This window comes from Rhodococcus sp. NPDC003322, assembly GCF_053589555.1.
In genome coordinates this window covers 743,405-856,641 of the sequence record NZ_JBSFSC010000002.1, presented here as the reverse complement: position 1 = coordinate 856,641, position 113,237 = coordinate 743,405, and the positions used below count along the sequence as shown (strand labels likewise).

The window sequence follows — 113,237 nt, the reverse complement described above, 5'->3', positions numbered from 1 at the left end:
ACGACAGCAGGCTCTCGCACTACATCCCGATCCACGAGGCGAAGACGGCGGCACCCGAGGCGTATGCCCGGATCCTCGCCGGCCACCTTCCGGAGTTCGTCGACGAGGCCGAGTTCCGCGACCGGGTGCTGTCCGCGATGGGCCGCGTCGTGGCGGCCGCCGACCACGAGGACACCGTCGCCGTCGTGGCACACGGCGGTGTCATCAACATCTACCTGCAGCACCTGCTCGGCCTGGACCGGCCGCTCACGTTCCCGATCGACTACACGTCGGTCTCCCGGATCCTGTTCTCCCGCAACGGAAAGGCCCGACCCGCCTCGGTCAACGAGACCGGGCACGTCCGAGACCTGCTCCCCCGGCACCGCTGACGGCCCCTGGCCGAGCGCCCCGGCAGTGCGCCGGCGAGCCGGGACCTCGGGTCAGCGCTGCAGGTCGGCGGCGCGTTCCCTGGCGATATCGAGAGCTCGCTCCGCTTTCCGGCGCGCACGGCGCCCGAGCACCTCGACCTGCCCCCCGGCTGCCGCGGTCCATTCGCCGCCCCGCTCGCGGGCGATCTCGGCCAGCTCCTCGCCGCGTTCGCGGGCGATCTCGGCCAGTTCCTCGCCACGCTCACGGGCCAGCTCGGCGAGCTCGACCCCCCGGGTACGCACCTTCTCGGCGAGTTCGGTGCCGTGCTCACGGGCCAGCTCAGCCCACTCGCCGCCGCGTTCACGGGCGGTCTCGAGGGCGTCCGCGCCGCGCTCCCGCGCGACTTCGAGGGCGTCCGCGCCGCGCTCCCGCGCGACTTCGAGGGCCTCGCCGCCGAGTACGCCGGCGTGTTCGGCCGCCACCTGGGCCCGATCGGACACGAGGGCGAGCGCGGGGTGCCCCGACTCGGTGGCGAACACTTCCGCGACCCGGTCCTGCGCGTGCCGGGCGGCCCGCCGGCCCCGCCAGCCGAGCGACGGCTTGCCCTCGGTGTCGACGGCGGCGATCAACAGCCCACCAAGCAGTGACAGGTTCTTGAAGAACTGCATTCGTTGCGCAGCGCGCTGGGCAGGATCCTCGACGTTCCAGAACGCGTGGCCCACGACGGTGGTCGGGGCGAGGCTGCCGGCGAGTGCCAGCGCCGCCAGCCGTGGCGCCTTGCCCACGGCCAGCAGTGCACCGGCGCCCACCTGAACCGCGGCGTTGATCTTGACCAGCGTTTCCGGATCGGAGGGAACCTTCTCCGAGATCGATGCGGGCAGCCTGTCCGCGGCCTGCTCGACGGCGGTGGCGGCGGGCACCTTGGCCGCCGGGTTCCGGAACGCATCGATCCCACCGGCGATGAAGACCGTGGAGAGCAGCGGACGGGCGATACGACGAACGATCATCAACGGCCTCCCTGTTCGGTTACTTGCGACCGTAACCACAGATACCCCCGAGGGCGCCCGGCCAACCCTCCTCGGCGTGTCACGCGTGGGGAACAGGCGTTCGGGCCACCACGTAGCGCCTCACCATGAGCATCACACCCGCACCAACGCCGCGGTGCCGGCGCCGAAACCCATGGGCACCAACCGATCCACCGCGCACAGCGCCGTGGGACCGCACGAGAACCGTCCACTACTAAGTGTTGCCACCTACCGGTACTCAGTGTTACTTTGTACCGGTAGTCAGCAACACCGAGTACTGGGAGAAGGTGCGATGGGCAAGCAGGCGACCGAGATGCTCAAGGGAGTCCTCGAGGGCATCGTGCTCGCGATCCTGGCGGTGCGACCCGCCTACGGCTACGAGATCACGGCAAGGCTGCGCGAGCAGGGCTTCGCGGACATCGCGGAGGGCACCATCTATGCCCTGCTCGTCAGAGTCGAGCAGCGCGACCTCGTCGACGTGGAGAAGGTTCCATCCGAGAAGGGGCCGCCGCGCAAGGTGTACACCCTCAACGCGCGGGGACGAGACCAACTGAACGAGTTCTGGAGGAACTGGAGCTTCCTGGCGGAACGGATCGAGCAGCTCCACGAAGGAGAGAAGTGACCATGGGCGCCAAGTGGATCGAGACCCTCACCGGCTCGCTCGAGCAGAAGAAGCAGTTCAAGCGGGACAAGGCCCGCATCGAGGCCCTCCCCGAGCCGTATGCGACCGCCGCGAAGGCGATCCAGCGGTACCTCACCTACTACGGGGGCGTCACCGACGGCGACACCCTCGTGACCATGTTCGGCGACTCCGTCGACCTCTGGGAGCGCGCCGCGGCCGACGGCACCCCGGTGCGGGCAATCGTCGGCGACGACCCGGTCGAGTTCGCCGAGACGTTCGCGCAGGCCTACACCGGCAAGCAGTGGATCGACAAGGAGCGCGCTCGCCTCACCCAGACGATCAACGACGTCGTGAAGAGGGAGGGGAAATGACCACAAGGGCAGCCATCCGGGTGCAGGGCATCGAGAAGTCGTTCGAGCAGCTCCACGTGCTGCGCGGCGTCGACTTCGAGGTCGAACGGGGCAGCATCTTCGCACTGCTCGGCTCGAACGGGGCCGGCAAGACCACCCTCGTGAAGATCCTTGCCACGTTGCTGCGGGCGGACGCAGGCACGGCCGCGGTCGACGGCTTCGACGTTGCCGCGCAGGCGGCAGACGTGCGCGAATCCATCAGCCTCACCGGACAATTCGCCGCGGTCGACGAGATCCTCAGCGGCAGAGAGAATCTCGCGCTGATCGCCAGGCTCCGGCACCTGACGAATCCGGGGGCGATCGCCGACGAGCTGCTCGCGCGCTTCTCGCTGAGCGACGCCGGGGACCGGAAGGTCTCGACCTACTCGGGCGGCATGCGCAGGCGTCTCGACATCGCGATGAGCCTCATCGGGAACCCGCCGGTGATCTTCCTCGACGAACCGACGACGGGACTCGATCCCCAGGCGCGCAACGAGGTGTGGCAGGCCGTGCGGGACCTCGCCGACGGCGGCACGACGGTCCTCCTCACGACGCAGTACCTGGAGGAGGCCGAACAACTCGCCGACCGGATCGCGATCCTCCACCAGGGACGGATCATCGTCGACGGCACCCTCGCCGAACTCAAGCAACTGCTCCCGCCCGCGAAGGTCGAGTACGTCGAGAAGCAACCGACCCTCGAAGAGGTCTTCCTCAGCCTCGTCGGCGCCGGAAAGGACCGGTCATGACCACCCACGTTCTCGCCGACACCACGGCACTCACCGGGCGCTCCCTGCGCCACATCACCCGCAGTCCGGACACGATCATCACGACGGCCGTCACGCCGGTCGCGATCATGCTGTTGTTCGTGTTCGTGTTCGCCGGGGCCATCGACACCGGCGCGGGCAGCGGCACGAGCACCGGCGACTACGCCACCTACCTGCTGCCCGGCATCCTGCTCATCACGATCGCGTCGGGTGTCGCGTACACCTCGGTGCGGCTGTTCAACGATCTGCAGGGCGGCATCGTCGAGCGGTTCCAGTCGATGCCGATCGCCCGACCGTCGGTGCTGTGGTCACACGTGCTGACCTCGCTGGTCGCCAACGTGAGTGCGCTCGTGATCGTCGTCGGCGTCGCCCTGCTCATGGGTTTCCGTTCGGGAGCGAACGCCCTCGAATGGCTCGCGGTCGCAGGCATTCTGATCCTCTTCACGCTGGCGCTGACATGGCTCGCCGTGATCGCGGGCCTCTCGGCGAGCTCGGTGGACGGCGCGGGAGCGTTCGCCTACCCGCTCATCTTCCTGCCGTTCGTCAGCTCCGCGTTCGTTCCCACCGAGTCGATGCCCGGACCGGTACGGGCGTTCGCCGACAACCAACCTGTGACCTCGATCGTGAACGCGATCCGCGACCTCCTCGCGGGCAACCCCGCGGGCTCCGACATCTGGGTTGCGCTCGCCTGGTGCGCTGGCATCCTCGTCGTCTCGTACCTGGCCGCGACGGCGATCTACCGACGCAAGTTCGCCTAGACGATCACGGACCGTCGCCTCGCAGTGTGCTCGACAGGATTGCGGGGCCTCGGGGTGTGCGTGCCGCGGTCACCTCTCCTGGATGTGGACCACCCCCATTGGGAGGACACTGAAGGGATGGGCAGGTGTCTGCCGCCGTCGAGCCCCGATCGGCGGTGACCGATGAACCGGATGGATCGAACCCGGGACCTCGGGTACGCGGCCGGGTGGCGGCTGGTACGCGCCCTGCCGCAGCGGTGGGCCGGCCGCATGTTCGAGATCGGCGCAGACCTCGCCGCCCGCGGGGGCGGACCGGACCAGTTGCGACGCAACCTGGCGCGGGTCATCGCCACGGCACCATCCCAGGTGCCCGACGGCCTGATCCGTGCGAACGTGCGCTCCTATGCCCGCTACTGGTGCGAGGCGTTCCGGCTGCCGTCGATGGATCCGGTGCGAGTCGCCGAGAGCGTCGAGGCGTCGGCGACCGGGCTGGAGCACATTCACGAGTCGGTCGAGCGCGGCACCGGGGCCGTCCTGGCGTTGACGCACAGCGGCAACTGGGACCTGGCGGGGGTCTGGGTGGCGCAGCGGGTGGGCTCGCCCATCGTCATCGCCGAGCGACTCCGGCCGGAGTCGTTGTTCCGGCGCTTCGTCCGGTTCCGTGAAAGCTTGGGATTCGAGATCATTCCGCTGACCGGCGGTGCGATGCCGCCGTTCGAACGGCTGGCCGCGGGCCTGCGGGAGGGGCGGATCGTCGGGTTGCTCGCCGAACGCGACCTGACCGGCACCGGCGTCCCGGTCAGCTTCTTCGGTGAACCGACCCGGATGCCGGCAGGTCCGGCACGGCTGGCAATCGACACCGGTGCGCCCCTGCTGCCGGTGAACTGCTGGTTCACCCCCGACGGCTGGGGCTTCGACGTCGGCGCGCCGATCGACACCGCCGGAGGCCTGCGGGACACGACCCAGACCCTGGCCGACCGGTTCGCCACCGGGATCGCAGCGCATCCGGCCGACTGGCACATGCTGCAACCGGTGTGGACCACCGACTTCCCTGCCGGCCGATCCGGTGGTCACGCGAGCCCGTCACGTCGACCGATCGACCGTCCTGCCACCACGTTCCCGGAGTAGCCGAGCTCGGGTCAGCGCCTACGACTGCGTGCCCGGAGCCGGTCGGCGTTGGCGAGAATGACGGCACGCAGCGCGGATTCGGGTTCGGTGAGCATGGTCCGGCGCGCCACCAGGACGAACTCGATGGACCCTGCTTCCGGAAGTCCTTGCCCTCGAACGGGTTCGAGTCCAGAAGGGGGAAGGCTCTCGGCGTGCAGCACCACCCCCAGCCCGGCCAGCGCGGCGGCGCGCAGACCGTTGAGGCTGTCGGTGGCGCAGGTGATCCGCTGGCTCGCGGTCGCAGGCATTCTGATCCTCTTCACGCTGGCGCTGACATGGCTCGCCGTGATCGCGGGCCTCTCGGCGAGCTCGGTGGACGGCGCGGGAGCGTTCGCCTACCCGCTCATCTTCCTGCCGTTCGTCAGCTCCGCGTTCGTTCCCACCGAGTCGATGCCCGGACCGGTACGGGCGTTCGCCGACAACCAACCTGTGACCTCGATCGTGAACGCGATCCGCGACCTCCTCGCGGGCAACCCCGCGGGCTCCGACATCTGGGTTGCGCTCGCCTGGTGCGCTGGCATCCTCGTCGTCTCGTACACGGCCGCTGTGGTGATCTACCTACGCAGGTTCGGCTAGCTCGGTCGGCCGAGCAGCAGGCCCCCACTGATCACCACGTCCGGGGCGCGCCGACGAGATCCGGATCAACGTTTACCTGCAGCACCCGACTCGGGATGGACCGACCGCCGACCTTCCGATCGAATACGACGTCGGCCTCCCGGATCCTGTTCTACCGCAACGGCAACGCCCGTGACCGATGCGGTCCGGTCACGAACCCCCTCACCGCGGCCGCCCTCCCGTTCATCGGGAGGGTCTGCTCTCCACCCGTGTGTGACCCAGCACACTGTCCGGCGCCAACAGTTACTTGTCTGGCGAAAGCCGTTCACAAGAAGTCGGATCAAAGGATTGGGACACATGGCCGGTACAGACCCGAACAAATGGAGCCGAGAAGAACTCGAGGACGCCTTTCAGAAGTGGTACGGCGCGGTGAGTGCAGCGGCGTCGGGGGATGGCAGCTGGCGCGCCTTCGTCGACTGCTTCACCCCCGACGCCAAGTACCTCGACATGATGGCCGGATGGCTCGACGGAAAGGACGCCATCTGGGCGTGGGCCGAGCCCACCCTTGCCGGGTTTCCGGGCTCGGCGATGACATTCCCCGAGTACTGGCACCTCATCGACGAGGTCAACGGTGTCGTGGTGGTCAAGCTCAACAACCTGATGCGCGATCCCGGGGACGGATCGGAGATGGGCGCGGACAACGTGTCGGTGCTCAAGTACGCAGGGAACGGGCTCTTCGAATCCGAGGAAGACTGGTCGAGCCCGCCCGAGTTCATCGATCTGATCAAGAACTGGGGCCGTCGCGCCATGGAGCTCGGCACACTGAGCGACGACGAGATCGCTTGGTACCGGGCCGCGTATCCGGACGTCGTTCCGGCCGAATCGTCGGTCTGACCAAGTGACGAAGGCCCGGGAGCAGGCAACTCCCGGGACCTTCCGGCGCCGCGCGTCAGCGCCGGGCGCTCCGCGCCCGCAGCCGGTCCGCATTCGCTAGAATCGCCGCGCGCAAAGCGGATTCCGGTTCGCTCAGGATCGTGCGGCGCGACACCAGCACGAACTCGATGTCCCCGGCATCCGGGAGGGACTGTCCGCGAACAGGTTCGAGTCCTGGCGGCGGGATGCTCTCGGCGTGCAGCACGACACCGAGACCGGCGAGGGCGGCGGCGCGCAGGCCGTTGAGACTGTCGGTGGTGCAGGTGATCCGGGCGCCACGACCGCTGCGCCGCAGGACGTCCAGGGCCGCCTCCCGGGTCAGCGACGGCGGCGGGTAGGTGACCAGCGGGACGGGGCCCTCGCCGTCCAGCGCGTAACCCGGCGCGGCATGGAAGGCGAGACGGTCGCGGAAGATCAGTTCCCCGTGCTGCTCCCCCGGCCGCCGCTTGCCGAACATCAGATCGAGGTCGTTGTCCGAGAGCCGGCGGTGCAGGTCCTCGCTGAGACCGACGGTGAGCTCGAGGTCGACCCGGGGATGGCCGCGCCGGAACTCGGCGAGGATCTCGGGGAGTTCGTAGAGCACCAGGTCCTCCGACGCACCGAACCGAAGGCGTCCGCTCACGGTGGACCCGGCGAAGTACTGCTCGGCGGCGTCGTGCCGATCGAGGATGTCCTGCGCGAACCCCACCATCGCGGATCCGTCCGCGGTCAGTTCCACGCCGTGGGTGTCCCGGAGAAACAACTGTCGGCCGACGGCCTGCTCGAGCTTCGCGACGTGCTGGCTGACGGTGGATTGGCGCAGGCCCAGGCGCCGCGCGGCGGCGGTGAAGCCGCCCTCACGCTCCACGGCCAGGAAGCTGCGCAACTGGATCGGCTCGTACACCCCACCATCCAACCACGTCGATCACGATTCGTGATCGCTGAAATCATGGCTATCGAGTTCGCGAATGAGTGACCTGCCCGTTACCGTCGGGTGATGCTCTCGAAGATCCCCCTGCTGGGCCGGCTCGACCCGTTCCTGGTCGCCATCCTCACCACCGTCGCGCTCGCGGCGCTGGTCCCGGCACAGGGGATCGCCCTCGACACCGTCGCGTGGGCAGCGAAGATCGCCATCGGCCTGCTGTTCTTCCTCTACGGCGCGCGGCTGTCGACCCAGGAGGCGATCGACGGCCTCAGGCACTGGCGCCTGCACGCCACCATCCTCGCGACCACCTTCGTGGTGTTCCCGCTGCTCGGGCTCGCCGCGAAGGTGCTGGTGCCGTCCGTGCTCACCGACCCGCTGTACCTCGGACTGCTGTACCTGTGCCTGCTGCCGTCGACCGTGCAGTCCGCGATCGCCCTGGTGTCCGTCGCCCGCGGCAACATCCCTGGCGCGGTGGTCTCGGCGAGCGCGTCCAGCCTGCTCGGCATCTTCGTCACCCCGCTGCTGGTGGCGCTGACGATGTCCACGCAGGGCGTCACGTTCAGCGGGTCCGCGGTCCTCGACATCGTGCTGATGCTGCTGGTCCCGTTCGCCGCCGGGCAGCTGCTGCGCCGCTGGGTCGGCGGCTGGGTCAAGGAGCACGGCAAGCCGCTCAAGCTGGTGGACCGCGGCTCGATCCTGCTGGTGGTGTACGTCGCGTTCAGCCGCGGCATGAACGAGGGCATCTGGTCGATGGTGTCCGTCGGCCGACTCCTCGCGCTTGTCGGCGTGTGCGCGGTGCTGCTCGCGATCGTCCTGGCGCTGACCTGGTACGGCTCGCGGAGCCTCGGCTTCACGTACGAGGACCGCACCGCGATCCTGTTCTGCGGTTCCACCAAGTCCCTCGCGACGGGCCTGCCGATGGCGACGGTCCTGTTCCCCGGCCAGCCGATCGGCCTGATCGTGCTGCCGCTCATGCTGTTCCACCAGATGCAGCTGCTCGTGTGCGCGGCCATCGCCGCACGGCTGGCGAAGCGGGCCCCCGCGCCGGTCTCGGTCTAGCCGGACCGCGACCGCGCCCGGCAAGCCTGGCAGACCACCCACGTGACTGACTGCCGTTTGCCAGGTTGCTGCCAACCCACGGCCAGGTTTCGCCCGTAGAAATACACCCATGGACTTCAACCACTTCCCCCAGGCCTTCAACAACTTCTTCAACGGCTTCGGCTTCGGCAGCCCGTTCCCGCAGCAGCCCCAGCCGCAGCCGCATCCTCAGCCGGCACCGTTCTTCCACTGATCACAGCCGGTCCCCCTCCGGAAACGCCCCCGCCACCTCCCCGAGGCGGGGGCGTTTCTGTGAGGCCGGACACAAGAAAACCGCTCCACCGCAACAGGCCACACGACGATCACTGCCAGACGATTGCCAGGTTTCCCCACACTTTCGGCCAGACTCCGTCGGTAGAACGGAAGACATGGACATCAACCACTTCCACCAGATCATCAACAACATCCCCGGCGGCTTCGGCCCCGCTCCGTTTCCCCAGCCGCAGCCCCAGCCGCACCCGCAGCCCCAGCCGGCACCGTTCTTCGGCAGCTGACAAAGCGAGACACTCTGTCATACACGGCATTACGGTGAGTCGCGTCGCCGCAAACCCGTGAGTGACCACCCACCAGAAGCGCCCTGCCGCAACCGTCACACGTTGCCGCAGGGCGCTTCTGCCGTGCGGGCGCCATGGTCAACAGATCGGTCATGGCGCGGGGTCGACCGGAAGGCCGCACCACATCGGATGACGAGGCTCACTCCGAATCTTTTCTGCTCCAACAGATCACAGGATTTCGTTGCCAGGCCACTACCAGGTCACGCCACGCTTCCAGCCAGACTCCACCGATAGAAATGAAGACATGAACATCACCGACATCAACCACTTCGTCAACAACATCCCCAACCTCGGCGGCTTCAACCACTCCAGCCCGCTCCCCCACCCCCAGCCCGCACCCGCGCCCGCACCGTTCTTCGGCAGCTGACACAACGAAAACTCGTTATCCCACTGTCTACGAGCACACGTCACAGCTCGACACAGCCGTGAGTGACCAACTCACACCAGAAGGCGTCCCGGCAACCACCACGGGACGCCTTCTGCCACATCCACACCGGACCAGCACACCAACCGGCCACACCCCCACGTCACCCAGTGGCGAATGCCACCCCAAACACGTTCTACTGCAACAGATGACACGAACAACCTGCCAGGCCACTGCCAGCTGGTCCCACACTTTCAGCCAGACTCCACCGATAGAAATGAAGACATGAACATCACCGACATCAACCACTTCGTCAACAACATCCCCAACTTCGGCGGCTTCAACCACCCCGCCCCGCTCCCCCAGCCCCAGCCGGCACCGGCACCGGCACCGTTCTTCGGCAGCTGACACACGACACCACGGCGCCCCGTCCCCGCTCAGGGGACGGGGCGCCGTCGCGTGTGCACAACCGAGATCAGTTGCTGCAGCATCCCTCCGATGCCGGAGCGTCCACCGCGCAGTGCGCCTTCGGTGCGGGAATGTCCATCGCCGCACCTCCCCGACGTCGCGGCGCATGTCGGTGCGCTTCCAGAGAATGCTGTCGTCCTCGTCCTCAGCGGAGGCGAGCAGCTCGCCCGCTGGTACGAGCACCGGTCGTCGACCGTCTACAACGGCTGAACCGGCTCCACGATCAGCGCGAGTGTCGCTTCCGGAACGTGGCTCCGGAGGATCGCGTCGATCCTGGGCCACCGGTCCTCCGTACCGAACTCGGCCCGAATGGAACGGTAGATTTCCCGCGCCGACTCCCAGTTTCCGGTGGCGACGCGGTAGCGGAATGCCTCGGTCGCGACGCCGCGGCTGATCCGGTCCGCGACCTCGTCGGACGTGCTGACGGCAGCGAGCGCGGATGCCGCCGTCTCCAGCGCGGCGGCCAGCGCGGTCCCGATCGGCTCGGCGGCCGCTGCGTCGTCGATCTCGTACCACTGCGGGGCCCCCGGGACGAGGGAGTCCAGCCGGCACCGGAACTGGCAGTCGACCTCCCTCGGACGTTCGGTGACCGTGTCACCGATCGCGGCGGCGAATTCCGTGGAGTAGACGCCGCAGTTCACGTAGAACCGCACGTGGCCACCAGAGTTGCCCGAAGAGCGTTGCAATGTAACGACATCGGTCAGCCCGTCTCTGACACGGGTGAAGACCAGCGCCCGCTTCCGGAAGCCGAGTCCCTTCAACAAGGGGCGAACATGATTGCGTTCGACGCCGTCGAAACCGGTCGGTACCGAGTCATCCACGACGGCACAACCTACCTGCGACACCGGGTGCTCCTCGCCGGGCGGTTGCCGGGTCGGATCCGCCCGGACACGTGCCGCCGCATGCGGACAAGCCGGCCGGCGCCATCGCACCCGGACCGCCCAGATGCTTCGCTGTGCAGGTGATGTACTGCAGCACAGCGGCTTCCAGCAACCTGTCAGGCTCTGCACACCTGCAGGTCAGCGAGCTCCTCGATGATGGATCGTGTCAGGACAGACCCGTTTCACACGACGAGCATTCGCCGTCGACCAGGAGGTACACCCGTGAAGGCACTACTGATCAAAGCGGCCGCCGTCGGCACCCTCGGACTTGCGGCGGTCGGGATCGGAGCGGGTGTCGCCAGCGCCGATCCCGTCCAGGGACCGGGACAGAGCCAGAACCAGGGTCAGGGCCCGAACCAGATTCCCGGCCAGAACCAGGGCCAGAACCAGCAGCTGGAGCAGCACGTCCAGCAGCTGAAGCAGCGGTACCCGCAGTTCGCACCGCAGATCCAGCAGTTCCATCAGCAGTTCCCGCAGGCTGAGATTCCGACCGAGATCTTCTTCGGTTCATAACCACCTGGCCCAGGTCCGGTGGGGTGGGCGAGGAAGTCGCGCCGACACCCGCCCCACCGGACCGTTTGCTGCACGCGAGCGGTGCCGCGGCACCATCGTGTACCGGCAGACCAGCAGGGACGACGAATCCCGGCACCGCGGGGCGGCTAGGGCGTGTCTCCTGATCCCTCTCGGATGCATCTGGCGAAGCAATCGTCGTCTCGTAAGGCGGAGGAGAAGCCGATACGGCTGTTGTATCGGCGCCGACGACAACGCAGCGGGGCGGCGATTGGGCGCCAGAGGCGCCGAAATGGGGATTGGGAGGCATGCCCTAGGTCGCCGACTCCTGCCAGCCGTCTCCGCCCCAGGAGATGTCGATGGGGTACTCGCTGTTGAGGCCGATGGCCCAGTAGTCGACGATGCCGTGGTCCGCCGAGTCGAGTTCGACCCACCCGACGGTGAACTCGCCGCGCAGGATGCGCTGGGCCCGTCGATCGATCGCACCCAGAGAGGTGCAGAGCCCCCGCACGCGCGAGTCGATCCAGTCCGCCGAGGGGTCCGGGACCGTGATTTCCAGGGTGCTGTCGTCGCTCAGCGGGATGACGATCAGGAGCTCACCCGAGTTCGGACGTACCTCTCGCGTCGCGTGACGCTCGAACGCGCGCAACAGCTCTCGCGGCTCATACATGGCAGGTGAGTCATCGGATTTCCTGGACCGGCCGAAACGGAACACCGGACCATTCTGCCGCGCCAATCGGATCGCCACGAAAAAGCGGCCGGATCCAGTGGATCCGGCCGCTTCGATCGAACGTGTCGGTCAGGCCTTGTCGCGCAGCCAGCCGGCGAGCCAGGCCGTCGGGGTGTTTCCCGCGGCGTCGACGCTGTAGCCCTGGTAGTTCTGGTGCGCGCCCGAGCCGTAGAACTTCGCCATCTGGCCGGCCCGCTGCAGGTTGGCCTCGTCGGTCAGCTGGTTCTGCAGCGCCGGGATGCCACCGGCCCCGGCCAGGTCACCCAGGATCACGCCGGCTTCCGGGGCGTAGTCCGGCGAGTCCGACGATCCCGGGTCGGAGTTCGTCGCCGCGAAGCCGGCCATTCGCGTCACGAAGTCGTCGGGTTCGGTGGAGCAGTAGAGGTCACCCGGCGCGCAGAAGGTCACGGTCCGGTCGCTCAGCCAGCCGAACCCGCCGGGACGCGGTCCGCCGGCGCCGCTGCCCGGCACCCACGGTCCGATCAGGACGTCGGTCGGCGACCGCTTCGGGTCGGACAGCAGCCCGACGGCCGCCACCTTCTCCGGACGGATCGAGCTGAGCCCGGTGCCGATCTCGTTGGCGAGTTCACCCGCCGCGTCGGCGCCCTGGCTGTAGCCGATGATCCCGAAGCGGGTCTTGCCACAGCGGGACTGCATCGCCTCGAGCATGCCGCGGGCATTGTTGGTGGCCTGCTGCCGGGAGGCGCCGTACACCTCGCCCTCCCACGGGAACGCCGTCGCGACGTAGCGCACGTAGTCCGTTTGGATGTCGGCTCCCCGCAGGCGGTCGGTGACGTCCGCGAGCATGCCGCCGCCGCTGTTCTTGTCCGGCGTGACACCGGTCTCCCAGGTGCCCGGGACCGCAACCACATACAGGTCGGGGCACGCCGGATCCGCCTGCGCTGCACCGGCACCGACCAGCAATCCCGCACTCGCAGCGACGGTTGCCGACGCCATCGCCACGAACTTCCTCAGCCCCATACTCCCGACCCCCTAGTTCCTGCCACTCCCGAAACGACGCGGCGATCGTCGCATCGGGATGTGTCGAAAAGATGCACAAGCGGTAAAGAAACGTTACCCCGCGGCGACGTCCGGCAGCGAGGTGAAGCACCAGAAATACCACGATCGACCGACGGTGAACGACCCGGCGGCCCGGCCGCCGCGGCCCGGGGCAGAATCGGGGCATGGTCGACTCCTCGGTACTGCTCACCATCGGATCCGTGTGTATCGGATTCGTGCTGTTCGTAACCGCCGCCAGCGGTGCCCGCGGCGGCTGGAACCGGGCCCTGGTGATCGGCCTGTTCGTCGTGGCGGTGATCTTCCTGACCGTGATTCCACTGAGCGTCGCGCTCAGCGCCGGCGTGTAGGACGACCGTGGCCACCCGGGCGCGGTGCCCGGGTGGCCACGTGGATCGCGAAGGCTCGGCCGGCTACTGCGAGGAGCCGAGGCCCCCGAACAGGCTGTCGAGGCTGCCGGTTCCGCCGCCCGGATCGGTGTCACCGGGGACGGTCAGCGTCTGAGGCTCGGAGTCCGAGTCGATGAAACCGGGCGCACCGACGAACTCCGCGGTGACGCTGAACGTGCCGGCACTGGCGAACGTCGTGGGTAGCGTCGCAACCCCGTTCACCACATCGACCGGTGCACCGAGCGGCGTGTTACCGAGCTTGAACTGCACCTTGCCCTTGGCATTCGTCGGATCGACCGTCGCCGTCAGGGTGACCGGCTGCCCCTTCGCGACGGTGCCGACCGCCGCGAGAGTGGTGGTCGTCTGGACATCCGCGGGCGGGGCCACGGTGACACTGACCGGGAAGGCGGGCGCGACCGACGGTGCGATCCCCTCGGCACCGGAGTACCGGGCGACCACGCTGTGGGTGCCGGTGCCGGTGAACTTGTAGGGCGCGACCGCGACACCGTCGGTGCCGACCGTGCCGGTCACCTTGTCACCACCGTTGATCGTGAACTCGACCGTGCCGCCCTGGACCGCGGGCGTGACCTGCGCGTGCAGGTTGACGTCCTGGTCGACGTAGGCCTTGTCGGGCGCGGTCATCGCGACGCTGGTGGCGATGTCGTCGGTGCTGACATTGATCGTCTTCGGGGCGGAGGTCGATCCTTCGAAGCCCTGCGTGCCGGAGTACACAGCGGTGACGGTGAAGTCGCCGTCGGTGTCGAAGGTGTGCGTCGTGCTGGCCGCGCCGCCGACGACGTCCACGGGACCGCCGATCGCCGTACCGTTGACCGAGAACTGGACCGTGCCACCGTTCGCGGCCGGGTTGACGTTGGCGGTCAGGGTGACCGAGTCGCCGTTCTTGACGGCGCCCGGTGCCACCACCGTGGTGGTCGTCTGCTTGTCCGCCTCCACGATGCTCGTGCTGGCCAGCGGGCCGGCCCCGGAGTTGAGCGGCGCCGTCGAGGAGTCCCGCGGACTGCACTGGGTCGGCGCCCACGCGGTGATCAGGAGCGTCGCCTCCGGCAGGAACGTCAGGTAGTTCTTGTCGTTGCCGTAGAGCCCGGCGTCGCCTGCGGAACGGAGCTTGACGTCCACCGTGCCCGAGGCGCCTGCCTTCAGCCGGACCTTCACCTGGGGCAGCTGGAACACGGTGTTCGCGCCGGACTGTGCCAGGGCGACGATGCCACCTCGGGAGCTCTTGCTCGCTGTGGGGCTGTTGCCGATGACCTGGTTGTTGCCGGACAGCCGAAGGATCGTGCCGTTCGCATCGACGACGCCGTTCTCGTTGACCCGCAGCAGGTTCGGGGCGACACCGCTGAGTCCGGAGCTGGTGCCCGGAACGATCTCGCTGCCGATGACCTGGGCGTTCTGCGGCACCTCCATGTCGACCTTGACCCGGGACACGCTCTGCAGCGCCGAACCCGAGTTCGAGTTCGGAATGGTCAGCGGCGGAGCCGTGACCACGACGTCGTACTCCTCGCCCGCGTTCACGGACGCCGGGGCGTCGACGACGATCGAGGCTTCCTGCGTCTGACTCTGCGGACCCGCGACCGCGGACGGGGTCGCCAGACAGGTGTTGTTGAAGGTGACCGTATTGGGGGCGGCCTGGGCGGGTACCCCGGCGAGAATGGTGACGCCGGCGAGGGCGCCGACCCCCAGGGGTGTGACCATCCCGCGAATTCTCTTCTTTTGCACGAGTTCTCCTACGGATGAATGAGGGCAACTGGTGAGTCGGCCGGGGCCCGGGGTCCGATCACCCGGGCCCCGGCCGAAGTCTCAGGAGCTGAAGAGGTCGGTCAGCGAACCGAAGTCGGCGCTACCCGTTCCACCGCCACCAGGGGTGCCCGCGGCGGACACGGTGAGCACGGTCGGACCGGACACCGAGTCCTTGAACCCGCTGCCGCCGACGAAGTTGGCGGTGACCGCGTAGGTCCCCTCCGCGTCGAAGGTGTGGGTCAGCGTCGCGACGCCGTTCACCACGGCGACCGGGGCGCCGATCTCGGTGGTGCCGGCCTTGAACTGCACGGTGCCGTCGGCGTTGGCCGGGTCGACCGTGGCGGTGAGGGTCACCGTCTGCCCGACGGCCGCGTTGCCGGAGACGGCGAGCGCAGTGGACGTTGCCGCACGGGTGTCCGGGTTGCTCACGGTGACGGTGAACGCGGCCGAGGTCGACGGGGTGAATCCGGCGGTGCCGGTGAACTCGGCGACCACGTTCGCGCTGCCCGCGGCAGCGAAGGTGTGCGGCAGGACCGCGACGCCGTCACCGGTGCCGACCGGTGCGGTGCCGACCGGGGTGCCGTCGACCTTGAAGGTCACGTCGCCGCCGCTGGGGATCGGGAAGACGGTCGCGGACAGGTTCACCGGAGTGCCCACCACGGCGGTGACGGGCTCGAGCACGGTGGTCGTGGTACCGAAGTCGGCGTCGGAAACGGTCAACTGCGAGGCGCTGGAGACGGAGTCGAGGTAGCCACCGGTGCCGGTGAAGACGGCGGTGATGTCATGGCCGCCGGCCTCGGGGAAGGAGCGGGTCAGGCTGGCCTGACCGTTGACGACGTCCACGGGGGCACCGAGATTCGCGGTGCCGTCCTTGAACTGCACGGTGCCGGTGGCCCCGGCCGGACCGACGTTCGCGGTCAGGGTGACGTCCTCACCCACGGTCGCCGAGGCGGGCGCGGTCAGCGTTGTGGTGGTGTCCGCGGAGACGTCGACGGTCTGCGCGGCCGACACCGAGTCGTGGAATCCGGCACCGGCCGTGAAGGCGGCGGTCACCGAGTGCGCACCGACGGTGTCGAAGGTGTGCGAGAAGACGGCGTTGCCACCCGAGACGGCCACCGGGGCGCCGATGTTGTTGTTCCCGTCCTTGAACTGGACGGTGCCGACCGCGTTCGCGGGGCCGACGTTGGCGGTCAGAGTGACCGCCTCACCGGTCTTCGCGGTGGCCGGGGCCTGCAGTGTGGTGCTGGTGTTCACGCTGGGGTCGACGACGCGCACCCATGCGCCCGCCGTGCTGCTGCCCTGCTGGGTTTGGAACGTGTAGACGTCGAACACGAAACCGGCTTGGTAGTCGCCGAATGCCTGTGTCGTGGGGATCTTGTAGGTGACATCGAAGTTCACGGCGTTCTTGTAGCCCTTGGTGCCGAGGATCGGCACGGAGTCGCAGCCGCTCCCGGTGCACACCGCCTTGACGCCCGCCGCACCCTCGTCGGTGACGGTCGACAGCCGGCTGATCGTGTTCGACAGGTACGTGAAGCCGGCGGGCTGGATCTGCCGGATCGCGGTCATGTACCGGTCGACACTGCTGTTCTTCCAGATCTTCGCGCTGAAGGTCACGGTGTCACCGGGATGGACGACGTTGACGCCCGACTGGGCGGGGTCGACCGTCGCACCGTTCACGGCGGACAGGCTCAGGTTCCATCGGAGGTTGTCGGCCGTCTTGTCTCCCGACGAAGCGGGCGGCGGCGCCGTCTCGTCTGCGGCGGCCACGCCGCCTGTGACGCCGAGCGCGAGCCCGGCTGCGGCGAGTGCCGCGATAGTGGGTGTCGCCAGGCGACGGGGCAGGGAAAACCGCACTGCTACCTCCTCGGCGGACCAACCCGGGAGGCGGCCCACGTGTGTGATTACGGTCACATCTCAGCACGGGAGCGTAGCGGTTACGAGTAGATCACGGCAGGCGTTTGCTGAACATTCGTCCAAACCATCTGGACTTTCGTCCAATTGAATGACAGTGACGTCCGGGCCCTGGACAAAGCAAAACCCGCCGCCCCGGAGAAACCGGGACGGCGGGTTGCTGGAGCGATGCCGGGCGACGCTGACCGGCGGTATTCCTACCGCTGCGGCGCGGCGGTGGGCTTGATGGGCGACGGCAGGAAGGTCTGCCCGCCCTCGAGGTAGGCGTCGACGGCGGCCGCGCACGAGCGGCCCTCCGCGATGGCCCACACGATCAGGGACTGGCCGCGACCCATGTCACCGGCCACGTACACGCCCGGGACGTTGGTGGCCCACTCGTCCGACCGGGCGACGTTGCCGCGGTCGGTGAGGTCGACACCGAGGTCGGTGAGCAGACCCGGCTTCTCCGGACCGACGAAGCCCATGGCGAGCAGCACCAGGTCGGCCTCGAGCTCGAAGTCCGAGCCCTCCACCTTCTGGAAGCGGCCGTCCACCATCTGAACCTCGTGGGCCTTGAGCGCGGTGACCTTGCCGTTCTCGCCGACGAACTGCTCGGTGTTCACGGAGAACACCCGCTCGCCGCCCTCCTCGTGCGCCGACGACACCCGGTACATGAGCGGGTAGGTCGGCCACGGGGTGGAGTCCGCGCGGGCCTCCGGCGGCCGCGGCATGATCTCGAACTGGTGCACGATCTCCGCGCCCTGCCGCAGCGAAGTGCCCAGGCAGTCGGCGCCGGTGTCGCCGCCACCGATGATGACGACCTTCTTGCCCTCGGCCGTGATCGTCGGGGCGTCGAGATCACCGAGCTGCACCCGGTTCGCGATCGGCAGGAACTCCATCGCCTGGTGGATGCCGTCCAGCTCGCGGCCGGGGACCGGCAGGTCGCGCGCCTCGGTGGCGCCGCCGGCCAGCACGACAGCATCGAACTGGGCCTTGAGCTCCTCGGCGGTGATGTCGACACCGACGTTGACGCCGGTGCGGAAGACGGTGCCCTCGGACTCCATCTGCACCAGGCGACGGTCGATGTGCCGCTTCTCCATCTTGAACTCGGGGATGCCGTAGCGCAGCAGGCCGCCGATGCGGTCGGCACGCTCGAACACCGTCACCGTGTGACCGGCCCGGGTCAGCTGCTGCGCGGCGGCCAGGCCGGCCGGGCCGGAGCCGACCACGGCGACCTTCTTGCCGGTCAGGCTGGAGGTGCGGATCGGCTTGACCCAGCCCTCGTCGAAGGCGCGGTCGATGATCTCGACCTCGACCTGCTTGATGGTGACCGGATCCTGGTTGATGCCCAGGACACAGGACGCCTCGCACGGGGCCGGGCACAGCCGCCCGGTGAACTCCGGGAAGTTGTTCGTCGCGTGCAGCCGGTCGAACGCCTCGCGCCACCGATCCTTGTAGATCAGGTCGTTCCACTCGGGAATCAGGTTCCCCAACGGGCAACCGTTGTGGCAGAAGGGGATACCGCAGTCCATGCAGCGGCTGGCCTGGGTGCGGAGGGTCTTCGAGTCGAAGTCCTCGTACACCTCCTTCCAGTCCATCAGGCGCAGCGGCACCGGCCGCCGGACCGGGGTCTCGCGGGAGGTGTGCTTGAGGAAGCCATTCGGATCAGCCACGAGCTGCCTCCATGATCGCTTCGTCCACGTTCGTTCCGTTCTTCTTCGCGGTGTCGATCGCCACGAGCACCTTCTTGTAGTCGCGCGGCATCACCTTCGCGAAGTGATTGACCTGCTGCGACCAGTCCGCGAGGATGCGCGCGGCAACCTCCGAACCGGTCTCGTCCCGGTGCCGTTCCACGACACCCTTGAGCCAGGCGAAGTCCTCGTGCTCGAGGTCCTCGAGATCCACCAGCTCGGTGTTGAGGTTCGCCTCGAAGGACTTGTCGGCGTTGTAGACGAACGCCACGCCGCCGGACATGCCCGCACCGAAGTTGCGCCCCGTCTTGCCCAGGATCACCACCCGGCCACCGGTCATGTACTCGCAGGCGTGGTCGCCGACACCCTCGACGACCGCGGTCGCGCCGGAGTTGCGCACCGCGAAACGCTCACCCGCGACGCCGCGGAGGAACGCCTCGCCGCCGGTGGCGCCGAAGAGGATCACGTTGCCGGCGATGATGTTGTCCTCGGCGACGAACCCGTCCGCCGTCTGCAGCGGCGGACGCACCACGATGCGACCACCCGACAGGCCCTTGCCGACGAAGTCGTTGCCGTCGCCGTTGAGCCGCAGCGTCATGCCCTTCGGCACGAACGCGCCGAAGCTGTTGCCCGCCGACCCGGTGAAGGTGATGTCGATCGTGTTGTCCGGCAGTCCTTCTGCGCCGTACGCCTTGGTCACCTCGTGGCCGAGCATGGTGCCGACCGTGCGGTTGACGTTGGTGATCTTCGACTCGATCTGCACCGCGGTGCCGCCGTCCAGCGCGGGCCGGGCCTGCACGATCAGCTCCTGGTCCAGCGCCTTGTCGAGCGCGTGGTCCTGGGTGCCGGTGCAGTACAGGTCCTGGTCCGGGAAGGCGGTCTCGGGCTGCGCCAGGATCGGCGACAGGTCCAGCTTGGACGCCTTCCAGGTCTCGACCGCCGCGGTGGTGTCGAGCACGTCGACCTGACCGACCGCCTCTTCGAGGGTGCGGAAGCCCAGCTCGGCGAGCAGCTCGCGCACCTCCTCGGCGATGAACAGGAAGAAGTTCTCCACGAACTCCGGCTTGCCGGTGAACCGGCTGCGCAGCAACGGGTTCTGCGTAGCGACACCGACGGGGCAGGTGTCGAGGTGGCACACGCGCATCATGATGCAGCCGGAGACCACCAGCGGCGCGGTGGCGAAACCGAACTCCTCGCCGCCGAGCAGCGTCGCGATCATCACGTCGCGGCCGGTCTTCATCTGACCGTCGACCTGGACCACGATCCGGTCGCGCAGACCGTTGAGCAGCAGGGTCTGCTGGGTCTCGGCGAGGCCGAGCTCCCACGGGGCGCCCGCGTGCTTGAGCGAGGTCAGCGGGGAGGCACCGGTGCCGCCGTCGTGACCGGAGATCAGCACCACGTCGGCGTGTGCCTTGGACACACCCGCGGCGACGGTGCCGACGCCGACCTCGGAGACCAGCTTCACGTGGATGCGGGCCTGCGGGTTGGCGTTCTTCAGGTCGTGGATCAGCTGCGCGAGATCCTCGATCGAGTAGATGTCGTGGTGCGGCGGCGGAGAGATCAGGCCGACGCCCGGCGTCGAGCCGCGCACCTCGGCGACCCACGGGTACACCTTGTGCGGCGGCAGCTGGCCGCCCTCACCCGGCTTGGCACCCTGCGCCATCTTGATCTGGATGTCGGTGCAGTTGGTCAGGTAGTGCGAGGTGACACCGAAGCGACCGGACGCGACCTGCTTGATCGCGGACCGGCGCCAGTCGCCGTTCTCCTCGACCTCGAAACGCCGCGGATCCTCGCCGCCCTCGCCCGAGTTCGACCGTGCGCCAAGGCGGTTCATCGCGATGGCCAGGGTCTCGTGGGCCTCGGCCGAGATGGAGCCGTAGCTCATCGCGCCGGTCGAGAACCGCTTGACGATCTCGCTGGCCGGCTCGACCTCGTCGATCGAGATCGGTTCGCGCAGACCGGACTTGAACTTGAACAGGCCGCGCAGGGACGCCAGTCGCTCGGACTGGTCGTCGACCATCTTGGTGTACTCCTTGAAGATCGAGTACTGGCCGGTGCGGGTGGCGTGCTGCAGCTTGAACACCGTGTCCGGGTTGAACAGGTGGTACTCGCCCTCACGACGCCACTGGTACTCGCCGCCGACCTCGAGCTCGCGGTGCGCGCGCTCCTCCTTGCGGGGCAGGTACGCGTTCTGGTGACGGACCTTGACGTCGGCCGCGATCTCGTCGAGACCGATGCCGCCGAGCTGCGAGTTCAGGCCGGTGAAGTACTCGTCGACGAGCTCCTGCCCGAGGCCGATGACCTGGAACAGCTGCGCGCCGGTGTACGAGGCGAGGGTGGAGATGCCCATCTTGGACATCACCTTGAGCACGCCCTTGCCCGCGGCCTTGATGTAGTTCGCGACGCCCTTGTCGTAGGTGACGTCGGTGAGCGCGCCGCTCTCGATCATGTCCTCGATCGACTCGAAGGCCATGTACGGGTTGACGGCGGCGGCACCGAAACCGATCAGGGTGGCCATGTGGTGCACCTCGCGGGCGTCACCGGCCTCCACGATCAGACCGACCTTGGTCCGGGACCGCTCGCGCACCAGGTGGTGGTGCACCGCCGAGGTCAGCAGCAGCGACGGGATGGGCGCGAACGTCTCGTTCGAGTTGCGGTCGGTGAGCACGATGATGCGCGCGCCGCCCGCGATGGCCTCGGAGACCTGGAAGCGGATGCTGTCGAGCGCGGCACGCAGGCCTGCGCCGCCGTCCGCGACCCGGTACAGGCCGGGAATGACCACCGAGCGGAAGCCGGGGAACTTGCCGTCGTCGTTGACGTGCACCAGCTTCGACAGGTCGTCGTTGTGCAGGATCGGCGACGGCAGGCTCAGGAGCTTGCAGGAGTCCGGTCCCGGGTTGAGCAGGTCGCCCTCGGGCCCGAGGCTGCCGCCGATGCTGGTGACGACCTCCTCGCGGATGGCGTCCAGCGGCGGGTTGGTGACCTGCGCGAACAGCTGCTGGAAGTAGTCGAACAGCAGCCGCGACCGCGAGGACAGCACCGCGATCGGGGTGTCGGTGCCCATCGAGCCGAGCGCCTCGCCACCGGTCTTCGCCATCGGCGCGAGGAGGATGTTCAGCTCCTCGGTGCTGTACCCGAACACCTGCTGACGGATCAGCACGCGCTCGTGGTTCATGTGCAGGACCTCACGCTCGGGCAGGTCCTCCATGTGGACCATGCCGGCGTCGAGCCACTCCTGGTACGGGTGCGCGGCGGCCAGCTCCGACTTGATCTCGTCGTCGGAGACGATGCGGCCCTGCGCGGTGTCCACGAGGAACATGCGGCCCGGCTGCAGGCGGGTCTTGACGACCACCTTCTCCGGGTCGATGTCGAGAACGCCGACCTCGGACGCCATCACGACGAGGCCGTCCTCGGTGACCCAGATGCGGCTGGGGCGCAGGCCGTTCCGGTCCAGCACGGCGCCGACGACGGTGCCGTCGGTGAAGCACACCGACGCCGGGCCGTCCCACGGCTCCATCAGCGCGGAGTGGTACTCGTAGAACGCGCGGCGGGCCGGGTCCATCGACTCGTGCCGCTCCCACGCCTCCGGGATCATCATCAGCACGGCGTGCGGCAGGCTGCGGCCGGCGAGGTGCAGCATCTCGAGCACCTCGTCGAAACGTGCGGTGTCGGACGCACCCGGGGTGCAGATCGGGAAGATCTTCTCGAGCGCACCCTCGCCGAACACGTCGGACTCGATGAGCGCCTCACGGGCCCGCATCCAGTTCTCGTTGCCGGTGACGGTGTTGATCTCGCCGTTGTGCGCGACGCGGCGGAACGGGTGCGCCAGCGGCCACGACGGGAAGGTGTTGGTGGAGAAGCGCGAGTGGACCAGGCCCAGCGAGGACTCCATCCGCTCGTCCTGCAGGTCGAGGTAGAAGCTCTTGAGCTGCGGCGTGGTCAGCATGCCCTTGTAGACGAACGTCTGCCCGGACAGGCTGGGGAAGTACACCGACTCGCGGCCGGTGGCACCCTCGCCGGAGCCGCCGTCGCCGAGTTCGTGCTCGACGCGCTTGCGGACCACGTAGGCCTTGCGCTCGAGGTCCATGCCGGTGATCGAGGCGTCGGGTCCGGCCAGGAACAGCTGCCGGAAGGTCGGCATCGCGTCACGGGCCATCGCACCGAGCGAGGATGCGTCGGTGGGGACCTCACGCCAGCCGAGAACCGTCAGGCCCTCCTCCACGGCGATCCGCTCGACACCGGTGGCGGCCTCGTCGGCGGCCGCGGCGCCCTGCGGGAGGAAGCCGATGCCGGTCGCGTAGGCGCCCTCGGCGGGCAGCTCGAAGTCGACGACCGCGCGCAGGAACGAGTCCGGGACCTGCAACAGGATGCCGGCGCCGTCGCCGCTGTTCGGTTCCGCACCGGCAGCGCCGCGGTGCTCGAGGTTCACCAGCGCGGTGATGGCCTTGTCGACGATGTCGCGGCTGCGACGACCGTGCATGTCGACGACGAACGCGACACCACACGCGTCGTGCTCGTTCGCGGGGTCATAGAGGCCCTGGGGTCCGTGAGACCTGTGGCCTGGAAATTGCTTCATACCTAGCCTTCGTGTGCGTGAAAGTGCACAGACGACCAGCAACGCTGATGGCCATCACGTGGCAGAACGAGCGCCGACACAGCGTCGGATCGGCGCGCCCACTCGCCTCGCCGCGGTCGATCGCACGGGGTGTTACCCGTCCGTCACCGGCTCAGCCGAGTGGCCCTCTGGACTGTTGTGTGTCCAGCATGTTCCGAAAACGATAATTCAGAACCCATGGGCAGTGCCAACCAAGGGTAGCCTTTTATAGCGTTGACGTGGGGCTATCCCGAAGTTCTTCCGGTCACATCCGGCCCGATCCGGACCCGAAGACCGCGCCGAGGACCGTAACAATTCCCGCCCGCGGGTCGAATTGCACTTCTTCCGACACCGACTCGTGCCCGGTCAATCTGTGCAGGATCACACCGTCCAGGTAGTCGGTGAGGATCACGGCGTGCCTCCCCGGGTCGGGGGCGCCGAGCATGGCCAGCATGGTGGTCCCCCACTCGACGAGTTCGGCGCGGCCACGGCCGATCGGTTCGGCCACCGCGGTATCGGTCATGGCGGCCGCGAACAGCGCGAACCGGGCGGCCGTGCGCAGCCGGTCGCGGCCGGTGGCCAGCAGCACGTATCCGGTCAGCCCGTCGGCGAGTTCGGTCACCGTCGCGGGCAGGCGGGCAGATCCGAGCGCCGCCCAGTCCTCGCGGTCCCGCTCGACCAGACGCGCGACGACCGCGCCGACCAGGGCGTCCCGGGTCCGGAAGTAGTTCGAGGTCGACCCCTGCGGGAGCCCCGCCGCCGCATCCACGCCCCGATGGGTCAGGCCCCGGAGGCCGCGGGCGCCGAGGAGGTCGATCGCCGCGTCCAGTGCCTGATCACGGTTGCCTGCCATACCCGAACACTACAGCGGTAGTGGCCCTCACTACATCAGTAGTGGCGCTCACTACATCCGTAGTACCGTGAGGATATGCGAGGAACGGCGACGATCGTCGGCGGAGGCATCGGCGGCCTCACCGCGGCGAACCACCTGATTCGGGCCGGCTGGGAGGTACGCGTGCTGGAGCGATCCGATTCGCTCCCCTCCAGCGGCACCGCCCTCGGCATGTGGCCGCGGGCGCAGCACGCCCTCGACACCCTCGGTCTCGGTGACCGCATTCGCGCACTCGGCGTCGCGCAGACCTCCGGCGCGATCCTGCGCCCCGACGGATCCACCATCGCGCGACTGCGCGTCCCGGGCGGCGCGACCGTGCTGGTGTCGCGGCCGGCACTGCTGCGCACCCTCGCCGAACCGCTCCACGCGGGCGTGCTCGAGCTTTCGACGACCGTCGACGGCATCCCCGCGGACACCGACGTCGTGATCGGCGCCGACGGGATCGGCAGCCGCACCCGGGACGCGCTGTTCGGCCCGCGCTACCGGGCCCGGCCGCTGGGAATGAGCGCGTGGCGCGGGTGGGCGCCCGGCGAGGCCACGACAACCACCGAGACCTGGGACGCCGGCGCACTGTTCGGCATCAGCCCGCGCGACGGCGGCCTGACCAACTTCTTCGCCGCGGTCCGCATCGAACCCGGCACCCCAGATGGAGGAATCCCGTTTCTGCGCAACAGGTTCGGCGGATGGCACGTCGGCGTGCGAGACGTGCTCGACCGACTCGACCAATCCGCCCTGCTGCACCACGACCTGTACGACTCCCCCGCGCTGCCGTCCTACGTCCGCGGCAACGTCGCGCTGATCGGGGATGCGGCCCACGCGATGGCGCCCAACCTGGGACGCGGCGCCTGCGAGGCGATCGTCGACGCCGTCACCCTCGGCCGGGCCCTGACCGAGAGTCCCGACGTGCCCACCGCGCTGCGCCGCTACGACCGGGCCCGCCGTCGCCGGACCCGGGTGCTTGTGCGCGGATCGCGGGCGATGGGCAGGCTGGCGACGGCCGACTCGGGGCGGCGGATGCGGGACGCGGTCCTCGGAGCGGCCACCGGAACCCGGATGAAAAGGTCCGGAAACGACTACTGACCGCAGCGATTCGAGATCAGCTGCGGCCAGCGCTGACGTAACCATAGCGTGACCGGATCGTGACTTCGCCACATTGTGTCGAAGGTCACCGAGGACGCCCTTACCTCCCACCGATCCCCACTCGCCGGGGAGCCCGGGGCCGAGGCACGAACTCGTAGGCTGGAAGGGGTGCGGCCTGCGGAGATCCCGACGACCGCAATGAGCGAAAGGGCAATCGTGCAGGCGAAACCATGCCGCGAATCACGAGTCGTCAAGACCAGCAGGGTCTTTCCCAACGACGTGAACGATCACAACACGCTGTTCGGCGGAAGACTGATGAGCGACATCGACATGACCGCGTCGATCTCCGCGACCCGCCACAGCCGCGCATCCGTCGTGACCGCGTCGACGGACTCTGTGGCGTTCCTCGCACCCGTCCGGCCCTCGGACTCGGTGTGCCTCGAGTCGTACGTCACCTGGACCGGGCGCAGCTCCATGGAGGTGTTCGTGAAGGTGACCGCGGAGGATCTGCGCAGCGGCGACCGCCGTATCGCCGCCACCGCGTTCCTCACCTTCGTGGCAATCGACGACGCCGGATTGCCCACCCGGGTCCCCGAGGTGGTCCCGGAGTCCGACGAGGAACGCAAACTCAACGAGACCGGCGACGTGCGGGCACAGCACCGGCGCGCACACCGCCAACAGAGTCAGGAGATGGCCGCGTACCTCAGCACCAGCAGGCCGTGGTGAGGTACGCCGGCTCGGCCTGAGGTTCGAACACGCTCTCCAGCAGGCGAACACGCGACCACGCGGACCTGTGGCATTAGGGACCGTCGCGCGATCATTGCAGCTGCTCCAACACCCACTCGGCCGTCCGAGGGCTCGACCGCAGGCTCGAGTGGTCCACCGCCGGCGCCTCGGGGTAGACCTGTTCGAACAGCGTGTTCGTCACACCGGGTTCGGTGATGAACGAGCACGTCGGGGCGGGCGTGGCGATCTCGTCGCGCTCGGTGGCCATGACGGAGTAGTCGACGCCCGGTTGCGTGAGGGGTCCGTCGACGAACACCTTCGTGTACACCTCCGAGCCGGGCGCCAGTTGGAGGGCGACCGCCAGGTCCGGCGAGACGTGCCCGAGCAGCGGCGGCAGGAAGGGCAGTGCCCGCAACACCTGCACGGGCGTGGCGGGCGGATCGTCGATGCCGTATGCCGCGACGAAGCCCGCGCCGTCGCAGTCCCGGCCCTCCGGCGCCAGGAAGACAGCATGCGCCACGTTCCGCGCACCGCCGAGCACCTTCAGGTAGTAGTTCGAGACGACCGTGCCCGCCGAGTGCGCGACGAGATCGACCGCGTCGGCACCCGTGGCCGCCTGTACCGACGCGACGAACTCCGCAAGCTGGACGGCCTCGTCGGGGATGTTGCCCGCCCATCGTCGGCCGTCCACCACACCGCCCTGGAACAGCAGGGTGCACGCACCCGATCCGCGCAGCGCCGACGTCATCGTCGCCCACTGGTCCGCGGTCTCGGACGTGCCTCCGTCGGCGCCGGGCAGCACGATCACCGGGCGCGGGTGTTCGGCGGAGGGGCGGCAGTCGATCGGAGGAGGCACCGCCTCACCCGCGGGTGGCACGACCGGGTCGACCGATCCGGTGGCGGGCGCCGCCTGCGCGGCCGCCCCCGTGGTCACGGCCAGCCCGATGATCAACGCCCCGAGAAGGGCCGCACGTCCGCCCATGTCCCCTGCTCCCTGTCCCCGTCGGCCGGTTACCGGCCGGACGCCGAATCGTGTCCGGGCGACATGCGTGCCCGCAGGAGCCCGACTCCGTCGCCCTCCAACTCGTCGAGCACCGACGCCCTGCCGACCATCACCAGTGCCAGTGCCTCCGCCTGCCCACGGACCTCGGGCCCGCTGCCGCTCGCCCACGCGAGGTCGGTCGCGGCGAACCGCAGGCCGCGGGTGAACCGGCGGGGCCGGACGAACGGATCGGGTCGCTCGAGGACCAGGCGCAGCCGCTCCGGGTCGATCGTTCGCGGGAGTCCGAGCGGGCGCCGGATGTCCTGCTGGTGCACGACGTGATCGGCGAGGGTCAGGCGCGGCGCGTACCGGGCGAACCAACTCGAAACCGCCGAACCCGCAAGCTGCTCGACGAGGGCATCGGTCGCCACGTCGCCGTGGGTGGCGACGTAGGACTCGTTGACGCGATCGGACGATCGATTACGCAGTGCCGCAAGGAAATAGCGAGGCATGGTGACCGAGTCCATCGACAGGTGCGTGGCGACGTCACGCACCGACCACCGTCCGCACAGCGACTGCGTCGACCACTGATCGGGACCGAGCGTCCGCAACAACGCGACCAGTTCGTCCCGCTCGGCCCGGATGTGGCCCCTCACGTCCATGCCGTTCCGATCCACCGCATCCACCCCCGTTGTCGCAATCTCCCCTGAGGGCCGAGTTTTCCACAGACCGATGCTCGTCGGCACCCGGAACAGGGCAGTGCGAAGGCCCGGCGAAAGCGCAGTCCGCCTCGACGAGGACGAACACCATCCCCCATTCTGGTAGTCGTTGACCACCACCACGGAGCCGCAGTGACGAGCAAGACGACACCCGATGCGTTGACGGCGCTCGACGTCGTCGAGCTCGGCGCGCACCCGGACTGGCCGCTGCACCTGCGCCGGCCGGTGCCGATCGAGTGGGCGGGCCGCACCTGGCCGACCCCCGAGCACGCGTTCGCTGCCTCCCACACCACGTCGACGATCGCCTGGGACCGCATCGCCGACCCCGACACCAGCAGCGCGGCCGCGCACCGCATCGGCACCGGCGCCGTCCGCCGCGACGACTGGCCGACCGCCCGGTTCACGGTGCTCCGCGAGATCGTCGCCGCCATGACCGACGACCTCGTCGTCGCGGCCACCCTCGCGGCGACCGGTGACGCACTGCTCGTCGCCGCCGGACCCGACAAGCTGTGGGGCCGAAACCGCGACCGGGGCTACAAGACTCCGATCGGCCGAAATGAGCTCGGCCGCACCTGGATGCGGCAACGCGCCGTCGCCCGGGGCGATGCCACGGACCGGTGGGTCCGCGCCGCGGTGACCGGGCACCGCGACCACCTGCTGCGGGAGCCCGGCACGGCCGAGTGGGTGCAGGGCGAGTTGTCCCGTCTCGCAGTCAAACTCGCCGCCGACCATGGCACGCAGATCGCGATCAGCGGCTTCGCAACCGGCGCGGACCTGTGGTGGGCCGACGCCGCCACCGAGGCCGGCCTGTCGCTGTGGGCGTACCAGCCCCACCCGGAGCAGACCGTCGGCCGGCCACCCGAGCAGGTCGCCGAACACCAGCGGATGCTGGCGATCGCGAGGCGCCGGGTGATGGTGGGGGGGCCGCCCGGACAAGCAGGTCTTCCGCGCCCACAACGCGCTGATGCTCTCCGACGCGGACGTGGTCATCGCCGTGCGAGATCCGCGCATTCCCGGCGGAGGCACCGTCGCCGCGCTGCGCGAGCTCGCGGCACGGCGGCCGGTGATCACGATCGACGTCACCACCCGGGTCACGACGATCGCCCGCGCCGACCCGCTGTTCGCCTGAGCCGCTCGGCGGCGCGGGCAGTCCGGTGGCGAAATCCATCCATCACCAGTGCCTCTCGTCGATCGGTCGGGCCTCGGGTCAGGAGCCGCCGAGCGGAGTGGTCAACTCGATGTCCCCCTTCGTGCACTGCGTTCCGTACCCCACCTCGCGTGACCGCGCGGCCGTCGGGCTCGCACAGGTCCAGCCGTCGAACTCGCGGATGTTCGCATTGCCGTAGTCCCCGGGCGGAAGCCCGCGATAGGTGTCGAGCACGTCCAGTGCGTCGGCGCAGGAGATCGCTCCGGTCACGACCGTCACCAATCGCCGACCGGTCGCTGCCCCACACAGGGATCCGGGCGCCGCCGGGGTCGTGCCGTCGGTGTAGTGGTCCATCGGTGCGAATGCCGTGGTGACGGGAGCAGTCGAGGTGGGTGCGCTCGGAGGAGCCGCCGGGCTCGACACCTGCGGACCGGTCAGGGTCAACTTTCCGTCGACGAATCGCGCCGCGCTCGGGCCGACAGTGCAGTCGAATCCCCCTGGGACGGCGGTACAGGTCGCGTCGTCGACGGTCAGGCGCGAATTCACCGCGAGCAGCGCGGCCCCGGGCGGGCCGCCCTCGGTGATCGTGGGATATGAGCCCTGCCCGGTGAGCACCACCGTGTTCGGGGGCCCGCTGAACGGCGCAGCAGTGACGTCGGGGGTTCCGTCGGGAAAGGTCACCGAGCAGTACACCGAGGTTCCGGCGCCGGACGAGCCCTGGACGATCACACATTCCCGCCTGGGGGATCCGGCGACGTGGAAGCGGTACCGCCCGGATCCGCTGTCGTACAGGGCGGGATCGACGTCGACAACGGGATCCGACGGCGGCTGTGTGACAGTGGAATTCGGCGTCGTGGTCATTGTGGTTGCGGTCTCCGCGGAGGTCGAGTCCGTGCCGCACGCAGCCAGCATGGCCACGCAGGCAACCGCCAGTACCCCCCGGGTGACCGTTGTAATCGGTCGTTGCACTTGTTGATGAAACCACGGCGGCAACGGCCCACTCGTCACCCGCGCGCGAAGCGCTGACGCCGCAGGGTGATCGATGACTCCGCGGCACGGCTCCCGGCAATCCCTGGTCAGCCGTGAGATCGCGGTGCCAAGATCTACGTGTGGACTTCGACAGCACCGCCGACGAACTCTACGGGGTCGAGCCGTCCGAGTTCGTCGCTGCTCGAGGCGCCGCAGTGGCGAGCGCCAAGGCCGAGGGTGACAAGGCTCTGGCGAAGGAACTGGCGGGCCTGCGCAAACCCACCACGACCGGGTGGGCGCTCAACCTGCTCGTCCGGGATCACCCGGAGGACGTCGCTCGCCTGCTCGATCTCGGCTCCACGCTGCGCGCGGCGCAGCAGGCGTTGCGCGGTGAGGAGTTGCGCTCGCTGACGGCCCAGCGTGCGGCGGTGCTGTCGGCACTGACGGACCGCGCGGCCGCCGCGGCCAGGGAGCGCGGCCGCGAGCTGACCGAGACCGTGCTGCGCGAGGTCGGGCAGTCGCTGTCGGCGGCCCTCGCCGACCCCGAGATCGGCGCCGATCTGCGGAGCGGACGGATGCTCGGTGCGGTGTCCTACAGCGGTTTCGGGCCCGCATTGATCGCTGCGGTACCCACACCAACGGAACCGACGACGGCCGAAACCGAGCCGGAGCCGGCCCCTCGGCCCGCGAAGCACACCACCAAGGCCGACGATCGACCGACACGGGATGAAGCACGCGACGCGGAGCGACGTGAGGCCCTCGAAGCCGCTCGCAGTGCGGCCATCGACCGAGTTGCCCAGGACGAAGAGGCGGCACGCGAGGCGAATTCGGAGCTCGAGGCGGCGGCAGAACGGGCGAAGGCGGCGAATCGGAAAGTGCAAGAGCTACGGGAAGAGCTGTCGCGGGCCGAGCACGAGTCGCGGTTCGCCGACTCAACCCTCCGCACCGCAGAGAAGGCGGCCCGGCACGCGGACACGCAGCTGACGCGGGCCCGGGAGAGCGCGGCCGAGTTCGACTCCTGACGGCATGCAGGCGCGCAGAATCTGATCCCATTCGAGGTCGATCGCTGGTGCGGGCGGCGTAACATCCGCCCGGTCGCCGAACGGTGGCAACAACGGTATCGACGGGGTGAGGAAACACGATGGTCGAAGGTCCTGAGCGGGTCGGTGTCGGGCGAGCCCGGGGCTCGAAATACACGCCACTCGCGGCCTGCCTGCTCGCTACCGGGATCGTGCTGGGGAGCACGGGAGTTGCAGGGGCCGAGGACATGTCGAGTTCGTCTTCCGCGCTGGACGTGGAATGGGAAGCCTCGTGGGCGGCATACGAGTTCGAGAAGAGCTTGCCCGACTCGGCACTGGCGACCGTGAACGTCACCCTGCCGGTCACCATCGACGCACCCATCGATCGGGTGTTCCCGGTGTATTCGAACTTCACCAACGGCATCGGTCGGCATCCCTTCCTGCGCGAGGTCCTCGACCGCCGCAAGTACACCGACGACGGTGCCGAGGTCTGGGAGTTCATCGCCCTCGAGGACATCCCGGCCGGCTCGGTGTCGATCCCGGGACGCACCGTCGGGCAGCAGCGGACGTACGCCGCCGATCACTGGTACAGCACCGACACCTGGGACGCGCCCGGCGTGATCACCCACCAGGAGGTCACCTTCGCCGAGGACGGCGGCGCGACCACGGTCACCGAGCACCTGACGTTCTCGGCGCCGGCGATGCTGATCGACTACACCGTGAAGAACGGCGTGTCGTCGCACATCGAGAACCAGCAGGCCATGAAGCGCGACATCGAGAACGGCACGCTCTAGACGCCGGTCGCAAAACCCCTGTGCACATAGCTCTTCTGGCGTGCACAGGGGTTTCGTGCGTCGAATCACCCTGTGCGTGCCGCAAAGGCCGTGTGCACAGTCGAGTTCACGGCCGAGCCCATTGGACTTGCCTCATCCCGCTGGGGTGCTGCTGGGGGTCGAGCAGGTCGATCGGTTCCGCGAAGGCGGCGCCGACTGCGTCCGGGTTGTCGAGCCACGGGAAGTGGCCGGCCCGGTCGATCCGGCGGTGCGTGATGTTCGGGCGGCGAAAACCCGGTTCGCCGCACCACAGGTGTTGGTCGACGACGCGGTCCTCGGCACCGCTGACGATGAGCGTCGGAAGGCTGTGCGATGCCCAACGGGCCCGGTGGGTGTCGTCGAACTGGGTGTCGGCCCAGGCCTCCGCAGCGTGGTTGTAGGGCGGGGTCTCGAGCAGAGCGCGGCCCGCGGCCAACGATGCGGGTGTGAAGTTCCAGGGGGCGGAGGCGAGGGTGAGCTCGCGCAGGGTCCGGTCGTCGGGTTGCGCGGTGTAGCGGGCCGCCGCCTCGTCGACACCCGGGATGGAGTGGCTGCGACCGTAATGCGCGAAGGTGGCCCGCCAACCTGCGTGCGGGGCACTGCTGATCAGAATCATCCCGACCACGTGGTGGTCGATCAGCGGTCGCGGATACCACCGCGCAATGACGAACCGCCCTCTGGATGCATGGCCACCCGCCAACGAAAACGAGGTCACGAACCCGACTGGGTTCGTGACCTCGTTCTGCGCAGTTCGTGGAACTGCTCTCTGTGGGCGAAGGGGGACTTGAACCCCCACGTCCCGAAGGACACTGGCACCTGAAGCCAGCGCGTCTGCCATTCCGCCACTCGCCCGAGCGACGCTGGAAACACTAGCACGGGCACCCCGGAAACGACGATTCGCCCCCCTGACCTGCGATGATGATCACCCCCGGAGCCTATGTTCGCCGACGCAGATATCATGCAGATGCGGTCGAGACTGACCGCGACACGCGGAGAGGGTCGAGAGGAGGCGGCGTGGGTATCGTCCAGCGCTTCGAAAGAAGACTTCAGGGCGCCGTCGGCGACGGGCTGGCCCGGGTGTTCGGCGGAGGTGTCGTTCCCCAGGAGGTCGAGTCCGCACTACAGCGCGAGGCCGTCGACGGTCTGCAGCGACTGGACGGCGGGCACACGTTGGCCCCCAACTCCTACGTGATCACGATCAACGAGTCCGATCACGAAGAACTTTCATCCGACAGGGACTTGACAGTCAAGGCGTTCTCCCGACACCTTGAGGACTTCATCCGCGATCAGGGGTGGCAGACCTACGGCCCGATCTCCGTTCGGTTCGAGGCGTCGCCCACACTCCACACCGGTCAGTTCCGGACCAGCGGTGCAGTGGATCCGGATGTGGGTGCAACACCGCCCCCGCAACCGAATCGGCAAGTACCCTTACCGCCCGCGAACGCACGACCCTCCGCACCCATGAACTCAGGAGCTGGCCAGATGACCCAGAACTCAGGTTTCGATCCCTCGCGCGAACCCGCCGACGAGGGTCGGTACCCGCAGGACCGCCCGGTCAGCGCCCAGAACGGCAACGCCTACCCGAGCTACTCGGCGGCCGGCGGCGGCTACGACCAGCCCCGCAACGGCTACGCGCAGGGCGGTGCCCGTCAGAACGGCTCCGAGTACCCGGCCAACCCGTACCCGCAGACGGACTACGCCAACCCCTACCCGCCGAGCAGCGACTACGCCGCGCAGTCGGACTACCCGGCCAACCCGTACCCGCCGAACCCGGACTACCCGGCGTACGGCCAGCAGCAGACGGACTACGCCCAGGCCGACTACGCGCAGGCGGACTACGCCAACCCGTACCCGCCGAACCCGGACTACCCCGCGTACGGCCAGCAGCAGCCCGACTACGCCCAGGCCGACTACGCGCAGGCGGACTACGCCAACCCCTACCCGCCCAGCACCGAATACCCGGCGTACGGCCAGCAGCAGGGCTACGGCCAGCAGCAGGGCTACGGCCAGCAGCAGCCGCAGTACGGCGGCCAGGCCTACGGTGCCGAGTACCCGAGCTACGACCAGAACCGCACCTTCACCGCCACCCTGCAGCTCGAGGACGGCAGCGGACGCAACTTCCAGCTGCGCGAGGGCCGCAACGTGATCGGCCGCGGTCAGGAGGCCCAGTTCCGGCTGCCGGACACCGGCGTGTCCCGCAGGCACATCGAGATCCGCTGGGACGGCCAGGTCGCGATGCTGTCCGATCTCGGCTCCACCAACGGCACCACCGTCAACGGCGCCCCCGTGCAGGACTGGCAGCTCGCCGACGGCGACGTCATCCGCGCCGGCCACTCCGAGATCCTGGTACGCATCGTCTAGTTACCAGAGAGTTACCCAAACCGACAGGCCAGCCACTAACCGACGGAAGTCCGACGGAGTTCCGTATTGTGGTGTGGGCGTTCCCCGGTGCGAGCGACGATCGCCGCATCGCAATACGACGCTGTCGGCACGATGCCGCGAACGAGGAGGAGGTGGACCGCTGTGCAGGGACTCATCCTGCAGTTGACCAGGGCCGGTTTCCTGCTGCTCCTGTGGCTGTTCGTGTGGGCGGTGCTCCGCACCCTGCGCAGTGACGTCTACGCCGCCGCCGGCGTCCGGGTTCCGCCCCGATACAACCGCAGCTCCTCGGTGCTGCCCTCGTTCGGCAAACCGAAGGTCGCCAAGAACCTCATCGTGACACAGGGAGCGCTCGCCGGCACCCGGATCACCCTGGGCACCCAGCCGGTCCTCATCGGCCGCGCCGACGACTCCACCCTGGTCCTCACCGACGACTACGCCTCGACCCGGCACGCACGCCTGTCGCCCCGCGGAACAGATTGGTACGTGGAGGATCTCGGCTCAACGAACGGCACCTACCTCGACCGGGCGCGCGTCACCACCGCCGTTCGGGTGCCGTTGGGCACCCCGGTCCGGGTCGGTAAGACCGTGATCGAGCTCCGCCCGTGACCCTCGTCCTGCGCTACGCAGCGCGCAGCGACCGCGGCCTCGTGCGGTCCAACAACGAGGATTCCGTCTACGCCGGTGCGCGGCTGCTCGCGCTCGCCGACGGGATGGGCGGCCACGCCGCCGGTGAAGTCGCGTCGCAGTTGATGATTGCCGCCCTGGCGCACCTCGACGACGACGAGCCCGGCGACGACCTGCTCGGCAAGCTCGAAGCCGCGACCCGGCACGGCAACGCCGCCATCGCCGAACAGGTCGAGGACGAGCCGGAACTCGACGGCATGGGCACCACCCTGACCGCGATCCTGTTCGCGGGCAGCAAGCTCGGCCTGGTGCACATCGGCGACTCCCGCGCCTACCTGCTCCGCGACGACGTGCTCACACAAATCACCCGGGACGACACCTTCGTGCAGTCCCTCGTCGACGAGGGCCGGATCACCGCCGAACAGGCGCACACCCATCCGCAGCGGTCGCTGATCATGCGGGCGTTGACCGGCAACGAGATCGAACCGACGCTGACCGTGCGCGAGGCCCGCGCAGGGGACCGCTACCTGCTGTGCTCCGACGGACTGTCCGACGTCGTCAGCGACGAGACCATCGCCGACGTCCTGCGCGGCGGCACCCCGGCCGAATCCGCGGACCGGCTCATCGAACTGGCCCTGCGCAGCGGCGGACCCGACAACGTGACCGTCGTCGTCGCCGACGTCATCGACCTCGACTACGGCCCGAGCCGGCCCATCGTCGGCGGTGCCGCCTCCGACGAGGAGGAGGACACCCCGCCGCCGGACACCGCCGCGGGCCGGGCCGCCGCGATGCGTCCGCCGCGGGCCACGCCCCGCCGGGTGGCCGTCGCCGAACCCGAACCGAAGAAACGTCACCGGCTGCGCTGGATCCTGCTGGCCCTCGGCCTCGTCGTGGTCCTCGCCGTGGGGGTGGTCGTCGGCCGGATGCTGATCCGGCACAACTACTACGTCGGCGCCGACGACGGCCGCGTCGCCGTGCTGCGCGGTGTGCCCGGCTCGGTGCTCGGCTACTCACTGCAGGACGTCAACCTCCTCGGCTGCGTCACCGACACGGGCGACCTGACGCTGGTCGCGCCCGAGATCACGCCCACCTCGTGCACGATCCTCACCGTCGACGACCTGCAGCCGTCCGCGCGGGAGCAGGTCCGGGCCGGGTTGCCGTCCGGGTCGCTCGACGACGCGAAGGACCAGATGCACCGGCTCACCGACGGCGACCTGCTGCCGGTGTGCACACCCGAGCCCACCACCACCGCGCAGCCGACGCCGACCCCCGCCCCGGCCCCCACACCGGTCCCGGAACCCGGGGCCCCGCCGGCCGCGCCCCCGGCACCGGCACCGGCTCCCACGGCCGAACCGACCCCGCCTGCCGCGACCACAGAGACGACGCTGCCCCAGGTTCCGGGACAGAATTGCAGGACCGGTAGCTGATGTCCGTGTCCTCGGCACCCTCGGGCGCCTCCTTCCCGAGTCCTCCGGGAGGGTTCGCCCCCGCCCCCCAGCAGTCCAACCGCCGCGGCGCGGAACTGCTGCTGATCTGCGCCGCCATCGCCATCACCACGCTTTCGCTGGTGCTGGTGGAGGCGAGCCAGGAACAGGCCATCACCTGGGACCTGGCGAAGTACGCGCTCGCGTACGCGGCGCTGTTCCTGATCGCGCACGCGGCCGTGCGCCGGTTCGCGCCGCACGCCGACCCGCTGCTGCTGCCGATCGTCGCGCTGCTCAACGGTCTCGGCCTGGTGCTCATTCACCGCCTCGACCTGGCGGACGCCTCGACCGCCGCCTACTTCGGCCGGGAGCCTCCCTCCCCCGACGCCACCCAGCAGGTGCTGTGGACGGCGCTGGCCATCGCCGGGTTCATCGCCGTACTGGTGCTCCTGCGCGACTACCGACTGCTCGCGCGGTACAGCTACACCCTCGGCCTGGCCGGTCTGGTGCTGCTGGCGATCCCCGCGCTGCTGCCGTCGTCGATGTCCGAGGTGAACGGCGCGAAGATCTGGATCAAGCTGCCGTTCTTCAGCATTCAGCCCGGCGAGTTCGCGAAGATCCTGCTGATCATCTTCTTCGCGTCGGTGCTGGTGTCCAAGCGCGAACTGTTCACCACCGCGGGCAAGCACGTGTTCGGCCTGGACCTGCCGCGCGCCCGCGACCTCGGCCCGATCCTGGTCGCGTGGGTCGTCTCGATCGGCGTGCTGGTGCTCGAGAAGGACCTGGGCACCTCGCTGCTGCTGTTCAGCACGGTGCTGGTGATGCTGTACGTCGCCACCGAACGGGCCGGCTGGCTCGTCATCGGCGGCGGCCTGCTTGCACTCGGGTTCGTGCTCGCCTACCAGATGTTCGGGCACGTGCGGGTCCGGGTGAACACCTGGCTCGACCCGCTCGCCGACTACAACAACACCGGCTACCAGATCTCCCAGTCGCTGTTCGGCCTCGCGACCGGTGGGCTCGCCGGCACCGGACTGGGCAGCGGCCGCCCGTCGCAGGTCCCGTTCGCGAAGACCGACTTCATCGTCGCCACCATCGGTGAGGAACTCGGTCTGATCGGGCTCGCCGCGGTGCTGATGCTGTTCCTGATCTTCGTCATCCGCGGTCTGCGCACCGCGCTGGCGGTCCGGGACAGCTTCGGCAAACTGCTCGCCGCGGGCCTGTCGTTCACGATCGCGATCCAGCTGTTCGTGGTCGTCGGCGGCGTCACCAAACTGATCCCGCTGACCGGCCTGACCACCCCGTTCATGTCGTACGGCGGCTCCTCGCTGCTGGCGAACTACCTGCTGCTGGCGTTGCTGATGAAGATCTCCGACGCCGCCCGCACCCCACCCGAGCCGAAGAAGAAGGGACCCGCACCCATCGCGGACGCACCGACGGAAATGTTGAGGCGCACATGAACACTCCGCTGCGCCGCGTCGCGATGGCCGTGATGGTGATGGTCGTCGCCCTGCTCGCCAACGCCACCTACGTCCAGGTCATCAAGGCCGACGACCTGCGCACCGACCCGCGGAACTCGCGGGTGCTGCTCGACGAGTACTCCCGCCAGCGCGGGCAGATCTCCGCCGGGGGTCAGGTGCTGGCCGCGTCGGTCCCCACCGACGACCGGTACAAGTACCTGCGCACCTACCCGCCGAACCCGACGGCCCCGTCGAGCCCGTTCGCGAACGCCCCCGTCACCGGCTTCTACTCGATGCTCTACGGCAACACCGGCCTCGAGCGCTCCGAGGACGCGGTGCTCAACGGCTCCGACAACCGGCTGTTCGGACGCCGCTTCTTCGACCTCGTCTCCGGGCGGGATCCGCGCGGCGGCAACGTCGTGTCCACCATCGACCCCGTCGTCCAGCAGGTCGCGTACGACCAGCTGACCGCGAAGGGCTACACGGGATCCGTCGTCGCGATCCGCCCGAGCACCGGCGAGATCCTCTCGATGGTCAGCACCCCCAGCTACGACCCGAACCTGCTGGCCAGCCACGACGGCAAGGTCAGCACCCAGGCGTGGGAGGAGCTCAACGCCGACCCCGACAAGCCGCTGCTCAACCGCGCGATCTCGCAGACCTACCCGCCCGGCTCGACGTTCAAGGTGGTCGTCACCGCGGCCGCGCTGACGAACGGCGCGAACCCGGACGAGCAGCTGACCGCCGCGCCGACCATCACCCTGCCGGGGACGACGACCACCCTGGAGAACTACAACGGCACCACCTGCGGGTCCGGCCCGACCGCGTCGCTGCGGGAGGCGTTCGCCCGCTCCTGCAACACCGCGTTCGTCGAACTCGGCATCCGGAACGGCGCCGACGCCCTCAAGGAACGGGCCACCGCGTTCGGGATCAGCCCGGACTCGCCCGGGATCCCGCTCCCCGTCGCGGACGGCACCATCGGCACCATCCCGGACGACGCCGCGCTCGGCCAGTCCAGCATCGGCCAGCGGGACGTGGCGCTGACGCCGCTGGAGAACGCCGTCATCGCCGCAACCGTCGCGAACGGCGGGGTCCGGATGCAGCCGCACCTGGTCGCGCAGCTGCAGAGCCCCGACCTGTCGAACCTGGCCACCACCGCCCCCGAATCCAAGGGGCAGGCGGTGTCCCCGCAGGTCGCGGCCACCCTCACCGACCTGATGATCGGCTCGGAGAACAACACCGGCGGCGGGAACAAGATCCCGGGCGTGCAGATCGCGTCCAAGACGGGCACCGCCGAACACGGCAGCGACCCGCGGAACACCCCGCCCCACGCCTGGTACATCGCGTTCGCGCCGGCCCAGAACCCGCAGGTCGCGATCGCCGTGATCGTCGAGGACGGCGGCGACCGGGGTGCGGCCGCGACCGGTGGCTCCGTGGCCGCCCCGATCGGCCGCGCCGTCATCGGTGCCGCCCTGCAGCGGGAGGGGGAACGATGAGCCTGCAGAACGGCGGTGTCATCGCCAACCGCTACCGGCTGCTGCGCCTGATCGCCACCGGCGGCATGGGTCAGGTGTGGGAGGCCACCGACAACCGGCTGCACCGCCGCGTCGCCGTCAAGGTCCTCAAGTCGGAGTTCTCCTCCGACCCGGAGTTCCTGGAACGGTTCCGCATCGAGGCCCGCACCACCGCCCAGCTGAACCATCCGGGGATCGCCGGCATCTACGACTACGGCGAGACCCGCGACACCGCCGGCGCCGCAACCGCCTACCTGGTGATGGAACTGGTCAACGGGGAACCGCTCAACGCGGTGCTCGCCCGGGTCGGACGGCTGTCGCTGCCGCACGCCCTCGACATGCTCGAACAGACCGGTCGGGCGTTGCAGGCCGCACACGCCACCGGGGTGGTGCACCGCGACGTCAAGCCCGGCAACATCCTGATCACCCCGACCGGGCAGGTGAAGATCACCGACTTCGGCATCGCGAAGGCGGTCGAGGCGTCACCGGTCACCCGCACCGGCATGGTGATGGGCACCGCCCAGTACATCGCCCCCGAGCAGGCCCTCGGCCAGGACGCGTCGCCGGCCAGCGACGTCTACTCGCTCGGCGTCGTCGGCTACGAGGCGCTGTCCGGGCATCGCCCGTTCAGTGGCGACGGCGCGCTGACCGTGGCGATGAAACACGTGCAGGAGATCCCGGCCCCGCTGCCGGCGGACCTGCCGCCGAACGTGCGTGAACTGATCGAGATCACGATGGCGAAGGACCCGGCGGCGCGCTACCACAGCGGCGGCGAGTTCGCGGACGCCGTCGCGGTCGTCCGGTCCGGTGGCCGACCACCGATGCCGGGGTCCGGTGCGCCGACGGTGGCGGTGGCGCCGCCCACCGCGGCCACCCAGGTGCTGGCCCCGTCGACGGGTGCCTATGCTGGGCCCGATCCGGCGGCGGAACCGCCGCCGTCCGGGCTGACCAGCGGACAGAAGGCCCTCGCGTGGGCCGGCGGCGCGTTGGTACTGCTGGCCCTGCTCATCGGTGGAGGAATGTTGCTGTTCGGTGGAGGCGGTGAACCGTCGAGTCCGGCGACACCGACGACCACCCGCATCCCGGTGACCACCACCCACGCCCCGACCACGACCCGACCGCCGACCACGGAATGGACCGCCGAGCCGACCACGGAACGCACGACGGAACGGACCACGGAACGCACGACGGAACGGACCACGACGACCACCGAGCCGCCGACCACCACGACGGAACGGACCACCACGACGACCACCGAGCCGCCGACCACCACCACGACCACGACCACCACGACGACCGAGACGACGACCTCGGCTTCCCAAGGACAGCCATGACGACACCGCGCAAACTCTCCTCCCGCTACGAGCTGGGTGAGATTCTCGGCTTCGGTGGCATGTCCGAGGTCCACCTCGCCCGCGACCTGCGGCTCAGCAGGGACGTTGCCATCAAGGTCCTGCGTGCCGACCTGGCCCGCGACCCCACGTTCTACCTGCGCTTCCGCCGGGAGGCGCAGAACGCGGCGGCGCTGAACCATCCGGCGATCGTCGCCGTCTACGACACCGGCGAGGCCGAGACCGACGGCGGCCCGCTGCCGTACATCGTGATGGAGTACGTCGACGGAGTCACCCTGCGCGACATCGTCCGCAGCGAGGGCCCGATGGCACCGCGCCGCGCGATGGAGGTCATCGCCGACGTGTGCGCGGCGCTGGACTTCAGCCACCGCAACGGCATCGTGCACCGCGACATCAAGCCCGCGAACATCATGATCAACCGCTCCGGCGCGGTGAAGGTCATGGACTTCGGCATCGCCCGCGCGATCTCGGACAGCTCCAGCCCGATGACGCAGACCGCGGCCGTGATCGGCACCGCGCAGTACCTCTCGCCCGAGCAGGCGCGCGGTGAACAGGTCGACGCCCGCTCCGACGTGTACTCGCTCGGCTGCGTGCTGTTCGAGGTGCTGACCGGCGAGCCTCCGTTCAAGGGCGACTCCCCGGTCGCGGTCGCCTACCAGCACGTCCGCGAGGATCCGGCGCTCCCGTCGTCGGTGAACCCCGACATCCCGCGCGAGCTGGACTCGGTGATCCTCAAGGCGATGAGCAAGAACCCGGCGAACCGTTACCAGAGCGCCGCCGAGATGCGCGGCGACCTGGTGCGGGTGCTCGGCGGGCAGCGTCCGTCGGCACCCATGGTGATGAACGACGAGGACCGCACCACCATCCTCGGCGCCGTCGACAACAACTCCGGCCGGTACGCGGCGACCGCGCCCGCCAACCCGGCGCCGGCGGCCCCCGCCGCTGCCGCGGCGGCGCAGCCCCAGCAGGGGTCCCGCAAGGCCCTGAAGATGACGCTCGCGGCGATCGCGGCCCTCGCCGTGATCGGCATCGTCGGCGCGTTCCTGTGGTCGCTCGGCCCCGGGTCGAAGGCCGCGCAGGTCACCGTCCCCGACGTGACCAACCAGTCGTCGCAGGCCGCACAGACCGAACTGCAGAACCTCGGCTTCCGGGTGCAGACACAGCCGAAGCCGAGCGACGTCGTCGCCAACGGCAACGTCATCGCCACCATTCCCGTCGCCGGCTCCCGGGCCGACGAGGGCACCGTCGTGACCCTCGACGTCTCGTCCGGGCCGCAGCAGGTGGAGGTGCCGAAGCTGACCGGCATGACGCAGTCGCAGGCCGCGCAGGCGCTGAACGCGATCGGGTTGTCGCTGGACCCGACCGTGGACCGGGCGCCGTCCTCGACCGACCAGCTCGACAAGGTCACCGCGCAGGAGCCGACCTCCGGCACGAAGGTCGATCTCAACGGCACCGTCCAGGTGACCCTCGGCAGCGGACCCGAACAGGTCCGGGTGCCGAACGTCGTCGGGCAGACCCTCGAGGTGGCCCAGCCGAACATCGAGGGCGCCGGCTTCAAGGTCCAGGTCGAGAACATCGACTCCGGCCGCCCCAAGGGCCAGGTGGTGTCCACCGAACCGACCGGCGGCGACACCGCCTCCCGCGGCAGCACCGTCACGATCAAGGTGTCGAACGGCAACATGATCCAGATGCCGGACCTGAGCAACCTGACCGTCTCGCAGGCCCTCGACTCGCTCCGCAAGGCCGGCTGGACCGGCTCGTCGAGCCAGCTGGTGCAGCGTCCGGAGCCCACCCTGGAAACGGATCAGGTCGGCAAGGTGGTCTCGCAGACCCAGCCTTCGGGTTCCGAGGTGTCGAAGACCGCGTCGATCACCGTCGGCATCGGTCAGCTCGGCATCCCGAGCGGCGGCCGCTGACCCCACCCCGGTTTTCCGAACGGCCCACCGGTTCAGTTGACCTGAACCGGTGGGCCGTTCGGGAGTTTTGGGAGCGCAGGCGGGTTCCCTAATGTCACATTGGCTCGCCTGAAGTGACTCGATGTGACATTACGGAACCCGGGCGCAGGTCACGAGTGGGTGAGGGCGTCGCCGAGGGCGCGAGCCATCTCGGCTTCGAGGGTCTCGATCAGCGCCTCGGCAGGCCGCTCACCACACACCTCGAGCCAGTTCGCGAGCATCCGGTGCCCGCCCTGCGTGAGCACCGACTCCGGATGGAACTGGACGCCGTGAATCGGCAGGTCCCGATGCCGCAGCGCCATTACGATGCCGGTGTCGGTGTGAGCCGTCGGGATCAGTTCCTCGGGCATCGTCTCGGGCAGCACGGTCAGCGAGTGGTACCGGGTCGCGGTGAACGGGCTCGGCAGCCCGGCGAGCACGCCGGTGCCGTCGTGCGTGACCTGGCTGGTCTTGCCGTGCAGCAGCTCCGGTGCCCGGTCGACGGTGGCGCCGAACGCGGCCCCGATCGACTGGTGGCCCAGGCACACACCCAGCAGCGGCGTGCCCGTCTCCGCGCAGGCCGCGACCAGGTCCATGCTGGCGCCGGCCCGCTGCGGGGTGCCGGGACCGGGGCTCAGGAGGATGCCGTCGAACTCCGCCGCGACGGCCGCGCGGTCGTCGAGGCGCGGGTCGTCGTTGCGCCACACGGTCGCCGTCGTGCCCAGCTGACCCAGGTACTGGACCAGGTTGAAGACGAAGCTGTCGTAGTTGTCGACGACGAGGATGCGCATGGCGTCAGGATAAGGGGACGCCGGGTCACCGGGCGAACTTGGTGCGCATCTGCCCGTCGTAGGCGGGGACGGTCAGCGAATCCGAAGTGGTCTGGCTGAACCCGAGCCCGTACCGGACCGCGTACTGCTTGAACAGCCGCACGCCCGGTTCGGCGTCCAGGGCTGCGGTGAGCCGGGCGGGGTCGCCCAGCGCGGTCATCACATACGGCGGGCTGTAGGTACGACCGTGCAGCAGCAGCGTGTTGCCGATGCAACGGGGTGCCGTGGTGGCGACGACCCGCTGGTCCTGCATGCCGACGGCGGTCGCGCCGCCCGCCCACAGCGCGTTGAGCACCGACTGCACGTCCTGCTGGTGCACGACCAGATCGTCGGGCCGGGCTCCGGCGGGATAGTTGCCGTCGGAGTCGCGGGGGGCGTCGGTGAGGGTGACGGTGACGCCGGCACCGGTGGCCTCGGACAACCCCGCCGCGCCCTCGAGGCTGCGCACCCGGTCCAGGACCTGCGCGACCCCGGTGTCGGAGCCGGCGGCGCTGGCCTGCAGCGCGTCGACCTGCGCGACGAGTCCGTCCCGGTCGGCGGTGACCCGGTCGAGGTCGCCCTGCGCGGCCCGCACCAGGTCGGACAGTCGGGTGGTGTCTCCGCGCCGCAACTCGTCGCCCGCGGAAACCTCGCGGGCGGTGGCGAACAGCAACCCCGCGACCAGGCAGACGATCGGCACGCCCACCAGCCAGAGCCGCGACCGGCGGACGCCTTCGGTCATCTCTGTGCCTTCCCCGCGCAGTCGGAGTGTCATCGGTGATCTGGTCCGCCGCCGGCGGAGTGGTCGAGGTCCGCCCCGGGCGGTTCGGTGCTGGGCTAGCGTGTATCCCGCTACCGTAGGCTCGAATCTACCTGGGAGGTGTCGGAGACGACGCCGACCGCGGTCGCACACCGTTCATCCACAGGGCCGGCTGCCCTGGTCACAATCACCCGAGGACGTCATGCCGAAGTCGAAGGTCCGGAAGAAGACGGACTACACCGTTGGCCCTGCGAACCGCACGCCCGTGAAGGTCAAGGCCGGACCGTCGAGCACCTTGTACGTGTCGGTGATGCTCGGCCTGATGCTGATCGGTCTGGCGTGGCTGATCGTGTACTACCTGGCCGGGGACCAGATCGAGTTCATCAACAACCTGGGTGCATACAACTTCCTGATCGGGTTCGGATTCATGGTCGCCGGCCTGATCATGACGATGCGGTGGCGATGACCTGCAGTTTCACCCGTCCACTCCCCGCCAATTACACACATGTCATTCATCCCCATTGTGGATAACCGCTGTGGATAACTTCGGGAGTACGAGTGCACAACCCACCTCGGGGCCGAGAATGACGCCCCCACGGTCCTGGTCCACCCCGACGGCGGCGCTGGCCGCCACGGGGATCGGCGGGGTGGCGATGGCGGCGGCCGCCCTCGCGCTGCCCGCGGATCCCGCCGGACGGTTCCTGATCGGCCTGGCCGCGCTCGGCCTGCTCGTGGTGACCGCGTTGGGCCTGCGGCAGCGGCCGCGGCTCGCGATCCAGGAGGGCAACCGCGGCCTGACCATGCAGCGCCTGCGCGGGCGCCTCGACGTCGACCGCTCCGAGCTGAGCCGGGTCCGCATCGTCCGCTACCCGCGTCTCGGCCGCCGCGTCCCGATGCTCGAGATCGACGTGCGACCGCCCGGGTCCGATGACGACCGGCTGATCATCTTCGGTCGCTGGGATCTCGGCGCCGATCCGACCGTCGTCTTCGAGGAGCTGAACTCCCGCGGCCTGGTCCCGCCGGACCGTCGCACCACTCCCTGACGACGGGGAACCCCGCCGGTCCAACCGGAGGCCGGGGCCCTCCACCGCGGCCGCCGCGGCGTCAGAGACCCAGTTCGCTCCGCAGTTGCACGATCCGCATCGCGACAACACCGACGGTGACGACGACGACCGCGGCGAACCCGACCCAGCCGAGGGTGCGGGCCTGCTTGCGCTGCTGCGGATCACCGGCCAGGCCGGGTGCGTACATGAACACCGCGGTGGCCGCGGCGCCCGCGACCAGTCCGCCGAGATGTCCCCACAGCGAGATGCCGGGGATCGTGACACTGATGATGACGTTCAGCGCGATGACCGCGAGGACGGGTCCGGGACTGCGGCGCATCCGCAACAGGATCACCGCCTGCGCGCCCATCAGGCCGAACACCGCGCCCGATGCGCCCGCGGTGACCGCGTCGATCTGGAATGCCATCACCGCGGCCGAACCGCCGAGGATGGACACCAGATACACCGCCAGGTACCGGGCCCGACCCAGAACCAGTTCGGTGTCCCGGCCGATCACCCACAGGGCGAACATGTTGACGGCCAGGTGCAGCAACCCGAAGTGCAGGAAACCGCTGCCCAGGACGCGGACCAGGTCCCCGTTGGCGACGGCAGGCGGCCACAGCGCCCAGTCGTTGAACAGCGCCGACCCGCGGTGGTTGTCGCTGATGTTCCCGGACTGCGCGACGGTGACCGCGAAGGCGAGGGCGTTGAGCGCGATCAGGACGTACGTGACGATCGGTGTCGGCAGCCCGGCACGGACCGGGGCACCGGCGGCGGTGCGGACGGTCGCGGTCTGGCGGTTCGCCGCGGCGACGCAGTCGACGCAGTGCTGACCGACCGAGGCCATGTGCAGGCATTCGGGGCAGGCGGGGCGTCCGCAGCGCGTGCAGGACAGCCCCGTGGGACGGTCCGGGTGCCGCACGCACCGCGGTTGGGGCGGGATGCCCTCGCCGGGCCCACCGCCCCAACCGGGGTTCGTCATCTGCTTCCTCGGTCGATCAGGAGATGGTGATGCTGTTGATCACGACCGGCTCGACGGGGCGGTCGGAACGGTCGACCGGGGTCGCCGAGATGGCGTCGACGACCTTCTTCGACTCCTCGTCGACGACCTCACCGAAGATGGTGTGGCGACGGTTCAGGTGCGGGGTCTGGCCGGTGGTGATGAAGAACTGCGAGCCGTTCGTGCCCGGGCCGGCGTTCGCCATCGCCAGCAGGTAGGCGCGGTCGAACTGCAGCTCGGGGTGGAACTCGTCGGCGAACTTGTAGCCCGGGCCGCCGCGGCCGGTGCCGGTCGGGTCGCCGCCCTGGATCATGAAGCCGTCGATGACGCGGTGGAAGATCGCCCCGTCGTAGAACGGGCCGGACTTCTCACCCTTGGCGTTCTCGGTGGTGTAGTCGGCGGATCCGTCGGCGAGGCCGACGAAGTTGGCGACCGTCTTCGGCGCGTGGTTGCCGAACAGGGCGATCTTGATGTCGCCACGGTTGGTGTGCAGCGTTGCGGTTGCGGTCTGATTCGGTGTGCTCACCACTCCATGGTGCCATTCACACGCACCTCTGGTGCCATTCACACGCACCTCTGGTGCCACTCACACAGCACGGACATGTGGGACAGTGGAGCAATGACTCGCGCTACCAAGCAGTCCCCCGCCCCGGCACCGGTCGAGCTCGAAGACGAATTCGACACCCACGCACCGGTTCTGACGACGTCCGGAACCGATTCCACCGACCCCGGCATGGCGCTGCGGCTGGCGAAGGCCTCCGCGCTCGGCGTGCTGAAGGGTGCCGGCGGTCTGGTCAAGGGCGGTGGCACGGTGAGCGCCTACCTTCTCGGCCTCGGGTACTCGATGGCGAAGTCGGCGTTGTCCCGGCCCAGGCATGCCGCCGCGGCCCCGCTGACCGACGAGAACGTCGTCGCTGCTGCGGTCGCCCCCGACCACCGCGGCGGCCGGTTCCGTCGGATCGCGGTGGTCGGCGCGCTCGGCGTCGCCGTCGCCGCGGGTGTCGCGGTGTGGCGACTGCGACGCGCGGAGCCGGCACCGGTCGCGGACCAGCCGCCGAGCCTGCGCGACCTCGAGGCCGTCGAGCAGTAGCGGTTTCACGTGGAACGGGCCCGGCACCTTCACAAGGTGCCGGGCCCGTTCGCTGTGGCGTGGAGGACCGGTCAGCAGTTGCCGGCCGTGGGCACGCCGTTGAACCTGTCGAGCATGAACTGGGAGCCCTCGGGCAGGCCGAGGACGATCGGCGCGGCATGGTTGACGCCGAGACCCGTCCCGAGCGCGGGCAGCGGGTTCTCGGAGAACTGGATGGTCGCCCCGCGGGCACACCAGTCGCGGGCGAGCTGGGCGGCCTGTCCGTACGGCACAACGTCGTCGTGGACGCCGGACTGCACCAGGACCGGGGCGGACGGTGTCAGCCTGCCGATCCTCTGCCGGTCGAGCAGGTCCTTCGCGACCGGCATCCGATCCAGCACCACCGACAGCGACTCGCCGGTGCGGGTGTAGTCGCTGGTCCGCTGGAATCCGAACGCCGCCGCGGATTCGGCGATGCACTGGTCGGCGACGCGCGTGAGCATGTCCCGGCCACGGTCGTTGACCTCGGCCTCCAGCGAGTCCCGCAACTCCGGGTACGCCTGCACGAGGCTGTTGATCGCGTAGCCGATGGCCCCGGTCAGGGAGGATCCGTCGATCTCCCGCAGCGTGGCGACGAGGTCTGCCGGCGGCGCACCCGCATAGGTGCCCCTGACGTCGAGTTCGGGCGCGTATTGCGGGGCGAGCTCGGCGGCCGCGGCAGCCGCGCCGCCGCCCTGGGAGTAACCCCAGAAGCCGACCGGGCCGTCCGGGGTGATCGCGGTGTCCGGCAGCGCCTGCGCGGCACGGACGGCGTCGAGGACGGCGTGCGCTTCGGCGGCGCGGTTGACGTAGGTGTGCACGCCATCGGTCCCGAGGCCCTCGTAGTCGGTGACGACGACGGCGATGCCGCGCAGGAGGAGGTTGTTGACGGCGAGGATCTCGTACTCGACCATCGGGGCCAGGTGCTCGTCGACGTTGATCGGCTGCCCGAAGAGCTTCGACGGCGCGCACTGGTCGCCCTGACCATGGGTGCCGACCGCCAGGCTGACGAGCGGCCGCTCCCCCGCCCCGGTCCACGGGGTCTGCGGATCGAAGTAGGTGCCGGTGACGGCGATCGGCGCGCCGTTGGCATCGGCCGTGCGGTACATGATCCGGGTCGCGTCGGCCGGGAAGCCACCTGTGGTGTTCGGGACGCGCAGTGCGAGAGCGGCCGGCTCGGTCCGGACCAGGTCGCCCGGGGCGGCGGGCAGCGCGGACGGTGTGCCATAGAAGTCCGCCGGTGCGGCTGCGGCGTTCGTGGCCGTTGCCGTCACCGCTCCGACCATCAGCGCCGCCGCGAGAACGACGCGCACTCCCCTGCTGTTCACCACTCCCAGACCCCCAATTTATGTTACTTGCAGTAACAGATTGATCGGGACGGTAACACAGCGCAAGCAGCTTGGTAAGAGGCCGAACCGCGACCTCCCGGATCACGAGCCGATGTCAGCCCGAACAACAGCGTGACCAGGACGTGAACCGACGGTGACCGAAGATCATCGCTACACAGACTTGTTCACATTTCCACAGGACAACCTGGGTAAATCGGTCATTCGCCGGGGCATCCCCATCCCGGACCGCCTGCGGAGGAAACAGAACACCCCGCACCGACGAGGTGCGGGGTGTTCGTCGAAGCTGTGAAATTTGTGGAGCCTAGGAGATTCGAACTCCTGACATCTGCCTTGCAAAGGCAGCGCTCTACCAACTGAGCTAAGGCCCCGTCCCGCGTCAGCGGTTGGTTACCTCGTGCCAGACGTCCTCGCTGCGCTGCTGCGAGCGCAGCTTGGTGAGGCCGAAGATCACTGCCGCAGCTGTCGCGATGACCAGCAGAATCTTCATGCTCGAACCCTTCGTCGGCACGGGGAGTGGGCCTAGGAGGACTTGAACCTCCGACCTCTTCCTTATCAGGGAAGCGCTCTAACCGCCTGAGCTATAGGCCCGTGACCGGCCCGATTGATCGTGTCTCTCGAACCGAGGCATGACACTACCCCACCGACCCGCAGCCACCAAAATCGGGCCGGTGGGGACGCAAAAGACCAGGTCAGTCACGGTTCGCGAGCGACCAATCGGTCACGGTTCGCGAGGAGCGACCAGTCAGTCACGGTCTGCCAGAGTCACCTCGACACCGCCGACGAGGTCGGTGCAGAGGTTGTAGATGAACGCGCCGACGGTCGCGAGCGCTGTGAACAGCACGATGTTGATGCCGCCGATCAGCGCCGAGTAGCCGAACACCTGGCCGGCCGTCACCAATCCGGAGTCGGAGGACTCGGACACGATGTCGGTGAACGCGTTGTTCAGCCGGTCCCACACGCCCATGCCGTCGAGCACGATGTAGAGGAACCCGACCGCGAACATCCACACGAAGAACATCGCCACCGACAGCACCAACGCCACCTTGAGCGTGGACCACGGGTCGACCTTGCGGATCTGCACGGAGGCCCGCAGCGGATCCCCGACCGGGGTGGTCGCGGCGACCATCACGGACGGCTTCTTGCCCGGCGCCTTCTCCGCTGCGACCGGCGTCGGATGCTTGACCTCCGACAGGTCCGGCAGATCCTTCGCGAGATCCTCGCGGTCGATGTGCCGGGTCGGGCCGTCGATCACCGCGGCCTTCGCCTGCGCGGCCTGCTTCTGTGCCGCCCGTGCCGGATCGGCGGCCGAACGCTGCCCGTTCGGACGTGCGGCAGCCTGCTGAGCTGCGGACTGCGCAGCGGCGGGCTTGCCGGCAGCAGCGGGCTTACCGGCCACCGGCTGGGCAGCGGTCGGCTTACCGGCCACCTGCTGGGCAGCGGTCGGCTTACCGGCCACCGGCTGGGTCGGATTACCGGCCGCAGGCTGGGCAGCGGTCGGGCCGGCGGGCTTTCCCGCCGCCGGCTGGGCACCCGCCTGGGTGCCGCGCTGCCACGGCGGGGTCTGGGCACCGGGGCGCGCCGCCCCGGCCGCGGGTCGGCCCGCAGCCGGCTGCTGCGGGGCCTTCCCGGCCTGCTCCGGGCGCTGCGGCACCTGACCGGTCGGTGCGGGCGGGACGGCCCGACCGTTGGTCTGCGTCTCCGGCCCGGACTTGGCCTGGGCCGCGGCCTGTGCACTCGACGCGGGCTGGGCCGACGGTCCACCCGGGGCGCCCGCCGCGGGTGCCCCGGTGTTGGCCGCGGGCGCCTTCGTGGTGGGCGCGTCGGCACCCGCCGCCCGCGGTGCGGCCGGTGCCGAAGTCGGCTGCCCCGCGGGAACGTCCTTCGCCGCGGGCTGCGCAGGTTGCGACGTCACCGGGGCGGCCTTCGCCTCGGGCGCCTTCGGATCCCCGGATCCGGGAGCCGCAGGCCCGGGCGGTGTTCCCTTCCCGGACGCGGCGGCGGGCGCCACCGGTTCGGGACCCGGCCGACCCGACGCGGAACCGTTCGCGGCCGGGGCCGCGGACGCGGCCCCGTTCGCGGCCCCGGTGGGCCCGGTCTTCGCGGCGGGAGGCTGCTGCCCCTGCGCGGCGGGACCCGCCGGGTTCGGCCGGTCACTGCCGGGCTGGTGGGGAGTGCTCACTTACGACTCCTTCGCTGCATCGGTCGCGGCGGCGTCGGACTCCTCCGGTTCGTCGGCATTGCGCGCGATCGCGAGCAAGTTGTCGCCGTCCCCGAGGTTCATCAACCGCACGCCCTTGGTCTGACGGCCGGCCTTGCGCACCTGCTTGGCCGCCGTACGGATCACGCCCCCACCGGAGGTGATGGCGTACAGCTCGTCGTCGTCTTCGACGATGAGCGCTCCGACCAGGGTGCCACGCTTGGGGTCGTACTGGATCGTGAGTACGCCCTTGCCGCCGCGACCCTGGACCGGGTAGTCGTCCATCGGGGTGCGCTTGGAGTAACCGCCGGACGTCGCGACCAGCAGGTATGTGCCCTCCTTGACGACGTTCAGCGACAGCAGCGCGTCGTCCCCGTTGAACCGCATGCCCTGCACACCGGACGTGGCACGACCCATCGGGCGCAGCGCCTCGTCCGTCGCGGAGAACCGGATCGACTGTCCCTGCTCGGAAACGAGCAGCAGGTCGTCGTCCGCGGAGCACAGCACCGCACCGACCAGCTCGTCCTCACCGCGCAGGTTGATCGCGACGATGCCGCCGGACCGGTTCGAGTCGAAGTCCGACAGCTTGGACTTCTTGACCAGGCCGTTGCGGGTCGCGAGCACCAGGTACGGGGCATCCTCGTACGACTTGATGTGGATGATGCCCTGGATCCGCTCGTCCGGCTGGAACGCCAGCAGGTTCGCGACGTGCTGGCCGCGGGCGGTGCGGGAGGTCTCCGGCAGCTCGTACGCCTTGGCGCGGTAGACCCGGCCCTTGGTGGTGAAGAACAGCAGCCAGTCGTGGGTCGAGCAGACGAAGAAGTTCTTGACGATGTCGTCCTGCTTGAGCTCCGCGCCCTTGACGCCCTTTCCACCACGCTTCTGCGAGCGGTACAGGTCGGTCTTGGTGCGCTTGGCGTACCCGGTCTCGGTGATCGTGACGACCACGTCCTCGCGGGCGATCAGGTCCTCGTCGGAGACGTCGCCGTCGGCGGCGATGATGCGGGTGCGGCGGTCGTCGCCGTACTTGTCGACGATCTCCTTGAGCTCGTCGCGGACGATCGCGCGCTGACGCTCCGGCTTGGCGAGGATGTCCTGGTAGTCGGCGATCTCACGCTCGATCTCGGCGAGCTCGTCGACGATCTTCTGTCGTTCGAGGGCGGCGAGGCGGCGCAGCTGCATCGCCAGGATGGCGTCGGCCTGGATCTCGTCGACGTCGAGCAGGTTCATCAGGCCCGCGCGGGCGATGTCGACGGTCTGCGACGCCCGGATCAGGGCGATGACCTCGTCGAGCGCGTCCAGCGCCTTGACCAGACCGCGCAGGATGTGGGCCCGCTCCTCGGCCTTGCGCAGCAGGTACCGGGTGCGGCGGATGATGACTTCGAGCTGGTGGGCCGTGTACAGCCGGATCATCTGGTCGAGGCGCAGCGTGCGCGGCACCCCGTCGACGATCGAGAGCATGTTGCAGCCGAACGTGGTCTGCAGCTGGGTGTGCTTGTAGAGGTTGTTGAGCACCACCTTCGCGACCGCGTCCCGCTTGACGGTGACCACGATGCGCAGGCCGGCCCGGTCCGAGGACTCGTCGTGGATGTCGGAGATACCGGCGATCTTCGCGTCCTTGACCTGCTCGGCGATCGCGTTGACGAAGTTGTCCGTGTTGACCTGGTACGGCAGTTCGGTGATGACGATCGTGGCCTGGCCCTTGGCGTTCTCCTCGATCTCCACGACGCCGCGCATGCGGACCGAGCCCCGGCCCGTGCGGTACGCGTCCTGGATGCCCTGGCCGCCGACGATCAGGCCCGCGGTCGGGAAGTCCGGCCCCTTCACCCGCTCCATCACGGCTTCGAGGGTGGTTTCCTCGTCCGCGTCCGGGTTGTCGAGCGCCCAGTAGATCGCCTCGGCGACCTCACGCAGGTTGTGCGGCGGGATGTTCGTGGCCATACCGACGGCGATGCCGTTGGAGCCGTTGATCAGCAGGTTCGGGATGCGGCTCGGCAGAACCGTCGGTTCCTGCGTCTTACCGTCGTAGTTGGGGGCGAAGTCGACAGTCTCGTGGTCGATCTCGCGCAGCATCTCCATCGCGAGCGGCGTCAGACGGCACTCGGTGTAGCGCATGGCTGCGGCGCCGTCGTTGCCTCGGGATCCGAAGTTGCCCTGGCCGTCGACCAGCGGATAACGCAGCGACCACGGCTGCGCCATACGCACGAGGGTGTCGTAGATGGAGGAGTCGCCGTGCGGGTGGTAGTTACCCATGGTGTCGGCGACAGGTCGCGCGGACTTCACGTAACCGCGGTCCGGCCGGTAGCCGTTGTCGTACATCGCGTAGAGCACGCGCCGATGCACGGGCTTGAGACCGTCACGCACGTCCGGAAGGGCGCGGCCCACGATCACGCTCATCGCGTAGTCGATATAGCTGGACTGCATCTCCTGCTGGATGTCCACCGGCTCGACGCGATCGTGCCCCGGTTCGTCCGGCGGCATCGTGGTGTCAGTCATCGGCTCCTCTTCTTCTCAGCTTCTGTGGTGCCGGGTGCGACGGCCGCGGGCAGAGCCCGCGAACCCGGGGCGACGGTCGACATCGAAAGCGCATGCTCCCTTCCGTCCCGCGTCGCACAACTACACAAGTCTATAGGTGCTGGTCAGCCGGAAGCGGCAGCCGTGGCTGGTTGTCGCCGAACACCCCGTCACGGGGAGACCGGTCAGGGCTGCCGCTGGTCCGCGTCCTGCTGGATCCACAGGCGGGCCTGCGCCTCCAGTTCCGCGGTCGCCCGGTCGGAGGCCATCAGCAGCGCGACGGTCGGAACCGTCAGGATCAGCATCCCGACCACGAACGCAGGGAACAGGATCCCGAACACCTCGACCCCGGGCGGGGTCGGCGAAATGCCGTCGAGCCGGACCCGCAGCGCCGCCATCATCGCCCCGTGCATCACCACCGGGGCCACCGCGACCGCGATCGACCCACCGGCGAGGACCACCCGTGGCACGTCCGCGGCCGCCATCCACAGCACGCCGATCGACGCGATGACGGCGACCACTCCCGCGACGGAGATCAGGGCGGCATCCATGTAGGTCCGACCCTGCACCTCGATGGCCTTCATCGCGACGTAGTAGCCGGCCGTCAGACCGAGTCCCATGACCACCGCACCCGACATCACCTTGACGATGCGGGTGTCGCTGTCGGACTCGACTTCATCCGCGGAGCGCGGGCTGCTGATCAGCAATCCGGCCACCGTGGCGAGCAGGCACAGGACCAGCGATCCCACGACCCGGACCGGGTCGTAGCGGACCGCGCTGCCGTCGACCGCGAATCCGGCCGTCGTCACGACGTTCGCGAGCCAGAACGACACTCCCCCGATCGACAGCGCGGCGACCAGCATCCAGAGCCGACGCCGGTTGGCGGCGTAGGCGGCGCGCCGCGCGCATGCGATCCCCACGTACGTGCCGACGGCCGCGGTCCCGACGGCGAGGAAAACGACCCAGAGTCCCATCGACAGGTGGTGCACAGCTTGGTCCGACATGCTTGCGGCTCGCCGCCTTTCGGTGTGGTCGGGCCCATCGGTGTGGGATGTCGCGCAGTCAGGCGACAGGCTGACCGAGCCGCCGCAGCGCGTACTCGGTGACGGCGACCAGCGCGCCCTTCGCGGATTCCCGGTTGCGGGCGTCGATGGACATGATCGGCACCTCGGCGGAGACCGCCAACGCCTGCCGGATCTCCTCGTGCGGGTACCTCGGCGAGTCGTCGAATTCGTTGATCGCCACCAGGAACGGCAGGCTGCGGGCCTCGAAGAAGTCGACGGCCGCGAACGACTCGTCGAGTCGTCGGGTGTCGATCAGGACGACCGCGCCGATCGCTCCCCGGATCAGGTCGTCCCACATGAACCAGAAACGGTTCTGACCGGGCGTCCCGAACAGGTACAGCACCAGATCCTCGGCCAGGCTGATCCGGCCGAAGTCCATGGCCACCGTGGTGGTGGCCTTGTTCGGGGTGGCGCTGAGGTTGTCGACGCCGTCCGAGGCGTTGGTGACCAGCGCTTCCGTTCTCAGTGGCACGATCTCGGAGACCGACCCGACCAGGGTTGTCTTGCCGACACCGAAACCACCGGCAACGACGATCTTGGTCGAGGTCACCCGGCTGGGCCGAGGATCAGAGCTTGCGAAGTCCACCGAGGACCCTTTCGATCAGTTCACGACGATCGTTGTCGCTCGAATCGTCCTGAAGGGTTGCCTGGATCCGGACGTGGCCGGCCTCGACGAGATCGGCCACCAGCACCCGGGCCACGCCGATCGGAACGCCCACGCGGGCGGCGATCTCGGCCACCGACGGCGATTGGACACACAGTGCCACGATCGCCGCATCGACGTCGCCGAGTTCGAGAGTCCGGTTCTCGGGGTCCGGCAACGACTGGATCAACGCTTCGATGGCCAGCTCCACCTTGGGCTTCGTGCGTCCCGAGGTGAGCGAGTAGGGCCGGACCAGGCTCGGTCCGGACCCACCGTGGGCGTTCATGTACGGCTCGTCCATCGTGTCTCCCGGCTCAGGTGCCGATCGACGAACGCGGCACCGCCTGGACGGACGCGCCGACCCGGTCGACGAGCAGTGCCATCTCGTAGCCGACTTGGCCGATGTCGCAGTTGGTGGAGGTCAGTGCCGCGAGGTGCGAACCGTCGCCGACGCTCATCAGCAGCAGGTAGCCGTGCTGCATCTCGACGACGGATTGCAGCACTCCGCCACCGTCGAACAGGTTCGAGACACCGGCGGACAGGCTGGCCAGCCCGGACGTGACAGCGGCGAGCTGCTCGGCCCGGTCGGTCGGCAGGTGTGCGCTGCCGGCCATCAGGAGACCGTCCGCGGAGACGAGGACCGCATGCGAGACGCCCGGCACGTCGCGGGCGAAGTTCGACACGAGCCAGTCCAGCGGATGGCCGTCGGACACCAGGTCGCTGCTCATCAGTCTCCTCCGTTGCTGTTGCGTTCGACGGTGCCGGCGGCACGGCCCGCGCGAATTCCCATTTGATGACGGCTGAGGTTCTCACGGACGGCCTCCGGGTCTCGCACCCGACTCCGCGCCGCCGCCGACTCCGCGCTGCCCGGCACGAGACGCCGTCCCGGGGTCCGCTGCGGCAGACCCGACTCGGTCCGGCCGTCGATCGGGGCTTCGGCGGCACGACCCGCCGCCTGCCAGCCCTCGTCGGACGCGGAATTCCAGGACCGTCCCTGGCTGCGCTCTTCGGTCGGGTCCGTCAGCCAGTCGGACACCATGCCCGAGAAGATGGGCGTTCCGGTGGCCGTGACATCTTGCGTCGCACCGGGATTCGGCCGGTTCTGGAAGAACGACGCGGTCTTGACCGGGTTGCTCCGGTAGCGGTGCCGGGTACCCGGCGCGGACTCGTCCGACGGGAACTCCGGGCTCGGGGCCACGGGGGGCGCCACGACCGGCGGTGCCTGGACCGCGGGGGCGGCCGTCTCCGGACGCGGCGCGCCGCTGGCGCCGGGTGTGCGTTGCGGGAGTCCTGCGGTCGCACCCGGCACCCGCTGCGGCAGGCCGCCGGCCGGAGCGCTCACGGGGTTCGCCGGAGGCACGGGCGACTCGACCGGCCGTGCCGACGAGGCGGGAGCGGGGGCCGGAGCCGGAGCGGAACGGGTCGGCACGGCCGGCGTCGGCCCCGTGACGAGCTGCGGCATCGCGCCCGACTGGACGACGGTCACCTGCGGCAGAGCGCTGGTCTCGATTCGCTGCTGCGGACCGGTCAACTCCATCTCCACCGGCGACATCAGCAGCGTCGCCGGGATGTGCACGCTCGCGGTGATGCCCTGTTCGCGGCCCTCTCGCATCGAGTGCCGCAGCCGGACGGTCAGGCCGTGCCGTGCCGCGAGCCGACTGACCACGAACAGGCCCATGTGACGCGCCGTCTCGGGTCCGATCTGGCCGCCGGAGGCGAGGCGTTCGTTGATCACCGCGAGATCCGCGGCCGGGATGCCGATGCCCTGGTCGGTGACCTCGAGCAGGACCCCGCCGTCCGCCGCCCGGGCGAAGGCGATCCGCACCTTGGTGTCCGGCGGAGACGCTCGCAGCGAGTTGTCGAGCAGCTCGGCGAGCAGGTGCATGATGTCGGTCGCGACACCACCACCGAGGGCACCGTGCGGGGTCGGCCCGACCTGGACGCGCTGGTACTCCTCGACCTCGGACATCGCGGCACGCACCACGTCGCCGAGCTGAACGGGCGCCGACTGGGTGCGCCGGGTCTGGGTGCCGGAGAGGATGAGCAGGTTGTCGCCGTTTCGGCGCATGCGTGCGGCCAGGTGGTCGAGCCGGAACAGGCTCTCCAGACGCTTCGGGTCCTTCTCCTCGAACTCGAGGGTCTCGATCAGACCGAGCTGCTGGTCGACGAGGGACTTCGAGCGGCGGGCCAGGGTCTCGAACATGTCGCCGATCTGCAGTCGCAGGCTGGCCTGCTCACCGGCGAGTTTGAGGGCCTGGGCGTGGATGTCGTCGACGGCGCGGGCCAGCTGCCCGATCTCTTCGGTGGTCTGGACGGGGACCGGTTCGAAGTGCTTGACCGCCTCCGCATCACCGGTCATGACCCGGTCGATCGCCTCGGGCAGGTCCTTGCGGGCCACCTGCAGTGCACCGAAGCGGAGCCGGCGGACCGGGCCGACCAGTGACCGGGAGACGAGCAGGGCCAGCACCAATGCCGCGAGCAGCGTGGCGAGAACGATGGCCGCGTCACGCAGGGCGGCCGAGCGGGTCTCGTCGGCTCGCGTGTTGACGGTGGTGGAGATGGCGTCGGCGGCCTCGTTCACCAGCGAGCTGTAGATCGCCACGCTCTTGACCAGCGAGTCACGCAGTTCGAGCTGCGGCATGGTTCCACCGAGGGACGAGTCGATCAGCTGCAGTCGCGTGTGCACACCGTTCCGCAGGTCGTCGAGCTTGTCCTCCGCGCCGGGGAAGGAGCGGCCCAGCGAGTCGATCATCGCGATCTCGGCACCGGAGGCGGTGATCAGGTCGGTGAGCGACCCGTTGGAATTCTTGATCAGCACCAGTGCCGCGGTGACCTGGTCGGCGAGACGACGCTGCGCGGACCAGGCGTCCACCAGGTGGGTGTGCGCCGTGATGACCTCGCGGTCGTCGATCGGCGCGACGATGGAGTCGATGACGCTGGTGAGATCCTGGCGGATGACCGTCGTGCGGGCCGGCAGATCGGCGGGCATCGGCGCACCGGACTTCATGCCGGCCAGGATCTCTTCGATGGCACGGATGTTGGCCTGGAGCTGATCGGTGACCGCAGCAGGCATCTCGGGGTTGGCCGCGTCCGCCTTGGCCCTCTCGAGCGACTTCTCCGCGTCCGCGATGTCCTCGGGCTGGAGCGTGCTGGAGTTGTAGGCGGCAGAGAGAAGGCCGAAATCGGTGCCGAGCCGGACGATGTTCGGGACGGCCGCGACCTGGTCCGCCGCCGAGCTGTAGTTCACGGCGCGGCTCAGCTCGTCCTGGACCCGCAGGCCACCGAGCACCATGGCGACGGTGAGAGGGATCGCGAGCACTGCGGTGACCTTCCACCGCAGTCCCCAACCCTCGAGGTTCCAGAGCCTGCGTGCAGGCGGTGCTTGTTCGTTCATCTCTCCAACGGCTCACTTTCCACCCAGGTCCGGTACCGGTCCGCCGACCTGCACCGTCCTCCCCTACCACCGAGTGCTCTCACGGGCGCCGAATCAGACTGCTGGGCGATACCGGAGTGTAGATGCTGGGAACCGGTCGCAGAAGTGCGAATGTACCCATTTGGTTATCGTGTCGTTATCAAATCGGGCGCGGCCTCAATCACATGATGCCTCGTGAGCATCATCCGTCACTCCCGATTCACGTTTACCCCCACGGGGGTCATTTGCCACCAACAAGGCCGCACATCGGTGTGACATGTATCACCTCGATGTGCGGCCTCGTTCGCAACGGTCAGACGTCCAGGAAACGGACATCCTTCGCGTTACGGGTGATGAAGCTGCGCCGGGCCTCGACGTCCTCGCCCATCAGGACACTGAACAGTTCGTCGGCCGCAGCGGCGTCGTCGAGGGTGACCTGCCGCAGGACGCGTACCGACGGGTCCATCGTGGTCTCCCAGAGCTCCTTGGCGTTCATCTCGCCCAGACCCTTGTAGCGCTGGATACCGTCGTCCTTGTTGATCTTCTTGCCCGCCGCGAGACCGGCCTCGAGCAGCCCGTCCCGTTCGCGATCCGAGTAGGCGAACTCCGGCTCGGTCCGCTGCCACTTGAGCTTGTACAGCGGCGGCATCGCCAGGTAGACGTGGCCGTGCTCGATCAGCGGACGCATGAAGCGGAAGAGCAGCGTCATCAGCAGGGTCGAGATGTGCTGGCCGTCGACGTCGGCGTCGGCCATCAGCACGATCTTGTGATACCGCAACTTGCTGATGTCGAACTCGTCGTGGATGCCGGTACCGAACGCGGTGATGATCGACTGGACCTCGGCGTTCTTGAGGACGCGGTCGATGCGGGCCTTCTCGACGTTGATGATCTTGCCGCGCAGCGGCAGGATCGCCTGGTACATCGAGTCGCGGCCGGACTTGGCCGAGCCGCCGGCCGAGTCGCCCTCGACGATGTAGATCTCGCACTTGCTCGGGTCGTTGGAGCGGCAGTCGGCCAGCTTGCCGGGCAGGCCGCCGATGTCGGTGGCGCTCTTCCGGCGAACCAGTTCGCGTGCCTTGCGGGCGGCGGTGCGCGCCTGCGCCGAGGACACCGCCTTGTTCACGATCGTCTTCGCATCGGCCGGGTTCGACTCGAACCAGTGCGCGAGGTGCTCGTTGCACGCCTTCTGCACGAACGACTTGACCTCGGTGTTGCCGAGCTTGGTCTTGGTCTGGCCCTCGAACTGCGGCTCGCCGACCTTGACCGAGATGATCGCGGCCAGTCCCTCGCGGATGTCGTCACCGCTGAGCTCGGGATCCTTGTCCTTGACCAGCTTCTTGTCCTTGGCGTACTTCTTCACCACCGACGTCAGGGCCGCACGGAAGCCCTCCTCGTGCGTTCCGCCCTCGTGGGTGTTGATGGTGTTCGCGAAGGTGTGCACCGACTCGGAGTAACCGGAGTTCCACTGCATCGCGATCTCGAGCTCGTGCCCGGTGCCCTTGGCGGTGAACCCGACAACGGAGTTGTGGATGGGCTGCTTCGCGCGGTTGATGAACCGGACGTAGTCCTCGAGGCCACCCGGGTAGTGGTAGACGCGGGACTTGACCTTGTGAACCGGGGCCGCCGATTCGGCCTCGCTCTCCGTCGCGGTCTTCGGCGCGTCCGCAGTCGTGCTGACGACGTCGTCGGTGATCTCCTCCTCCGCGACGCGCTCGTCGGTGAGGGTGATGGTCAGACCCTTGTTGAGGAACGCCATCTCCTGCAGGCGACGCGCAACCGTCTCGAAGTTGTAGTTCGTGGTTTCGAAGATCTCCGGGTCCGCCCAGAACCGGACGGTGGTGCCGGTCCGTTTCGTCGGCTCCCCCTGGATCAGCTCGCCCGGCACCGCCTTGGTGTAGGTCTGGAACCAGTGGTGTCCGTCGGTGTCGATCTCGACCTCGAGCTTCGTCGACAGCGCGTTCACGACGGAGATGCCGACGCCGTGCAGACCACCGGACACCGCGTAGGCGTCGGAGTCGAACTTGCCGCCTGCGTGCAGCTGGGTGAGCACGACCTCGACGGTCGGGGCGCCCGAGGCGTGCATGCCGACCGGGATGCCACGGCCGTCGTCGACCACCTCGATGCCGCCGTCCGCGAGCATCGTGACCTCGACCTTGGTGGCGTGACCGGCCATCGCCTCGTCGACCGAGTTGTCGACGACCTCCCAGATCAGGTGGTGAAGACCGCGCTCCCCCGTGGAGCCGATGTACATGCCGGGACGTTTACGGACCGCCTCGAGACCCTCGAGGACGGTGATCGAGGAAGCGCCGTACTCCTTGTTACCAGTGCTCTTGTCTGACTTCTGGGCAGCCACGGGAGGTGTGCTCTCCTTCTCGTTCACACGACGGTCCCCCGCACGACGGTCGATCGCGCGAACGGTTTCGCCGGCATGGCGATCGCGGCCGGCGACGCGGCCGCGAGGTACCGAACCATCCTACTGGTTGACCCGGACAGCAGGGCACCTGCGACACCCCTGAGCTGCCCGTAGACGCAGTTTCGGCGACTCGGCCACCCCGGGAAGACCGTCAGGCGGTGACCGCGGAGCCGTTCGTTTGCGGACGTGCGATCACGTCCTCCACGAAGCTCGCGGTCAGCCGCGCGATGTCCGGCGCGTGTGAGAGCGGAGCCCAGTGCCCGGCCGGGATCTCGACGCGCCGCAGGTCAGAGGCCCAGCGGGCGGTTTCCTCGAAGGCGAACGGCAGCACCGCCTTGTCCCTGGTGTTCACGATCAACTGCACCGGCACGTCCGTGCTGCGCTCACGGGGCCGCAGGAGCCGGTGCCGGGTGTTCGCGCGATAACGTTTGAGTCCGTTCGCGGCGTCCCGGCCGATCGTCACCGCCGGCCGCGCGAGTGTCGGCTCCATCCTGTCGAACAGGGACAGGAACAGCGGCCAGCGCGGAGCCAGCAGGCGGCCCGTGACCAGTTCCGGCACCACGGGTACGTGGAAGAGCAGCGCGTAGAACGATGCCGCCGCCTGCGCCAGTACCTGCCCGACACCCCGGGGGGTGGGGTTGCGCAGGTTCCGCCGCATCCAGTGGCCGAGGTGGTCGAAGCACCATCCCGAGGTCGAGGTCAGCGACGCGATCCGCTCCCCCGCCCCGAGTGCGCACACCGCCTCCCACGACTCGAGCGACCCCCAGTCGTGCGCGAGCACGTGCACGGGCTCGCCGCGGCCGACCGCATCGATGACCGCGAACAGGTCGCTCGCGAGGCACTCGAGGTCGTAGTCGGCGACGGACCCCGGCGAGGTGGACCGGCCGGCGCCGCGGGTGTCGTAGGTGACGACCCGGAACCGGTCCGTGAGCAGTCCGGCTACGTGATCCCACAGCAGGTGGGTGTCCGGCCAGCCGTGTACGAGCACCAGTGTCGGGCCGTCGGGGTTCCCCTGCTCGAACACCGCGAGTTCGATGTCGCCGTTGCGGACCGTGGTCGCGACGGGGAGTGACGAGGGAATGTCGTTGGTGCCGTTTCTCATTCGTCGTTCCTTCGGGTTGTGGGTCTCAGAGATCGAGCACGAGGCGATCCCCGGCGGACCGGGACACGCAGATCAGCATCTCGTCGCGCTGCTGTTCGGGGGTGAGCCGCGATTCCCGGTGTTCGGGCGCGCCGGAGATGACCCGCACCCGGCAGGTTCCACAGAACCCCTGCTGACAGGAATAGCCGACCCCGGGCTGCCTCCGCCGCACCACCTCGAGCACCGACTCGTCGGCGGGCACCGTGAGAACCTCCCCACTGCGGGCCAGTTCGATCTCGAACGGAGTTCCGTCGAGAACCGTTGGAGCTCCGAATCTTTCGAGGTGCAGCGCGGCGGCAGGGGTGGACGCGAACGAGGTGCGCACGAGGTCGAGCATGGGAGCCGGGCCGCAGCAGTAGACCGCGCCGCCCGACACCGCCCGCCCGAGCAGGTCGGCCGCGGTCGGCAGTCCGTGTTCGTCGTCGGTTCGGACGAAAACCCTTTCCTGTTCCCATTTTTCGATCTCGTCGAGGAACGGCATCGTCTCCCGCGACCGGCCGGAGTACACGAGTTGCCAATCCATCCCCAGGATGCGCGCCCGGCGGACCATCGCGATGACGGGGGTGATCCCGATACCGCCCGCAACGAACAACGCGCTGCCGTGCCCGACGAACGGGAAGCCGTTGCGGGGGCCGCGCACGGTGACGGTGGATTCCGGTTCGAGGGCGTGCATCTCCAACGAGCCGCCCCCGCCGTCCGGCACGGCCCGCACCGCGACCGTGTAGTGCGCGCGGTCGGCCGGGTCGCCGCACAGCGAGTACTGCCTGCGCCGACCCGACGGCAGGTGGAAGTCCAGGTGACATCCCGGCTGCCAGGCGGGCAGGTCGGTGCCGTCGAGGGCGCCGAACGTGAGGGCGACGACGTTCCGGTCCCGGCCCACGATCCGCCGGTCCGTGACCACAAGGGTCATCGCGGAGTCGGGGCCCGGCCCGGCGTGCGTGGGGTCGTAGTCGCGGCGGCCGACCACCCCGACGTAGCGCTCGACGACCGCCTCGAGCGCACCCATCACCCGGTCGGGGCGGCCGCGACCGCGCAGATCCCGGGGAATCGTTGGCCTGGGTCGGTGAATCATCTTCGGCAACATCACTTCTCGTGTTCCGAACTCTTCAGCGGACAGCAGTCCGCGCGGCGGGCGAGGACGCGAGGTAGGCGACGGCCTGCGCGGTGGACCCCTCGTGGGACGGGTGGTATTCGCGCCGGAAGTACCGGCTCATCCGCTTGACCAGGTCGGTCGCGGTCGGCAGCACCCCCCTCTTGCCGGCGGACCGGAAGTCCGACCAGTGCGGCCGCCGCCGGTGCGGCGCCCAGTTCGCGAGGTCGGGATCGTTGGCCATCAGGAACCGGGTACCGCGGATCCACAGGTAGACCAGCGCCGGCGTGGCCACCAGCTGCGTGCGCAGCCGCCGGGACTCACGTGTGTCGAAGTAGCGCATCACGTCGTACGCGACGGACCGGTGCTCGACCTCCTCCGCACCGTGCCACCGGAGCAGGTCGAGCATCGTCGGGTGCACACCGGCGCCGTCGAGGGCTCTCGCATTGAGAACCCAGTCCCCCAGGAACGCGGTGACGTGCTCGATCGCCGCGATCAGCGCGAGCCGCTCGACGAGGTAGTTCTCCCGGCGCCCTGCGGTGAGCGGCCGGGGGCCGAGGAGCGTGGTGAAGACCCAGTTCATCTGGTCCGTGTAGGCGGTGGTGTCCAACCCCTTCGCCCGCAGATGCTCGAGAACGCCGGAGTGGGCGTTCGAGTGCATCGCCTCCTGGCCGATGAAACCGGCGACGTCGTCGCGCAGCTTCTCGTCCTCGATCAGCGGGAGCGCTTCCTTGAACGTCTCGACGAACCAGTCCTCGCCGGCGGGCAGCAGGATGTGCATCACGTTGAACACGTGGGTGGTGAACGGATCCCCGTCGACCCAGTGCATCGGCAGATCCGACCAGTCGAACCGGACGTTGCGCGCGTGCAGTAGGAGATGATCGGGTTCGACGGCTTCGGCGGTCATGGTCGTTCCCCTTCCGGCGACGCGCGGCGTCGCCAGTGACACAGTTCACGAATTCAGGTAACTGTAACACTGGGTAATAGACAATCCCACCCCTCGAGGGGCCCGGATTCGGCTATCCGTAGGTGTCCCGCGGGCCGCGACCGCGGATGTGCCGCTCGCCCTTCCGCCAGCTGGGGGCCGTCGGCCCGGTTATCCGCAGGCTGGTGACCACACCGTCCCCGACCGCGGCCGCGATCTTCGCGAGGATCTGGGTCTGCATCAACCGCAGCTGCGTCGCCCACGCCGTGGATTCGGCGGCGACGCTGAGCACACCGTCCCGCAACGCCACGGGTTCCGCGTGTGCGGAGATGTCCTCCCCGACCACCTGCGGCCACCGTCCGAGCACCGTGCCCTCGGACACCCTCGGCGACCAGCCCCGGCTCTTCGCGACGGAACTGGCGAGGGCGCCGAACGGTTGCGGATCGCGGGCATCGGGACGCGCACCGGACCAGCCACGTCGGCCCGTCGTCCGAGCCCGGGGTTTCGGCGACGACCGGCCCTGGCCGACGGACTTCCCGCTGGCCTTCGCCGCGGCCCGGGCCTCCTCCAGCGCGCGCCGGGCCAGGTCGATGCCGCGCAGTTCCGGCTCTCCTCCACCGGCGCTCTCGCCCGCCGGTTTCGACTCAGCACTCATCGGCACTCCCTTCTCCTCTCGATCATCCCAGGCAGCCCGCCCGCGAGGGCTCCCCGACATCCGAGTGAACGGAAGCCGTCACTCGACGAGATCGACCGAACGGTTCCGTTCACTCCGCCGGCGGCAGTCAGCGGAGGGTCGAGGTGCGGCCGTCGGGCCGCTCGACGGCTTCGACCGCGAACCGGGTGGCGTCCAGTTCCTCCGGCACGTCCTCGGCAACGGCGGCCGTGATCAACACCTGCTCGGCGTCGGCCGCCACCTCGGCAAGAGCCCGCCGCCGCTTGCGGTCGAGTTCCGCGAAGACGTCGTCGAGCATCAGCACCGGGTCGGTACCGTCGGACCGCAGCAGGGAGAACGCCGCCAGCCGCAGCGACAGCGCGAACGACCACGACTCGCCGTGGCTGGCGAACCCCTTCGCCGGCTGGTCCCCCAGCCGGAGGTCGAGGTCGTCGCGGTGCGGCCCGACGAGGCAGACGCCGCGGTCGATCTCCCTGGGCCGCGCCTGGGCCAGTTCGTTCAGAAAGCATGCCTCGAGCAGTTCGACGTCGTCTCGGGTCCACTGCCGCTGCGGATCGGTCAGCTCCGGCGGCATCGACGCACCCAGACTCGACCGGTAGCCGATCGCCGCCGGCCGCGATTCCGGCGCGATGCGGGCATAGGACGCGGCCACGTGCGGGCCCAGTTCGGCGACCAGACGCATCCGGGCCGCCAACAACTCTGCGCCGTGCGCAGCGAGGTGACCGTCCCAAACATCAAGGGTGGCAAGGGCACTCGTGCCGTCACTCGCCCGGGTGCCACGCCGCAACGCCCCGCCGGCGGTCTTGAGCAACGCCGACCGCTGCCGCAGCACCTTGTCGTAATCCGCACGGACCGCGGCCATCCGGGGAATTCGGCTGCTGAGCAGTTCGTCGAGGAACCGGCGCCGCTCTCCCGGGTCGCCCCGGACCAGCGACAGGTCCTCCGGCGCGAACAGGACGCCGCGCAGCACTCCGAGGATCTCGCGAGGCCGGCGCAACGGTGAGCCGTTCATCCGGGCCCGATTGGCCTTGCCGTCGTTGATCTCGAGGTCGATCGCGAGCTCACGACCGTCGTTGACGACCACGGCCCCGATCTGCGCGGACGACGCCCCGGCCCGGATCAGGGGCGCATCCGTGGACACCCGGTGCGAGGACAACGTCGCCAGGTAGCCGAGTGACTCGAGCAGGTTGGTCTTGCCGTGACCGTTCGGGCCGAGGAACAGCGTGATCCCCGGCCCCGGCTCCAGGGTGACCGCATCCCACGATCGGAAGTCGCGGAGCGTGAACTTACGGACGAACACCCTATGGCTGCCCGGATTCCGAAATCCGTTGCACGGCATGGCCTCCGAACTGATTTCGCAGTGCGGAGACGGCCTTCATCGCCGGGGAGTCGGCCTGCCGCGACGCGAACCGTGCGAACAGCGCGGCCGAGATCACCGGGGCGGGCACGGCGTGCCGGATCGCCTCCTCCACGGTCCAGCGGCCCTCTCCGGAGTCCTGGGTGTATCCGGAGATCTCCGCGAACTCGGGATCCTCCGCGAGCGCCTTGACCAGCAGGTCCAGCAGCCACGACCGGACGACGGTGCCCTTCGTCCAGGCCCGCAGCACCCCGGGAACGTCGGTGACGAGGCCCTCCGCGTCGAGGAGTTCGTAGCCCTCGGCATAGGCGTGCATCAACCCGTACTCGATGCCGTTGTGGACCATCTTCGCGTAGTGCCCGGCTCCGACCGGTCCGGCGTGCACGAAGCCGTCGGCCCGCTCGCCCTCGGGCCGCAGTGCGTCGAAGATCGGCATCGCGCGAGCCACATCGGACTCCGCGCCGCCGACCATCAGCCCGTACCCGTTCTCGAGGCCCCACACCCCTCCGGAGACGCCGCAGTCGAGGAAGCCGATTCCGTTGCGCGCCAACAATTCCGCGTGTGGACCGTCCTCGGTGAACCGTGAATTGCCGCCGTCGACGACCAGGTCGCCGCCTTCGAGGATCTCGGCGAGCTCGGTCACGGTTTCGTGGGTGATCTGCCCGGACGGCACCATCACCCACACCACCCGAGGTGCCTCGAGGGCGGCCGCCAGCTCCGACAGCGAGGGAACGTCCGACACTTCGGGCCGCGGGTCGTACCCGACCACGTCGTGCCCGGCCCGACGCAACCGTTCGCGCATGTTGAAGCCCATTTTCCCGAGGCCGACCAGTCCCAGTTGCATCGGGCGGTTCCCTTCGGTCGAGGACGGAGAATGCGGTGACGGTTGCCGTTCGGCGATCAGCCCGGGAGCCGGACCGGCATCAGCAGGTAGGTGTAGTCGCTGTCGGGCGCGGCGAACGTCCCGCTCTCCCCCGGCTGCGGCTCCTCCTCCGCGGCCGGACGCAGCACGGCCGGACGGCTCGGGGTGGTGAACCCGAAGGTGACCCGGTCGCTGTGCAGCGAGGTCAGACCCTCCGTCAGGTAGGTCGGGTTGAAGGCGATGGTCAGCGCCTCGCCCTGGAACTGGGCCTCGAGGGCCTCCTCGGCACGGCCGGCATCCTCCCCACCGGCGGCGAGCAGCAGTCCGTCCTCGGAGAACTGCATCCGGACCTGGGCGCCCCGTTCGGCGACGAGTGCGACGCGCTTGATCGCGTCCACCAGCGGCGCAACCTCGACAGTCGCCACCGCGGTGTGCTCGGGCGGCAGCAGCTGCCGGAACTTCGGGAACTCGGCGTCGAGCAGACGGGTGGTGGTGCGACGCCCCTCACCGACGATGCCGAGCAGGCCCTCCGAGCCCACCGACGAGCCTGCGCCGAAGGCGAGTTCGACCGGCGAATTCGATCCGCCACCAAGGGTTTTCGCTGCCTCGGACAACGTCTTCGCCGGGATCAGGACGGCGGCACTGGTGTCGGGGTTGGCGGGCATCCACTCGATCTGTCGGACCGCGAGCCGGAACCGGTCGGTCGCCGCGAGCACCACATTGGTGCCCTCGATCTCGACCCGGATTCCGGTGAGCATCGGCAGGGTGTCGTCCTTGCCTGCCGCGACCGCGACCTGACCGATCGCCTCGGAGAACACATCGACGGGCAGCGAGCCGGTCTGCTGCGGAAGTTCGGGAAGCTGGGGATAGTCCTCGACCGGCATGGTGGGCAGGGAGAACTTCGCGCTGCCGCAGGTGATCAGCACGCGGGCGCCGTCGACGACCAGGTCGACGGGCTTGGCCGGCAGGGACCGGGTGATGTCGGCGAGGAGTTTGCCGGAGACCAGGGCCTGCCCGGGCTCGGAGACCTCGGCGGAGATCCGGACCTGAGCGGAGACCTCGTAGTCGAACCCGGAGATCGTCAGACCCTGCTCGTCGGCGGAGATGAGCACACCACCGAGAACGGGTACCGGAGGCCTCGACGGGAGACTGCGGGCCACCCATGCGACGGAATCTGCAAAGTCTTCCCGGGCGACCCGAAATTTCATGCTCCCGAGCTCCATCGCTGGGCTGATCCTCTCCGTAGGCACATCGCGTCGCCGCTGCGTTGGTGCGAACAGCGGACAGAAGCCCACCGTAAGCCCTCCGGCGAGAAGTTGAAAGCCGGAGGCGGTTCATGTCCGAGCGTGGCGCGAGTGCCCACGGATGGACTGTGAATGGCTTCTCTCCACACAACCTGTTTTCAGAAGAAGATCTTCGAAGAGAATCAAGCAGTAGTAGTAGGTCCTGTGAATTCTGTGCACAAGGGCCTGTCCGCGCAGGTCTCCGCGCATACCGGCGTGGGGAATCCGTGTGGACGGGCCGGGGATCAATTGTGGGTGGCTGTGGATGCCCACGGAGTTGTGCATGTTCATCCACCGTCTGTCCACAATTGATCCCCCGTTGTACCCCCTGTTGTTCACATCCCTGTGGGGTGGAGGCGCCGATTGCTCCCCAATATCGTTCACATCCCTGTGGAGACCTGGGGATGATGCGCCGGACACGGCGATGCGCTGGGCATACGGAAACGGCGGACCGTCATGAGGAGGACGGTCCGCCGGAAACAGCAGTGGGAACGGGTCAGCGGGCGCGCTGCTTGATGCGCGCGGTGAGTTCCTGCACCTGGTCGTAGACCTTGCGCTGTTCCGTCATCTGCTTGCGGATCTTCTTGTCCGCATACATGACGGTGGTGTGGTCGCGGCCGAACGTGTTGCCGATCTTCGGCAGCGAGAGGTCGGTCAGCTCGCGGCACAGGTACATCGCGATCTGCCGGGCCTGGGCCAGCGGACGCGTCTTTCCGGGCCCGCACAGATCCTCGATGGCCATCCCGAAGTAGTCCGAGGTGGCCGCGATGATGGTGGAAGCGTCGATCTCGAGTGGGGTCGCGTCGGGCATCAGGTCCCGCAGCACCACCTCGGCCAGGCTGAGGTCCAGCGCCTGTCGGTTCAGCGAGGCGAACGCTGTCACCCTGATCAGCGCGCCCTCGAGCTCGCGGATGTTGCGGTCGAGTCGGCTCGCGATCAACTCCAGGACGTCGTGGGGGACGTCCAGCCGGTCCATCCGCGCCTTCTTGCTGAGAATCGCGATCCGGGTCTCGAGTTCCGGCGGCTGGACATCGGTGATCAGCCCCCATTCGAACCGCGTCCGCAGCCGCTCCTCGAGCGTCGCGAGCTGTTTGGGCGGCCGGTCCGAGGTGATGACGATCTGCTTGTTCGCGTTGTGGAGTGCCTCGAAGGTGTAGAAGAACTCCTCCTGGATGCCTTCCTTGCCCTCGATGAACTGGATGTCGTCGACGAGGAGCACATCCGTCTCGCGGTATCGGCGTTTGAACGCGACCTTCCGGTCGTCGCGGAGGCTGTTGATGAAGTCGTTCGTGAACTCCTCCGTGGAGACGTATCGGACCCGGATACCGGGGAACAGTCGCCTGGAGTAGTGGCCTGCGGCGTGGAGCAGGTGGGTCTTGCCGAGCCCGGAGGAGCCCCACACGAACAGCGGGTTGTACGCGCGGGCGGGTGCCTCGGCGCACGCGACCGCCGCCGCGTGCGCGAACCGGTTGGACGCACCGATGACGAAGGTGTCGAACGTGTACTTGGCGTTCAGGCTGTTCCCGTCCGCGACGGTCCTCGGCGTCACGGCTGGTTTGGTGAAGTACGACGGCCACGACTCGTTGACGCTGGCGATGGCCTCACCGTCCTCGTCCACCTCGTCGTGCTCACCGGGGTCGGGCTCGAAGAGGTCGGCGTCGCCGATGCCGGGCCGGCGGCGGCGGAATGCCTCGACACTGACGGTGCCGGCATTCGCTGCGTCCGATTCGCTCTGCCGCAGGGGCGTCGGCTCCGGCGCCGCGGGCACCGCGGGGAGTGCGGGAGCCACGGGTACTGCCGGGGCGGGCTCCGCTTCGGTGGGGGCCGCCACCCGGACCCCGAGGCCCTCGACGCCCTCGCCGACGTGGCGGTTCAGTGCTCCCAGGATGGGTTCGCGCAGGTCACGCTCGATCGCTTCCTGGACGAAGGACGATGGAACCGACAGCAGGGCGAACCCCTGAGCGAGGGTGAGCGGACGAACCAGCGCGAGCATGGCTTTCTGCGCCTTGGTGAGCGGGTGACCGGATTCGTCAGCCGTCAGCTCGGCGAGGACCTCCACCCACACTCGTGCCAGTGTGTTCGCTTCCTCGTTCAACTTCGGCCCTCCCGAATCCGTGCCTGGGGAGTCGCGTCCGCCCGATTCGGTCGGCGTTCGCGGGCTGTTGGCCCCTGGGGATAACTTCCCCGCACAAGGGTACGAATATGCCACCTGATCTGTATTTCCACACAATTATCCACAAGTGTGGATAACCCTTTTTTGTGCTGCCGAACGACCCCGGCGGGGTGTCGGCGCCGCCGCGCGCCGCTCTCACCTGGGCAGATGTCGATGGGCTCAGGCGCTGGCACTCGGGACCGGGGTGCCGAGGACCACACTACGCACCACCCCTGTGCACAGGGGTGGCCGCTTCGCAAGCACCCCGGGGAGCGTGGCGTGTCGGTCCACGTCGCCGGTTTGACCTGACCGCTGGGGCTGCGTAGTCTCGTACAGTCACCCGAATTCGAGGTGGCGGTTTCGTGCTGACCACGTGGTGTCCTCTGCGGACGCGAGATTGGCCGGTGCACCGCTGTCGTCGGGGGACCACCGGATTTCAGTTACAGACGGTGCCGACCGGCGCCGCCGATTTACAAGGAGTGTCGACCGTGGCCAAGGGCAAGCGGACGTTCCAGCCGAACAATCGCCGCCGCGCGCGCGTTCACGGCTTCCGTCTCCGGATGCGGACCCGTGCGGGCCGCTCCATCATCTCTGCGCGTCGCCAAAAGGGCCGCGCTTCCCTCTCCGCCTGACCCGTTTGAGCGCGGGAGCTCGGGGTGCTGCCTGAGCCGCACCGGTTACGTCGTCGGGCGGACTTCGCGTCCACCGTTCGTCGTGGCCGACGTGCGGCCCGTCAGGACGTGGTTGTTCACGTTCTGACGGAAGTCCGGGCAGATTCGCTGGTCAGCGACCCGGGTCCGCGTTTCGGTTTGGTTGTGAGCAAGGCTGTCGGGCCGGCGGTGATTCGACATCGAGTCGCACGCCGGCTTCGTCATATCTGCGCCGGCCTGGTCGACGAGGTGTCCGAGGGCACGTACGTGGTGATCCGCGCGCTCCCCGGCGCCGCGACGGCCTCGTCGACCGACCTCGACCGGCAGCTCCGGTCGGGGTTGCGCAAGTTGAACCTCATCGGTGGGTAAGTCGCATGACAAGCAACCGCTCGGCGATCACGGGTCGGCTCGGAGCCATCCGGCGGGCCCCGGCGCAGGTGTTGATCTTCTGCATCGAGCTGTATCGGACCTACGTCTCCCCGACCCGGATGCCGACCTGCCGATTCACCCCCACCTGCAGCGAATACGCGGTCGATGCCCTGCGTGAACGCGGAGCCGTGGTGGGATCGGTCCTGACCGTGGTGCGGCTGCTCAAGTGCGGACCGTGGCATCCCGGCGGCTGGGACCCGGTGCCGCTGCGCGGATCCGACCGTCGCGGCGAGCGTGCCGACGCGGCCCTGGACACTGGCAAGAACTCCCACGATCTGGTGAACGTGGGCGAACAGAGGAGTACCTAGAGCCGTGCTCGACTTCATCTACTACCCGGTGTCCTGGATCCTGTGGGTCTGGCACAAGGTCTTCGGCTCCTTCCTTGGCGCGGACAACGGCTTCGCCTGGGCGCTGTCGGTGATGTTCCTCGTGTTCACCCTGCGCGCCATCCTGTACGTGCCGTTCGTCAAGCAGGTGCGCACCACCCGGCAGATGCAGGAGCTGCAGCCGCAGATCAAGGCGCTGCAGAAGAAGTACGCGAACGATCGCCAGCGCATGGCACTGGAGATGCAGAAGCTCCAGAAGGAGCACGGGTTCAACCCGCTGATGGGCTGCCTGCCGGTCCTGCTGCAGGCACCGGTGTTCATCGGTCTGTTCCACGTCCTGCGGTCCTTCAACCGCACCGGCACCGGTTTCGGCCAGCTCGGGATGTCGGTGGAGGAGAACGCGAACACCGCGAACTATGCGTTCTCGGCCGCCGACGTTCAGTCGTTCCTCGACGCGCGTCTTTTCGGTGCGCCGATCGCCGCAGCGATGACCACTCCGACGGCGCAGCTCGAGGCATACGGTGTGCCGATCCCGACGGTGTGGACCATTGCCGCCGTCGCGATCCCGCTGATGATCATCGCGTCGGTCGCCACGCACTTCAACTCCCGTGCGTCGGTGGCCCGCCAGAGTGAGGCCGCTGCTGCGAACCCGCAGGCCGCGATCATGAACAAGCTGTCGCTGTGGGTGTTCCCGCTCGGCGTGCTCGTCGGTGGCCCGTTCCTGATGATCGCGATCCTGCTCTACTGGGTCTCGAACAACATCTGGACCTACGCGCAGCAGCACCTGGTGTTCCGCCGCATCGACGCGGAAGAAGAAGAGAAGAAGGCCAAGGCCCTCGAGCGTCGCGCGGAGAACGCGCCGAAGCCGGGTGCGAAGCCGGCGGCGAAGAAGCGCAAGGGCGCCTCCGCCGCGCAGCAGGCCGCCGCGATCGAACCCGCCGCCGACGCGGAATCATCCGACACCTCGAGTTCGTCGAAGGATTCGCCGACGGCTTCCGGACCGGGATCGAAGCCCAAACCGGGCGCGAAACCGTCGGGCAACCGCGGCAAGAACACCAAACGCAAGCGCTGAGCCGGCGCTCCGACTGCTGAGCGCGGCAGCGCTCCCCCTTCACAGAGAAGAGAACGACGATGGCGAATGATCCGGAAACCGGACGGGACGGAGACGACGAGGTCGTGGCGGACGTGACTGTGGATGCGCCCGTGGACGAGATCGACGAGGAGGACGCGCTCGTCGAGGAGGGCGAGATCGCCGGCGACTACCTCGAACAGCTGCTGGACGTGCTCGACTTCGACGGCGACATCGACCTCGACGTCGAGGGTGACCGGGCCGTGGTCAGCATCGACGGTGGCGACGACCTCACGAAGCTGGTCGGCCGCAGGGGCGAGGTGCTCGATGCCCTGCAGGAGCTCACCCGGCTCGCGGTGCAGCAGGCGACCGGCGAGCGCAGCCGCTTGATGCTGGATGTCGCGGGCTGGCGTGCCGGCCGACGCACGGAGCTCACCGAGATCGGACTGGCCGCTGCGAAGCGGGTGCTCGAGTCCGGCGAGCCCGAGTCCCTCTCCCCCATGACGCCGTTCGAGCGCAAGATCGTGCACGACGCGGTCGCCTCCGTCGACGGTGTGTCGAGCGAGAGCGAGGGTGCCGAGCCCTCGCGTCGTGTGGTGGTCCTGAAGGACTGAGACCGTAGATCCTCGCGAAGGGGCTCCCGACCATCAGGTCGGGAGCCCCTCGTCGTACACGGGCGCATGTTTCACGTGAATCACCGTGAAACTGGTGGTGTTCCCGAGGGCGTCGAGACAGGTCCCTGGTTCCGGGCCGTCGACGAGCGTGCACCTGCCGTCGCGCGCTCAACGGCGGACGCCGCGAAACGCGCTCTCGGCGAGTTCATCGCCTGCTGGTCAGTTCATCCCCAGGCCGGCCGGAACCTGTGGAATTCGGGGTCGTCGATGTGGATATTGCGCCTTGACCCCGAAGGATGGCGTCGCCGAGGTTTCCCCAGGGTTGTGGATAACATGTTTGCTGAGCTCGCCGACCGGGACGTCACCGCCATGAACACGGCAGGCGGGGCGAGCTGATCCACATCGACTTCAAGGACGGCATCCCGGACGGCGGTGGGCGCCCAGGGTTCGGAGCGGCCGACCGCAGGGCATGCTCCGGCGCGGGTTGTGCCCAGCCCTCGCTCGCCTACTCCGAGTGCGCTTCACCGACGGAGAGATCCTCACCGACGGACGCAGGGAGACGGCGGCCCGGTTGTGGACCCGCGCCCACGCGCTCTTCACCGCCCACCGGATCACCGGCGCACGACCGGCGAGTGATTCAACCGAACCCTCGCCGTCGAATGGGCGTTGGGCGACTCCCACCGGTTCGAAGCGGCCCGCTCGGCGGCCTAGCGGAATCGGCTGCACAACTACGACCACCACCGACCCCACATCGGGATCGCGGGACTGTCGCCGATCTCGACCTCGGCGGCGTTCGCAACGTCCCCGGGAAGTGCGAACCAGGGCACGTCGCTCCCACTCCCCCGCCTCGGCGCCCTGGCGCTCAATCGCTGACGCGTTTGTCGCCGGGGCCGGTGCCACGGCCGGTATCGGCTCTGTCTTCGCGCAGGAGCGGAGTCCGTGGAGCGACTCCGACGTCTGGTCGGACGACGAGTGTTCCGCCGCGTGCATCCAAGAGGGATCGGGAGACCACCCCGAGGCGCCTCGGGGTGTCCCGGCCCCCCGAGTACACGGAGATTCTGACGTGATCGACTGGAGCGCAACAGCTTTCGAGTAGGTGGCTGCGGCCGAGGCGTGGTGACGGGGAGATGGGATCACGAAACGGGGTGGACGCGGCGATTGGATGACCGCGCAGACCGGCCCGTTTCGTCACTGTGACACTGGTGGGGCCACCCCGGTCGGGGTCGAAGGGAATCGAGGCGCCGCTCGAGTTGGATCGAGCGACGCTCCATGGTTCGGGCTCCCGGTGTCGGCCCTCCCGCGGCGGGGTGAAGAGCACTTGCCGCGGCTGCCTCGGTTGTTGCCTGTCCTGCCGGTGGGGAGCACGGAGCCGAGCATCGGCTTCGCCCTCCGATCCGCCAGGACCGCGGGGAGTTCTGGCGCGGTGTGCGTTGCCGGTGGGTCCGACGACGACCGCGCCGTGCGCGGTGGCGAGGCAGCCGGACGGCAGAATGCGAGCCGCGGCGGTCTCGTGCATTGCGGCTGTTCTTCGTGAGTCCCTGTTGCCGGAGCGAGGGCCCGGTCGCCTACTGGGAAGCCCAGACGAGTGGATCGGTTTGGGGTTCGGCCGTCGCGCCTCCGGCGGGTGCCGCCGGGTTCTCGGGTTCGAGATCCTCTCCGCGTCTCCGCGTCTCCGCGTCTCCGCGTCTCCGGCGAGAGGCGCACGGCGGGGCGTTGGCGACTGACCTCTTGCCGCCTCGGGGCATGGGACGAGGGTTCCTCGGTGTCCTCGGACCGCGGAGACACGGTCGGGTTGTGAATGTTTCACGTGAATCGGTGCCGGAGGCCACCTGGGTCTTGCTGCTCGGTGGGAAGCGGTCTGACACGGCAGCTGCGGGATCCGGGACTCTTGTTGCGGCGTCACGCGGGACTGCGAGGGTCTCGCCTCGCGAGCCCGGTGCGGCATTCGGAATCAGCAGGTTTCCGCACCTTTGGGGGCACGTCTCTCGGTCGCCGTGTCGACGCCCCGGTGTCCAACCGCCGCCCAGCCGCGTTGTCGTCGGCGCCGTTACAACAGCGGTATCGGCTTCGCGCAGGAGCGGGTCCGGAGCTGGCCGGGGCATCGACACGACCTGCTCGGCGGCAACGTGCTTCCGGGCCCGTGGACGTTCCGAGGAGTTCGACGACGGCTACTGGATGACCTCCCGGCCGTGGGATGCCGCCGCCCGGGGCACGTACTCGGCGGACTCCGACACGTGAACGAGGCCGAGATGAACGAACCCGCGGTGCGACTCCCAGGACTTGCCGGACGACGAGTGTTTCGCCAGGTACATCCGAGAGGGATGGGGGAAGGCGCCGCACCGAGGCAGGGCGCTTCGCGCCGAGCTTCGCGATGTCGGCTGGAGGCCGAGCGGCCGGCCGGACGCCACTGTGTCCGTCGTGTCCGCAGGGCGATGTGGTGTCGGTACTTGCCGCTCGGTGGGAAGTGGTCTCGCTCGGCAGGTGCCGCATCCGGGACTCGGGTGCGATGTCACGCGGGACTGCGAGGGGCGAGCCTCGCGAACCCTGTGCGGCATTCGGCGGATCAGCAGGGTTTCGCACCGCTTGGGGCGTTGCTCCCAACCCGGGCGTTGCAGGGCTGATCGATGGACCCGGGCTCCAGTCGGTGCCGGTGACGCCGTGAGCGTGCTCGACCGTCGGTCCGGTGTTTCACGTGAACCAGGCGCCTCGCCGGCGGCGTGGTCGCGGCGAGGCTCGGCGAGGCGACCGCGCGGTCGACGGCGGGACTGCTGCCGTCGGCGATCGAGGGCGCCTTCGTGCAGAGCCGCGCGCTCAAGTCGACCCGCTTCGACGACGACCGCACGGGTTCTTCGCGGTGCGCCGGCGTCCGCGGACCCTCGGAACCCTCGGCGCCGCCCGGGGCCGGAGTGCGGCCGCGCCACCGGCACCGCGCTGTCCGCGCCCCTCCCCTCCCCCACGGGTGATGGCGATGTTTCACGTGAATCGGTCCAAGCGCCGGACCGAAGGCAGGGCACTTCGCGCCAAGCCGCGCGATGTCGGCTGGAGGCCGAGCCGCCAGCGCGCGGAGCATCGGGTCTGCCAAACCTCCGATCCGGGAGTCCGCGCGCTCGGGTTCACGTGAAACATCGGTTGCACGTCATCGCGGCGGATCGACAGGGGGTAGGCAAGGCGCCTGCCCGCAGAGTCGGTGTACACGCGAACCGGGCCGGTTGGTCGAAGGGGCTTGTGTTGTCGGCACCGCGTCTGGGCAGCGTCGTGCGTCCGCGCGACGAATGGCACACGCTCGATCCCCGATGTGCTCTTCTGGACCATCAACAGCGTGCGTGTCGCTGCTCGCGTGAGTTCCGGACTCGGGAGCCGGGAGGCCACCCTGCAACGGCGTCTGATGCCTCGCCGCCACCCTGCCTCCGGCGCGGGCAACCCGGCCGTGCGGCGCGACGACTCGGGCCGCGAACTCACCCTGACGTAGTCCAACCGATATCCGCTCGATCCGAACACAGGACAGTTGTCTCGGCACTCGGTGTGTGCCGTTGTCGGGTCGGGCGGGGAAGGTTCCCGCGCATGCAGCGCGGGCGTCCGGTCGTTGCCGGTAGCCATCGACGTCATCCCGTGTCGCTGCGGGTGTGGCCCGGCTGGCGCACGATCCGGCCGCGGATCGCTCGTGCCCGAGGCGATCGCGGTCGTCCTTCCTGAGGCCGAGCGAACGTGGCTGCCGGCGCAGTCGTTCCGGGAGCCCACGCCGCAGGTGGGTCGACCGTCCGGGCGCAGCGGGGCCGGACGGATTGGCGGGCACCTCCGTCGGCTGCGCCGGGCGCCTCCCGATCCGGTTTCCGGTTCGCTGTCATCGCAGGGGTTCTCCCGACTCCGTCGTCGCCACTGTTTCACGTGAATCGGGCGGGGTGCCGTGGCGTCCGCATGAGGAGGCGTTCGCCGCGTTCGTTCGAGGGCGCACCCCTCCCCTCCCCCACCGGTTCCGAGTCTCATGCGAATCGGCCCGGCAGCGGACGGCAGGACCGGATGCCTCACGGTCCGCCGGCAAGGTCCGGTCACGTGAATCTCCGGCGGGTCTCGGTGCGATGGCCCTTGCCGGACCCGACAGCTCGGGCGGCCGGGTCCGCGTGATCCGACGGCCGCGGAGGGGGTGACCGTGGTGGGTACGGTGCCGCCGGGCGCCCGGGCCCGATCGACATCGCTCGGTGCGCACCGTCCAGTCACTTCGTCGTCGTGGGCCCGGGGATCGAGCGGGTGGGACGCGGGGAACGTGGCGGTCTCGGCTCCGCGGATCCGTCCCGGGAACGACGAGCCCGTCACCGCCGACTTTGCCCACCGGGCGACATGCCCGGGCGCCCATCCCCCACGAATCTCGAAGGGGATCCGAACGGTTCGGTGCCCGGGGCGGACCGCGCGGAAGGGCACCCGGCACGGGGGGCGTTCGCACCGGTCCGGATGTCTCCGCCGTCGGCGGGACCGGAGGGGTCGGGCGCAGGTGATGGGTCGGCGCCGTCGGCGACGGGGTCGGGGTGCCGAGGTGGCTCCGTCGACGAGACGCGGGCGGTGCCGGCCGCGGGAGAGTCCCGCCACCGGAACCCGATCGGGCGGGCGATCTCGATCGGCGCGGGCCCCGCCGGTCGACGCAGGCCGGGCGGTGCCGGCCGCGGGAGAGTCCCGCCACCGGAACCCGATCGGGCGGGCGATCTCGATCGGCGCGGGCCCCGCCGGTCGACGCAGGGACCGCGGCTGTGAACTTCTCATGTCGGACACCGCGATACGGCCTGTTGGTTTGTGGAATACCGAACTCTCGCGGGAAGATGTTTCACGTGGAACCCACCGAACCCGTCGCCATCCCAGAAGCTGCCCACCGTGTTTTCGGGGACCGCATCGAGATCGCCGAGAAGTACCACGATTCCCTCGCGACGGATGGTGTGGAGCGCGGCCTGATCGGCCCGCGGGAGGTTCCCCGACTCTGGGAGCGTCACCTGCTCAACTGTGCGGTGCTCGGCGAACTGATCGGCGAGGGCGAGTCCGTGGTCGACGTCGGCAGCGGCGCGGGCCTGCCGGGCATCCCCCTTGCGATCGCCCGACCGGACCTGCGGATCACCCTCGTCGAACCGCTGCTGCGTCGCTCGGTCTACCTGGCGGAGTTCATCGAGTCGGTGGGGCTGGACGTGCGGGTGGTGCGTGGTCGCGCCGAACAGGCCGGGGTGGTGCAGGAGGTCGGTGGCGCCGACGTCGTCACCTCACGGGCCGTCGCACCCCTGGAGAAGCTGGCTCGCTGGTCGATGCCGCTGGTCCACGAACACGGTCGGATGCTGGCGATGAAGGGGTCCAGCGCCGCCGAGGAGATCGAACGCGATCGTGCTTCCCTCACCCGCCTGGGGGCTGGCAAGCTGGAGATCGTCGAGTGCGGTGTCGGGATTCTCCCGACACCGACGATTGTGGTTCGGGCGGAACGCATTCCGAAGCGGTCGCATCGCCGATGATGGTCGGCGTCGGGTCGTGCCGGTGATCGAGTCACTTCAGTGAAGGAGCAATACATGTCGGGTGGACCCGAATCCACTGTTTCACATGAAACGGACCACAATTCCTCGCGATCCACCGGCATCACGTCCCCGAACGGACAGGGTGCGCACGCCCCCGGCCCCTACGACGGCATCTCCCTGGAGGAGACGCCGATCGGGGCGGCCGCCCAGCGTGCCAGTCAGGTTCTGCACCCGGGCAGCGTGACCATCCCGAAGCCGGACCGCCGCCGGATGCTCACCGTGGCGAACCAGAAGGGTGGGGTGGGCAAGACCACCACCGCCGTCAACCTGGCGTCCGCGTTGGCGGTGCAGGGCCTGACGGTGCTCGTGGTCGATCTGGACCCGCAGGGCAACGCCAGCACCGCGCTCGGAGTCCCCCACCACTCAGGGGTGCCCTCGACCTACGAGCTGCTCATCGGCCAGACCACGGCGAAGGAAGCGGTCCAGCAGAGCCCGCACAGCGAGCGCCTGTTCTGCATCCCCGCCACCATCGACCTCGCCGGCGCCGAGATCGAGCTGGTCTCGATGGTGGCCCGCGAGAACCGGCTCAAGAACGCGCTGTCCGAGGCCTTCCTCTCCGAGCTCGACGTGGACTACGTCCTCATCGACTGCCCGCCGTCGCTCGGGCTGCTCACCGTCAACGCGCTGGTCGCCGTGAACGAGGTGCTCATCCCGATCCAGTGCGAGTACTACGCACTGGAGGGCGTCGGGCAGCTGCTGCGCAACATCGACATGGTCAAGTCGCACCTGAACCCCGAATTGCACGTCTCGACGGTGCTGCTGACCATGTACGACGGCCGCACCAAGCTGGCCGATCAGGTCGCCGAGGAGGTCCGGACCCACTTCGGGGACGCGGTCCTGCGGGCCGTGATTCCCCGGAGCGTCAAGGTTTCCGAGGCCCCCGGGTACGGGATGACCGTCCTCGACTACGATCCCGGATCACGCGGCGCCATGAGTTATCTCGACGCCGGCCGCGAGCTCGCCGCCCGTACCGCAACGACCAACGCGCAGGAGAACTAGTGGCACAGAGAAGCAAGGGCGGTCTCGGTCGCGGGCTTGCCGCGCTCATCCCGACCGGCCCCGACGCCGGACCCCGCCTCGGGTCCGCGGCCGCCGACGTCATCATCGGCAACGTCACGGCCCCGGTGCCGCCGAAGACGGAGGAACCCGCCCCGGAGCCGGTCCCCTCCCCCACCGCCGCGCCCACCCCGGCCAGCGCACCCGCGCCCGCTCGCAAGGCCGCCAGGACCAAGGCCGCCCCGAAGGCGGCGAAGGTGGAAACGGCCGCCGACGAGGACGTCGATCTGGCTCCGGTCGGCGCGAGCTACCGGGAGATCCCGGCGGCGCAGATCCAGCCGAACCCGATGCAGCCGCGGTCGGTGTTCGACGAGGAGGCCCTCGCCGAACTGGTGCACTCGATCCGCGAGTTCGGGCTCATGCAGCCGATCGTCGTGCGCACGACCGGCCCCGACAGCTATCAGCTGGTGATGGGCGAACGCCGGTGGCGGGCCAGCCAGGCCGCCGGCCTCGAGAAGATCCCCGCCATCGTGCGAGAGACCGGTGACGGCGACATGCTTCGCGACGCCCTGCTCGAGAACATTCATCGGGTGCAGCTCAACCCCCTCGAAGAGGCGGCGGCCTACCAGCAGCTGCTCGAGGAGTTCAACGTCACCCACGAGGAGTTGGCGTCGCGGATCGGTCGGTCGCGGCCGGTCGTGACGAACATGATCCGCCTTCTCAAGCTTCCGATTCCGGTGCAGCGCAGGGTCGCTGCCGGGGTTCTCTCCGCCGGGCACGCCCGGGCGCTGCTCTCCCTCGAGGCCGGTGCCGATGCGCAGGAACTGCTCGCCGCCCGGATCGTCGCGGAGGGCATGTCCGTCCGCGCCACGGAGGAGGCGGTCACCCTCGCGAACCGGGACGGCGGCGAACTCCCCGCTCCCCCGGTCAAGCGCAAGCCGATCCAGATGCCTGGTCTGCAGGATGTCGCGGATCGGTTGTCCGGGGCGTTCGACACCCGAGTCACCGTCAGCCTCGGCAAGCGGAAGGGCAAGATCGTCGTCGAGTTCGGGTCGGTGGACGATCTGCAGCGGATCGTCGAGATGATGGAGACGAACGGGGCGAACTAGTCCCGGTCCGTCGGGGTCGAACCACCCGCGGCCGTTACGTCACCGTGACGTTTTGGTGGGCGCGGGCCCCGGTTCGACTCCGACGTGGAACGAAAACTCTTGATGTGCAAGGTGATTGGTAGCCGGCGCGGCCGTGGAGGGTCGGCACCGACCCGATCGCCTATTCTTGACGGTGAGAAGCCGGTAATTCGGGGATCGTGGTCCCCGCGTGCGAGGTCGTGGAGGCGAGAGACAGGGTGTCGATGCGCATCAGTCCGCTCACCCTCGACGGCTTCGACCAACTCCCCCGGCATTCCCGCCGCTGCGTCTTCTGGGAGATGGACCCCGACGCGTTGCGGGACTCTCGGATCTACGCGGACCCCGAGTTCGAGAAGGAAGCGTGGCTGTCGATGGTCATGCTCGAGTGGGGTTCGTGCGGGCAGGTCGCGACCCTCGAAGGGAAGCCGGCCGGCTGCGCGCTCTACTCGCCGCCCGGCAACGTGCCCCGGTCCAAGTTGTTCCCCACCTCGCCCGTGAGCCCGGACGCGGTCCTCCTGACCACGATGCGGCTCGAACCGGCGGCCGAGCTGGACGGAGTAGGGCCGAGCCTCATTCAGGCCGTTGTGAGCGATCTGGTGCGCCGTGGCGTGCGTGCGCTGGAGGCGTTCGGCATCGTGCGCGGACCCGACGACGAGCGCACGCCCGGCAGTACGCACGAGTGCGGTCCCACCGAGTGCATGATCGACGCCGGCTTCCTCGAGGACATGGGCTTCGAAGTTGTTGCGGCGCACCACCGCTACCCGCGCCTGCGACTGGAGCTCGACCGCGACCACGGCTGGAAGGCGGACGTCGAATCGGCGCTCGAGCGGCTCCTGATGGCGGCGGCGGTGACCGCGGCCGACAGCGGCCAGCGGGCGGCCGTGGGCGTGCTGTGACCGGCGCGCCGTAACCCCTCGGGGCGAAGGCCGCCCGCTCAGGCCCGGTCGGCCTTCGCGAGCTCTTCGGCGAGCAGTTCCTTGAACGTGTACGTGCCGGTCGGCTGGTCGTCCTGCCCGAGCAGGTACAGACGCTTGACGGCGACCAGGATCGCCTCGGCGATGATGTCCCGGTTGCGCGGGTTGATGAGGGTCTTCACGTCGGAATCGTTTGTGAGATAACCGATGTCAATCTGGACCGTTGGCATCGTGGTGAGCCGCAACAGATCCCACGAACGACCATGGGTGCGGCAGTCCTGAAGTGGTGCGCGAGCGACGATTTCACGCTGGATGAAGCTGGCAAGCACCTGCCCGATCCGGGAGGACGCGCCGTGCGAGTTGCCGAAGTGGAAGCTGGCGACACCGTTCGCGTGCGGGCTCGGGCTGGTGGCGCAGCGCAGCGAGATCATCAGGTCCGCGTCGAACGAGTTGGACGTCTCGGCCCGTTCCGCCGTCGACGGGTTGCTGTTGGCCGGATGCGAGAGGAAGGTCTCCATGCCGGTCGCGGCCATCCGGCCCTCGAGCCGACTGGCGATGTCCCAGAGGATCTGTGCCTCGGTGATCGGACCGTGCGGCGTCGGCAGCACGAGACCGCTGGTGTCGCCGCCGAGATCGGGGTCGATGACGATCCGCTTGCCGCTCAGCTGCGGGCCCGACCGCCGGACCGACTCCTCCTCGGTGATCGCGTGCGGGGAGCCCCCGGTGACGCGGGTGCCGAGCAGGTCGAGGGACCGCAGCGTCTGCGGACCGCAGATCCCGTCGGACGCGATGCCGATCTCCCGCTGGAACGACGACAGGCCCTCGTGTGTCTTCGGCCCGAAGTAGCCGTCGACCCGGCTCGAGTAGAAGCCCAGGTCCTGCAACCGGGTCTGCAGCGCGGCGACGTCGTCACCGTACTGCGGCGCCGACAGCTGGTAGGCGAGGGTGCGGGCGCCGAGCCGGTAGGACGCCTCTCGCAGCGCTCGATACGTCGCGGCTCCGACCACTCCGTCGACCAGCAGCCCACGCTGCTGCTGGAAAGCGCGCACCGCGCTGTCGAGATGATGGTCGAACACCGCGTCCGGGGCCACCCACTGGGAACCGTTCACCGCCTCCCGGGGGGAGGTGGAGACGCCACCGCGGAGGTAACCCAGGGCGGAGAGAGTGCCTCGAACCTCGGCAACGGCGGGACCGTGGTCGCCGTGACAGAGTCGATGCATGCGTATGAAACCTTTCTCGTCCTGACGGCAACACCCAGGGGTGATTCTCGCAGAAACCCCCGGGGAATCGGCAATCCCGGGGGCCGTGGCGACCGTTACAGAACTTCGGAAAGGTCCTTGAGCAGTGCTGCCTTGCCCTTGGCGCCGACGATCTGCTTCACCGGCTTGCCGCCCTGGAACAGGATCATCGTCGGGATGGACATCACCTGGAAGTCCCGGGCCGCGGACGGGTTGGCGTCGATGTCGAGCTTGGCGATGGTCAGCTTGTCGGCATGCTCACCGGCGATCTCCTCGAGCACCGGCGCGACCATCTTGCACGGACCGCACCAGGTGGCCCAGAAGTCGACGAGCACGGGCTTCTCGGAGTCGAGCACGTCCTGCTTGAACGAGTCGTCGGTGATGGTGATGGTGTTCGCCATGGGTGTCTCCTCGGGGACGGGGGTGGATCGAATGGGTGCGGGGACGGGGTCAGGCGTCGACGGACACCGTGTTGCCGGCCGCCTCGACGGTGTTGGCGGTGATGTCGCCGCGCTCGGCGAGCCAGCGCTCGGCGTCGATCGCCGCGGACGCACCGGTGCCTGCGGCGGTGATCGCCTGGCGGTAGGTGTGGTCGACGAGGTCACCCGCGGCGAACACGCCCTCCACCGAGGTATACGTGGTCGGCGCCTGCACGCGCACGTAGCCCTCGTCGTCGATGTCGACCTGGCCCTTGACCAGCTCGCTGCGCGGATCGTGACCGATCGCGACGAACATGCCGGTGACCGGCAGCGTCGACTTCTCACCGGTGACGGTGTCGCGGATCACCAGACCGGTGACACTGTTCTCGCCCACCACCTCGACCGGCTCGGCGTTGGTGACGATGCGGATCTTCTCGTTCGCCTTCGCGCGCTCGAGCATGATCCGGGACGCGCGGAACTCCTCGCGACGGTGCACCAGCGTGACCGAACGCGCGAAGCGGGTCAGGAAGGTGGCCTCCTCCATCGCCGAGTCGCCGCCGCCGATGACGGCGATGTCCTGGTCCTTGAAGAAGAAGCCGTCACAGGTGGCGCAGGCGGACACTCCGCGGCCGAGCAGGGTCTCCTCGCCGGGGATGCCGAGGTAGCGGGCTGCGGCGCCCATCGCGAGGATCACGGCGTGCGCGTAGTAGGTCTCACCGTTCGCGACGACCTTCTTCACGGGGCCGGTCACGTCCAGCTCGTCGACGTCCTCGGTGCGGATGTCCGCGCCGAAGCGCTTGGCCTGCTCGCGCATCTCGTCCATCAGGTCGGGGCCCATGATGCCCTCGCGGAAGCCGGGGAAGTTCTCCACCTCGGTGGTGGTCATCAGGGCCCCGCCGAACTGGGTGCCCTCGAACAGGAGCGGCTGCAGTTCCGCACGCGAGGCGTAGACCGCGGCGGTGTATCCGGCGGGTCCGGAACCGACGATGATCAGGTCACGAACCGAGGTCGGAGTAGTCATGCGGGCCTTCCGGGAGATGGGGATGTTGACTGGCTCAACACCAGACTAGGGGGTGATGTTCCCCGGCCGGCCCCGTGCAGCGAGGAACGTCACGTACGGCTCGATCAGCTCGATGGCCCGGGACCGCGCCGCCGCCACGTCCGCGCCGGCCTCGATCTGCCGGGACGCGGCGTGCACGACGGCGCTCACCAGGTCGGCCGTCTCGGCCGGATCGGTCACCCCGAGCTCGTCGAGCGCGGTCACCAACGGGGCCTTGAGCTGGTGGTGCAGTTCCGCGCTTGCCTCGTTCAGTTTCTCGCTCGGCGCGGCGGCCGCGATCGCGGACGCGATGGCGTGCTCGCCCTCGGCGACCAGGTCGAGGTTGGCGCGCACGTACGCCAGGACCCGGCGGTCGGCGGGACCCGCCGCGGCCATCGCCTCCTCCACGCGCGCCGACCAGCGCGGGAACGCGTCCTCGATCAGCGCCTCGAGCAGGTGCTGCCGTGACCGGAAGTACTGGTACATGCTGGACCGGGCCAGGCCGGCCCGGGCCGCGACCTCGGCGAAACCGAGGACCTCGGGGTTGCCCTCGGCGAGCACCTCGCGGGCGGCGTCGAGCAGGGCGCGTTGCTGCGCGGCCCGGTGCTCGGCGACCGTCGGTGCGGTGATCCGTGGCAAACGCCGTCCCCTTCCCCGGTTCGGCCGATCCGGGCGGGGCTCAGACGGCGGTGAGGCGACCGTCGGTCATCGTCACCACCCGGTCGCAGTGGTCGAGGACATCGTAGTCGTGGGTGACCATGACGGTGGCGGTGCCCGATTGCCGGGTCTCCTGCGCCAGCAGCCGCACGATGTCCTGGCTGCGGGCCCGGTCCAGGGCCGCGGTCGGCTCGTCCACCAGCAGCACCGACGGGCGGGCCACCAGGGCTCGCGCGATGCCGACCCGCTGGCGTTCGCCGCCGGAGAGCTGGTCGGGGCGACGATCCAGTTTGTCCCCGAGCCCGACCGCCTCGAGCAGTTCGCGCGGGTCGCGGAACCGGGACCGCTCCGACCGGGGCGCCATGCGGGCGAGGAGCTGCAGCTGCTCGGTGGCGGTGAGCGCGGCGAGCAGGTTGCCGGACTGGAAGACGAACCCGATGTGGGTTGCCCGGAACCGGGCCAGTTCCCGGCGGGACAGCGCGGTCAGGTCGTGGCCGTCGACGAGGACGGTGCCGGAATCGACGCGACCGAGGCCACCCGCGACGGCCAGCAGGCTCGACTTGCCCGAGCCGGAGGGTCCGACCACCGCGACGAACTCACCGGGTGCGACGGTCAGGTCCACGGCGTCGAGCGCGACGACCGTGCCGGCCCCGTCCCCCAGGGTCAGGTTCGCCCCGCGCAGTGACAGACCGGCGTCCGTGGTCTCTTCGGTGGAATCGGTTGCGGTGGAATCATTCCGGGTGGTCATCGGGCACCTCCGAGTGCGGTCAGGGGGTCGACGGATGCGATGCGGGCGATGGCGGCGGCGGAGCCGAGCAGACCGAGCACGATCAGCAGTGCCGAGGCGGTCACGACGGCGGCCGGATCGAGGGCGAACGGCACTCCCCCGCCGATCAGCGCCCCGAGGCCGGAGCCGATGGCCGCCCCGACCGCGGTCGCGGCGAGCAGCAGGAGAAGAGCCTGGGCGAGCCCGTCCCGCAACAGGTATCGGGTCGGCGCACCGAGTGCGCGCAGCACCGCGATCTCGTGCTTGCGCTGGATCGTCCAGACGGTGAAGAACGCCCCGACCACCAGAGCTGAGATCGCGTACAGGAACACCTGGATCAGGGACAGCGTGCTGGTCTCCGCGGAGAAACCGGGCGAGGAGGCGAAGGAGTCCTCGAGCTTCACGGAGGACGTGTTCGCGGCCGCGTCACCCGCCGCGAGATCCAGCTTGGAACCCGGAAGTGACTGCAGCGCAACGGCGGTCGCTTCGGTGTATGCCTGCGCGGGTGCGGTGTCGTCGGGGCGGGTGCCCGCGTGGATCTCCTGCCAGGTGCGCAGCGGCACGAACGCGACGTCGACGTGGCCGAAGGTGTGCTGCTCGGCGGTCGCGCCGACCACCCGCAGTGTGGTTCCGAGCCGGTCGATGGTGATCGTGTCGCCGATCTTCAGGCCGGCGTCGAGGGCGGTGCTGCTGACCACCAGGCCGTCCGGGTCGGCCAGCCCGCTGCCCGCCGCGGCGGCCGGGGCCAGGAAGGAGTCCGGCTCGACCCCGAACAGGGCCAGGTCCACCGGCACCCCGCTGTCGCTGTGGGCGTTGACGAGGAAGTTGCCGAACGGGGCGGCGTCCGCGACACCGGGTTGCTGCCGCCAGGCCTGCACCTGCTCTTCGTCGACGACCGACCGGGAGAAGGCGCTGTCCGTCTTGGTGCCTGCCCCGAAGGCGAATGCGGTCACCGGCAGTCGTTTGAGCCCGGAGACGCCGTCCTCGACCAGTCCGGACGAGAGTCCGGACAGGAGAACGGTGAGGACTGCGATGAGGGCGACGACGCCGCCCATCAGTCCGAAGCGGGCGCGGGCGAACCGCAACTCCCGTAGTGCGAGGAACATGGCATCTCCTGAGCCCTGGGGGCATTTTCACGACAGTGTGTCGGCAAAGATACCAACACCGAGTCGTCAAGATCGGCGTGGGGCCCGAACCGGTGGCCCCGACCGGTTCCAGGGGCGACAATCAGGAGCGATGAACACCACCACATCGGGTCGGCCCCGTGACCCCCGCATCGACACCGAGGTCTTGACCGCAACGCGAGAGTTGTTGCTGGAGGCCGGATTCGACCAGCTGAGCGTTCGTGCCATCGCGAACCGTGCCGGGGTGAGCCGGGCCGCGATCGGGCGCCGGTGGGACTCGAAGGCGCAACTCGTCCTCGACGCCGTCCTCGGCGTGACCCCGGATCTGGCTCCCTTCGACGGCGCCGACCGGGAGGGCTGGATCCGGTGGGTGGTTACCGGCAGCTCCGAACTGTTCCGGCAACCGGCCGTGCGGGCGGCGGTGCCGGGGCTGCTGGCCACCCTCCGCGATCACGACGACCTGCGCACCGCGCTGTGGCGCAACTTCGCCGGGCCGGCCGCCGCGCTGTTCCCCGGACGCACCGCGCACGACGGCACCGACCCGGACACCGCCCGGGCCCTGCTCGCACTGGGGGCAGGCGCGGCGATGTTCCTGTCCCTGATCGCGCCGAGCGAGGACACCGACGAGGTGCGCGAGGCCATCCTGGCCATCCTGTTGCCCGGTGCCGGGGTCGAGCCGTCCGGGTAGATCAGCTCAGGGGCCCTGCGTCAGCCGATGTCGGCGCGCGCCAGGGTCGCGGGATCGTCTGCGCTGCAACTGGATCGGACGACCAGCGCGGTGATCTGAGGCGGTCGCGGTCCCGCGAAGAGCAGCAGCACACCGGCGGCGCCCCGCAACCGGACCGGCCCGGATCCGAGTAGCGCCGTCGTTGGGTCGATTCCGTTGGCACGCAGGCATTCCGCACGCTGACCCGGATCGGAAAGGCTGCCCAGCGCGGTGTGGCCGAGCATGGCGAGCGCGGTGTCGGGCCGCAGGTCGTCGCCCAGCTGGACGGTCCCCGGCGGATCGGCGAGCGCGGTGGTGCCGGGTGCGGTGTCAGGGTCGTCGGCCACGATTCGGGAGAAGCCGATCGTACCGGCCGCGAACACCACCAGCGCGGCGGCGGCCGCTGCAGCGACCCGAACAGGGTCGAAACGGCGGGTCCGCGGTGCGACGGTCGACGCCGGATCGCCGGCGGCCGTGGCGTCGTCGAGCGCGGCGTGCAGCCGGGCGATCACATCGTCGGGAGCAGGCGGCGCGGGTGCGGGGTCGGTGCGCAGGGCGCCGAGTTCGGCTCGGACCCGGTCGAGAGCGGTCAGGGTCGCGCGGGCCTCCGGGTCGTGCGCGACGGCGGTCCGCATCCGGTCCGACACGTCGGCGGGCAGTACGTCACCGTGCAGATCGGCGAGTTGTTCGGGAGTGAACGGGGGGCGAAGCGTGTCGTCACCCTCGGCGACCATGGCACCTCCCCTGCGATCGTTGACTGTGGACCCTCCCCGATGGCGCCGGTTCACACCGTGCGTCACAAGGATTAGACCCCGCGCGGGCCGATTTGGTTCCGCTCTGCTCGAATGTATTTCAACTGTTGCGCGAGTTTGTTACGCGCCCGCGAGCACCGGCTCTTCACGGTGCCCTCCGGAACCCCCAGCAGCGCGGCCGCTTCCGCCACCGAGTAGCCCTCGAGGTCGACGACCACGATCGCGGCGCGCTGATCGGGTGGCAGCGTCGACAGCGCGTCCTCGATCGTCAGCGCCGTCTCCCGCTCCGCCATCGCGTCGCGGGTTTCCGCGGGCTCCGCGCCCTCCCCCTCGGCCAGCGGCACCGTCGGTCGGGCGCGGTTGCGGCGGATCCGGTCCAGGCACGCGTTGACGACGATCTTGTGCAGCCAGCTCCGGACCGCGGCGTCCTCCCGGAATGTCGCGGCAGTGCGGTGCGCCGACAGCAGCGCCTCCTGCAGCGCGTCCTCGGCATCCTGGATCGTGTAGCTGGTGCGGCGCGCCGTCTGCCACAAGTGGTCCTGATGTCGGCCCAGCAACTCCGCAAATGCACGTGGCTCCCCCGCCGCGTGCGCCGCCAGCAGCTGGGCATCGGACAACCCAGCCACGGCGATCCCCCTGTTGATTCGCACGCGCGATGCTAACCGACCGGGGGGTCTCCAGTCACTCCCTCGGGAGCGAAGTGTCTAACGAGTGGACTCGAGTCCGATCTCCGCGATCGTGGTCTGGTTCTTGCCGCCGTCGGTGCCGAGCTTGGTGATCCACACCAGCACGCGGCCGGTGCTGCTGTCCATGGTCACCGGGATGGTCGTGACGCCGTTCTCGAGGGTCGCGCGGCCGATCACCTGGGTCTGGTCGAGTGTGGGCCGGTCGCTGGGCGCGGTCCGGATCTCGACCTGCGTGCCGACGCTCGGCGAGGTGATGGTGACCTCGCTCAGCCGCGCCGGCTGCGCCAGACCGACCAGCAGCCCGACACCGTTCTTGAAGCTCGGGAACTGGTCGAAGTACGCGTCGGTGCTCCACTTCGTGGCCGGGTCGCCGTCGACCGCCAGCGCAGCCGTGGTCGGATTGTCGGCCGATCCCTGGGGCGAGAACACCGTCGCACCCGCAGGCGTCACCGGGGTGGGTGCCACCGGTGCCGGGGCGGCGCCCGTCGCGGCCGAGGGTGCCTCCTGACCGGTGGTCAGGCCGATGTTCTGCTCGTTGAGCGGCTCGTCGGAGCTGCTACCGGCCAACAGGTTGGTGAGCCACCAGCCGGCCAGCGCGAGCACGATCACGGTGAGCACGCCGAGCGTCGACAGCGCGATCAGCATCCGGTTGCTGCGGGTCTTCGCGACCTCCGCGCTCTCCTCCTCGGACAGCGCGTGTCCGGTCGAACCGGCCGGCCGCTGACCGAGCCGCAACGCGGGCATCATGTCGGTCTTCTGGTCGACGACCGATGCCTGGTCCAGGACGTGCTGGACCGTAGCGGCGGTGCGGATGCCGCCGTCGCTCTCCAGGGCCCGGACCGCGACCGCGGAGATCTCGAACGGCACTTCCGGTCGCACGACCCGAGGTTCGACCGGACCGGTGCCGTCCCGGTCGGCGAGCTTCATGCCACCGACCGTGTTGACGGGCCGGGTGTCGGCGGGAGCTCCGGACTCGGGCGCCGGGGCCGGCTCCCCGAGCGGCCACCGCGCGGTGATCAGTGCATAGAGCATCGCGCCCAGCCCGCGGACGTCGGACGGTGCGTCGGCGTCGGACAGCGTCGCGGGGAACGCGAGGACCGCGTTGCCGTCGACGGAGATCCGCACCCGGTCGGGGTGGTCGATGGACAGGGCGCTGCCGCTGCGGTGTGCCGACTCCGCCGCGGACGCCAGTGCCCGGATCGCCCGGGCGGCGCCGACCGGGGATGGCGTGGTGTCGGCCATCTCGCGCAGCGACCGGCCCGGCGTCCACTCGGCGACGACGATGCCGCCGGAGCTGCCGCGGACCACGTCCAGGACCCGGGCCAGGCCGGGCGAGTTGATCCGGCCGAGCCGCAGGGTGCGCGAGAGCACCGCCTGCGGACCGGTGGCGTCGGAGGTGTCGTTGCCGGCGCGCTGCTCCGCGTCGACGAAGGTCAGTGCCACCTCGCGGTCCAGCTTGGTGTCGTGGGCCTGCCAGAACTTCAGGCCCCGGGCGCCACCGTGCGGGGCCAGCAGCCGGTACCGGCCACCGGCGACGGAGGCTCCGGCGATCAGCTTGGGGCCGCGGGGAGCGCTGCGGCGTGCCGTCCCGCTGCCGTCGCCGACCCGCATCGGGGGCAGCTGCGGCGAGCCGATCGGGATGACGCCGGTGTCGACGGTGAGGTCGCGCTCGGGGCGGACCCGGCTGTCGGCGGCACGCTTGTCCGCCGGACGCTTGTCGGCGGGACGCTGGTCGGCGTCGTTCGCCGGTGTGGCCGGACGCTTGTCGGCGGGGCGAGTGGACTCGGATTCGGATGCGCGTGGTGCCGGCGCGGACGCCTCCACCGTGGAACTGCCGGTCTGGCCGCCGGCAACGTTTTCGTCGCTCACCCTCGCTCCTTCGTGCAGCTCGTTTGAATCTCCCGTGGTCGGCGCCCCGGTACGTCGGGCACCAGGGTACGGGAGTTGTTCGCCGCCGCCGCGTTCTACCAGAGGACGCCCGATGACGGGTAGCAGTTCGGTGTCTGCCTCGTAGATCGATACGGCGTCGAGGCGTGCCATCGACCCCGTGTCGGACCGTGCGGCGGGTGCCGTCGCGGCGACCGCTCCGGCCTCGGCCGGTGCCACGACCGGCTGCGCCGGCGTCCGGCCCAGCACCCGGTTGACCAGGCGGGTCACCGCGACCGTCCCGGCGACGACCTCCGGGACGCCGGCGATCCGGAGCAGCGTGAACGTCACCGCGAGCATGAGCACGGCGCACAGCCCGACCTGGACGAAGGCGCCGGGCCCGCCGAACCGGTCCCCGAGCCGGTCCAGGCCGAGGAGTTCCTCGGCGGCGAGCATCGCGATGCCACCGGCCACCGAGGCGATGACCACCAGCACGACCGTCTTGCCGACGTTCGCCATGCGCAGCGACCCGAGGCTGCGGCGCAGCAGCACCGCACCGATCACCGCACCGGCGGTGAACCCGAGACCGTTCGCGACACCGAGCAGGCTGACCACCTGCTCGTCGTCGGTCGCCACCACCGGCGCCAGGACCGACAGCACGACCTTCACCGTGGTGATGCCGAGGATGATCCAGGTCGGCGTCCACGCCTGCTCGCGGGCGTAGAAGACGCGCAGGTGGATGAGGACCAGGGCGTACGGGATCAGGGTGAACGCGGACCAGCTCACCGCGTGGCCGAGGCGTTCGGCGTCGTGCTCGCCGAAGTTGCCGTAGCCGAACAGCGCGTGCCCGACCTGGGGTCCGGCGAAGGTCAGGAACACCACGATCGGCAGCAGCGACACCATCGTCAGGCGGGTCGCGACAGAGAGATCGTCGACGACGGCGGGGGTGTTCTCGTCGGCGGCGTTGCGGCTGAGCCGCGGCATGATCGCGGTCAGCACGGTGACGCCGAGGATGCCGTACGGCAGCTGCAGCAACAGCCACGCCTGCTGGTAGATGACCGGTCCCGCGGCGTCCGCGTCCGCCGCGATGCGGGTGCCGATCGCGAAACCGATCTGGCTGATCAGCACGTACAGCACGATGGCGACGCCCATGCCGGCGAACATCTTGAGCCGGGTGTCGAGACCCCACAGCGGGCGCAGGTTGATGCCCTGCCGCCGGATCGCGGGCAGCAGCGTCACCACCTGCACCACCACGCCGAGGGTGAAGCCGAGGCCGAGCACCAGCAGCCGCGTGGTGGTGACCTCGTCACCGCCGGGCAGCAGCCAGTACACGGCCAGCACGGCGAGGACCGTCAGGTTGTTCAGCACCGGCGCCCAGGCACCCGGTTTGAACACCTGCCGGGTGTTGAGGATCGCCGTGAGCAGCGCGGACAGGCCGTAGAACAGGATGGCAGGCAGCAGCAGATAGGCGAAGTTGGTCGACAGGTGCGCATCGACCTTGCCGTCGTTCGGCAGGAACAGGCGGGTCAGCAGCGGCGCGGCGAGCACTGCGGCGGTCGCGGCCAGTCCGAGGGTGACCACCGACAGGGTGAACAGTCTTCGGACGAAGGTGGCGCCGCCGTCCTCGTCCTCCTTCTCGGCCCGCACCAGCACCGGAACGACGATCGCGGTGAGTACCGCTCCGAGCACCAGCTCCGAGATCATGTTCGGCAGCTGGCTTGCGACGGTGAACGAGCTCGCCGCCGCCGAGCCAAGCGCGGTCAGCAGCAGCACCTGCTTGAGGAACCCGGTGATCCGGCTGACGAGTGTCGCGATCGCGATCGACCCGGTCGACGCGATCAGCCGGGAGTTCGAGTTGTCCGGCTCGGTGTCGTCGTCGTACTCGTCGGTGTCGGTCGACGGCACCACCTGCTGGGGTGCGGTCGTCGTCGGCCGCGCCGTTACCGGTTGGGGCGGCGGGCCGGATTCGGCGACCGGTGGCACGAAACGCTGCGGCATCGCCCGCGTGGCGTCGGAGCCGGGCGCCGCCGCCGGTGCGGGGCGCGGCGGGTACTGCTGCGGTGGATGGGGCGGTGCCGGTTGCGACTGATTCGGGTGGGGCCGGGGCGGGTACGGCCGGGACTGCGGCGGATACGGCTGCTGCGGTGGATACGGCCGCATCGGAGCGGGCGGCTGTCGCCGCGGATCCGGCGGCGGTCCGGCCGGGTTCCGCTCCCAGGGGGCCCGTGAGGGATGAGGCTGCTGGTCGCGACCGGTTTCGACCGGTTGCCGCGCCTGCTCCGGGCCGGTGCCCGGTGGTCGTCGCGTGCTGCCCGTCATCGGCCTTCGTACCCTTCGTCCGCTGGGTCCGGCTGACCCCGGAACCGGTGCCAGAGCCGCCGTCCCGCAAGCAACAACAGTAATGTGCCCGCGCCGCCGGTGATGATCGCCAGCAACTTGCCGTACGAGTTGGAGCGGACCGAGACGGAGGTCGATTCGCCCAATTCGCGGCCGTTCGCGGTGGTCAGTGCCACGTCGACGACCATCTTGCCGGTCTCCGTCACTTTTGCCGGGACCTGGAGCGCGCGGCTGCCGCGCGCAGGCAGCTGCTGGTCGCCGATGTCGGTGATCGTCATGCCCGGCGGTGCCGACAGCCGCAACCGCACGGTGATGCCGACCGGCAGGTCGTTGCGGGCGACGAACAGCAGTGGGCTCTGCTCGGAGGCGAGGGTGTACGCGCCACCGGGGGCGAGCACCGTCACCGAACCGTAGATCCGGCCGAGCGCGGCCTGCACCTGCGTGACCCGCTGTTCCGCGTCGATCGTCGCGACGTTCCGGTCGGCGTCGCGGCGCCCCGCGGTGCTCATCGCGCGAAGCAGGTCTTCCTCGAGCGGTCCGGTGAAATCGGTCGGGGTCAGCGCGGACTGGGGTTCGTACACCAGCGTCTCGGTCAGCGCGTCGATCTCGGGGGCCGCCGCGGTGACGTCCGTGGCGACCGCCGCCGGGGCGCCGTCCGCGGCCGCCTGGTCCGGGTAGTCGAGCTGCAGCGGCGGTGGCGCTGCGGGAAGGTCGAGCAGGTCAGGCACGGAACGGGAGGTCGCGAGCCCGGACCGCAGCATCGTCGACACCGTGGACAGCACCGCGCGGGCCTCGTCGCCGTCGGGTGTCCACTGCTGTGGCGGCACCAGCAGCAGGGAGCGGGGCGCCGCGTCGGCGAGCCGGGAGGCGGTGCTGCGGGCGGTCAACGATTCCCAGGTCATCGCTCCCAGGGCGTCCTGCAGGCGGGCGGTGCGGGAGTCGCCGGCCAGCTCGTAGCGGGCCGACTCCGGGGTGAACGTCGGGGTCTGCGGGCTCGCGCCGACGGCGGCCAACGCGGTGGCGGCGGCGACGTCGAACAGGGTCGCGTACAGCGGCCCGCCGTTATTGCCGCCCTCGAGTGGCACCTTCGCGACCGTGGTCGTGTCGGTGACCGCGTTCGCGGCCAGCAGTGTCGTCGGCCCCAGCCCCGGCAGGCCGGCCGCGGCGGCGGGGTCGAGCACGCCGGAGTCCGGCCACGTCAGACCCCGCACGGAGGTCACGCCGAGCACGCCGTCGACGATGTCGGCGGGCCGCTCGAGCGCGCGGGCGGTCAACGTCGCGTCGCCCACCCGGTGCAGTGCGGTCAGATCCGTCTGGGCGAACGGGACCGCGGTGACGCACATCCGGGACGCCAGGTCCCGGAGCCGGCCCAGCCACTCGCTCGCCGCGGTCTGCCCGGTGCCGTCGTGGGTGGGACCGGTCGGGTCGTCGGGATCGTCGACGACGAGGTAGCCGCGGGTCATGTTGGCCACCGTGACCAGCAGGTCCGGGTCGACGGCCAGGCACATGCTCCGCCCGAGCTGGCGGTCGCGGTCCAGGTCCTCGCCGGTGGCGAAGTCGGCGGCTGCGACGAGTTGTTCGAGCCGGCCACCCTGTGCCAGCGACGTGGCCAGCTCGTCGTCGACGAGCCGCACCTTCTCGTCGTTGGACCCGGGGATCCCGGCCGCCAGCCGCGGGCGGTCGGCGAGTGGCCACATCAGGGTTACCGCGACGGGATCGGTGGTCGACGGGGGTACCGGCCCGGCATCCGGGTCGGACGGGTCGGCGGCATCCGGGTCGCGGGGCAGACCCAGGACCGGGAGCAGGAAGCGGGCGTCGTCGAGGCGGGCGGCCCCGCCGTACTCGGGGGTGCCGTTGACGTTCACCAGCAGCGGGTACACGCCGGGCTCGTCGATGTCCAGGGACGACGCGTCCGACGACCGGAGCGGCAACGCGACGGTGAAGCGGGCGGACTGGCCGATCTCGAGGCGGTCCCGGATCTCGGCGAACGGTCCGACGATGTCGAACTCGTCCTGGTCGGCGGCGAGCACGGTGCGCAGCCGGTCCGATGTCGTCACCATCGGTGCCCGCTGCAACCGCACCTGGACGTCGGAGACCGCGCGATCGCCGACGTTGGCGACGGTGCCGGTGACCGTGACGGTCGGCGCACTGGACGTGGTCACGGTACTGGGGGTGACGGTGTCGACCGTCAGGGACACGAACTGCTGCGACTGCCCCGGGCGCGTGCCGGGCTGGGAAGTCGTCGGTGTCGTGGTCGTCGGAGCCGCGCCGGCGAGGGCGGGGGATCCGAGTGGGGCGGCGAGAGCCAGTGCAGTCAGGGTCGTCGCGGCAAGCCGACGTAGGGCCGTCCTCATCCGTTCTCTCGGGTCCCGTCGCCGACGTTCGAGGTGTCGTCACCGGTCGGGCCGGTGGCCATCCGCGCGATCAGCTCCCCGGCGACCTCTGCGAGCCGGCGTTCGTCCGCGTATGCGAGCCGGGACTCGAGCTCGGTCAGCGGCACCCACGCGACCTCGGTGACCTCGACGTCCTCGTCGGACAGTTCGCCACCCTGGAACCTCAGCAGGTAGTGATGCACGGTCTTGTGCACGCGCCGCCCCTCGGTGACGAACCAGTAGTCGATGCTGCCGAGCGAGGCGAGGATCGTGCCGCGGATTCCGGTCTCCTCCGCGACCTCACGCATCGCGGTCTGCTCGGCGGTCTCCCCCTGCTCGATGTGGCCCTTCGGCAGCGACCAGAGCAGTCGGCCGCGGCGGTCGGTGCGACCGATCAGTGCCGCGCACTGCAGTTCGCTCGGGCCGTCGAGCCCGTCGACGACGAGTCCGCCGGCGGACGTTTCCCGCACCGTGCGCATTCGCGGGTTCGGGCGGTCGCCGTGCCCACCGCGACGCCGCGGGTTGCGGCGGCTGCGGTTCGCGCGTTCGGCAGGAGACACCCAATCGATACTAGTTGTCGCGTGCGGGTGCTCCCGAATCCCACACCGGTGGACCGTCGGCGGGCTCGGGCCGTGGCTGCTCGGGTCGGTAAGCTGCACAGTCGTGGTTTCCCCAACTCCCGATGCCGAGCGTCGCGCGCGCCTGCTCGACGCAGCGACCGTCACCCTGCGCGGCCTGTCGGACGTGCTGACCCCGCTCGGGGCGCGCTTCGCCGACGCCGGGCACGAGCTGTACCTGGTCGGCGGCAGCGTGCGGGACGCGGTGCTCGGCCGGCTCGGCACCGACCTGGACTTCACCACCGACGCCCGGCCCGAGCAGGTGCAGGCGCTGCTGAAGGGGTGGGCGGACAACCAGTGGGACACCGGCATCGCGTTCGGGACGATCAGCGCGGCGAAGGCCGGTCAGCAGATCGAGATCACCACCTTCCGCACCGACGCCTACGACGGGGTGACCCGCAACCCGGAGGTCGTCTACGGCACCAGCCTCGACGAGGACCTGGTCCGCCGCGACTTCACCGTCAACGCGATGGCCGTGCGCATCGGCCCGTCTGGTGAGCAGGAGTTCGTCGACCCGCTCGGCGGGATGGACGCGCTGCTCGCCGGCGTCCTCGACACGCCGGCCGCCCCGGAGATCTCGTTCAACGACGATCCGCTGCGGATGCTGCGCGCCGCGCGGTTCGTCTCCCAGCTCGGCTTCACCCTGGCGCCCCGGGTGCACGACGCGATCGTCGCGATGGCCGACCAGATCGACCGGATCACCGCGGAACGGGTCCGCGCCGAACTCGACAAGCTGATCCTCGGCGAGTACCCGGGTGAGGGCATCGAGGTGATGTGCACGACGGGGCTCGCGGCCCGGGTGATGCCGGAGATCCCGGCGCTGACCCTCGAGATCGACGAGCACCACCAGCACAAGGACGTGTATCAGCATTCGCTGACGGTGCTGCAGCAGGCGATCGACCTCGAGGAGGGCGACCCGGACCTGGTGCTGCGCTGGGCGGCGATCCTGCACGACATCGGCAAGCCGGACACCAAACGCAACGAACCGGGCGGCGGGGTCAGCTTCCACCACCACGAGGTGGTCGGCGCGAAGATGGTGCGCAAGCGGATGCGGGCGCTCAAGTACTCGAAGCAGATGGTCGAGGACGTCTCCCGGCTGGTGTTCCTGCACCTGCGGTTCCACGGCTACGGCGACGGGCAGTGGACGGACTCGGCGGTGCGCCGCTACGTCACCGACGCCGGCGACCTGTTACCGAAGCTGAACAAGCTGGTGCGGGCGGACTGCACCACCCGGAACAAGCGGCGGGCCGCCAAGCTGCGGGCCAACTACGACGATCTCGAGGTGCGGATCGCGCGGATCGCGGAGCAGGAGGATCTGGCGCGGGTGCGCCCCGACCTCGACGGCAACGCGATCATGCAGTTGCTGGGCATCCCGGCGGGACCGGAAGTCGGCCAGGCGTGGACGTTCCTCAAGGAACTGCGCCTGGACCGTGGGCCCCTGCCCCGCGAGGAGGCCGAGGCCGAGCTGCTGAAGTGGTGGGCCGAGCGCTAACCGATCGGGCGGGCCGGGTCGGAGGTCCATTCCGACCAGGAGCCCGGGAACAGCGCCGCGTCGATCCCGGCGAGCCGCAGCGCGACGATCAGCTGGCTGGCGTTGATGCCGGAGCCGCAGTACGCGGCCACGGGCCGGGAGCCGTCGATTCCGGCTCGGGCGAAGCGGGCCCGCAGCTCGTCGGCAGACCGGAACCGGCCGTCGGCGGCGAGGACCTCCGTCGCGGGGACGTTCACCGCGCCCGGGATGTGGCCCGCGACCGGATCGATCGGCTCGACCTCGCCGCGGTAGCGCTCACCGGCCCTGGCGTCGACCAGCACCCCGTCGCGGGCCCGGTCCGCGGCCCCGTCGGCCGTGGTGGTCGGCAGCGCCGCGGCGGACAGGTCCGTTGCCGTGAAGGCGATGTCGCCGATCTCCGGTTCGTGGGAGCCCGTCTGGACGGCCCCTCCCGCGGACAGCCAGGCCGCCCAGCCGCCGTCGAGGACGGTGACCTCGGGGACGCCTGCGGCGGTGAGCAGCCACCAGGCGCGCGAGGCGGGCACGTTGTTCCAGTCGTCGTAGACCACCACGGGAACGCCCGCGCGGACGCCCCACCGACGCGCGGCCTCCGCGAGCCGGCCGCCGCTCGGCAGCGGATGCCGGCCGCGGCCGGGGACGCCGTGGTCGCTGAGCTCGGACTCCAGGTCCACATATGCCGCACCCGGAATGTGACCGTCGTCGAACTCGGTTCGCCCGTCCGGCCGGTCGATCCGCCATCGGACGTCGAGGATCACGATGTCCTCCCCTCGACCGAGCCGGGTCAGCAGATCGGCGGGGGCGATGATGTCGGCTGTCATCGCACCAGTGTGCCCTCGCCGGTCAGTTCAGCTGCGCGCGCATGAGATAGACGTTGTAGCTGTCCCATTCGGACATCGTGAAGTACAGGTCGTGTTCGGTGGACCAGGGGTGGATGAAGCCGCCGTACATCGCGGGGTAGTCGGCGGACCGGACGACGGGGACGCCCTTGGTCCAGGTGCCCTGCGGGCTCGTCGACTGCCGCAGGACGATCGCGCCTGCGACGGTGTCGAGGTAGCTCATCTGCCACAGCCCGCGCGCCTCGTCGTATCGCACCGACAGTTCGGCGGCGGTGTCGTGCAGGATCGGGGTGGGCCACTTCTCCCCCACCGGCGTCCACTCGCCGTTGACCCAGTACTGGTAGGCGGTCTTGTTGAGCACCTGGTCCTTCGCCACCCGGGCCACCGCGACGGTGCCGAGCCGGCCGTTGGGGGTGCCGAACAGGTAGACGTGGTCACCGGCCGGAACCATGCTCGCGACCTGGAAGTTGTTGAGCCCGAAGATGTTCTCCCATCGGGCGTACGGATCCTTGGTCCAGGTCCGGCCGTTGTCGTCGGAGTAGGCGATCCCGCCGTAGTTCGTGTACCAGAGTCCGGGGACGACGCTCCAGCGCCGGACGGACATGTAGCTCATGTACTGCCGGTCGCCGAGCGCGAAGCCGGAGGTAGGGATGGTGGTGGTCTCCCAGTTCTTGATCTTGCGGCTGCCGAGCACCTCGGCGGCGTGGCAGCGGCTGTCCTGCACCATCGAGTCGATGGTCAGCCCGTCGGACAGGTCGCGGTCGGTGCTGTGTCCCACCACGTTCGAGCGCCAGTCGGTGCCGTTGGCTCCGGGCGGGGTCCAGTCCTTGCCGAAGGTGTCGCCGAACGCGATCGTCACCTCTCCGGGCTTGGACTCCCAGGTGATGCCCAGGTCCGTGCCGTTGACCTGCCAGCGCTTGTCGGTGCGGTTGATCGAACCGTGTCCGGTCAGCTGCGCGACCAGGGAAGTGGATTCGACGCTAGCCGCGGGCGGGGCGGCGGTCACCGGTGCCGGTTCGACGGGCGGCGACTGCGGTGCCGGCGCCGGAGGAAGCGGCTCGGACGGACCGGGACCGGGAACGGGAATCGGGATCGGCTCGGGGTCGGGAGTGATCGAGAACCGCGGCACCGACGACCCGTTCGACCCGAGGGACGACCCGAAGGAGGAGCCGGTGGACCCGAGTCCCGACGACTCCGGCCCCGACGATTCCGATCCCGACGACGCCGAACCCGACGAGCCGGGGTCGCCGTCCGGTCCCTCGGGCGCAGGGTCGGTCAGATCCGGGCAGGGGTCGGCGCACGGGTCGGCGGGCAACGGCGCCTGCGGTACGCGGGTCTGGTCCTGCGGCGGGTCGGGCACCGGCACCGGCACGATCTGCGGCCACGGGTACCGGATGTCGATGTTGCCGGGGAGGGCCGGTCCGCCCCCGGCGGCCGCGGATGGGTCGAAACCGGTTTCACCGCAGGCGTTGGTCGGTACACTCGGGGCCGCGGACGCCGACGGTGCGGCCAGCAGTGATCCCGATGCGACGAGCGCGAGCGCACACAGCGGTGCTCCGATCCGGCGGTACATCGAGCCCCCTCTTCGGTCGGGTGGCCGTGACGGCCGGTCGGGCGAACGTGCGAGTCGAATCTAACAGCGCACGCCGAGACTCTCGCGCCACGTCGACCGTTCGACCGACAGCGCGGTGGAGCGGAACCGGCCGCGGCCGTAGTGCGTCCTACCCGTATGGACCTGGTGGAGTACGTCTTTGGAACGGGCGTCGACGACCCGCACGAGTGGGTGTCGACGGCGGACCTCGACCTGGGCGAGCCCGGCGGGTCGGACGCCGTCGCGCTCGACTTCGACGGGGACGGCCTGCGCGACGATGCGCTGTGGGATCGCGACGGTGACGGGGTGGCCGAGTTCTCCGTCCTCGACGCCGGATCGGAGTCGGTGCGATTCTTCACCGATCCCGACGGGTCGGGCACGTGGGCGGTCGAGGTCGACTCACCGACACCTCGGGGCAACCCGGTGCCGGCCGAATCCCCTGCCGCGGGGTCGCCGGAAGACACTCCGCTCGACACCGACGGCGACGGTACGGTCGACGCGGTGCTCGCGACCCGGGGCAGCGTCACCGAACTACAGGTCGACACCGATGCAGACGGCGGCATGGATCTGCTGCTGGTGGACTCGGACGGGGACGGAGTGCTCGACGTCTCGGGGCAGGCCGCCCGGTGAGTGAAACATACTGAGAAAGCCCTGTTTTCAAGGGCGATGGTGATGGGGGTTCAACCGGTGCGACGCGAGTTCGCGGCCACCGCGACGAGACCGAGCGTGTAGACGCCGACCCCGGCGTACACCAGCGCGGGGGTGCGGCCGTCGGGGGCGATCACCGTCGCCGCCGCGGCGAGCGCGGCGAGGAAAGCGATGTTGAAGACGGTGTCCTGGAGCGCGAAGACCTGACCGCGCCGGGTGTCGTCGATGTCGATCTGCATGGCTGCGTCCCCGGTGAGCTTGACGGTCTGCCCGGCGAGGCCGAGCAGGAACGCCCCGATCAGCAGTGACTGCTGGGTCAGGGCCGCGATGAGGGTCGCCTGGACGACGAGTGCGGTGGTCAGGCCGAGCACCACGGTGCGGGTGCGCCCGATCCGAGGGATCAGCAACGGGGTCGCGACGGCGGCGAGCAGCATTCCCGCCGCGGTTGCGCCGACGGCCACTCCGAAACCCGCCAGCCCGCCGGGCAGTGCGCCCTCGGCCGCCGGTGCCCGCAGCAACAGCACCATGATCAGTGTGTCGATTCCGAACACGATGCGGTGCGCGCCGATTCCGGTCATCGCAGTCGTGACGCCGGGCGCCTGCCACACCGCGGTGGCCCCGACGCGGAGCCCCGCGGCCACCGCCCGCGCCGCGGCGGCGGTGCCGCCCACACCTGAGGCGGCGGTGCCGCCCACACCTGAGGCGGCGGTGCCGCCCACGCCCCCCGCCGCGGAGCCCGCCACCACGGAGGTCGCGCCGGGCCCGAGGCGGTGCGGGGCGAATCCGGCGGCGGCGACGGCGCCGACCACCGAACCGAGTGCCGCGACCGCCACCGCGATCCCGGAGCTTCGGTCGCTGCTGCCGAGCAGGCCGATCACGGTCACCGCGGCGCCTGCACCGGCGGCGGAGACGCCGGAGCCGACGGTGGCGAGCACGGAATTGGTGGACACCAGCCAGGATTGGCGCACGACGTGCGGCAGGGACGCGGACACGCCGGCGAGGACGAACCTGCTCACCCCGACGGCGGCGAGGGCGAGGAGCAGGATCGGTGGATTCGGCGCGCCGGCGAGCAGACATCCCGCGGTGGCGAGGATCAGGGTGCCCCGCAAAAGATTTGCCCATTTCAGTACGGCCCGCCGGTCCCAGCGGTCGAGTAGTGCGCCGGCGAACGGGCCGATCAGTGAGTAGGGCAGCAGCAGGACCGCGAACCCGGCGGCGATGGCAAGGGGGTCGGTGTTCCGTTCGGGGTTGAACAGGATCGCCCCGCCGAGCGCGGCCTGGAACATGCCGTCACCGAACTGGCTGGCGAAGCGGACCGTGACGAGGCGGCCCAGGCCGGGGGTGGCGCGGATCGCCGCGCGCAGCCGGTGGTGCGGGCGTCCGGTTTCATCCGGTACGTCAGTGTTGCCCGCCGGAGTGTTGCCCACGGCCGGACCCTACCGCGACGGGCGCGGAGTCACGGTCCCGCCACCAGGCCACGGTGGTGGCCGCGGCCTCGGGCAGCGGGGTCGGCGTCAGGCCGAGCAGACGTTCGCTGCGGGTCGAGTCCAGAACGAAGGGCCGCTCGAACTGGTAGAGCATCTCGGCGAGTTCGCGGGTCGGTCCGTGCACCCGGCCGACCGCGCGCAGTGCCCAGCCCGGCAGCACGCCGACCTTCGGGTCCTCGACCCCGGCCCCGTCCGCGAACGCCTGCACCATCTGCCGCTGGGTCACCGCCGGTCCGGTCGGTGCGTGCAGCACCGAGTTCCACAGGTCCCGGTTGTCGGCGGCGGCGATCATCGCGGCGGCGAGGTCGGGCACGTAGGTGAACGAGTGCGGCACGTCGAGGGCGCCCATCACCCGGATCCGGCGGCCGGCGAGCAGCGTCGCGACCATCCGTTCGCCGCCGTGGGCCATCAGGGCGTGGGGGCCGAAGAAGTCGGAGGCGGCGACGCTGACGGTCGGGGTCGCGGACCGCTCCCGGGCCCGCAGGAGCTCCGCGCGGATTCCGAGCTTGCCGGTGGTTGCGGTGCGCGGGGTGTGCTCGGTGATCGGGCCGTCGACCGGCCCGTACGAGTACAGGCTCTCCGGGAACACCACGACCGCGCCGGCGCGGCCGGCGGCATCCAGCACCGCGGCCTCGGTGGACGGCAGCTCGCGGCGCCAGGCGGCGGCGGAGTAGGCGGATCCGTGGGTGCAGTGGAACACCGCGGCGGCGCCGTCGAGCGCGTCGTCGAGGGCGCCCGGCACCGAGACGTCGACGCGGCGGCGCTCGATCGCGGGGTGGTCGGGTCCGGAACCGGACCGGGTGAGCAGGCGGACCCGGTCGCCGCGATCGGCGAGTCGGGTGGCCACGGTCCAGCCGACCGGTCCGGCCCCGGTCACCACGTGCAGTGTCGACATGACGTTCTCCTTTGGTCGGGATTGCTGTCGGATTTCGTTTTAGAGAGCACTGCTCTCGTTTTGAGAATGCACCCCCGCCGCGCCAGAGTCAAGAGCAGTGCTCTCAAAAGTTGACAGTGCTCACGTTCAGCGGTCAGGCTGAACGACGTGACCGCCACCCCCCGCCAGCGCGCCCGCGAACGGACCCTCGCCGACATCACCCGCATCGGCCGGGATCACCTGGCCCGCGACGGGGCGGCGGCGCTGTCGCTGCGCGCTGTCGCCCGCGACCTCGGTGTCGTGTCCTCGGCCGTGTACCGCTACGTCGCCAACCGGGACGACCTGCTGACCCTGCTGGTCGTCGAGTGCTACACCGAACTCGGCGACGCCGTCGACGCCGCGCTCGCCGCCGTCGACACCGAGGATGCGCCGGACCGGCTGCGGGCACTCGGGCACGCGGTCCGCGAATGGGCGCTCGGCGAACCCGCCGGCTACGCCCTGCTGTTCGGCAGCCCGGTGCCCGGCTACCACGCACCCGCGGAGCGGACCACCGGTCCCGGAACCCGGGTGATCACCGCGCTCGTCCGGATCGTCGAGGACGCCCACCGCGCCGGAACCCTGCGCGCGGTGCTCTCCCCGCCGGTGGCCGAGTCGCTGCGTCGCGACGCCCGACGCATCCGCGCGGAGCTGGGCCTCGACCTGCCGGACGAGGCGCTGGCCAGGGCGGTGCTGCTGTGGGTGTCGCTGTTCGGCGCCGTGGGGTTCGAGGTGTTCGGGCAGTACGGCACCGACACGTTCTCCGATCCGCGGGCACTGTTCGATCACCACCTGACCGTGCTCGCCGACACGGTCGGCCTGTAGCGGAGGGCCGCCTCGGCCAGGACACGGGTCGGCCCCGGCGGTGCAATGATTGTGCGGTGGATCCCGCAGACGAACCCGACGACCGCACGGCCTCGACGGAACCCGTGGTGCGGCCGGGCAGCCTGCTGGTCTCCGCCACCGACCTGACCGAACCGGCCTTCCGGCGCACGGTCGTCTACGTGATCGAGCACAACGAGGCAGGCAGTCTCGGCGTCGTCCTCAACCGGCCCAGCGAGGCCGCCGTGCACACCGTCCTGCCGCAGTGGGCCGAGTTGTGCACCCGCCCGAAGGCCCTCCACGTCGGCGGCCCGGTCAAGCTCGACTCCGCCCTGTGCCTGGCCACGCTGCGGACCGGCGCGAACATCGACGGCGTTCCCGGCCTGCGCCGGGTCCACGGCCGCGTGGTGATGGTGGATCTGGACAGCGACCCCGACCAGGTGGGCAGCCACATCGAGGGACTCCGGGTGTTCGCCGGATACTCCGGGTGGACGATGGGTCAGCTCGACGGTGAACTGCAGCGCGACGACTGGATGGTCGTCTCCGCGTTGCCGTCCGACGTGATCGGACCGCCGCGCGTGGACCTGTGGGCGCAGGTTCTGCGCAGACAACCGCTCCCGCTCTCGCTGCTCGCCACTCACCCGATCGAGGTCGATCGCAACTGATCCGGCAGCGACACCTGTAACCCGTAGAACCCCCCTGAACCGAACCGGTCCCGATACCGTGGTCCGGTCGGGAGGAGACGGATGCCGCAGGATCAGGCGGAACTGATGCGTGTCCTGTACGGGGAGCACGCGGCGGCGCTGTGGCGGTACGCGATGAGACTGACCGGTGATCGGGTCCAGGCGGAGGACATCGTCCAGGAGACGTTGCTCCGCGCCTGGCAGCGGCCCCGGATCCTCGACCAGAGCGAGCGGTCCGCGCGGGCCTGGCTGTTCACCGTCGCCCGGAATCTGGTCGTCGACTCGAGCCGCAGTGCCCGGGCGAAACGGGAGTTCGGCACCGACAGTCCCCCGGAGCAGGCGACACCGGACGCCTCCGAGGCCGCCCTCGACTCCTGGCTGATCGCGGATGCGCTCGCCCAGCTCAGCCCCGACCACCGCGCCGTGCTGGTCCGGTCCTACTACCGCGGCATGTCGACGCGCCAGATCGCCGACGACCTCGACATCCCGGACGGCACCGTCAAGTCGCGGCTGCACTACGCACTGCGCGCCCTTCGGCTGGCGCTGCAGGAGATGGGGGTGACACCGTGACCACCGACCCGGACGTCTACGCGGACTGGGACGCCGCCTACGTGCTCGGCTCCCTCGACGCCGACGACCGCCGTGCCTACGAGGAGCACCTCGGCGGTTGCGACCGGTGTGCGCTGGCCGTCGCCGAGGTCGCCGGGCTGCCTGCGCTGCTCGGGAAGGTGCCCGCCGCTACGGCACTCGGACTCGATGCACCCTCGCCGGCGGGCCCGACGCCGATCCCGCTGCGCGGGGACGCTGCCGGAGACCCGCCGCCCGACCTGCTGCCGAGACTGATGGCGGCGACCCGTCCGCGGCGGCACTGGGGCCGGGCCGCGGCGATCGGGGTGGGTGCGGCGGCCGCGGCGGCCGCGCTGGCGGCGGCCGTGACGTTGCTGCCGACCGAGCCGACCGGTCCGTCGCCGAACATGCCGCAGGGCCCGTCGGCGCCGGTGACGGCGCAGGCCATGGAGCCGGTCGTGCCCAGCTCGGTGACCGCCGAGGTGTCGGTGATCGCGCAGTCGTGGGGCAGCCGGATCGACGTGGTCTGCCGCTACGAGGCCCCGCCCGGCGGCGGATACGGGACCGAACGGTCCGACTACGAGCTGATCCTCACCGACCACAGCGGCACCCGCACCACCCTGGCCACCTGGTCCGCCGCGGCCGGGGAAACGGTGACGCCGTCGGCGACGACGAGTGTGCCGATGCTGTGGATCGAACGTGTCGACATCCGCTCGGTGACAACCGATCAGGTGATCCTGACCAGCACCTTCTGACGGATCCCGGCGCGGTTCACGACAGGTGTGAACCGTTCGACGCCGACGTTCGTGTCCCTCGGTGAAGCACTGGGGCCGGGCACGGGAGGTGTCGATGACGGTGACACGGGTGGTCGACCACCTCGTCGAATCGCTCGCCGACTTCGGGGTCCGGCACGTGTTCGGGGTGGACGGGGCCAACATCGAGGATCTGTACGACGCCCTGTCCCGCTGTGGCGCGCCGATCACCGGTGTGGTCGCCAAGCACGAGTTCGCGGCCGCGACGATGGCCGACGGGGCCGCGCGCAGCACCGGACGGCTCGGCGTGGTCGCCGCCACCTCCGGTGGCGGCGCGCTGAACCTCGTGGCCGGGCTCGGGGAGGCGTTCGCGTCACGGGTGCCGGTCCTCGCCCTGATCGGCCAGCCGCCGCGAACGCTGGAAGGCGTTGGAGCGTTCCAGGATTCGAGTGGCCGCGCCGGATCGCTCGACGCGGTCCGGCTGTTCGCCGAGGTGTCCCGGTACTGCGCGCGGGTCGAGCGGGCCGGAGATCTCGCCGACCAGCTGTCCCGGGCGGTGTCCGCGGCCACGCGCGGCGGCCCGGCGGTGCTGCTGCTCCCGAAAGATGTCCAGCAGTCCGCCGCCGACCCGACGTCCCGGCGGCCGATCGACCCGAGACCCGCACGCGCCCTGGACAAACCGGGAATCGCGCGGGTCGCGCGCGCCGCGGGGCGGGCGCGTCGACGCGGCAAGATCCTGGTTCTCGCCGGCGACGAGGTCGCGCGGGCCGACGCCCGCGGTGAGCTCGCGGATCTGGTCCGCGTGCTCGACGCCGCGGTCGCGGTCACGCCCGACGGAAAGGACACGGTGGATCCGCGCACCCGCGGATTCTGCGGGGTCGCGGGCGTCATGGGACACCCGGAGGTCCTCGACGCCCTGAACTGTGCGCAGCTGTGCCTGCTGGTCGGCACCCGGATGCCGGTTCTCGCCCGGACCGGTCTGGACGAGGGGCTGCGCGGCTCGGTGGTCGCGTCCCTCGGGTCCGTGCCCCCGTACCTGCCGTCCACCCATGCCGTCTCCGTCGACCTGCGGGCGTCGCTCCGCCGCCTCACCGCGCTGCTCGGACCCGTCCCGGGCCCCGCGGTCGACGGCCCGCCGCTGTGCTCGGTCGGGCTGCCCGTACCGGAGGCCACCGGTCCGGGGCTGCGCTACCGGGACGCGATGGCCGCCCTGGACCGGCACCTGCCGCCCGGTGCGGACGTGTTCGTCGATGCCGGGAACACCGGTGCGGCGGCCGTGCACCACCTGCCGGTGCGACGCGGCGGCAGGTTCGTCGTCGCGCTCGGCATGGGCGGCATGGGCTACGCCTTCGGTGCCGGGATCGGGTCGGCGTTCGAGCGGCGGCGCCGCACCGTCGTGATCGCCGGGGACGGCGCCTTCTACATGCACGGCATGGAACTGCACACCGCGGTCCAGCATGCGCTGCCGGTCACGTTCGTCGTCTTCAACAACAACGCCCACGGGATGTGCGTGACACGCGAACGGTTGCTGTTCCCGGACCGGTTCAGCCTCAACAGGTTCGCGCCGTCGTTCCTCGCCGCCGGCGTCGCCGCGATGTTCCCGACGGTGCCGGCCCATTCCGCGACGACGGTGGCCGAACTCGACGCCGCGCTGGCCGCTGTCGCCCTCGGTACCGGACCGGCGTTCGTGGAGGTGCTCTGCGACCCGGACGAGACACCGCCGTTCCTGCCCTTCCTCCCCCACGAGCCCGGAGCCGCGTCATGACCGAGTCCCCCGCCGCCCTCGCGGACATCCCCGCCGACGCGCTGCCGACCGTGCACCGCATCGAGAACACCCCCGCCGAGGAGGCGCACCCGATGATCGCGGAGATGATGCACGCGGTGTACCCGCACGAGCAGATCTACGGCGACTACTGCAGCCTGCAGGGCTACGTCGACGCACCGCCGGGGCAGGTGTACGACTACCTGGCGCACACCCGCAGCCTGGAGGAGTGGACCTTCAGTCTCCGCGGCTTCGCCCGGATCGGCGAGGACGGACTGTGGCGCGGAAAGGATCTGCTCGGCAGCGGCGACACCGACATCTACACCCGCACCCACGTCTGCCCCGACGCGATGACCGTGGACTACCACTGCGCCTGGGACCAGGGCGAGCACCTGTGGATGATCTACCTGATGCGGGTCGTCGACGCCCAGCTGGTGCTCGACAAGGCGGGGTCCGTGGTGTTGTGGACCAACTGTCATCATCCGTTCTACGACCGGAATCCGTTCCCGGAGAAGGCCCTCGAGGGCCGCACGGCCTGGGTCGGTGACTACTGGGATGTCTTCTACCCCGGGCACCAGCTGGAACTGGACAACCTGACGCGGATCTGCGAGTACCGGCATGCGCACGGCCTGCCGGTCACCCCCGACTGGCTTCGATCGTCCGGGAGCGCGTCGTGAAGACCGTCAGCCTGGTGGACGTGGCGTCCTACCTTCCCGAGAACCGGGTCGGAGCGGACTATTTCGCGCAGTTCTCGAAACCGAGCAGGCTCGCGAACAGTCCCATGTTCCGGCCCCCGGCCTACCGGCACCACGTCGCGCACGGCGAGAGCGCGGCGGACATGGCGTGGCGTGCGGTCACCCCGTTGCGCGAGCGGTCCGGGGACGACGCGATGCGCGCCGTCGACGTGGTCCTCACCCACACCCAGCTGCCGGACCTGCCCGTGCAGGGCTGTGCCGGCGAACTCGCCTACCGGCTCGGCGCGAACCCGGACTGGGTGCTCGACGTGCACAACAGCGGGTGCGCGGCGTTCCCGTACATGATCCGGGTGGCCGAGCAGTTGCTGCAGCGGGACGGGCTGCGGTCGGCGCTGGTCGTCGCGATCCAGAACGCCGCCGGGCAGGTGTTCACCCAGACCACCGTGCGCTCGCAGCCGCAGGCCGCCATCCCCGGGGATGGTTGTGGCGCCGGTCTTCTCGTCGTCGACGACCGGGCCCCGGTCCTCGCGACCGCGTGCCGTTCGCAGGGGGAATTCGCCCCGTCGCCCGCCGACGCGGACGTCGACCCGCCCCGTAAGTACTGGGAGCCGGGCGAAGGGCAGTTCCGGATCGCGTTCGACCAGAACAAGATCGCCCGCGTCTACGCGCGCGGCAACCGGATGGTTCCCGAGGTCGCGCAGGACGTGTGCCGGCAGCTGGGGGTGGCGCCGGATGCGGTGGACGTGTTCGTCACCAACCAGCCCAACCGGCTGTTCCTGCGGAACTGGCGTGAGGCCATGCAGTTGCCGGTCGAGCGGCATCCCGACACCTTCGACGAGTGCGGAAACCTGTTCGCCGCCGGGATCCCGGTCACCCTCGACACCGAGAACCGCGCCGGCCGGATCCCGAACGGCGCGCTCGTGGTGATGGCGGCGTTCGCGCACGCCGGAGACTTCGCCGGCGCCGCCGCCGTCCGCTGGGGCGCCGCCCCCGCCTGACCCTCCCCGCGGATTCCCTAATGTCACATTGGGTGTCGTCAAGTGACTTGATGTGACATTAGGGAACCCAAGCGGGCGATCAGGATGCGGGAACGGGCTCGCGGTCGGGGTCGATGCGGCGGGCGTAGCGCTGGGCCAGCGCGGCACACACGATCAGCTGGATCTGATGGAAGATCATCAGCGGCAACACGATCAGCCCGATCGGCTGGCCGGCGAACAGCACAGCCGCCATCGGCAGGCCGGTGGCGAGGCTCTTCTTCGACCCGCAGAACAGGATGACGATCCGGTCGGGCAGCGAGAACCCGAGGGCCTTGCCCGCGTACGCGGTGGCCGCCATCACGACCGCGAGGATCAGGCAGCACACCGCGACCAGCGCGATGACATTCCAGGCGGACAGCCCGTCCCACGCATGCTCGACCATGCCGGCGCTGAACGCGGCGTAGACGACGAGCAGGATCGAGCCGCGGTCGACGAGCTTGGTCGGCTCGGCGTACTTCTGCAGGAATCCGGCGACCCGCGGCCGGATCAGTTGTCCGAGGAGGAACGGGAGCAGCAGCTGCACGACGATGTCGACGATCGAGGACGCGTCGACGTGCGCGTCGCCGGTGGTGTTCATCAGCAGGATCACCAGCAGCGGTGTGACGAAGACACCGAGCAGGTTGGACATCGACGCGCTGACGATCGCCCCGGCGACGTTGCCGCGGGCGATGGAGGTGAACGCGATCGACGACTGCACGGTCGACGGGACCAGGCACAGGTACAGCACGCCGGTGTACAGCTCCTCGGTGAGCACCGACGGCACCAGGATCCGCAGCGCCAGGCCGATCAGGGGAAAGAGCAGGAACGTCGCGGCGAACACCACCGAGTGCAGTCGCCAGTGCCGCAGGCCCTCGAGTGCCTCGCGGGGGTGCAGGCGGGCGCCGTAGAGCAGGAACAGGAAGGCGATGGCGATCTTCGTGGCCCAGTCGAGCGCGGTCGCGCCGGCGCCGGAGGCCGGGAAGATGCTGGCGAGCACCGCGACCGCGATGATCGACAGGATGAACCCGTCGACGTGGAACCTGCTCAGAAACCTCACCCGACCACGGTAGGGCGACCATCGGGTATCGGAGAAGTCGATGAGACCGATTATTCACATCGAGAAACGTGATAAATATCGGGGATGCTGGATCCGGTGCTGCTCCGTTCCCTCGTCGCCGTCGATCGCGAAGGCGGATTCACTGCCGCCGCGGCACGGCTCGGCCTGAGTCAGTCCACCGTCAGCGGACACGTGGCGCGCCTCGAGAAATCCGTCGGCAGGGAACTGCTGCGCCGCGACACCCGCAACGTCGAACTGACCGCCGACGGTGCCGCGATGCTCGGCTTCGCGCGCACCATCCTCGACGCGTCACAGCAGGCAGAGGCGTATTTCGCGGAACCCGACCTGTCTGGGCTGCTGCGGTTCGGGGTCTCCGACGACCTCGTCGCCGCCGAGCTGCCCGAGGTGCTGCTGGAGTTCCGGCGCAGCCACCCCCGGGTCGACCTGGAGCTGACGGTCGGGCTCAGCGAGACGTTGGGATCGAAGGTCGCGGCCGGTGAACTCGACCTCGCGTTCGGGATGCGCCGGCCCGGGGAACGGCACGGGGAGTTGGTCTGGCGCGACCGCCTCGTGTGGGCGGGATCTCCCGAGAGTGAGGTCGTCGATCCCGCCGCGGGTCCGGTGCCGCTGGTGACCTATCCCCCGCCGAGCATCACCCGGCGGGCGGCGATGGAGGCGATGGAGCGGGCGGGGCTGGTGTGGCGGACGACGTGCGTGACGGACAGCCTGCTCGGCCTGCGCGCGGCGGTGCTGGCCGGTCTCGGGTACATCGTGCACGCCGAGTCGATGCTGCCGGACGGCCTGGTGCCGCTTCCCGGCCACGCCCTGCCCGACCCCGGCGACGCCGACTTCGTGGTGATGCGCCGCCCCCGTCCCGCGACCGGGCCGGAGGCCGCGCTGACGGCGCTCATCGTGGCCAGCGAACGCCGGCTGCGCCGCAGCTAGGTCCGAATCACCCACGTGAGTGGGACCCACGGCGGCGGGACCACCGCGCGGTGAGGATCCTGCCGCCGGTCGTGTTTAACGCCGTGAACTGCGGAAACTCGAATCCGATTCGGCCGCAGGACTGGCCGATTCGCCCTAGTCTGGCTCGGTCGGGGGGCGCCGTGCCGGGTATGGGCGCCCCGGTTCCACATTCGAACGAAGGAAGTTGCATGTCTCGAAATCTGGCGCGCCGCAGCGCGTCCGTCCTGGTTGCGGCGGCTGTGCTCGGCGGTGGCCTGGCCCTCGGTGGGGGCACGGCGTCGGCCCAGGAGACCGACCCCGTCTTCGGCGGTTCCGTCGCAGAACTCGGCCAATTCATCGCCGACGTCATTCTTCCCCCATTGGGCAGCTCTGAGCCCGGGTCTGGCAGCGCCGCTGTGGGCAGCAGCGAACCCTGCGAGAGCTGGGTAGAAATGGGGGAAGACAGCCCTGGCTGCATATTCTCCTACCGCTACCTCCCCACCGAGCTTGCTTCCCTGAGTTAGGGCACTTCTCCCAATCCCTGTTGCGGGAGTGGGAGACACACCTCCTCAGGTCCGAATCACCCAAGTGAGCGGGACCGACGGCGGCAGGACCACCGCGCGGCGGGGGTCCTGCCGCCGGTCGTGTTCAACGCTGTGAACTGCGGAAGCTGAATCTGATTCGGCTGCAGGACTGGCTGATTCGCCCTAGTCTGGCTCGGTCGGGGGGCGCCGCGTCGGGTGTGCGCCCCGGTCCTCACACTTTCGAACGAAGGAAGTTGCATGTCTCGAGATCTGGCGCGCCGTGGCGCGTCCGTCCTGGTCGCGGCGGCTGTGCTTGGCGGTGGCCTGGCCCTCGGTGGGGGCACGGCGTCGGCCCAGGAGACCGAGCCCGGCGGCAGTTTCGTCGAAGTCGTCGTCGGTGCCATTGTCTACCCGCTAACGAACGCGGGAATCATTTATCCGGGCAGCCTTGAAACGAACAGCGCTGCTGTGGGCAGCAGCGGTGAGCCCTGCCACGGGGTCTCCGATAATCCGGAACCGGATGGTCCTGGCTGTTTTGGTGTCATCCGCGTCCTCCCCGACGAGTTCTTTGAGTCGTAGTGCGCGACTGGCTGAAGGCCCTTCCCAGCACTTCCAGTTAGGTCATGTAGCGGGATCCCTGTTGCGGGAGTGGGAGCTAGGTCCGAGTCGCTCAAGTGAGCGGGACTCACGGCGGCGGGACCGCCGCGCGGGTGGGGGATCCTGCCGCTGGTCGTGTTTAACGCCGTGAACTGCGGCGACTCGGGTCCGATTCGTATGCAGGACTGGCTGATTCGCCCTAGTCTGGCTCGGTCGGGGGGCGCCGTGCCGGGTATGGGCGCCCCGGTCCCACATTCGAACGAAGGAAGTTGCATGTCTCGAAATCTGGCGCGCCGCGGCGCGTCCGTCCTGGTTGCGGCGGCTGTGCTCGGCGGTGGCCTGGCCCTCGGTGGGGGCACGGCGTCGGCCCAGGAGACC

At 69.6% G+C, this 113,237-nt stretch carries 104 protein-coding genes, 3 tRNA genes and 2 pseudogenes (1 of these 109 cut by a window edge); 52 read left to right on the top strand and 57 right to left on the bottom strand.

The window, feature by feature from the left end; all coding sequences use genetic code 11:
* Positions 1–368, top strand: the 3' portion of a protein-coding gene (locus ACWDUM_RS10300; RefSeq protein WP_450133882.1) for a histidine phosphatase family protein. 238 nt of this gene lie to the left of the window's left edge; the window shows 368 of its 606 coding nt (coding positions 239–606); the start codon falls outside the window, past its left edge; it ends in the stop codon at positions 366–368.
* 51 nt (positions 369–419) lie between these two features.
* Here ACWDUM_RS10300 and ACWDUM_RS10295 read toward each other — a convergent pair whose 3' ends face one another.
* Complete coding sequence (locus ACWDUM_RS10295; RefSeq protein ID WP_450112472.1) at positions 420–1,355, bottom strand: DoxX family membrane protein; 936 nt, start codon at positions 1,353–1,355, stop codon at positions 420–422.
* 310 nt (positions 1,356–1,665) lie between these two features.
* Here ACWDUM_RS10295 and ACWDUM_RS10290 point away from each other — a divergent pair, with 310 nt between their 5' ends.
* From ACWDUM_RS10290 to ACWDUM_RS10270, 5 genes are all read left to right on the top strand, one after another.
* A complete protein-coding gene (locus ACWDUM_RS10290) occupies positions 1,666–1,995 on the top strand; it encodes a PadR family transcriptional regulator (RefSeq protein WP_450112471.1) in 330 nt (109 codons plus the stop codon).
* 2 nt (positions 1,996–1,997) lie between these two features.
* On the top strand, positions 1,998–2,366 hold the full coding sequence (locus ACWDUM_RS10285; RefSeq protein WP_450133881.1) for a DUF1048 domain-containing protein: 369 nt from the start codon (positions 1,998–2,000) through the stop codon (positions 2,364–2,366).
* Positions 2,363–3,130, top strand: a complete 768-nt coding sequence (locus ACWDUM_RS10280) for an ABC transporter ATP-binding protein (RefSeq protein ID WP_450133880.1) — start codon at positions 2,363–2,365, stop codon at positions 3,128–3,130. The genes ACWDUM_RS10285 and ACWDUM_RS10280 overlap by 4 nt, the downstream gene beginning before the upstream one ends.
* Entirely contained in the window at positions 3,127–3,906 is a 780-nt protein-coding gene (locus ACWDUM_RS10275; protein ID WP_450133879.1) for an ABC transporter permease, read from the top strand. The genes ACWDUM_RS10280 and ACWDUM_RS10275 overlap by 4 nt, the downstream gene beginning before the upstream one ends.
* Before the next feature lie 162 nt (positions 3,907–4,068).
* The gene (locus ACWDUM_RS10270; protein WP_450133878.1) at positions 4,069–5,013 is read left to right on the top strand and encodes a phosphatidylinositol mannoside acyltransferase; all 945 of its coding nucleotides are present in this window, start codon (positions 4,069–4,071) and stop codon (positions 5,011–5,013) included.
* Positions 5,014–5,024: 11 nt separating this feature from the next.
* On the opposite strand, the pseudogene ACWDUM_RS10265 reads toward ACWDUM_RS10270, so the two are convergent.
* Positions 5,025–5,279 (bottom strand): annotated as a pseudogene (locus ACWDUM_RS10265) (LysR family transcriptional regulator); the annotation flags it as partial.
* Between ACWDUM_RS10265 and ACWDUM_RS10260 the strand changes: the two are divergent.
* Positions 5,266–5,628, top strand: a pseudogene (locus tag ACWDUM_RS10260) (ABC transporter permease); the annotation flags it as partial. The pseudogenes ACWDUM_RS10265 and ACWDUM_RS10260 overlap by 14 nt on opposite strands.
* A gap of 336 nt (positions 5,629–5,964) precedes the next feature.
* Positions 5,965–6,501 (top strand): nuclear transport factor 2 family protein, encoded by a 537-nt coding sequence (locus tag ACWDUM_RS10255; RefSeq protein ID WP_450133877.1) that lies wholly within the window; start codon positions 5,965–5,967, stop codon positions 6,499–6,501.
* Positions 6,502–6,556: 55 nt separating this feature from the next.
* Here ACWDUM_RS10255 and ACWDUM_RS10250 read toward each other — a convergent pair whose 3' ends face one another.
* Positions 6,557–7,423 carry a LysR family transcriptional regulator gene (locus tag ACWDUM_RS10250; protein WP_450133876.1) on the bottom strand — a complete coding sequence of 289 codons (867 nt, stop codon included), beginning with the start codon at positions 7,421–7,423 and terminating at the stop codon, positions 6,557–6,559.
* A gap of 93 nt (positions 7,424–7,516) precedes the next feature.
* Between ACWDUM_RS10250 and ACWDUM_RS10245 the strand changes: the two genes are divergently transcribed.
* The 6 genes from ACWDUM_RS10245 to ACWDUM_RS10220 all read left to right on the top strand — a co-directional run bounded on the left by ACWDUM_RS10245 (position 7,517) and on the right by ACWDUM_RS10220 (position 10,138).
* Positions 7,517–8,503: a bile acid:sodium symporter family protein gene (locus tag ACWDUM_RS10245; RefSeq protein ID WP_450133875.1), complete on the top strand. Its 987-nt coding sequence runs from the start codon at positions 7,517–7,519 to the stop codon at positions 8,501–8,503.
* A gap of 109 nt (positions 8,504–8,612) precedes the next feature.
* Positions 8,613–8,735, top strand: coding sequence for a hypothetical protein (locus ACWDUM_RS10240; RefSeq protein WP_450133874.1), 123 nt, complete (start codon positions 8,613–8,615; stop codon positions 8,733–8,735).
* Positions 8,736–8,910: 175 nt separating this feature from the next.
* Positions 8,911–9,036, top strand: coding sequence for a hypothetical protein (locus tag ACWDUM_RS10235; protein WP_450133873.1), 126 nt, complete (start codon positions 8,911–8,913; stop codon positions 9,034–9,036).
* Positions 9,037–9,340: 304 nt separating this feature from the next.
* Positions 9,341–9,463, top strand: a complete 123-nt coding sequence (locus ACWDUM_RS10230) for a hypothetical protein (RefSeq protein WP_450133872.1) — start codon at positions 9,341–9,343, stop codon at positions 9,461–9,463.
* A gap of 282 nt (positions 9,464–9,745) precedes the next feature.
* Positions 9,746–9,868 (top strand): hypothetical protein, encoded by a 123-nt coding sequence (locus tag ACWDUM_RS10225; RefSeq protein WP_450133871.1) that lies wholly within the window; start codon positions 9,746–9,748, stop codon positions 9,866–9,868.
* 90 nt (positions 9,869–9,958) lie between these two features.
* Positions 9,959–10,138 (top strand): hypothetical protein, encoded by a 180-nt coding sequence (locus tag ACWDUM_RS10220; RefSeq protein ID WP_450133870.1) that lies wholly within the window; start codon positions 9,959–9,961, stop codon positions 10,136–10,138.
* Here the strand turns inward: ACWDUM_RS10220 and ACWDUM_RS10215 are convergent.
* Positions 10,126–10,749, bottom strand: a complete 624-nt coding sequence (locus tag ACWDUM_RS10215) for a DUF4304 domain-containing protein (RefSeq protein WP_450133869.1) — start codon at positions 10,747–10,749, stop codon at positions 10,126–10,128. The two genes, ACWDUM_RS10220 and ACWDUM_RS10215, sit on opposite strands and share 13 nt — an antisense overlap.
* A 282-nt stretch (positions 10,750–11,031) precedes the next feature.
* On the opposite strand from ACWDUM_RS10215, the gene ACWDUM_RS10210 reads away from it, so the two are divergent.
* Entirely contained in the window at positions 11,032–11,322 is a 291-nt protein-coding gene (locus tag ACWDUM_RS10210) for a hypothetical protein (protein ID WP_450133868.1), read from the top strand.
* A 310-nt stretch (positions 11,323–11,632) separates the two neighbouring features.
* Here ACWDUM_RS10210 and ACWDUM_RS10205 read toward each other — a convergent pair whose 3' ends face one another.
* Complete coding sequence (locus ACWDUM_RS10205; RefSeq protein ID WP_450133867.1) at positions 11,633–11,989, bottom strand: hypothetical protein; 357 nt, start codon at positions 11,987–11,989, stop codon at positions 11,633–11,635.
* A 129-nt stretch (positions 11,990–12,118) separates the two neighbouring features.
* Positions 12,119–13,030 (bottom strand): cutinase family protein, encoded by a 912-nt coding sequence (locus ACWDUM_RS10200; RefSeq protein WP_450133866.1) that lies wholly within the window; start codon positions 13,028–13,030, stop codon positions 12,119–12,121.
* A gap of 203 nt (positions 13,031–13,233) precedes the next feature.
* On the opposite strand from ACWDUM_RS10200, the gene ACWDUM_RS10195 reads away from it, so the two are divergent.
* Positions 13,234–13,416: a hypothetical protein gene (locus tag ACWDUM_RS10195; RefSeq protein ID WP_450113919.1), complete on the top strand. Its 183-nt coding sequence runs from the start codon at positions 13,234–13,236 to the stop codon at positions 13,414–13,416.
* 63 nt (positions 13,417–13,479) lie between these two features.
* Here the strand turns inward: ACWDUM_RS10195 and ACWDUM_RS10190 are convergent, their stop codons facing one another.
* From ACWDUM_RS10190 to ACWDUM_RS10170, 5 genes are all read right to left on the bottom strand, one after another.
* On the bottom strand, positions 13,480–15,168 hold the full coding sequence (locus tag ACWDUM_RS10190; protein WP_450133865.1) for an Ig-like domain-containing protein: 1,689 nt from the start codon (positions 15,166–15,168) through the stop codon (positions 13,480–13,482).
* A gap of 105 nt (positions 15,169–15,273) precedes the next feature.
* Complete coding sequence (locus tag ACWDUM_RS10185; protein ID WP_450133864.1) at positions 15,274–17,067, bottom strand: Ig-like domain-containing protein; 1,794 nt, start codon at positions 17,065–17,067, stop codon at positions 15,274–15,276.
* A 254-nt stretch (positions 17,068–17,321) separates the two neighbouring features.
* The gene (locus ACWDUM_RS10180) at positions 17,322–18,776 is read right to left on the bottom strand and encodes a glutamate synthase subunit beta (protein ID WP_450113916.1); all 1,455 of its coding nucleotides are present in this window, start codon (positions 18,774–18,776) and stop codon (positions 17,322–17,324) included.
* Positions 18,769–23,370 (bottom strand): glutamate synthase large subunit, encoded by a 4,602-nt coding sequence (gene gltB / locus ACWDUM_RS10175; RefSeq protein ID WP_450133863.1) that lies wholly within the window; start codon positions 23,368–23,370, stop codon positions 18,769–18,771. The genes ACWDUM_RS10180 and gltB overlap by 8 nt, the downstream gene beginning before the upstream one ends.
* Before the next feature lie 283 nt (positions 23,371–23,653).
* Positions 23,654–24,241 (bottom strand): TetR/AcrR family transcriptional regulator, encoded by a 588-nt coding sequence (locus ACWDUM_RS10170; RefSeq protein WP_450133862.1) that lies wholly within the window; start codon positions 24,239–24,241, stop codon positions 23,654–23,656.
* 75 nt (positions 24,242–24,316) lie between these two features.
* Here ACWDUM_RS10170 and ACWDUM_RS10165 point away from each other — a divergent pair, with 75 nt between their 5' ends.
* On the top strand, positions 24,317–25,360 hold the full coding sequence (locus ACWDUM_RS10165) for an FAD-dependent oxidoreductase (protein ID WP_450133861.1): 1,044 nt from the start codon (positions 24,317–24,319) through the stop codon (positions 25,358–25,360).
* Positions 25,361–25,558: 198 nt separating this feature from the next.
* Positions 25,559–26,086: an acyl-CoA thioesterase gene (locus tag ACWDUM_RS10160; RefSeq protein ID WP_450133860.1), complete on the top strand. Its 528-nt coding sequence runs from the start codon at positions 25,559–25,561 to the stop codon at positions 26,084–26,086.
* 91 nt (positions 26,087–26,177) lie between these two features.
* Here the strand turns inward: ACWDUM_RS10160 and ACWDUM_RS10155 are convergent, their stop codons facing one another.
* Positions 26,178–27,068, bottom strand: a complete 891-nt coding sequence (locus ACWDUM_RS10155) for an esterase/lipase family protein (RefSeq protein WP_450133859.1) — start codon at positions 27,066–27,068, stop codon at positions 26,178–26,180.
* A 29-nt stretch (positions 27,069–27,097) separates the two neighbouring features.
* A complete protein-coding gene (locus tag ACWDUM_RS10150; protein ID WP_450133858.1) occupies positions 27,098–27,730 on the bottom strand; it encodes a maleylpyruvate isomerase family mycothiol-dependent enzyme in 633 nt (210 codons plus the stop codon).
* Positions 27,731–28,751: 1,021 nt separating this feature from the next.
* Between ACWDUM_RS10150 and ACWDUM_RS10145 the strand changes: the two genes are divergently transcribed.
* Positions 28,752–28,916 carry a hypothetical protein gene (locus ACWDUM_RS10145; RefSeq protein ID WP_450133857.1) on the top strand — a complete coding sequence of 55 codons (165 nt, stop codon included), beginning with the start codon at positions 28,752–28,754 and terminating at the stop codon, positions 28,914–28,916.
* 78 nt (positions 28,917–28,994) lie between these two features.
* Here the strand turns inward: ACWDUM_RS10145 and ACWDUM_RS10140 are convergent, their stop codons facing one another.
* On the bottom strand, positions 28,995–29,795 hold the full coding sequence (locus ACWDUM_RS10140; RefSeq protein WP_450133856.1) for a hypothetical protein: 801 nt from the start codon (positions 29,793–29,795) through the stop codon (positions 28,995–28,997).
* A 248-nt stretch (positions 29,796–30,043) separates the two neighbouring features.
* Between ACWDUM_RS10140 and ACWDUM_RS10135 the strand changes: the two genes are divergently transcribed.
* Together ACWDUM_RS10135 and ACWDUM_RS10130 are read left to right on the top strand one after the other, a co-directional pair.
* Positions 30,044–30,925: a hypothetical protein gene (locus ACWDUM_RS10135; protein WP_450133855.1), complete on the top strand. Its 882-nt coding sequence runs from the start codon at positions 30,044–30,046 to the stop codon at positions 30,923–30,925.
* A gap of 245 nt (positions 30,926–31,170) precedes the next feature.
* Positions 31,171–31,716: a hypothetical protein gene (locus tag ACWDUM_RS10130; protein ID WP_450133854.1), complete on the top strand. Its 546-nt coding sequence runs from the start codon at positions 31,171–31,173 to the stop codon at positions 31,714–31,716.
* A 106-nt stretch (positions 31,717–31,822) separates the two neighbouring features.
* On the opposite strand, the gene ACWDUM_RS10125 is transcribed toward ACWDUM_RS10130, so the two are convergent.
* A complete protein-coding gene (locus ACWDUM_RS10125; RefSeq protein WP_450133853.1) occupies positions 31,823–32,350 on the bottom strand; it encodes an alpha/beta fold hydrolase in 528 nt (175 codons plus the stop codon).
* Positions 32,351–32,503: 153 nt separating this feature from the next.
* Positions 32,504–32,586 (bottom strand) — tRNA-Leu (locus tag ACWDUM_RS10120).
* 162 nt (positions 32,587–32,748) lie between these two features.
* Here ACWDUM_RS10120 and ACWDUM_RS10115 point away from each other — a divergent pair.
* The 7 genes from ACWDUM_RS10115 to pknB all read left to right on the top strand — a co-directional run bounded on the left by ACWDUM_RS10115 (position 32,749) and on the right by pknB (position 42,400).
* Positions 32,749–34,095: an FhaA domain-containing protein gene (locus ACWDUM_RS10115; protein WP_450133852.1), complete on the top strand. Its 1,347-nt coding sequence runs from the start codon at positions 32,749–32,751 to the stop codon at positions 34,093–34,095.
* Positions 34,096–34,257: 162 nt separating this feature from the next.
* A complete protein-coding gene (locus ACWDUM_RS10110) occupies positions 34,258–34,722 on the top strand; it encodes an FHA domain-containing protein FhaB/FipA (protein ID WP_450113892.1) in 465 nt (154 codons plus the stop codon).
* Entirely contained in the window at positions 34,719–36,167 is a 1,449-nt protein-coding gene (locus ACWDUM_RS10105; RefSeq protein ID WP_450113891.1) for a PP2C family protein-serine/threonine phosphatase, read from the top strand. The genes ACWDUM_RS10110 and ACWDUM_RS10105 overlap by 4 nt, the downstream gene beginning before the upstream one ends.
* Positions 36,167–37,621 carry an FtsW/RodA/SpoVE family cell cycle protein gene (locus ACWDUM_RS10100; protein ID WP_450113890.1) on the top strand — a complete coding sequence of 485 codons (1,455 nt, stop codon included), beginning with the start codon at positions 36,167–36,169 and terminating at the stop codon, positions 37,619–37,621. Before ACWDUM_RS10105 ends, ACWDUM_RS10100 begins: the two co-directional genes overlap by 1 nt.
* Positions 37,618–39,114: a peptidoglycan D,D-transpeptidase FtsI family protein gene (locus ACWDUM_RS10095; RefSeq protein WP_450113889.1), complete on the top strand. Its 1,497-nt coding sequence runs from the start codon at positions 37,618–37,620 to the stop codon at positions 39,112–39,114. The genes ACWDUM_RS10100 and ACWDUM_RS10095 overlap by 4 nt, the downstream gene beginning before the upstream one ends.
* Positions 39,111–40,466 carry a serine/threonine-protein kinase gene (locus tag ACWDUM_RS10090; protein ID WP_450133851.1) on the top strand — a complete coding sequence of 452 codons (1,356 nt, stop codon included), beginning with the start codon at positions 39,111–39,113 and terminating at the stop codon, positions 40,464–40,466. Before ACWDUM_RS10095 ends, ACWDUM_RS10090 begins: the two co-directional genes overlap by 4 nt.
* Entirely contained in the window at positions 40,463–42,400 is a 1,938-nt protein-coding gene (gene pknB / locus ACWDUM_RS10085; protein WP_450133850.1) for a Stk1 family PASTA domain-containing Ser/Thr kinase, read from the top strand. Before ACWDUM_RS10090 ends, pknB begins: the two co-directional genes overlap by 4 nt.
* A 149-nt stretch (positions 42,401–42,549) precedes the next feature.
* On the opposite strand, the gene ACWDUM_RS10080 is transcribed toward pknB, so the two are convergent.
* On the bottom strand, positions 42,550–43,209 hold the full coding sequence (locus ACWDUM_RS10080; protein ID WP_450113886.1) for an aminodeoxychorismate/anthranilate synthase component II: 660 nt from the start codon (positions 43,207–43,209) through the stop codon (positions 42,550–42,552).
* 25 nt (positions 43,210–43,234) lie between these two features.
* Complete coding sequence (locus tag ACWDUM_RS10075; protein WP_450113885.1) at positions 43,235–43,969, bottom strand: DUF881 domain-containing protein; 735 nt, start codon at positions 43,967–43,969, stop codon at positions 43,235–43,237.
* 220 nt (positions 43,970–44,189) lie between these two features.
* Here ACWDUM_RS10075 and crgA point away from each other — a divergent pair, with 220 nt between their 5' ends.
* Both crgA and ACWDUM_RS10065 read left to right on the top strand, forming a co-directional pair.
* Positions 44,190–44,453: a cell division protein CrgA gene (crgA, locus tag ACWDUM_RS10070; protein WP_450113884.1), complete on the top strand. Its 264-nt coding sequence runs from the start codon at positions 44,190–44,192 to the stop codon at positions 44,451–44,453.
* A 118-nt stretch (positions 44,454–44,571) separates the two neighbouring features.
* On the top strand, positions 44,572–45,030 hold the full coding sequence (locus ACWDUM_RS10065) for a PH domain-containing protein (RefSeq protein ID WP_450113883.1): 459 nt from the start codon (positions 44,572–44,574) through the stop codon (positions 45,028–45,030).
* A gap of 61 nt (positions 45,031–45,091) precedes the next feature.
* On the opposite strand, the gene ACWDUM_RS10060 is transcribed toward ACWDUM_RS10065, so the two are convergent.
* Both ACWDUM_RS10060 and ACWDUM_RS10055 read right to left on the bottom strand, forming a co-directional pair.
* Positions 45,092–46,012, bottom strand: coding sequence for a rhomboid family intramembrane serine protease (locus ACWDUM_RS10060; protein WP_450133849.1), 921 nt, complete (start codon positions 46,010–46,012; stop codon positions 45,092–45,094).
* Between the two features lie 16 nt (positions 46,013–46,028).
* Entirely contained in the window at positions 46,029–46,556 is a 528-nt protein-coding gene (locus ACWDUM_RS10055) for a peptidylprolyl isomerase (protein ID WP_450113881.1), read from the bottom strand.
* 93 nt (positions 46,557–46,649) lie between these two features.
* On the opposite strand from ACWDUM_RS10055, the gene ACWDUM_RS10050 reads away from it, so the two are divergent.
* A complete protein-coding gene (locus ACWDUM_RS10050; protein ID WP_450113880.1) occupies positions 46,650–47,120 on the top strand; it encodes a hypothetical protein in 471 nt (156 codons plus the stop codon).
* Positions 47,121–47,191: 71 nt separating this feature from the next.
* Here ACWDUM_RS10050 and ACWDUM_RS10045 read toward each other — a convergent pair whose 3' ends face one another.
* From ACWDUM_RS10045 to dnaA, 20 genes are all read right to left on the bottom strand, one after another.
* On the bottom strand, positions 47,192–48,424 hold the full coding sequence (locus ACWDUM_RS10045; protein WP_450113927.1) for a lipase family protein: 1,233 nt from the start codon (positions 48,422–48,424) through the stop codon (positions 47,192–47,194).
* Positions 48,425–48,782: 358 nt separating this feature from the next.
* Positions 48,783–48,855, bottom strand: a tRNA-Ala gene (locus tag ACWDUM_RS10040).
* 8 nt (positions 48,856–48,863) lie between these two features.
* Complete coding sequence (locus ACWDUM_RS10035) at positions 48,864–48,974, bottom strand: DLW-39 family protein (protein ID WP_450113879.1); 111 nt, start codon at positions 48,972–48,974, stop codon at positions 48,864–48,866.
* Between the two features lie 27 nt (positions 48,975–49,001).
* Positions 49,002–49,075 (bottom strand) — tRNA-Ile (locus ACWDUM_RS10030).
* Between the two features lie 154 nt (positions 49,076–49,229).
* Complete coding sequence (locus ACWDUM_RS10025; RefSeq protein WP_450133848.1) at positions 49,230–50,666, bottom strand: DUF3566 domain-containing protein; 1,437 nt, start codon at positions 50,664–50,666, stop codon at positions 49,230–49,232.
* Positions 50,667–53,180, bottom strand: a complete 2,514-nt coding sequence (gene gyrA, locus ACWDUM_RS10020) for a DNA gyrase subunit A (protein WP_450113877.1) — start codon at positions 53,178–53,180, stop codon at positions 50,667–50,669.
* 203 nt (positions 53,181–53,383) lie between these two features.
* Entirely contained in the window at positions 53,384–54,202 is an 819-nt protein-coding gene (locus ACWDUM_RS10015; RefSeq protein ID WP_450113876.1) for an MHYT domain-containing protein, read from the bottom strand.
* Between the two features lie 58 nt (positions 54,203–54,260).
* Positions 54,261–54,812: a GTP-binding protein gene (locus ACWDUM_RS10010; RefSeq protein ID WP_450113875.1), complete on the bottom strand. Its 552-nt coding sequence runs from the start codon at positions 54,810–54,812 to the stop codon at positions 54,261–54,263.
* A gap of 16 nt (positions 54,813–54,828) precedes the next feature.
* Positions 54,829–55,206, bottom strand: a complete 378-nt coding sequence (locus ACWDUM_RS10005) for a DUF742 domain-containing protein (protein ID WP_450113874.1) — start codon at positions 55,204–55,206, stop codon at positions 54,829–54,831.
* A gap of 13 nt (positions 55,207–55,219) precedes the next feature.
* Entirely contained in the window at positions 55,220–55,633 is a 414-nt protein-coding gene (locus tag ACWDUM_RS10000) for a roadblock/LC7 domain-containing protein (protein ID WP_450113873.1), read from the bottom strand.
* Positions 55,633–58,299 carry a sensor histidine kinase gene (locus ACWDUM_RS09995; RefSeq protein WP_450133847.1) on the bottom strand — a complete coding sequence of 889 codons (2,667 nt, stop codon included), beginning with the start codon at positions 58,297–58,299 and terminating at the stop codon, positions 55,633–55,635. Before ACWDUM_RS09995 ends, ACWDUM_RS10000 begins: the two co-directional genes overlap by 1 nt.
* Before the next feature lie 331 nt (positions 58,300–58,630).
* Positions 58,631–60,670, bottom strand: a complete 2,040-nt coding sequence (gyrB, locus tag ACWDUM_RS09990; RefSeq protein ID WP_450113871.1) for a DNA topoisomerase (ATP-hydrolyzing) subunit B — start codon at positions 60,668–60,670, stop codon at positions 58,631–58,633.
* A gap of 211 nt (positions 60,671–60,881) precedes the next feature.
* Positions 60,882–61,832, bottom strand: coding sequence for an alpha/beta fold hydrolase (locus ACWDUM_RS09985; RefSeq protein ID WP_450113870.1), 951 nt, complete (start codon positions 61,830–61,832; stop codon positions 60,882–60,884).
* A 25-nt stretch (positions 61,833–61,857) separates the two neighbouring features.
* Positions 61,858–62,943, bottom strand: a complete 1,086-nt coding sequence (locus tag ACWDUM_RS09980; RefSeq protein ID WP_450133846.1) for a PDR/VanB family oxidoreductase — start codon at positions 62,941–62,943, stop codon at positions 61,858–61,860.
* 34 nt (positions 62,944–62,977) lie between these two features.
* Positions 62,978–63,868, bottom strand: coding sequence for a metal-dependent hydrolase (locus ACWDUM_RS09975; protein ID WP_450113868.1), 891 nt, complete (start codon positions 63,866–63,868; stop codon positions 62,978–62,980).
* A 112-nt stretch (positions 63,869–63,980) separates the two neighbouring features.
* On the bottom strand, positions 63,981–64,541 hold the full coding sequence (locus tag ACWDUM_RS09970) for a DUF721 family protein (RefSeq protein WP_450113867.1): 561 nt from the start codon (positions 64,539–64,541) through the stop codon (positions 63,981–63,983).
* Between the two features lie 127 nt (positions 64,542–64,668).
* Complete coding sequence (gene recF / locus ACWDUM_RS09965) at positions 64,669–65,859, bottom strand: DNA replication/repair protein RecF (RefSeq protein WP_450113866.1); 1,191 nt, start codon at positions 65,857–65,859, stop codon at positions 64,669–64,671.
* A 1-nt stretch (position 65,860) separates the two neighbouring features.
* Entirely contained in the window at positions 65,861–66,760 is a 900-nt protein-coding gene (gnd, locus tag ACWDUM_RS09960) for a phosphogluconate dehydrogenase (NAD(+)-dependent, decarboxylating) (protein ID WP_450133845.1), read from the bottom strand.
* Positions 66,761–66,816: 56 nt separating this feature from the next.
* Positions 66,817–68,001, bottom strand: a complete 1,185-nt coding sequence (gene dnaN / locus ACWDUM_RS09955; RefSeq protein WP_450113864.1) for a DNA polymerase III subunit beta — start codon at positions 67,999–68,001, stop codon at positions 66,817–66,819.
* A 556-nt stretch (positions 68,002–68,557) separates the two neighbouring features.
* Complete coding sequence (gene dnaA / locus ACWDUM_RS09950; RefSeq protein WP_450133844.1) at positions 68,558–70,156, bottom strand: chromosomal replication initiator protein DnaA; 1,599 nt, start codon at positions 70,154–70,156, stop codon at positions 68,558–68,560.
* A 545-nt stretch (positions 70,157–70,701) separates the two neighbouring features.
* Here dnaA and rpmH point away from each other — a divergent pair.
* From rpmH to ACWDUM_RS09925, 5 genes are read left to right on the top strand one after another with little or no spacing between them, the layout of a single operon-like run.
* Positions 70,702–70,845 (top strand): 50S ribosomal protein L34, encoded by a 144-nt coding sequence (gene rpmH / locus ACWDUM_RS09945; RefSeq protein WP_084734434.1) that lies wholly within the window; start codon positions 70,702–70,704, stop codon positions 70,843–70,845.
* A 24-nt stretch (positions 70,846–70,869) separates the two neighbouring features.
* Positions 70,870–71,232 carry a ribonuclease P protein component gene (gene rnpA, locus ACWDUM_RS09940; protein WP_450113862.1) on the top strand — a complete coding sequence of 121 codons (363 nt, stop codon included), beginning with the start codon at positions 70,870–70,872 and terminating at the stop codon, positions 71,230–71,232.
* Between the two features lie 5 nt (positions 71,233–71,237).
* Positions 71,238–71,600 carry a membrane protein insertion efficiency factor YidD gene (gene yidD, locus ACWDUM_RS09935; RefSeq protein ID WP_450133843.1) on the top strand — a complete coding sequence of 121 codons (363 nt, stop codon included), beginning with the start codon at positions 71,238–71,240 and terminating at the stop codon, positions 71,598–71,600.
* A 4-nt stretch (positions 71,601–71,604) separates the two neighbouring features.
* Positions 71,605–72,690 (top strand): membrane protein insertase YidC, encoded by a 1,086-nt coding sequence (yidC, locus tag ACWDUM_RS09930; RefSeq protein ID WP_450113860.1) that lies wholly within the window; start codon positions 71,605–71,607, stop codon positions 72,688–72,690.
* 59 nt (positions 72,691–72,749) lie between these two features.
* Positions 72,750–73,301 carry a Jag family protein gene (locus ACWDUM_RS09925; protein ID WP_450113859.1) on the top strand — a complete coding sequence of 184 codons (552 nt, stop codon included), beginning with the start codon at positions 72,750–72,752 and terminating at the stop codon, positions 73,299–73,301.
* A 2,168-nt stretch (positions 73,302–75,469) separates the two neighbouring features.
* Here the strand turns inward: ACWDUM_RS09925 and ACWDUM_RS09920 are convergent.
* A complete protein-coding gene (locus ACWDUM_RS09920; protein ID WP_450133842.1) occupies positions 75,470–75,613 on the bottom strand; it encodes a hypothetical protein in 144 nt (47 codons plus the stop codon).
* 2,496 nt (positions 75,614–78,109) lie between these two features.
* On the opposite strand from ACWDUM_RS09920, the gene rsmG reads away from it, so the two are divergent.
* The 4 genes from rsmG to ACWDUM_RS09900 all read left to right on the top strand — a co-directional run bounded on the left by rsmG (position 78,110) and on the right by ACWDUM_RS09900 (position 81,860).
* Positions 78,110–78,781 carry a 16S rRNA (guanine(527)-N(7))-methyltransferase RsmG gene (gene rsmG, locus ACWDUM_RS09915; protein ID WP_450113857.1) on the top strand — a complete coding sequence of 224 codons (672 nt, stop codon included), beginning with the start codon at positions 78,110–78,112 and terminating at the stop codon, positions 78,779–78,781.
* A 54-nt stretch (positions 78,782–78,835) separates the two neighbouring features.
* Positions 78,836–79,840, top strand: coding sequence for a ParA family protein (locus tag ACWDUM_RS09910; RefSeq protein ID WP_450133841.1), 1,005 nt, complete (start codon positions 78,836–78,838; stop codon positions 79,838–79,840).
* Complete coding sequence (locus ACWDUM_RS09905) at positions 79,840–80,946, top strand: ParB/RepB/Spo0J family partition protein (RefSeq protein WP_450133840.1); 1,107 nt, start codon at positions 79,840–79,842, stop codon at positions 80,944–80,946. The genes ACWDUM_RS09910 and ACWDUM_RS09905 overlap by 1 nt, the downstream gene beginning before the upstream one ends.
* A 236-nt stretch (positions 80,947–81,182) precedes the next feature.
* The gene (locus tag ACWDUM_RS09900) at positions 81,183–81,860 is read left to right on the top strand and encodes a GNAT family N-acetyltransferase (protein ID WP_450113854.1); all 678 of its coding nucleotides are present in this window, start codon (positions 81,183–81,185) and stop codon (positions 81,858–81,860) included.
* A 38-nt stretch (positions 81,861–81,898) separates the two neighbouring features.
* Here the strand turns inward: ACWDUM_RS09900 and ACWDUM_RS09895 are convergent, their stop codons facing one another.
* The 6 genes from ACWDUM_RS09895 to ACWDUM_RS09870 form a co-directional block, all read right to left on the bottom strand.
* Positions 81,899–83,098, bottom strand: a complete 1,200-nt coding sequence (locus ACWDUM_RS09895; protein WP_450113853.1) for an N-acetylmuramoyl-L-alanine amidase — start codon at positions 83,096–83,098, stop codon at positions 81,899–81,901.
* A gap of 95 nt (positions 83,099–83,193) precedes the next feature.
* Positions 83,194–83,517 carry a thioredoxin gene (trxA, locus tag ACWDUM_RS09890; protein WP_450113852.1) on the bottom strand — a complete coding sequence of 108 codons (324 nt, stop codon included), beginning with the start codon at positions 83,515–83,517 and terminating at the stop codon, positions 83,194–83,196.
* A gap of 49 nt (positions 83,518–83,566) precedes the next feature.
* On the bottom strand, positions 83,567–84,556 hold the full coding sequence (gene trxB / locus ACWDUM_RS09885) for a thioredoxin-disulfide reductase (protein ID WP_450113851.1): 990 nt from the start codon (positions 84,554–84,556) through the stop codon (positions 83,567–83,569).
* A gap of 45 nt (positions 84,557–84,601) precedes the next feature.
* Positions 84,602–85,213, bottom strand: coding sequence for a TetR/AcrR family transcriptional regulator (locus tag ACWDUM_RS09880; RefSeq protein WP_450133839.1), 612 nt, complete (start codon positions 85,211–85,213; stop codon positions 84,602–84,604).
* A gap of 40 nt (positions 85,214–85,253) precedes the next feature.
* Positions 85,254–85,979, bottom strand: a complete 726-nt coding sequence (locus ACWDUM_RS09875; protein ID WP_450113849.1) for an ABC transporter ATP-binding protein — start codon at positions 85,977–85,979, stop codon at positions 85,254–85,256.
* Positions 85,976–87,103, bottom strand: coding sequence for an ABC transporter permease (locus tag ACWDUM_RS09870; RefSeq protein WP_450113848.1), 1,128 nt, complete (start codon positions 87,101–87,103; stop codon positions 85,976–85,978). Before ACWDUM_RS09870 ends, ACWDUM_RS09875 begins: the two co-directional genes overlap by 4 nt.
* Before the next feature lie 130 nt (positions 87,104–87,233).
* Here ACWDUM_RS09870 and ACWDUM_RS09865 point away from each other — a divergent pair, with 130 nt between their 5' ends.
* Positions 87,234–87,809 carry a helix-turn-helix domain-containing protein gene (locus ACWDUM_RS09865; protein ID WP_450133838.1) on the top strand — a complete coding sequence of 192 codons (576 nt, stop codon included), beginning with the start codon at positions 87,234–87,236 and terminating at the stop codon, positions 87,807–87,809.
* Positions 87,810–87,829: 20 nt separating this feature from the next.
* Here ACWDUM_RS09865 and ACWDUM_RS09860 read toward each other — a convergent pair whose 3' ends face one another.
* From ACWDUM_RS09860 to ACWDUM_RS09840, 5 genes are all read right to left on the bottom strand, one after another.
* On the bottom strand, positions 87,830–88,561 hold the full coding sequence (locus ACWDUM_RS09860) for a hypothetical protein (protein WP_450133837.1): 732 nt from the start codon (positions 88,559–88,561) through the stop codon (positions 87,830–87,832).
* A 71-nt stretch (positions 88,562–88,632) separates the two neighbouring features.
* Entirely contained in the window at positions 88,633–89,229 is a 597-nt protein-coding gene (gene sigM / locus ACWDUM_RS09855) for an RNA polymerase sigma factor SigM (protein WP_450113845.1), read from the bottom strand.
* A gap of 54 nt (positions 89,230–89,283) precedes the next feature.
* Positions 89,284–93,129, bottom strand: coding sequence for a murein biosynthesis integral membrane protein MurJ (murJ, locus tag ACWDUM_RS09850; protein ID WP_450133836.1), 3,846 nt, complete (start codon positions 93,127–93,129; stop codon positions 89,284–89,286).
* 317 nt (positions 93,130–93,446) lie between these two features.
* Positions 93,447–95,822: a DUF6049 family protein gene (locus ACWDUM_RS09845; protein ID WP_450133835.1), complete on the bottom strand. Its 2,376-nt coding sequence runs from the start codon at positions 95,820–95,822 to the stop codon at positions 93,447–93,449.
* Positions 95,819–96,400 (bottom strand): NUDIX hydrolase, encoded by a 582-nt coding sequence (locus ACWDUM_RS09840; RefSeq protein ID WP_450113842.1) that lies wholly within the window; start codon positions 96,398–96,400, stop codon positions 95,819–95,821. Before ACWDUM_RS09840 ends, ACWDUM_RS09845 begins: the two co-directional genes overlap by 4 nt.
* A gap of 103 nt (positions 96,401–96,503) precedes the next feature.
* On the opposite strand from ACWDUM_RS09840, the gene ACWDUM_RS09835 reads away from it, so the two are divergent.
* The gene (locus tag ACWDUM_RS09835) at positions 96,504–97,949 is read left to right on the top strand and encodes a CCA tRNA nucleotidyltransferase (RefSeq protein ID WP_450133834.1); all 1,446 of its coding nucleotides are present in this window, start codon (positions 96,504–96,506) and stop codon (positions 97,947–97,949) included.
* Here ACWDUM_RS09835 and ACWDUM_RS09830 read toward each other — a convergent pair.
* Both ACWDUM_RS09830 and ACWDUM_RS09825 read right to left on the bottom strand, forming a co-directional pair.
* Positions 97,946–98,785: a sulfurtransferase gene (locus tag ACWDUM_RS09830; protein ID WP_450133833.1), complete on the bottom strand. Its 840-nt coding sequence runs from the start codon at positions 98,783–98,785 to the stop codon at positions 97,946–97,948. The two genes, ACWDUM_RS09835 and ACWDUM_RS09830, sit on opposite strands and share 4 nt — an antisense overlap.
* A gap of 22 nt (positions 98,786–98,807) precedes the next feature.
* A complete protein-coding gene (locus ACWDUM_RS09825) occupies positions 98,808–100,376 on the bottom strand; it encodes a DUF4185 domain-containing protein (RefSeq protein ID WP_450133832.1) in 1,569 nt (522 codons plus the stop codon).
* Positions 100,377–100,532: 156 nt separating this feature from the next.
* Between ACWDUM_RS09825 and ACWDUM_RS09820 the strand changes: the two genes are divergently transcribed.
* The gene (locus tag ACWDUM_RS09820) at positions 100,533–101,024 is read left to right on the top strand and encodes a hypothetical protein (protein ID WP_450133831.1); all 492 of its coding nucleotides are present in this window, start codon (positions 100,533–100,535) and stop codon (positions 101,022–101,024) included.
* Positions 101,025–101,074: 50 nt separating this feature from the next.
* On the opposite strand, the gene ACWDUM_RS09815 is transcribed toward ACWDUM_RS09820, so the two are convergent.
* Together ACWDUM_RS09815 and ACWDUM_RS09810 are read right to left on the bottom strand one after the other, a co-directional pair.
* Complete coding sequence (locus tag ACWDUM_RS09815) at positions 101,075–102,406, bottom strand: hypothetical protein (RefSeq protein WP_450134193.1); 1,332 nt, start codon at positions 102,404–102,406, stop codon at positions 101,075–101,077.
* Positions 102,407–102,440: 34 nt separating this feature from the next.
* The gene (locus ACWDUM_RS09810; protein ID WP_450133830.1) at positions 102,441–103,424 is read right to left on the bottom strand and encodes an NAD-dependent epimerase/dehydratase family protein; all 984 of its coding nucleotides are present in this window, start codon (positions 103,422–103,424) and stop codon (positions 102,441–102,443) included.
* Positions 103,425–103,571: 147 nt separating this feature from the next.
* Here ACWDUM_RS09810 and ACWDUM_RS09805 point away from each other — a divergent pair, with 147 nt between their 5' ends.
* The 7 genes from ACWDUM_RS09805 to ACWDUM_RS09775 all read left to right on the top strand — a co-directional run bounded on the left by ACWDUM_RS09805 (position 103,572) and on the right by ACWDUM_RS09775 (position 109,718).
* The gene (locus ACWDUM_RS09805) at positions 103,572–104,264 is read left to right on the top strand and encodes a TetR/AcrR family transcriptional regulator (RefSeq protein WP_450133829.1); all 693 of its coding nucleotides are present in this window, start codon (positions 103,572–103,574) and stop codon (positions 104,262–104,264) included.
* Positions 104,265–104,320: 56 nt separating this feature from the next.
* Complete coding sequence (locus ACWDUM_RS09800) at positions 104,321–104,926, top strand: YqgE/AlgH family protein (RefSeq protein ID WP_450133828.1); 606 nt, start codon at positions 104,321–104,323, stop codon at positions 104,924–104,926.
* A gap of 81 nt (positions 104,927–105,007) precedes the next feature.
* Positions 105,008–105,514, top strand: a complete 507-nt coding sequence (locus ACWDUM_RS09795; RefSeq protein ID WP_450113834.1) for a sigma-70 family RNA polymerase sigma factor — start codon at positions 105,008–105,010, stop codon at positions 105,512–105,514.
* On the top strand, positions 105,511–106,266 hold the full coding sequence (locus ACWDUM_RS09790; protein ID WP_450113833.1) for an anti-sigma factor family protein: 756 nt from the start codon (positions 105,511–105,513) through the stop codon (positions 106,264–106,266). The genes ACWDUM_RS09795 and ACWDUM_RS09790 overlap by 4 nt, the downstream gene beginning before the upstream one ends.
* A 94-nt stretch (positions 106,267–106,360) precedes the next feature.
* The gene (locus tag ACWDUM_RS09785; RefSeq protein WP_450133827.1) at positions 106,361–108,028 is read left to right on the top strand and encodes a thiamine pyrophosphate-binding protein; all 1,668 of its coding nucleotides are present in this window, start codon (positions 106,361–106,363) and stop codon (positions 108,026–108,028) included.
* Positions 108,025–108,702 carry an SRPBCC family protein gene (locus ACWDUM_RS09780; protein WP_450133826.1) on the top strand — a complete coding sequence of 226 codons (678 nt, stop codon included), beginning with the start codon at positions 108,025–108,027 and terminating at the stop codon, positions 108,700–108,702. The genes ACWDUM_RS09785 and ACWDUM_RS09780 overlap by 4 nt, the downstream gene beginning before the upstream one ends.
* Positions 108,699–109,718 carry a 3-oxoacyl-ACP synthase III family protein gene (locus ACWDUM_RS09775; RefSeq protein WP_450133825.1) on the top strand — a complete coding sequence of 340 codons (1,020 nt, stop codon included), beginning with the start codon at positions 108,699–108,701 and terminating at the stop codon, positions 109,716–109,718. The genes ACWDUM_RS09780 and ACWDUM_RS09775 overlap by 4 nt, the downstream gene beginning before the upstream one ends.
* 79 nt (positions 109,719–109,797) lie before the next feature.
* Here ACWDUM_RS09775 and ACWDUM_RS09770 read toward each other — a convergent pair whose 3' ends face one another.
* Positions 109,798–110,793 (bottom strand): bile acid:sodium symporter family protein, encoded by a 996-nt coding sequence (locus tag ACWDUM_RS09770; protein ID WP_450133824.1) that lies wholly within the window; start codon positions 110,791–110,793, stop codon positions 109,798–109,800.
* 84 nt (positions 110,794–110,877) lie between these two features.
* Here ACWDUM_RS09770 and ACWDUM_RS09765 point away from each other — a divergent pair, with 84 nt between their 5' ends.
* Together ACWDUM_RS09765 and ACWDUM_RS09760 are read left to right on the top strand one after the other, a co-directional pair.
* Positions 110,878–111,738 carry a LysR family transcriptional regulator gene (locus ACWDUM_RS09765; protein ID WP_450133823.1) on the top strand — a complete coding sequence of 287 codons (861 nt, stop codon included), beginning with the start codon at positions 110,878–110,880 and terminating at the stop codon, positions 111,736–111,738.
* A 782-nt stretch (positions 111,739–112,520) separates the two neighbouring features.
* A complete protein-coding gene (locus tag ACWDUM_RS09760; protein ID WP_450133822.1) occupies positions 112,521–112,841 on the top strand; it encodes a hypothetical protein in 321 nt (106 codons plus the stop codon).
* Positions 112,842–113,237 lie beyond the last annotated feature (396 nt).

Excerpts from the sequence above, each read along its gene's own strand:
- ACWDUM_RS10295 (WP_450112472.1), bottom strand. The coding sequence starts at position 1,355 with ATGATCGTTCGTCGTATCGCCCGTCCGCTGCTCTCCACGGTCTTCATC.
- ACWDUM_RS10290 (WP_450112471.1), top strand. The coding sequence starts at position 1,666 with ATGGGCAAGCAGGCGACCGAGATGCTCAAGGGAGTCCTCGAGGGCATC.
- ACWDUM_RS10285 (WP_450133881.1), top strand. The coding sequence starts at position 1,998 with ATGGGCGCCAAGTGGATCGAGACCCTCACCGGCTCGCTCGAGCAGAAG.
- ACWDUM_RS10280 (WP_450133880.1), top strand. The coding sequence starts at position 2,363 with ATGACCACAAGGGCAGCCATCCGGGTGCAGGGCATCGAGAAGTCGTTC.
- ACWDUM_RS10275 (WP_450133879.1), top strand. The coding sequence starts at position 3,127 with ATGACCACCCACGTTCTCGCCGACACCACGGCACTCACCGGGCGCTCC.
- ACWDUM_RS10270 (WP_450133878.1), top strand. The coding sequence starts at position 4,069 with ATGAACCGGATGGATCGAACCCGGGACCTCGGGTACGCGGCCGGGTGG.
- ACWDUM_RS10255 (WP_450133877.1), top strand. The coding sequence starts at position 5,965 with ATGGCCGGTACAGACCCGAACAAATGGAGCCGAGAAGAACTCGAGGAC.
- ACWDUM_RS10245 (WP_450133875.1), top strand. The coding sequence starts at position 7,517 with ATGCTCTCGAAGATCCCCCTGCTGGGCCGGCTCGACCCGTTCCTGGTC.
- ACWDUM_RS10240 (WP_450133874.1), top strand. The coding sequence starts at position 8,613 with ATGGACTTCAACCACTTCCCCCAGGCCTTCAACAACTTCTTCAACGGC.
- ACWDUM_RS10235 (WP_450133873.1), top strand. The coding sequence starts at position 8,911 with ATGGACATCAACCACTTCCACCAGATCATCAACAACATCCCCGGCGGC.
- ACWDUM_RS10230 (WP_450133872.1), top strand. The coding sequence starts at position 9,341 with ATGAACATCACCGACATCAACCACTTCGTCAACAACATCCCCAACCTC.
- ACWDUM_RS10225 (WP_450133871.1), top strand. The coding sequence starts at position 9,746 with ATGAACATCACCGACATCAACCACTTCGTCAACAACATCCCCAACTTC.
- ACWDUM_RS10220 (WP_450133870.1), top strand. The coding sequence starts at position 9,959 with ATGCCGGAGCGTCCACCGCGCAGTGCGCCTTCGGTGCGGGAATGTCCA.
- ACWDUM_RS10205 (WP_450133867.1), bottom strand. The coding sequence starts at position 11,989 with ATGTATGAGCCGCGAGAGCTGTTGCGCGCGTTCGAGCGTCACGCGACG.
- ACWDUM_RS10200 (WP_450133866.1), bottom strand. The coding sequence starts at position 13,030 with ATGGGGCTGAGGAAGTTCGTGGCGATGGCGTCGGCAACCGTCGCTGCG.
- ACWDUM_RS10195 (WP_450113919.1), top strand. The coding sequence starts at position 13,234 with ATGGTCGACTCCTCGGTACTGCTCACCATCGGATCCGTGTGTATCGGA.
- ACWDUM_RS10190 (WP_450133865.1), bottom strand. The coding sequence starts at position 15,168 with ATGGTCACACCCCTGGGGGTCGGCGCCCTCGCCGGCGTCACCATTCTC.
- gltB (WP_450133863.1), bottom strand. The coding sequence starts at position 23,370 with ATGAAGCAATTTCCAGGCCACAGGTCTCACGGACCCCAGGGCCTCTAT.
- ACWDUM_RS10170 (WP_450133862.1), bottom strand. The coding sequence starts at position 24,241 with ATGGCAGGCAACCGTGATCAGGCACTGGACGCGGCGATCGACCTCCTC.
- ACWDUM_RS10165 (WP_450133861.1), top strand. The coding sequence starts at position 24,317 with ATGCGAGGAACGGCGACGATCGTCGGCGGAGGCATCGGCGGCCTCACC.
- ACWDUM_RS10160 (WP_450133860.1), top strand. The coding sequence starts at position 25,559 with ATGAGCGAAAGGGCAATCGTGCAGGCGAAACCATGCCGCGAATCACGA.
- ACWDUM_RS10155 (WP_450133859.1), bottom strand. The coding sequence starts at position 27,068 with ATGGGCGGACGTGCGGCCCTTCTCGGGGCGTTGATCATCGGGCTGGCC.
- ACWDUM_RS10150 (WP_450133858.1), bottom strand. The coding sequence starts at position 27,730 with ATGGACGTGAGGGGCCACATCCGGGCCGAGCGGGACGAACTGGTCGCG.
- ACWDUM_RS10145 (WP_450133857.1), top strand. The coding sequence starts at position 28,752 with ATGCTCTCCGACGCGGACGTGGTCATCGCCGTGCGAGATCCGCGCATT.
- ACWDUM_RS10140 (WP_450133856.1), bottom strand. The coding sequence starts at position 29,795 with ATGACCACGACGCCGAATTCCACTGTCACACAGCCGCCGTCGGATCCC.
- ACWDUM_RS10130 (WP_450133854.1), top strand. The coding sequence starts at position 31,171 with ATGTCGAGTTCGTCTTCCGCGCTGGACGTGGAATGGGAAGCCTCGTGG.
- ACWDUM_RS10125 (WP_450133853.1), bottom strand. The coding sequence starts at position 32,350 with ATGATTCTGATCAGCAGTGCCCCGCACGCAGGTTGGCGGGCCACCTTC.
- ACWDUM_RS10100 (WP_450113890.1), top strand. The coding sequence starts at position 36,167 with ATGTCCGTGTCCTCGGCACCCTCGGGCGCCTCCTTCCCGAGTCCTCCG.
- ACWDUM_RS10095 (WP_450113889.1), top strand. The coding sequence starts at position 37,618 with ATGAACACTCCGCTGCGCCGCGTCGCGATGGCCGTGATGGTGATGGTC.
- ACWDUM_RS10090 (WP_450133851.1), top strand. The coding sequence starts at position 39,111 with ATGAGCCTGCAGAACGGCGGTGTCATCGCCAACCGCTACCGGCTGCTG.
- pknB (WP_450133850.1), top strand. The coding sequence starts at position 40,463 with ATGACGACACCGCGCAAACTCTCCTCCCGCTACGAGCTGGGTGAGATT.
- ACWDUM_RS10080 (WP_450113886.1), bottom strand. The coding sequence starts at position 43,209 with ATGCGCATCCTCGTCGTCGACAACTACGACAGCTTCGTCTTCAACCTG.
- ACWDUM_RS10075 (WP_450113885.1), bottom strand. The coding sequence starts at position 43,969 with ATGACCGAAGGCGTCCGCCGGTCGCGGCTCTGGCTGGTGGGCGTGCCG.
- crgA (WP_450113884.1), top strand. The coding sequence starts at position 44,190 with ATGCCGAAGTCGAAGGTCCGGAAGAAGACGGACTACACCGTTGGCCCT.
- ACWDUM_RS10065 (WP_450113883.1), top strand. The coding sequence starts at position 44,572 with ATGACGCCCCCACGGTCCTGGTCCACCCCGACGGCGGCGCTGGCCGCC.
- ACWDUM_RS10060 (WP_450133849.1), bottom strand. The coding sequence starts at position 46,012 with ATGACGAACCCCGGTTGGGGCGGTGGGCCCGGCGAGGGCATCCCGCCC.
- ACWDUM_RS10050 (WP_450113880.1), top strand. The coding sequence starts at position 46,650 with ATGACTCGCGCTACCAAGCAGTCCCCCGCCCCGGCACCGGTCGAGCTC.
- ACWDUM_RS10045 (WP_450113927.1), bottom strand. The coding sequence starts at position 48,424 with ATGGTCGGAGCGGTGACGGCAACGGCCACGAACGCCGCAGCCGCACCG.
- ACWDUM_RS10035 (WP_450113879.1), bottom strand. The coding sequence starts at position 48,974 with ATGAAGATTCTGCTGGTCATCGCGACAGCTGCGGCAGTGATCTTCGGC.
- gyrA (WP_450113877.1), bottom strand. The coding sequence starts at position 53,180 with ATGACTGACACCACGATGCCGCCGGACGAACCGGGGCACGATCGCGTC.
- ACWDUM_RS10015 (WP_450113876.1), bottom strand. The coding sequence starts at position 54,202 with ATGTCGGACCAAGCTGTGCACCACCTGTCGATGGGACTCTGGGTCGTT.
- ACWDUM_RS10005 (WP_450113874.1), bottom strand. The coding sequence starts at position 55,206 with ATGGACGAGCCGTACATGAACGCCCACGGTGGGTCCGGACCGAGCCTG.
- ACWDUM_RS10000 (WP_450113873.1), bottom strand. The coding sequence starts at position 55,633 with ATGAGCAGCGACCTGGTGTCCGACGGCCATCCGCTGGACTGGCTCGTG.
- ACWDUM_RS09995 (WP_450133847.1), bottom strand. The coding sequence starts at position 58,299 with ATGAACGAACAAGCACCGCCTGCACGCAGGCTCTGGAACCTCGAGGGT.
- ACWDUM_RS09985 (WP_450113870.1), bottom strand. The coding sequence starts at position 61,832 with ATGAGAAACGGCACCAACGACATTCCCTCGTCACTCCCCGTCGCGACC.
- ACWDUM_RS09980 (WP_450133846.1), bottom strand. The coding sequence starts at position 62,943 with ATGATTCACCGACCCAGGCCAACGATTCCCCGGGATCTGCGCGGTCGC.
- ACWDUM_RS09975 (WP_450113868.1), bottom strand. The coding sequence starts at position 63,868 with ATGACCGCCGAAGCCGTCGAACCCGATCATCTCCTACTGCACGCGCGC.
- ACWDUM_RS09970 (WP_450113867.1), bottom strand. The coding sequence starts at position 64,541 with ATGAGTGCTGAGTCGAAACCGGCGGGCGAGAGCGCCGGTGGAGGAGAG.
- gnd (WP_450133845.1), bottom strand. The coding sequence starts at position 66,760 with ATGCAACTGGGACTGGTCGGCCTCGGGAAAATGGGCTTCAACATGCGC.
- dnaN (WP_450113864.1), bottom strand. The coding sequence starts at position 68,001 with ATGGAGCTCGGGAGCATGAAATTTCGGGTCGCCCGGGAAGACTTTGCA.
- yidD (WP_450133843.1), top strand. The coding sequence starts at position 71,238 with ATGACAAGCAACCGCTCGGCGATCACGGGTCGGCTCGGAGCCATCCGG.
- ACWDUM_RS09925 (WP_450113859.1), top strand. The coding sequence starts at position 72,750 with ATGGCGAATGATCCGGAAACCGGACGGGACGGAGACGACGAGGTCGTG.
- ACWDUM_RS09920 (WP_450133842.1), bottom strand. The coding sequence starts at position 75,613 with ATGTACCTGGCGAAACACTCGTCGTCCGGCAAGTCCTGGGAGTCGCAC.
- rsmG (WP_450113857.1), top strand. The coding sequence starts at position 78,110 with ATGTTTCACGTGGAACCCACCGAACCCGTCGCCATCCCAGAAGCTGCC.
- ACWDUM_RS09910 (WP_450133841.1), top strand. The coding sequence starts at position 78,836 with ATGTCGGGTGGACCCGAATCCACTGTTTCACATGAAACGGACCACAAT.
- ACWDUM_RS09895 (WP_450113853.1), bottom strand. The coding sequence starts at position 83,098 with ATGCATCGACTCTGTCACGGCGACCACGGTCCCGCCGTTGCCGAGGTT.
- trxA (WP_450113852.1), bottom strand. The coding sequence starts at position 83,517 with ATGGCGAACACCATCACCATCACCGACGACTCGTTCAAGCAGGACGTG.
- trxB (WP_450113851.1), bottom strand. The coding sequence starts at position 84,556 with ATGACTACTCCGACCTCGGTTCGTGACCTGATCATCGTCGGTTCCGGA.
- ACWDUM_RS09875 (WP_450113849.1), bottom strand. The coding sequence starts at position 85,979 with ATGACCACCCGGAATGATTCCACCGCAACCGATTCCACCGAAGAGACC.
- ACWDUM_RS09870 (WP_450113848.1), bottom strand. The coding sequence starts at position 87,103 with ATGTTCCTCGCACTACGGGAGTTGCGGTTCGCCCGCGCCCGCTTCGGA.
- ACWDUM_RS09865 (WP_450133838.1), top strand. The coding sequence starts at position 87,234 with ATGAACACCACCACATCGGGTCGGCCCCGTGACCCCCGCATCGACACC.
- ACWDUM_RS09860 (WP_450133837.1), bottom strand. The coding sequence starts at position 88,561 with ATGGTCGCCGAGGGTGACGACACGCTTCGCCCCCCGTTCACTCCCGAA.
- murJ (WP_450133836.1), bottom strand. The coding sequence starts at position 93,129 with ATGCCGCAGCGTTTCGTGCCACCGGTCGCCGAATCCGGCCCGCCGCCC.
- ACWDUM_RS09845 (WP_450133835.1), bottom strand. The coding sequence starts at position 95,822 with ATGAGGACGGCCCTACGTCGGCTTGCCGCGACGACCCTGACTGCACTG.
- ACWDUM_RS09830 (WP_450133833.1), bottom strand. The coding sequence starts at position 98,785 with ATGACAGCCGACATCATCGCCCCCGCCGATCTGCTGACCCGGCTCGGT.
- ACWDUM_RS09825 (WP_450133832.1), bottom strand. The coding sequence starts at position 100,376 with ATGTACCGCCGGATCGGAGCACCGCTGTGTGCGCTCGCGCTCGTCGCA.
- ACWDUM_RS09820 (WP_450133831.1), top strand. The coding sequence starts at position 100,533 with ATGGACCTGGTGGAGTACGTCTTTGGAACGGGCGTCGACGACCCGCAC.
- ACWDUM_RS09810 (WP_450133830.1), bottom strand. The coding sequence starts at position 103,424 with ATGTCGACACTGCACGTGGTGACCGGGGCCGGACCGGTCGGCTGGACC.
- ACWDUM_RS09795 (WP_450113834.1), top strand. The coding sequence starts at position 105,008 with ATGCCGCAGGATCAGGCGGAACTGATGCGTGTCCTGTACGGGGAGCAC.
- ACWDUM_RS09785 (WP_450133827.1), top strand. The coding sequence starts at position 106,361 with ATGACGGTGACACGGGTGGTCGACCACCTCGTCGAATCGCTCGCCGAC.
- ACWDUM_RS09780 (WP_450133826.1), top strand. The coding sequence starts at position 108,025 with ATGACCGAGTCCCCCGCCGCCCTCGCGGACATCCCCGCCGACGCGCTG.
- ACWDUM_RS09765 (WP_450133823.1), top strand. The coding sequence starts at position 110,878 with ATGCTGGATCCGGTGCTGCTCCGTTCCCTCGTCGCCGTCGATCGCGAA.
- ACWDUM_RS09760 (WP_450133822.1), top strand. The coding sequence starts at position 112,521 with ATGTCTCGAGATCTGGCGCGCCGTGGCGCGTCCGTCCTGGTCGCGGCG.